A 114,234-nucleotide genomic window follows, 5' to 3' on the forward strand; every position below is an offset into this window, starting at 1 on the left:
CGCAGCAACGGCGATGGCCTTGAATCTCATATGTTCCCCCAACCCGGATGTCTTAATTGTGCCTGAAGCGTATCGCAATTTGAGCACCATTGTTAAATTCTTGGTTAATGAATTGCCAAGCCTTCGACAGAATTGACGTTGCGTAAGCCGCTTATTGACTCCCATTATTGCAAACGGGCAACACAATACCTAGTTTTGATGAAAGCGTTGGAGCTGCGTCATGAATGTTGGACAGGCCGCGGGCCGTTCGGGATTACCCGCCAAGACAATCCGATATTACGAGGAAATCGGTTTGATAACGCCGCAGCGTGCAGGCAATCGCTATCGAACCTATAGCGATGAGGATTTGCATTTCCTGACATTCCTAAAGCGCGCACGAGGCCTCGGTTTCTCGATCGACGAGTGCCGGCAGCTCATGGCGCTTTATCGCGACAGGGAACGGGCAAGTCAGGACGTGCGCGATATAGCGGTGTCCCATGTGACAGCAATCGACGAGAAGATCGCCGAACTGCAGTCCATGCGCGCGACCCTTAACAAGCTGATCCTCGCATGTCGCGGTGATGAGCGCCCCGATTGTCCGATCCTGAATGATATCGCGGGAGCGCGCTAAGGCTTCAATCGGGTCGAAGGGAATGGCATAATCTCCAGATGCCGATCATCTCTCCGATTCCCCTTAATCCGTTGGCCGATGGACGTCAGTCAGATCGGGCCATGGTTATCCGCCGCGGTGTGCAGCGATTGCTCATGACCATGGGTGCTGTGGTCCTGCCGGAAGTGACCCTTGCTACTGGTCGTCGGGCCGATCTCGTCGCGCTGACAAAAAAGGGCGACATCTGGATTATTGAAATCAAGTCTTCGGTCGAGGATTTCCGCGTGGATCGAAAATGGCCGGAGTATCGACAGCACTCCGACCGTTTCTTTTTTGCAACCCATCCGGACGTCCCCGCGGAGATTTTCCCCGACGAGTGCGGTTTCATCCTTTCCGATGGCTACGGAGCAGAGATCCTGCGCGAACCGGATGAGCACCGGCTCGCAGCGGCAACCCGAAAGGCCATGATGCTGCGCTTTGCGCGCGCGGGGGCGGCACGTGTCACGGCAGCGGAGCTTGCCGGGATAGAGGTGCCGCTCGCCGATGACGAGATGGGCTGAGCCTCAGGGCTTGATGGGGGCACGGCCGGTGGCAAGCGCGTGGTCGAGATATTCCACGCGGTCCTGGCCGAAGAATGCCTCTCCATTGAGCACGTAAGCCGGAACACCGACAGCATCGGCTTCCACGGCATCTTTCGTGTTCTGTGCGCGAATTGCCGAAATCTCTTCGCTCTGTGCCTTTTCCAGAATGGATGCGGAGTCGAATTTTTCCAGTTCAAGATACTTCGCCAGCGTGTCGGGATCGGCGATGTTTTCCTCGTTCGCCCACACGGCGGCGAAAACACGCTCCATATAGCTCATCGGGTCATGCCCCTCAGCGACGAGTGCTGCGATCACATGGTCCGCAAGAGCCGGGTCGACTGGCCAGTGCTTCGGCGTCTTATTGATGGGCATGCCACGGAAATCGGCGATGCGCTGCAGTTCTACCAGACGCAGCCGCTGCCGCACTGGCGGCCGTTTAGCCGGTGGAACTGCTCCGGAAACCTCCCAAATGCCCATGAGGTTGATCGGTTTCACCCGCACATCCGTACCATGCTTCGAGAGCACCGCACGCAGCGGCTGATGCCCCAGATAGGTGAAGGGCGATGCGGATGTGAAATAATAATCAACGGCGGTTGTCATGGATGTCTCCGGTTCAAACAATGTCGCAGAAACTATCGATCCCAAGGGCGCAGGGATAGACGTCAGGACAACACTTTTGCGCGAGCGCGCATGCCTTGGTGAGACGCCATGAATGCGCGCTCTTCATCGTTTGGTGTGCGCGGAGCTGCGTCCACACCAAGAGCGCCCATAACCTCCTCGACGGAGACAAAGCGTCTGCCATTGTAATCATAGACACCACCCGTGGTGAGGATCATGGCCGCAACGCGCCCATCGCCAAGCACAAACCGGTGCTGCCCAATGATCTGCGTGCCATCCCAGGTCTCGATGGTCGAGACCACATCGAACCGTTGCCAAAGGCGCACTTCGCGCACATAGGCAGTCTGCAACCCGCCAAGAAGAGGCGCCCAACCGCGCTTGCGGGCGGCGCCGATCAGCCCGCTGCGGAGGAAGATATCGATGCGCCCCATATCCGCCAGCATCATGTAGCGGGCATTGTTGAGGTGGATGTTCATGTCGATGTCGGTGGGCAGACAGCGGAAAGAGAGTTTGCTCTCATCGCCCAGCCGATAGACGCCCCGGCTCTTGCGTGTCGCGGCCACGCGAAGAAGACGCATCCAGACATACATGATTTTCTATCCCGAGAAGTTTGCTGTTGCGGTTGGCGCTCCTCCTAGCGTTTCGGGAGCTTCAGGGAAACCGCATTTTGAGGTGTTGCCCTGTTCACCGTCCCGGATGCGGAGAGCGACTGGGACGGTGCTTGTGACTTCAGGCGGCTTTCTTGTCCGCCACCTGTTCCGGCGCGAAGCGCTGGTAGAACGTCTCGCCGCTTTCGGCCATTTCCAGAAGCAGCTTCGGTGCTTTGAACTGCTTGCCATACTTCTTCTGCAGGCGCTTAGTCATGGCGACGAAGGCATCTGCGCCCATCCCGTCGATGTAGGACAGCGCACCACCCGTGTAGGGCGCGAAGCCGAAGGCGAGGATGGAGCCTACATCCGCCTCGCGCGGATCGACGACGATACCTTCTTCCATGATGCGGGCTGCCTCCAGCGCGATGGTCGCAAGAAATCGTTCCTGCAATTCCTCCACGTCGAGCTTGTCCGGGTTCTTCTGCGGATAGAGGTCCTTCAAGCCGGCCCAAAGATGCTTCTTGGCAGGCTTTGCCGGATAGTCGTAAAAACCCTTGCCGTTCTTGCGGCCAAGGCGGCCATGCTTGTCGACCAGCGTGTCGATCAGCGCCATGTGGCGTGGGTCGACGGCCTTGGGGCCAAGATCGCGCACGGTCTGCTTCATGATCTTCTGGGCAAGGTCGACAGCCGTCTCATCGGTGAGGGCGAGCGGGCCGACCGGCATGCCGGCCATCTTTGCCGCATTCTCCACCATCGGAGCTGGAACGCCCTCGATGATCATGGAGAAGGCTTCCTGCATGTAGCGCAGGACGCAGCGATTGACGTAAAAGCCGCGCGTGTCGTTGACCACGATAGGCGTCTTCTTGATGGCGCGCACATAGTCCATCGCCATGGCGAGCGCCTTGTCGCCGGTCTTCTTGCCCATGATGATCTCCACCAGCATCATCTTGTCGACAGGCGAGAAGAAGTGGATGCCGATGAAGTTCTTCGGGCGTTTGGAGTTTTTCGCCAGGCCGGAGATCGGAATGGTCGAGGTGTTGGAGGCAAAGACGGCAGACGGTTTCAGAACGGCCTCGGCCTTCTCCGTCGCCGTCTTCTTGATTTCCGAATCCTCGAAGACCGCTTCGATCACCAGATCGCAACCTTCAAGCTCGGCATAATCCTCGCTCGGCGTGATGAGGGATAGGAGCTTTTCCTTGTCCTCGGCGGTGGCGCGGCCCTTCTTGATGGCCTTGTCCATCAGATCGGCCGAATGCGCCTTGCCCTTCTCGGCGGATGCCGTGTCGCGGTCGATCAGAACGACCGGAATGCCGGCCTTGGCCGTCACGAAGGCGATGCCCGCGCCCATGAAGCCGGCACCGAGCACGCCGATCTTCTTGAACTTCTTCGCGGGCACGTCGTTCGGGCGGCGCGCGCCCTTGTTGAGCTCCTGCAGCGAGACGAAGAACGAGCGGATCATCATCTTCGCTTCGGTCGTCTGCATGATCTCGGTGAAATAGCGCTGCTCGATGGTGAGCGCCGTGTCGAAGGGCACCAGCATGCCCTCGTAGACGCATTTCAGGATCGCGGCTGCTGCCGGGTAATTGTTGTAGGTCTCACGGCGCAGAATGGCGATTGCCGGCGGCCAGAGGTTCGCGCCTGCTGCGGAGTAGACGGGCCCGCCGGGCAGTTTGAAGCCCTTCTCATCCCATGGCTGAACCGGGCTCAATCCGTCCAGGATCATCTTCTTTGCGGTCTCGACCAGCTTCTTGGGTGCTGCGATCTCGTGGATCAGCCCCATGGCCTTCGCCTTCTGCGGCGTCAGCGTCTGGCCAGTGGTGAGCATTTGAAGGGCTTCCTGCGGCTTGGCAAGACGCGGCACACGCTGGGTGCCGCCCGCGCCGGGGAAAATGCCCACCTTCACTTCGGGAAGCGCCATCTTCACCGCCGTGCTGTCGGCCGCGACACGGCCATGGCAGGCGAGCGACAGCTCGAAAGCACCGCCCATGCATGTGCCGTTGATGGCTGAGACCCACGGCTTGCCGGAGGTTTCAAGCTTGCGCCAGAGCCAGCCCATGCGGCCAGCATTTTCGAACAGAAGCTTGATTGCCTTCTTGTGGTCTTTCGCCTTTTCCTTCTCGAACTGGCCGAGCATTTTCTGCAGCATGGTCAGGTCCGCGCCGCCGGAAAAGGTCTCCTTGCCGGAAGTGATGACAGCACCCTTGATCGCGTCATCGCCGGCAACCCGGTCGATGATCGCATCCAGCTCGTTCATCACCTCTTCGGTGAAAACGTTCATGGAGCGGTCCGGCATGTCCCAGGTGAGGAGTGCTACGCCGTCGGCGTCCACGTCTACGGTGAAGTTCTTGTAGTCGGTCATGGTCTGATCTCTCCCCGACAGCTCAAACGCGTTCGATGATGGTTGCGGTGCCCATGCCTGCGCCGATGCACAGCGTCACGAGCGCCGTGTTCAGGTCGCGGCGCTCCAGTTCATCGAGAACCGTGCCGAAGATCATCGCGCCGGTCGCACCCAGCGGATGACCCATGGCGATCGCGCCGCCATTCACATTGATCCGGTCATGGTCGATCTCGAAGGCCTGCATGTAGCGCAGCACCACGGAAGCGAAAGCTTCGTTCAACTCGAATAGGTCGATGTCCGAAAGGTTCATCTTGGCTTTCTTGAGAAGCTTCTCCGTCACGTCAACCGGCCCGGTCAGCATGATGGCAGGCTCGGAGCCGATATTGGTGAAGGCGCGGATCCTGGCGCGCGGCGCAAGCCCCATGGATTTGCCGGCCTTGCGCGAACCGAGCAGCACCGCGGCAGCTCCATCGACGATGCCCGACGAGTTGCCGGCATGGTGCACGTGGTTGATGCTCTCAAGCTCCGGATAACGCTGCACGGCGACGGCGTCGAAGCCGCCCATCTCGCCGGGCATGACGAAGGAAGGGTTCAACTGGCCAAGCGCCTGCATATCGGTGCCGGGGCGCATGTGCTCGTCATGATCCAGAAGGGTCAGGCCGTTCTGGTCTTCCACCGGAATCACGGACTTTTTGAAATAGCCCTTGTCCCAGGCATTCTTGGCGCGCTTCTGGCTTTCAACCGCATAGGCATCCACATCGTCACGCGAGAACCCGTATTTCGTGGCGATCAGGTCGGCGGAAACGCCCTGTGGCATGAAATAGGATGGAATGCCGACCGAGGGGTCCATGAACCATGCGCCGCCGGACATGCCCATGCCGACGCGCGACATGCTTTCTACGCCACCGGCAATGACGATCTCGTCGGAGCCGCCGGCAATCTTGGCCGCGCCCAGATTGATCGCATCGAGGCCGGAGGCGCAGAAGCGCGAGATCTGCATGCCCGGAGCCGCATTTGCGTAGCGCGCTTCGAAGGCGGCCGAGCGTGGGATCACGGAGCCGGCTTCACCGACCGGGTCGACGCAGCCGAAAATAATGTCGTCCACCTTTGCCGTGTCGAGTCCATTGCGATCACGAACGGCTTCGAGAACCTTCGCGCCAAGGCGCACGGCAGGCACCTCGTGCAGCGATCCGTCCTTCTTGCCGCGCCCGCGCGGCGTGCGCACGGCGTCATATACATAAGCGTCAGCCATATCGGTCTCCCTATTTCTTGACCCAACGCGGGGTCGTGCAATTGGTTCAGAGGGGTCTGGCGACCATCAGAGCCTGTCGGTTTTCGCGTTTGTGGACTGTCTTTCGCGGATCGCAGGCTAGAACGACATTTGCCCTCTTGCCAGTCAAAACGCCTCCTCGGGCAGCGCCATCATGGTATCCGCACCCGTCGAGATGCGAGCGAGATGCGCCGCCGTTTCGGGCATGACGCGCTCCATGAAGTAGCGGCCGGTGGCAATCTTTGCCTCAAGGAAGGAAGCATCGCCATTGGCGCTGGCGGCAATCTGCTCTTGGGCTTGCTTGACCATGCGCCCCCACATGTAGCCAAGCGCCACAAGGCCCATCAGATGCATGTAGTCATAGGAGGCGGCACCGGCATTGTCCGGCTTCTGAACGGCGTTCTGCATGAGCCAGAGCGATGCTGCCTGCAGGTCGTTCAACCCCTTCTTCAGTGCCTTTGTAAAGGGCGCCATCGCCTCGTCTTCGCGATGCGCCTGACAGAAATCGCCGACTTCCTTGAAGAAGGCCTGAACGGCGCGACCACCATTGGCCGGCAGCTTGCGTCCCACCAGGTCGAGCGCCTGAATGCCGTTCGCGCCCTCATAGATCATGGCGATGCGTGCATCGCGCACGAACTGGCTCATGCCATGCTCTTCAATATAGCCATGTCCGCCGAACATCTGCTGCGCCATCACAGCGTGATCGAAGCCCTTGTCGGTGAGGACACCCTTGACGACCGGCGTCATCAGCGCCAACAGATCGGAAGCGGCTTCGCGATCCTTCGCGTCTTCGGACAGATGCGCAATGTCGGATTGCAGCGCTGTCCAGAGGATCAGCGCACGACCGGCCTCGTTGAAAGCGCGCATGGTCATCAGATTGCGGCGAACATCGGGATGGACGATGATCGGGTCTGCCTTCTTTTCCGGCGCTTTCGGCCCTGTGAGCGAGCGGCCCTGAAGGCGATCGCGGGCATACTCGACCGCACCTTGATAGGCGGCCTCGCCAATGGCATGCCCTTGCAAGCCGACACCGAGGCGCGCCTCGTTCATCATGGTGAACATGGCCTTGAGGCCGCCATTCTCCTCACCCAGCAGATAGCCGGTCGCTTCGTCATAGTTCATGACGCAGGTGGCGTTGCCGTGAATGCCCATCTTTTCCTCGATGGCTCCGCAGGAAACGGCATTGTGCGCACCAGGCGCGCCGGCTTCGTCTACCATGACCTTGGGCACGATGAAGAGCGAGATCCCCTTCACACCAACCGGCGCGCCTTCGATGCGTGCCAAAACCAGATGAATGATGTTTTCCGAGAGATCGTGTTCTCCAGCGGAAATGAAAATCTTCTGGCCGGAAATCCTGTAGGTGCCGTCGCCATTGGGAACGGCTTTCGAATTCAAAAGACCGAGATCGGTGCCGCAATGGGGTTCGGTCAGGTTCATGGTCCCGGTCCATGTTCCTTCCACCATTTTGGGCAACCATTTCTGTTTCTGGTCATCCGTGCCGTGAGTGAGGATCGCAGCTATGGCGCCCTGCGTGAGGCCCGGATACATCATCAAAGCCATGTTGGCGGAGATAAGATACTCGCTGACAGCCGAGTGCACCGTGTAGGGAAGGCCCTGGCCGCCATACTCCGCAGGCACGGAAAGGCCCAGCCAGCCGCCTTCGCAATATTGGCGGTAGGCATCACCAAAACCCTTTGGCGTGGTGACAGAACCATCCTCACTGTGGGTGCAGCCTTCCATGTCGCCAACTCGGTTGAGCGGCTGCATGACGTTTTCTGCAAGCTTCGCACCCTCGCTCAATATCGCATCCACTATGTCCGGTGAGGCATCGGCGAAGCCTGGCAAATTGTCGTAATTGCCATAGCCAAGAACATCGTTGAGCACGAACAGCGTGTCGCGCACGGGCGCCCGATAGGTCGGCATGAGACTCCTCCAGCTCTCGGAATTGCACGCGAAAGGAGATTTCGCGCAGTGTCTCAGGCGCTTTAGCAATTTTTGACGTTTGCGTAAACGTCAAAAAAGACCCGTGACGCGATTCAACCCCCGCGCAGAATTGTATCGGCGCAGTCTGATTGGCGCTTGTGGATGAGCAGCGCCGCCCGAATGTGAAACGCTTCATGCCCGCTGGCGGAAAGCAGCGGTGGCCTCACCCGGCAGAGTTGAAAGCTGTACCGCCGTCCAGTCGTGAGGTGACGTCCGCGATCAGCTTCTTGAGTTCGGAAATCGCGTCCTCGATCGAGCGCTGCTGCCTTTCAAGCCGCACCATCTGTCGTTCGGATTTTCTCAGCACGAGCTTCAACTGCTCGACATTTCCAGCGCTGCGATCTCTATGGGGATCATCCAGATCAAGAACTTCTTTGATGTCGCTTAAAGAAAAGCCGATCTTTCGGCCAAGCAATATCTGCTGGAGGCGGAGTTTGTCGGTTTGCGAATAAAGGCGTGATGTGCCGATCCGCTCCGGTGTAAGGAGACCTTTGTCTTCATAAAACCGCAATGCGCGGAGTGTGACGCCAAATTCACGCGCCATCTCGCCAATGCGGGTGTAGCCTTCGGACTGGTTGGGAGAATCATTTCCCTCGGCTGTGTACGCAACAGCCTTTGCAATGTTCGTCATGATCACTGTTCCGTATCGAATGAGCACTCCGGCGGGGGTCCGGAATGATGTCATGCCCATTGGTCAAGTTTCGCTGATGGCGAAAGCAGCACCAAGCGGACACGATTTGAAGGCGGGCTTATGCGTTGCAGAATAAGGCATTACAAGGGCCTGAAGCCAAATTATGGACGGCTTGCTAACAACCTTTCCGGTCAATTTCCGCACATATGATTAATCCGCGGTAAGAAATATTAACTTCGTGTTTACCATGATCGGCGAATTGTGGGGTCGTCAGCAGACCGTGCCCGTTCGCTTTTGTTTTCTCGGGCATGGCAGCCTGATCGTGGGTGTCTTGCAGCGTTTGTCTTCTGCCTTACCGGCGTTCCAAAGCTCAAGGGCCCCGCGTGGCAAGGACTATCGATGGCCAACCGGCAACCGGTGGAGAGGCGGGCGTTCCGATGAACAACAAGCGTTCCTATCTGGAGAACATAAATGCCGGTCGTCGGAGGCGGCCAGGGGCGAACGCGTCTCTTGACGAGATAAGCCGCACGTTGGAGGAAATGGAGCATCGTCTCGGGCATGCAACGGGACATTTCGACCGGAAAACGGACGAAAATGAAGTTGCGCGCCGAATCCAGCAGCTCTCCGAAGCCGTATCCCAGACCTATGCAAATCCCATGGAGCGGACGACGCTCCACAAACGCAAAGCACCGGTGCAGGCCTCGTTTGAGCGTGCCGCGCATGAGCTGGCGCGCAGCCATAGACACGAACGAGAAATCGCCTCGATCGGCAGCATTGCCAATGAGCTGAAGACGCTGCGGGCGGATCTGCATGATGCGATGCGGTCTGGCCTTAACGACGAGTTTTCGGTTTTGCGCCGCGAACTGGCGGGTATCATGGCTTCCGTACCCAATGCCGCGTTGAGCAGAGAGCTTGTGGTCGAGTTTGAGCGCTTGTCCAACGCCATTGCTCAGCTTGCCGAACGCAGTGACGACAAGAACGTCAAGATGCTGCGTTTGGAAATGGAAGAGCTCAAATCGTCCATCTCCAACCTCGCGCGCGAAGAAACATTGCGTGCGGTCGATCAGCGCTGGGATGCGCTTGATGACCGTTGGAGCGCGTTCGAGGACCGTGTTTCAAATGACATTCGCCGAAGTGACCCGGCGATCGAAATGCTGCACCAGCGCATTGAAGAGATCGCCCACGCGGTCAACAGCCTTCCCGAGTCGCTTTCGATCCAGTCGCTCGAGGATCGGGTGCGCACACTGGCCGGTGCGCTCGACCAACTGCTGGAAGGGAAGCAGCAAAGCAACCCTGAAATCTATGCCGCGCTTGACGAACGTCTGGATGAGATCAGCAGGGCAATCGCGGCTTCAGCACCCAAGGCACAGGTTGCAGGATTTGATCCGCAACCGTTTGAGCGGATTGAAGCCCGTATTTCATCTCTTGCGAACCAGGTGTCGGAATTGCTTGCCGAGCGCGGGGGTGGAGAGGCTGTCGGGCAGCTCAGCGAACAGCTCTATTCCTTGTCGCAACGGGTTGACGATATCGCCCGCCGTATCGACCTGCCGGAACAGACGGTGGAACGGCTCGCCGGTCAGATCGCTGGCATCGCAGAGAAGCTGGACAACGCGCCGCAGCCACAGATTGCTGAACATATGCTGCGCGGCATCGAGGATCGTTTCGCCCATCTTTCCCAGGTGATTGAGCAGCGACAGGGCGATGTGATCGAGCAGAGCAGAACGCTGGTCGATGAGTTGGAACGCCGTCTTCAGGAGATTTCCGCCCGAATCGATGAGCGCAGCCATCCCGTTCACGACGAGGCGGGTATCATGGCGACGATCGATGCACGGTTCAACGAACTGGTTGCACGTCTCGATACAGGTGCAGGCGAGGGACGGGGAGGTGGTGACGCGCTGCGCGCACTGGAAGCCCGGCTCGATGACATCTCCGGACGCTTGCAAGCATCCTCAACAAACGCGTCCTCCGTCGATCCAGAAGTGATCCGGGATCTCGAAGCGCAGGTGCGCAGCCTTTCCGAGCACCTGTCGCGCCCGAGCGCCGACCTGCCGGAGTTTGAGGACCTGGGTCCGCGTTTGGAGAACATCGAGCGTTCTATTCACGAGAACCGCACCGCCGTTGTGGAGGCAGCGCGCCACGCTGCGGAACAGGCGATCGGCGCTCTCGGAAACGCCCCGCAGGCGGAGGCGTTTGATCGCGAGCTACGGGCGGAACTGCGGGCCCTTGAGCAACTCACCCGCAAATCGGATGAACGCAACACCAAAACCTTCGAAGCCATCCATGACACGCTTCTAAAAATCGTCGATCGGATCGGCACTTCAGGGGGCGCGGTGCAGAACGATGAGCGTGGTGCCGCTGCCAAGATCGCAGTATCGGCTGCCCCCTCGATTCTGCCCGACCAAGACGAAACTATCGCTGGCGATGTGGACTATGAGCCCGCTCCCAATCGCTCACCCGCTGAAGCAGCCGCTGCCGCCGCGCGCGCCGCTTTGGACGAGGACGGAGAGAAGGAGCAGGCGAGGCCAGGCCGTACTTCGCTTCTCGGTGGCTTGTCTCGTGCATGGAGCGCACGTGGCGAAAAGCAGCAAGCCGACGTGGAGGATGAATTCGGTGGGGAGACCGAGCTCGATGTCGATGCAAGTCTCGACGCGGTGGAGCTTGATGCCGAGCGCATCAATCAGCCCCTCGAACCAGGTTCCGGTGCCCCGGATCTCAATGCCATCCTGCGCCGTGTGCGCGACGAAAAGAAAGCGCCTGCGCGCGTTGAGACTGACGACGCGGCGAAATCGGACTTCATTGCAGCGGCTCGCAGGGCCGCTCAAGCTGCCGCTGCTGAGGCGGAGATCCTCAAAAAGCGCAGGGGCGAGGCGACAGAGGAGCGCGGAGGCTTTGGTTTCGGCCGCCTTCTGAAGCGCAGCAAGAAGCCTCTCATGGTGATGCTGGGAGCCGGTATCGTGGTCGCTGGCGGCTATCAGGTGAGCAAGGCTTATCTGTCGAGTTCAACCTCCATTCCGACGCCGGTCGCAAGCGACAGCCTGTCGCCTGAAACGGCACCTGTGATGGCCAAAGCCGCCGATCGGCCCGTTCGCATACTCGACGAACAGCCTCTGGAAGAAGTGGCGCTCAATGAAACCTCCGACGAGACCGTGAACACGCTGGCCTCCATGCCGGAGACGGACGAACCTGTTGCGGGCAAATTCGAAGAACCTCTTTCGGCAGCGGAAGTGGAAAGCACCCCCAAGATGCCCATTTCGGAAGCTGTTCTTCCGGTTTCGCTTGGCGATATTCCCGTCGATGCCGGTCCCGTGCCACTCCGGGAAGCGGCAGCCGAGGGGGATCCGAAGGCATATTTCGAGATCGGCAGTCGTTATGCGGAAGGACGCGGAACGACCGCCGACGTGTCAAAGGCTGTAGAATGGTACACAAAGGCCGCTGAAGCCGGCTTTGCTCCGGCTCAGTACAGGCTCGGCGATCTGTATCAAAAAGGCACCGGTGTCGACCGCGATGCGGCGAAAGCGAAAATGTGGTTCCAACTCGCAGCACAGCAGGGCAATGCCGGCGCGATGCACAACCTCGGTGTTCTCTATGCCATGGGAGCTGATGGACCGGCTGACAACGACTCTGCGGCCCGCTGGTTTCTGGAAGCGGCGGAACATGGCGTCAAGGACAGCCAGTTCAACCTGGGGATTCTCGCCGCCAAGGGCATGGGCGTCCCGCAGGATCTGACAGAAGCATACAAATGGTTCGCCATTGTCGCCAATGGAGGAGACTCGGACGCCGCCAGCAAGCGCGACGAAATAGCCGCGGCCCTTTCGCCAGACAAGCTGGAACAGGCAAAAAACAAGACGGCTCTGTGGAAGGCCAAATCAATCGATCCGGCTGTGAACATGGTGGATATTCCGGAATCCTGGCGTGAGAGCCGAGAGCTGACCGCCAGTGTGGACATGAAGAAAGCGGTCACCAACATCCAACTTATCTTGAATCAGCAGGGGTTCGACGCCGGAAAACCGGACGGAATCATGGGCGCGAAAACCAAAACGGCGATCAGTGCCTTTCAGAAGGCCAATGGGATGACACCGACCGGAGAGGTGGATGAAGCCCTGGTACGCACCCTTCTAGAGAAGAACAAGGCTGCCGCGACCGCTCAGCAAAACGGCTAGCGTTTGATAAACAGCCGAGCTATGGGCGCAGTGCGGATGAAATCCCAACCATGCGGGCAAGCAACTCCGGGGCACCGCCGTTTGCGTGCGGGTGATCGGAGAACACGACCTGTCCACCCAACGCATTAAGTGTGCCAGAAAGGTCGCACTTCATCTTTACCGGGCAAGTCGTTCAATCTTTTCCCGATTTGATGACAACTCGGTTTGACTTCGTAACCGTCAGAGCGCAGAACGGAAGCACGCATAATGCTTCCACATCTCGCCTGGCGTCTTCGCCGGGCAAACAATTATTCGGGTGCCGCGGGTGGGTATCTATCTCCCAATCGCCGAAATGTCCGTCAACGTGTTCGTGCTGCTCGCGATGGGCGGCGCGGTTGGCTTTCTCTCCGGCATGTTCGGCGTTGGTGGCGGATTTCTCATCACGCCCCTCTTGATTTTCTACAACATTCCCCCTGCCATTGCGGTTGCAACTGGCGCCAATCAGGTGATTGCTTCATCTTTCTCCGGAGCGCTGGCGCATTTCAAACGCAAATCTCTTGATCTGAAGCTTGGCACCGTATTGCTGGCCGGCGGTATAGTCGGCGCGTCTCTGGGTGTATCTGTGTTCACCTATTTAAGGCGTCTGGGGCAACTCGACCTGATCGTCTCCCTGCTCTACGTAGCGTTTCTCGGCGTGGTCGGGGGGTTGATGCTGATGGAGAGCGTGCGCGCCATCCAGCGCTCTCGCGGGGGCCAGACGGTGACGCTGCGCAAACCCGGCCAGCACAATTGGATCCATCGACTGCCGCTGAAGATGCGCTTTCGTGCCTCCAAGCTGTTCGTCAGTGTCATCCCTGTGTTGGCACTCGGTGCGTTCATCGGGTTTCTGGCATCGATCATGGGTGTCGGTGGCGGATTCATCATGGTGCCTGCGCTCATCTACCTCCTCAAAGTGCCGACCAACGTCGTGATTGGAACATCGCTGTTCCAGATCATTTTCGTAGCCGCCTTCACCACGATCATTCATTCCACGGCCAACCAGACCGTCGATGTGGTGCTCGCGTTTCTCCTCATGGTTGGTGGCGTCGCAGGTGCACAATACGGCGCACGGGTAGGGCAAAAGCTTCGCGGCGAGCAGCTTCGCGCGCTTCTAGCGCTCCTCGTTCTCGCGGTGGCGCTTCGTCTGGGGTTCGACCTGTTTGTCCGTCCGGAGAGTGTCTACTCCCTTTCTCTGGGAGGGGGGTGAGCGATGCGTATTGCAATGTTGTCCACGCTTGCCCTTCTGATGCCCGTGCTGGCTGCGCGCGCACAGGACCACATCCCGGAGAATATCCAGATCGGCCTGTCCACGGATCAGGTCTCGATCACCTCTGACTTCAGCGGCGCGGAGCTCACGATATTTGGTGCGCTAGACAACGCCGACCCACTGATTTCCCGGCAGGGGCGCTATGATGTTATCGTGGTTCTGGAAGGGCCGCCGCGCCCCGTGACGGTCCGCAAGAAAACCCGCGTGGCGGGCATGTGGATCAACACGGAATCGGTGATCTTCCGGGATGTGCCCGCCTCTTATTCCATGGCTCTCACCCGCGCGCCACAGGATATCACGGCTCCCGATGGCTATCGGCAATTGGCGCTGGGAGCGGACAATCTTCATCTTCAGCCGCTGGATTCCGATGGCGATCCGAAAACGATCGAGGAATTCACGCGTGCGTTGCGTGAACGCAAGGAAGCCGAGGGGCTGTACTCGACGCGGGCGGGCGCGGTGCGCTTCCTGTCGCAAAGCCTTTTCAGGGCTTCGCTGAGGCTTGCTCCTAATGTCGCGGTCGGCACGCACAGGGCACGCGCCTTCCTGTTTCGCAATGGCATGTTCCTGCGCGAGACCTCGGCCCAACTCACCATTCGCAAGGCGGGGCTTGAACAGCGTCTCTATCAGTTCGCCCACCAGAACAGCATGCTCTACGGCATTCTTTCTGTGTTGATCGCCATCGTCACAGGCTGGCTCGGACGATTGATTTTCCGCAAGGATTGATCACCGCAGCATACTGCCGGCGATGGCATAGATGCCCTGCCGCCCGAGCATGTAGGCTGCCAGCTTTTCACGCATGAAAAGGCCGTGGAATGCGCGATCGAGTATGTTCAGTGTACCGGTCAGACTGCCAAATGCCGGCATAATGAGCCGGCTTCCGTCGCATGCAAAACATGCCCGTCGCACACCACGTCCCCGCCGCACGATGCGCGCCCCGGGATGCAGGTGGCCGGCAATCTCGCCCGGGCCCGCGCCGCGGGCGGGCTCGTGGCGGAAGGTGAGGCTATCAATGGCGATTTCCTGTGCGCAGCGGCCGGGCAGGTCCGGTGGCGGTGCCGGATCGTGATTGCCGGCAATCCAGTGCCAGTCACGCTTGTCGATGATCTGGACGAGGTGATCGCGGAAAGGCGCAGGCATTTCGGCGGCGCCCTCTTCATCGTGAAAACTGTCACCGAGACTGATCACCATATCGGGATCGTAAGTGGTCACAACGCCTTCGAGCCGCTTGAGGGTTGCGGTGGTGTCATAGGGTGGCAGCATACGGCCGCGCCGGGCATAGGCCGCACCCTTTTCCAGATGCAAATCGGAAACGACCATCAGGCCCAGCGCCGGAAAGAAGAGCACACCGCGCCAGTCGCACACAGCTTCGTGCCCGGCAATGCGCACCGTCAAAGCGGTACTCGTATCGGTTGCGGGTGCCAGGTTGTTCATGCCTCAAGAGCCTCCTGCATCAATTCCTCGCCCGAAAGCCGTGAAGCTTCGCCAAGCAGCGCCTCGTTTGCGTCACCCGCCACCGCTTCCTTGCCGATCTCGAGCATGATGGGCACGGCCAGTGGCGAAATGCGTGTCAGTGATTTATGCACGATTCGTCCGCGAATGCGCGACAACATCTCGCCCAGCCTCCTGACATCGAGCAGGCCCTGCGCCGCGTCCGCCCATGTGGCCTGCATGAGAATGTGGTCCGGCTCATGAGCCCGCAAAACGTCGTAAATGAGGTCGGCGGAAACGGTCACCTGCCTGCCGGTCTTCTCCTGACCGGGATGGCGTTTTTCGACAAGCCCCGAAATCAGCGCACAATTGCGGAAGGTGCGTTTCAGAAGCCAGCTATCGGCGATCCATGCTTCGAGATCATCGCCCAGCATGTCTTCGTCCATGAGCGCGGGCAGACTTAGCTTGCCGCTTTTCAGCATGGCGCTCATGTCATTCAGACCCCACACGGCGATGGCGTAGTCATTGGCGACGAAGCCAAGCGGATGCGCGCCGGCGCGCTCGAGCCGGCGGGTCAGGAGCATGCCAAGCGTCTGGTGGGCCAACCGTCCCTCGAACGGGTAGAGCACCATGTAGAAGCGGTTGCCACGCGGAAATGTCTCGACCAGAAGGTCTTCGCGGCGCGGCAGAATGGATTTGTCGCGCTGGATGGAAAGCCATTCGGCGACCTGTGGCGGCAATGTCTTCCAGCGCTCAGGGTCGGCCAGCATGGCGCGCACTTCCGCTGCCAGATAGGTGGAGAGTGGAAACTTGCCGCCCGCGTAATAGGGCACCTTGGCGTCCTCTCCGCCGCCTGCAGACACGAGGCATTCATTCTCGCGAATGCCCTCGAAGCGCAGCACCCTGCCGGAAAACAGGAAGGTGTCGCCCTGCGTGAGGGTTTCCAGGAAATATTCCTCCACCTTGCCGAGCATGGGGCCGCCGCGCGAGGCGTTGCCACGGCCAGGCCGCACCATGCGGATGTTCAACATCGGGGATTCGATGATGGTGCCCACATTCAGACGGTACTGCTGGTTGATGCGCGGATTGGCGATGCGCCAGAGCCCGTCCTTTGTCTTGCGGATGCGGGCATAGCGCTCATAGCTCTTCAGCGCATAGCCTCCGGTGGCGACAAACTCGACAATGCGGTCGAATGTCGCCCGGTCCAGTTCGGCATAGGGGGCCGCACTCACCACCTCGCCATAGAGCACGTCTGCATCAAAGGGCGCGGCGCAGGCCGAGCCCAGCACATGCTGCGCCAGCACATCAAGGGCGCCTTCCACTAGTGGCGGCGTGTCCTGCGCGCCTAGATAATTTGCCTCAAGCGCTGCACGGCACTCCATCACCTCGAAGCGATTTGCCGGCACGAGAATCGCGCGGCTTGGTTCGTCCATGCGGTGGTTGGAGCGGCCTATGCGCTGCGCCAGCCGGCTCGCCCCCTTTGGCGCACCCACATGCACGACCAGATCCACATCGCCCCAGTCGATGCCCAGATCCAGCGTGGATGTGGCGACGATGGCCCGGAGGCTGTTGGTCTCCATCGCCTTTTCCACCTTGCGCCGCTGGCCAACATCGAGCGAGCCGTGATGCAGCGCAATCGGCAGATTTTCTTCATTCGCGCGCCATAATTCGCGGAACAGAAGCTCGGCCTGGCTGCGCGTATTCACAAAAAGCAGGGTGGTCCGATGCGCCTTGATCGCTTCATAGACCTTGGCAATGGCATAGAGCGCGGAGTGCCCGGCCCACGGCACACGCTCTTCCGTTTCCAGAATTGTAATGTGTGGTTTTGCGCCGCCGGACACGGTCACGATGTCGGCCATCGCTTCGGGCCTGTCCTGCGGCACCAGCCAGCGACGCAGCGCTTCGGGCTCGGCGACCGTCGCCGAAAGCCCGATGGTCTGCAACTCCGGTCGTAGGCGGCGCAGGCGGGCGAGGCCAAGCGAAAGCAGGTGCCCGCGCTTGGAGATCACCAGCGAATGCAACTCGTCGAACACCACGAATTTGAGGTCCGAGAAAAAGCGCTCCGCATCGGGCGAGGCGATCAGAAGGGCGAGCTGTTCGGGCGTTGTAAGCAGGATGTCGGGCGGCGCATGCTTCTGCCGCTGGCGCTTGTGGGTGGGCGTGTCGCCGGTGCGCGTTTCCATCGTCACCGGCAGGTCCATTTCGGCCACCGGCATGTTCAGATTGCGCTGAATGTCGACGGCAAGGGCCTTGAGTGGAGAGATGTAGAGCGTGTGTACGCCGCGCCGCGCTTCTCCGGCACGGGGTTTAGGCCGGGTCGCAAGATCGGTGAGGGTGGGCAGAAAGCCCGCGAGCGTCTTGCCGGCACCCGTTGGCGCGATCAGCAGTGCCGAGCGACCGGCCTGCGTGCGTGTCAGAAGTTCCAGCTGATGCGCACGCGGCTGCCACCCACGCGTGGCGAACCATTCGCTGAAGGGCGCTGGCAGGGTGGGCGCGGCAATGCCGTCAATAGGGTGTGTCCGGTGTTCCAAGATGGGATTAGAACTAAACCAGAACAGAAGGCGCGCCAAGAGGCACTTTCGGCATCAGCCCGCATATCTGAAGCAGGGAAGGGATCAGACGCTGTCGCTCACCGCGCTCCATGCAGCAGCGCGGCGCAGAATATCCTGAAATTTTTCGCCCGCCTCTTCCAGCGTGCCGGAATTATCGATGATTGTTGCGTCATCCACGGCGAGCTCCTTCGCGTGCGCCCGTTCAAGACGCGCCAGCACTTCCTCGCGGGTTTCGCGGCCGCGGCTTGAAAGCCGCTCGGCAAGGACCTCGCGCGATGCGGTCACGATCACGGCAATGACATTGCCATAGCGTTCACGCAGCAGGGGGATCACCGCGCGTGAAACGTTGGCGACTGCCACATGGCCTTCACGCACGATTTCGTCCACGCTGGCAGGCAGGCCGTATTTCAGCCCGTTCGCTTCCCAGCTTACGGCGAATGCGCCCCTGCTTTCCGCCTCGTCAAAACTGGCGCGTGTGAGGCAGTCGTGGACCTCGCCAGCACCGTCCATTTCGCGGGTGATGACACGACGTACAAAGGTCACATCGCTGTCTTGCGGGCCGAGACGCTGGCGCGCATAGTCCATCACCGAATCCTTGCCGGCGCCCGAGGGGCCGGCCACAGCGACGAAAACGCCATGCCGGATCGGGAAATCCTGCTCGTCGATGACGCGCTCCAGCGTGGCCGAAGACCTCATGCCACCCGCGCTCCTTCGCGCCAGACCGAGCGCACGATCGGCACATGCTCGTCCACACGCACCCGGATCACGTCACCACGCCGGCCCTGTTCGAGAATGCCGCGATCATCAAGACCGACAGCGTCTGCCGGGTTTTTTGAAACCATGGCCACGGCCTGTGGAAGCGAAATGTGCTCCACCGTCTCGCCCAGTGCAAAAGCAGCCTGAACCAGACTGAACGGGATGTAATCCGATGAGAGGATGTCGAGTGTTCTGCCTTCAGCCAGACTGCGGGCCGAAACGTTGCCCGAATGCGATCCGCCGCGCACCACATTGGGCGCGCCCATCAACACCTGCATGCCTGCTTCGCACGAAGCCTTGGCAGCTTCCTGTGTGGTCGGAAACTCAGCAACACGCACGCCTTGCGTGGCAGCTTCGTTTACATGCTCCATCGTCGCGTCGTCATGGCTTGCCAGAATGATGCCCTTTTCCCGGCAGATGTCGGCAATTGCATTGCGGTGCCTGTTCGAATAGGTCTGAGACTGGGTGACGCGCTTGTCGCAAAACTGGCGAAAATCCTCTTCCGTCATGCCGGTCTTGTTCATGTAGTAGACCTTGTAGGTCTCTATGCTGGTGAACTGACGCTGGCCCGGGGAGTGGTCCATCAGCGAGGCGAGCTTCACCCGACTGTCATTTCTGAAAAGCTCAAACCCTTCCAGGCAATCAGGTGCGGAGACTTCGCAACGCAGATGCAGAAAATGGTCGGCGCGTAACCGACCGGCTTCCACGCTGTTCTCGATCGCGTGGCCAAGCTCGCGCATTTCCGGCGCGCCGAGATTGCTGTCCTCGTCGAGGCCGATGCGCAGCGCGTCGAACACTGTCGTTATGCCAGAAGCGGCAATCTGCGCGTCATGCGCAAGCACAGACGCGATCGGGTTCCAGCGTACTTTCGGTCTGGGAGCGTAGTGGCGCTCCAGATGATCCGTGTGCAGCTCGACAAGGCCCGGCAGGACGTAATCGCCCTCCATATCTTCACCAACAGCGGCATTGCCGGTGGCAATGTCGGTGATGCGCCCGTTGCGTATCGAGATGCTTCCTTCGATCACCTCGTCCGGCAGCACGATGCGGGCGTTTTTCAGGACCAGTTCATTCGTCATTATCAGGCGGTCTTTCTTGTCTTGTTCCAGCCGAGCGTTTGGAAGGATTTTACCTGAAACGGGGCGCCCGGCTCCGGCTCGATGAACAATGCCAGTGAGCCAATCTCCAGTGGTTCCGACAATAGCGGCCCGAAGAAGGCATCGATGGCGCGTTCCATCCGCAGAGCCTCTTCCTGGGGCACGCGGCCGGTCAGGGTCATGTGGAATCGAAATTCCTCGAATACGTGGGGGTAGCCCCATTTGTGCAGGTTCTTGAGCTGTGCGGGTGAGAGGTTTTCCGGGTTGCGCCTTTCAAGCTCGCTGGCGGTCAAGGGAGCACGAAAAGGTTCAAACGTTTCGACAATGCTCCCGGCAAGGGCGTCAAGCCGCTCCGACCGCTCCTCCGGAACCAGAGCGAAAAATCCATCAAGCCTGCGCACCACGGCGCGTGGGATCGTCACCGGTTCCATCTGTGCGCAGAACTTCGCCCAAGCCCCGATCAGCGCCTGCTCGCTCTGACCCTCGGCAAGTCGAAACGGCGCCTTCAAGGTCGCGTGAAACCCATAGCGACGAGCCGCAGCCGTGTGAAACGAAATCTCAGCAGCCGAAAACGGCCCGGCGTCCACCGGGGTGAGCGGTGCGCCGGTAAAGGCATCTCGGCCCAGCCATCGGGCGGCGGCCCGGGTCAGCGGATCGTCTTTTTCGGGTGTGAAGTAGATTGCGTAGCGCATGTGTTTTTCCTCGCCGATTGCGGTGCAATAGGCGATTTGTGTGACAGGTTAACGAATCCCTCGACAGGACCACAGAAGCTATCAGCGAATTTCTGCGGCGTCATCCTCCACATCATTGCCGGCCGATGAGGCGTTGTCGCAGTGCATTGGAGATGTTGTCGAAGATGAAAACCACCATCAGAATGAGGATCACCATGTAGGCTACGTTCTCCCAGTCCTGATTGGTCCGCATGGCTTCCCAGAGCTTAAGGCCGATACCGCCCGCGCCCACGGCGCCGATAATGGTGGCAGAGCGCGTATTGGACTCCCAGAAATACAGCGACTGGCTCAAAAACACCGGGAGCACCTGCGGCACCACGCCAAAGCGTTGCACGGATGAAGGCGAGGCACCGACCGAGCGAACACCCTCGCGCTGCTTGTCGTCGATGTTCTCCAGCGCTTCGGAATAGAGCTTTCCGAAGGTGCCGGTATCGGTGAAGAAGATCGCGGATATGCCGGCCAACGGTCCTGGCCCGAACGCCCGTGTGAAGAACAGTGCCCAGATCAGCATGTCCACCGAGCGCAGGAAGTCGAACGAGCGCTTCAAGAGATGGTTGATGAATCGGTTGGGCATTATGTTGCGCGCGGCTGCAAAGGCGAGCGGGAAGGCCAGAAGCGAGGCAAACACAGTGCCGGCAAAGGCCATCACGATTGTCTGCAGCAGCTTCAGCCACACATCGCCATGCTGCCAGTCGGCATTGTTGACGATGTTGTCCAGCGCAAGCGAGAGGTTTGAACGATCCTCCTCGATGCGTTCACCGAAGAATACGGTGCCCAGAACTTCCGAGGCGGGCATGCCCCAATAGGGCGAGCGCGTGTCGAAAAAGAAGTTTTCCCAGCCTAGGAAGCGGCGACGTACCTTGACTTCATCATCCTCGATCTCTGCGCGTCCGGCGAAACCGAACTGCACGATAACCTTGGAACCGGGCGCCCGCTGGCTCGCCCACTCTGGCAGGGCGCCACGCGCATTGACGGCCTCCCGCTCGATAATTTCGAGCTCCAGCGTTTCGCCCCTGTGGGTTACGGTCACGAAGCCGGGCTGAACGTGAATATGAGTGCCACCGCCGAAGGAAACATCGGCACTCACGATGGCCTCTTCACGGGTTGCCACCGGAGCTGTCGGGGCGTTGTCTGGGGCCGACGATTCGGCTGGTGCAGAGGAAGGCGGCATGGCGCCAAGGAAGCCGCCGTCGTCTTTCGCTGCCGGCTTTGTGTCCAGCGATCCGAGGAAACCGGCGTCGCTCGTTTCACCATTGCCCGCATTGGCGACTTCGGATGTGGCATCGCTGCGGCGTTTCACCGTCGCCATTTCCGTCTCCACCCAGTCCGGTTTCGGATTGTCGCCCAGCGGCGAAAATCGGGGAAAGGAAATGTCCAGGGCATCGCCGTCATATTCGATGTCCGGGCGTACTTCATAGGAGACCCAGTCGGCCAGATAGCTGCCGGCAATATCCCAGTTGCCGTTGGAGATTACCTGACCGACAGCAAAGAGCCACCAGGCAAAGATCATGTAGAGCGCAATAGCAGCGATGATAAGCGCTGCGCGGAAGCGTTCCAGCAGCGGCCGGTGAAAAACATCCGCGTGCCGCGCGGCAATGGCGTTGGCTTCTAGCTCGGTCATGGTCAGCCTCCCCGGCCGAATTCGAATGCCTGCTTGCCGACGAGGCGGCCACGCAGCCAGGCAGAAAACTGATCGACCGCGACGATGGTGCAGAACAGGAGAAGAATGATGGCGAGCGTCTTGGCCTCATGCGTTTGGCTGATCGACAGCCGCAGCGCCTCGCCGATGCCGCCACCGCCGACAGCGCCAATGATGGTGGAGGCGCGCACATTGATCTCGAAACGCAAGAGCGCATAGCTCAGAAAATTGGGCAAGACCTGCGGGACGATGGCGAACCACACGCGTTCAGTCCAGTTGGCGCCAGCAGCGCGGAGGCCTTCCTCGGCTTTCATGTCGGCGTTTTCCACCACTTCGAAAAACATCTTTCCCAGCGCGCCGATCGTATGGATGGACACTGCGATGATCGCGGGAACCGCCCCGAGTGACAGGATCGCAAGAAAGAAGCCGGCGATGACGATCTCTGGAAAGGCGCGCAAGAGTTCCATGAACCGGCGAACGAAAAAGCGTAGCCAGCGCCGTGTCGTCAGGTTCGAGGCGGCCAGAAAACAAAGAACGAAGCCAAGGCCAAAGCCGATCAGGGTGGAAACCAGAGCGATGTTGATGGTCTCCAGCATCTTGTAGAAATATTCGGGCAGGTACAGGCTCTCGGTGAAATAGACCCGGCCTTCCGGATAATTGTATTTCAGGCTGCCATCGTCATAGGGGGAGGGCAGATCGAACAGGGCGCGCCAGATTTCCCACCCATCGCGCGGCAGCATCTGACCTACGAAATCGAACAGGTAGGGCAGTCGGTCGAAAAACTTGCCGGCATTCGATTCATTGGCAAACCAGAACGAACCGCTCATGGCGAGAACCATGAAGACGATGCCGCCAATCGTGTAAAGGCGCCGCCGTCCCGCAAGTTCACGCCAATGGCGTTCCACGGCTTGGCCGGCTTCGGAAAGAAGCAGGGAATGGGTGGTTGCTGTCATATCTGGAACGCCTATGCGACAACGCCGCCGGCACGGACCGGCGGCGCGTCAGATTTCGGGAAAACGATCAGGAACCGATCTTGGAGCGACGGGCGTCGATGATCGGCTCATAGAACGCCGGCGTCACTTCGGTGTAGCCCTTGTAGTCGCCGCCCTGGATGGCGGAGAAGCACTCAGGATCCGTCTCCGGCAGCTCCATCATGAACGTCTTGAACTTGGATTTCATGTCGGCGCCCATGGAGGTGCGAACGACAACCGGGCCGTTCGGGATCAGCGGCGACTTCCACAGTTCCACCAGATCGTCCATGTCGAGAATGCCTTTCTCGACCATCTTGTGCAGGTTGCCGGACGTGTAGCCGTCGGAGAATTCGCCAACACCGGAGGCCCAGGTCGTACCGGCATCAAAGGTGCCTTTCACCACTTCGAGAACCAGGTTCTCGTGGCCGCCGCCGAAGCCGGTCTCGCCAAAGAATTCTTCAACCGATGTGCCGACTGCTTTGGGAAGCGTTACTGCGGGAACGAGATAGCCGGAGGTGGAATCCGGGTCGGCAAAGCCGAGCTTCTTGCCCTTCATGTCTTCCAGCGAGGTGATGCCGGAATCCTTGCGGGCCACCATGACTGAGTGATAGCCGGTGGAGCCATCGGTCTGGACCGTCGTCAGGATAGGCTCCACGGCCTCGGCGTTTTCCAGATAGACCTTCGCATAGGCAGAGGCACCGAGCTCGGCATAGTCGAGGGTGCCGCCAAGAAGACCCTGAATCACGCCGTCATAGTCAGCCGCAGGAAAGAGCGAAACCTTCTCGACGCCGATTACCTCGGGAAGTTTCTCGGAAATGCACGCAAAATTGCGCAGGCGGTCGGCTTCGTTTTCGCCACCGAGAATGCCGATGCGGAATTCCTTCAGGTCTTCGGCCTGTGCGCCGCCGACCATCATCGCGGTGAGCGCTACGGCGCCCATAAGAGCTTTCTTGAACATGACGTCTCTCCATTTGGGTGCCGGCTTTTGCCGCCGGCGGGTTTTCAGGCAGAGCGGCCCATTACGCGGGCCAGGCGATCCCTTGGGTCAGACGGCGGCGAGCGCCGGTTGAGCCTGACCGGTCGATTTCCTTGCCGGCTGTGGGGCCGGGATATTGATGCTGGTGGACGTGATGGCTTCGGAAAGCTCCGCGCCTTCCTCTCCGCCATAAATGTTGCGCACCGCGTCGCTCGTCAGCGCCTCGGGAGGGCCGTCGAATACGACGGCACCCTTCGCCATCCCGACGATGCGATTGCAATAAGCGCGGGCGGTGTCCAGCGTATGCAGGTTGGTGATCACGGTGATCCCTTCGCGGGCATTGATGTCGGCCAGCGAGTCCATCACGACCTTGGCGTTGAGCGGATCGAGCGAGGCGATTGGTTCATCCGCCAGGATCACCTTCGGCTCCTGCATGAGGGCACGCGCAATCGCCACGCGCTGTTGCTGACCACCGGAAAGCGTGCCGGCGCGCTGCAGGGCGGTCTGGGCGATATCGAGGCGCTCAAGCGCAGCGATGGCGCGGATGCGCTCTTCGCGGGTGAACATGTTCATCAGGTTGAGAACGGTGGAACGGTGGTTGAGCCGTCCGAGCAGGACATTGGTCAGCACATCGAGGCGTGGCACCAGGTTGAACTGCTGGAAGATCATGGCGCAGTCACGCTGCCAGCGGCGTAATTCCGGGCCCTTCAGCGCCGAAACTTCCTTGCCGTGGAACAGGATAGATCCTTCCGACGGGTCGATCAGCCGATTGATCATGCGCAGCAATGTCGATTTGCCAGCGCCAGAGCGGCCGATGATGCCAACCATCTGCCCCTGATCGATCTTCAGCTCCACGTTGCGTACAGCCGTGTTCGACCCGAAGCGTCGCGTGACCTTGCGAATTTCAAGCATTTGCTTTTCCCGTTAAGCGCCTTGTCGCGGCTCTCCCGCAGGCTTTCCGCCCTTGTTGTCCAATCGCCTAATGGGTGAGCATGAAACCTGCATGTCGCCTGGATGACGGTTTCTTGACAGTCCACAATGCCGCCACGCGCAGGGTAGTGTCATGGCGATGGGGTCTTCTTTCGGGATGTGCTAAGAGGCGTCGTCTTTAGGGAGAGGATTGATGGGTACAACGCATTCCGGCACCTGCCTTTGCGGCGCGGTGAGATTTCAGATCTCGGGTTCGTTCGAGCGCTTTTATCTCTGCCACTGTGCGCGCTGCCGCAAGGGGTCTGGCTCAGCCCATGCCGCGAACCTGTTTTCGAGTGCGGCCGAGATCACCTGGCTTTCGGGGAAAGACGGGATCGAGAGTTTCAGGGTGCCGGACGCGCGGCACCGGCGCAGTTTTTGCCGAACCTGCGGCTCTGCTCTTCCCAGGGTAGAAGCAGGCGGCGCGATGGTCATCGTGCCGGCAGGTTGTCTGGATACACCGGTATCCATGCAACCGACTGCGCATATCTGCATGTCCAGCCGTGCGGACTGGGACGATGGGTTGAGCGAGGTTCCTCGGCTGGAGGGCTTGCCGGGCTAAACTTCTGATTGATCAGCGTGGTGCGCAGATACGCTCTCTTGCAGCCGCATATTCGGTCGCAAGTCGGTCCACGAGCGCGCCTGCGCCCACAATTTCGCCGACCGCTCCAATGCCCTGACCGCTTCCCCAGATGTCGCGCCAGGCCTTTGCGTCGGCGCTGGCGAAATTCATCTTGGAGGGATCGGCTTCCGGCAGATTGTCTGGATCCATGCCGGCCTTGACGATGGAGCCTTTCAGATAGTTGCCGTGTACGCCGGTAAAGAGGTTGGAATAAACGATGTCGGCAGCACGCGAGGCGACGATCATCTCCTTGTAATCGTCGGTGGCGCGCGCCTCCTGAGTGGCGATAAAGGGGGAACCGATATAGGCAAGGTCCGCGCCCATTGCCTCGGCCGCCAGCACCGCACCGCCATTGGCAATGGCACCTGACAGAAGCAGCGGTCCGTCGAACCATTGCCGGATTTCCTGAACGAGGGCGAAGGGAGAAAGCGTGCCCGCATGGCCGCCAGCCCCCGTGGCCACCGCAATAAGCCCGTCTGCGCCCTTTTCGATGGCCTTTCGTGCATGGCGATCGTGGATGATGTCGTGCAGCACGATGCCGCCATAGGAATGAACGGCCTGGTTCACCTCCTCGACGGCACCCAGCGAAGTGATGACGATCGGCACCTTGTGGTAGACGCAGACCCTCAGATCATGCTCCAGCCGATCATTCGAGCGGTGGACGATCTGGTTGACGGCAAAAGGAGCGGCGGGGCGGTCCGGGTGTTTCGCATCATGTGCTGCCAGCTCTTCCTTGATCTGCGATATCCATTCGTCAAGCTGCTCTTTGGGGCGGGCATTGAGCGCAGGAAAAGACCCGACAATGCCGGCCTTGCATTGCGCGGTTACCAGAGGCGGATGCGAGATGATGAACAAGGGCGCGCCGACGACGGGCAAACGCAGAGTGTCGAAAACGGCCGGAAGCGCCATGTGAAACCCCTTTTATTGACGTATTCGTAAACGTCAAAACTTTTTACAGCATCTCGACGCCGAATGAAAACCTCCGGCTGCACATTTTACGGAGTTCCTGTCTCAACCAGGAGCGATATCGTTGTGCCGCCGCGCGAGGAAGTCTCGCATCGCGGCAAGCCCTGCATCAATCCCCTTGCGTCCGAAACCGATGCGGAAACGCTCCGCAGGGGTTTCCATGAGTTCCGAGTGGTAGACGGAGGCCGGCAGCAAAAGCACCCCTGCCTGTTCCACGAGATCGTGGCAGAACCGCTCAACCCCGTCGCGTCCGTTGTAGCGCGGATAGGCAACACAGCCGCCATCCGGGTGCTTCCAGTCAAACAGTTCCGAATACTCGCTGAAGAATGCATCCATCTTCTCAAGGTTCTCCGCGATCAGCGAACGGTTCCGCGTGAGAATGCGGTCACGCACTGAAAGCGCCATCACCGCCAGCCGTTCGCTCGGGGCAGAGTTGCAGATGGACAGGTAATGCTTGTAGCGCTCCAGCTTCTGCAAAAGCGCCGTGTCACGGCTGGCGATCCAGCCGATACGCAGGCCCGGCAAGCCATAGGACTTGGACATGACATTGAGGGAAATGCCCTTTTCATAAGCCTCGGCAGCCTGTGGCAGGCGCTTGCTCTCATCGCTTTCGAGCAGCCGATAGACCTCGTCGCTGAACAGGTAGAGATCGTGCTCGCGGCAAAGCGCAACGAGCGCGGCGAAATCGTCCTGGGGCATCAGGGCGCCGGTCGGATTGTTGGGCAGGTTGACCGAGATGAGTTTGGTGTTGGGACGGATCGCGGCACGCACAGCGTCGAGATCAAGCCTCCAATGGGCGTTTTCCAGAAGCGGCACGCCAGTCACGGCGCATAGCCCCAGAGGCACGCTTTCCGCAGCCTGGTAGTTCGGAACGGAAACGATGGCGTGATCCTCGGGCGAAAGCAGCACCCGCATGGCTGCATAAATGCCTTCCTCGGCACCGGCGAAGCAAAGGACATTTCGCGCGGAAAGACCGTCATAGGTGGTAGCGATGGCCTCGCGCAGATCGGGTGCGCCCCAGGTTTCAGTGTAGCCGAGCCACAGCCCGTCGAGCTCTTCGCGTGCGGAAGGCCCGGCCATCTGCGTCAGCTCACCGAGCGTCATGCTTTCCATGTCGGAGGCGGTCATGTGATGCCGGGCATTGAACTCCCAGCGGGAAAAGTGAACCTCAAGCGCGAAATCCCGCATTCTGAACTCCTCGGGCATGGTTAGGGTGGAGAAAAACCAGGCTCGACCTCATCAGGGCGGAATAGCCTATTGTTCACACCTTGTTATGACCGTTGATTGCATACTCACCAACGGTTAACCATGTGACAAAGACAGGCAAAGAGGGCAGCCAGCCTTGGACGCGATAGAAAATGCGATAAGAAAGGCGTTCGAAAAGGGCGACGCTAGCAAACGGCCCTTTCGTGAAAAGGTGTATCGTTCTGCCTTTGCAGCGCTGGAGCGCACGCTTGAAGCACGCGACGATCTTTCTGAAGAGGCAAAAACTGCCAGGCGCGAGAACCTGAAGACAACGATCACCGAGATCGAGACAGAGTTCGTTCCCGCCGCCCCACAAGCCAGGGGTCCGCAGGTTTCAAAGCCTGCGCCGCGAGAGCGGCCGGCTCCCTCGCCGCAAGTCGAGCCTGAGGCGCGCAGCGCCCCACGCGCCAGAGAAAAAAGCGAGGCGTTCGCTCCACAGATTGACCCGCGAGATCGCAGCGGCGTGTCGGATGATCCTTCTCCCGAAGAGGCGAAACGACGCATTCGCGCGGCCCTGCCAAGGCCGCGGCGCTCATACGCCATGCTCTTTCTGATTGCGACTGTGGTGGCGTTTCTTGGCTTGGGGCTCTGGTGGACGATGTCCAGTGGCATTCTGATGTCCAGCGATGAGCGGGACACCAGTGTGCGCAACCCGCCGCTTGCCCTGGAGGAAGACAATTATTCTGCGGACGAGGAAACAACAGCCTCCGGGTCGCGAGGAAGCCGCGCGGAGGGCGAATGGATCACCATTTTCGACCCAACCGATCCCACCACCGTTTCTGCCCCCGATGGCGGCAACATCGACGTGATGCGCAATGACGATCAGGTTTTTCTCCAAGTCAGCACATCCGGCGGGGCAGGCATTTCCTTTGATGTCGGGCGCGGCATTTTGGAGACGCTCGTCGGACGCAACGCCATTTTCAGCATCGAGGCCAGAGCGCAGGACGGGGAGGAGACACAGCTTTCGCTCTCCTGCAACTTTGGCGCCCTTGGCGATTGCGGTCGCACCCGCTACGTGGTCGGGCCAACGCGTTCGGACTATCTCTTCGAGGTCGAATTGCCCAATCAATCGCCCAGCAGCGGCGGAACGATCACCATTGTTCCGGATGCCACCGGCGAAGGTCATGCGCTCGACGTCTTCTCCATCCGCGCGGCCATTGCGACGCAATGACAGGTGCTAATCTTCGAGCATGGAGGTCAGGGCTTCAAGCCGGTCCGCTTCGGCTGCCGGCTTGTCCCAGCGCAGGCGGGAAATGCGTGGAAAGCGCATCGCCACGCCTGATTTGTGTCGCGTTGAGCGATTGAGCCCCTCAAAGGCAATTTCGAGAACAAGACCGTGATCGCGCTCGGCGCGGACTGATCGGACGGGGCCAAAACGCTCGATCGTGTTGTCCCGCACATATTTGTCGATCTGCTTCAGTTCCTCATCGGTAAAACCGAAATAGGCCTTACCGACAGGTACGAGCTCGGGCGCGTCTTCGGGCCCGGTCCATACACCGAATGTGTAATCGGAGTAATAGCTCGACCGCTTGCCGTGACCACGTTGCGCATAAAGCAGCACTGCATCGATGATGAACGGGTCGCGCTTCCATTTGAACCATGGCCCCTTGGGGCGGCCGGGAACATAGGAGGAATCGCGCCGCTTCAACATGACCCCTTCAATCACGGGATGCGGTGGAGCACGTCGTTTGGCGTCCAGATCTTCCCAGTTTGTGAAATCGACGAGCGGGGACAGATCGAAACGATCTTGCGACAGCCCCGATATCCGCTCCTGAAGTGCCGCCCGGCGTTGGATGAAGGGCAGTCCGCGCAAGTCTTCTCCTTCCGCCTGAAGCAGATCGTAGCAGCGGAGGAAGACCGGGTACTCGCCAAGCATCTTCTTAGACACCGTCTTGCGGTTGAGGCGCTGCTGAAGGTCCGAGAAGGTGCCGGTTCGCGTATCCGGATTCCCGACCAGCAGCTCTCCATCCAGGGTCATTTCGGCTTCGAACGATGACAGGAGGTCCGGAAATGCACCGGATATGTCGTCGCCTGTGCGCGAATAGAGCCGTTGAACACCGTCTTCGCACACTGCCTGAACGCGAATGCCGTCCCATTTCCATTCGGCCACATAGTCGGCAGGGTCGAGCTTTGAAAGTTCGCCGTCGCCGACCGGATGGGCAAGCATGACCGGCCGAAACAGCGCTTTTGCGGTGCTGACGGGTTTTTGCGCTTTGCCCTCGAGCCACGCGAAGAGCAGTTCATAGGGTGGTTCGAGCCCGTGCCAGAGTTCTTCTATCTCGCTGATGTCTTTGTCGCCGAACGTGGCGAGGGCCTGCTTTGCAAGCCGTGACGATACGCCGATCCGCAAGCCGCCGGTGGCGAGCTTTATCAAAGCGAAACGGGCGGAGGGATCGAGCCGGTCGAGGAGATCCGCCATGACCGAAGGCGCCTTTGCTCGACCGAGCCTGGAGAGCGTTTCAACGATCTCGGAGAGCGGCGGTGGAGTTTCTTCCGCCAGGGTGGTTGGCCAAACGAGAGATATGGTCTCTGCAAGGTCGCCGACATAATCGTAGGAGTAGGAAAAAAGCACCTCGTCCATGCGTTCGCCGATCAAGCTTCGCAGCATGGCGGGCTTTACGGCGGGAAAGTCGAGCCCTCCGGTCAACGCAGCGAGCGCGTAGCCACGATCAGGGTCGGAAACGGCTTGGAAATGATCCGTGAGAAGGCGGATTTTCCCGTTCCGGGAGGGTGTGAGAACCAGACGATCAAGCAGGTTGGCGAAGTCACGCATCACTCGGCCTCGTCTTCATAACCGACAAGGTTGAGCGGCCGGGCCTTGATGCCGTTCAGTTCGCACCAGCGAACGATGGCTTCCTCGCGGCCGTGTGTCACCCACACTTCGCCTGCCTCCGTTTCTCGGATCGTGGCGATCAGCTCATTCCAGTCTGCATGGTCGGAAAGGATCAGGGGCAGTTCGACACCGCGTTGCTTGGCCCGCTGGCGGATGCGCATCCAGCCGGAGGCAAAGACGTTGAGCGGATCGACGAAGCGCCGCGTCCAGCGTTCGCCGAACACGGATGGAGGTGCGACTATAACGCGGCCCGCGGCGCGATCGGCAAGGCCTCCTTCGACAGTTGCCGGTTCAAGTTCGCCGAGGTCGATGCCCTGGCCTTCATAATAGCGACAGAGTTTTTCCAAGGCACCGTGAATGAGGATCGGTGTATCGTATCCGCTGGTGCGCAAGAGACTGATGACGCGCTGCGCCTTGCCAAGGGAATAAGCCCCCAAAATGTGCGCGCGATCAGGAAATTGCGTCAATGACGCGGTCAGACGCCGGATCTCCTGCAAGGGGTCGGGGTGAACAAAAACGGGAAGCCCAAAGGTCGCTTCGGTGATGAAGACATCACAGCGCACGGGCTCGAAGGCGGCGCAGGTTTGATCGGGATGACGCTTGTAATCGCCAGAGGCGACAATGCGCAGGCCATTTTTCTCGACAGCGATCTGTGCCGATCCCAGCACATGGCCAGCAGGGTGAAAAGAAATACCAACACCATCAAGTGTCAGCGTTTCGCCGTAGTTGATGGCCTGCCGGCTTCGCGCAAAGTCTGTACCGTAACGCAGCGCCATGATGTCGAGCGTTTCTCTCGTCGCCAGAACGTGTCCATGACCTGCGCGGGCGTGGTCTGCATGCCCGTGCGTGATCAGGGCCCGCTCCACCGGACGCACAGGATCGATGTAGAAATCACCGGGCGGGCAATAAAGTCCCGCCGGGCGCGGCTGGAGCAGGTTTTGCGGCTTCATGGAATGAGAAGATAGGTCATTTTTCAGGCAGTGAAAGACAGACTTGTCAGGAGACATTTCCGGGAGCATAAGCGCTCACCGCCCGCATGCGGGCCTCCTGGAAAACATATCGAATGAAGCCGATTTTCTTCACTTCGGGTGATCTGCTCGCCGATCGCCGTGCGGAGTATGCGGAGATGCTGTTCGAAAGCGGGGATTTAAAAGCCGCTGCCGATCTGATGGGCGAAGCTCTGACGCGCGCGTCGGATTGGGTGGCAGGACATTTCCGCCACGGTGAGATGCTGGCCGAGGCAGGGGAAGTCGCAGCCGCGCTGGACGCCTGGCGAAATGTGCTCAGGCTCGATGAAATGGATCGGCTGGGCGCGGCGTTGAAGCTGGAACTGTTTGGCGCGCTTGATGGCCTTGGTGCGGTACCCTCGGCTTTTGTCGAAACCCTGTTTGATCAATATGCCGAAACCTTCGACACGGCGCTGGTGGACAAGCTCTCCTATCGCGTACCCGAATTGCTGAATGAGGCGCTGCTGCGGATCGGAAAGCATGCTTTCGCTCACGCCATCGACCTTGGATGCGGCACCGGTTTGATGGGCGAGCGTCTGAGAGCCCATGTCAGCTTTCTGGAGGGCATCGACATCTCGGCGGAAATGCTGAAGCGCGCGGAGGGCAAACAGATCTACGACCGGCTGGAACGGGCCGATCTTTCCGTGCTCACCACGCTGCCCCGCGGGGCGGATCTGGTGACGGCGGCAGACGTCTTCATGTATCTGGGTGCGCTTGACCGCTTGTTCGCGGTGGCCGGCGCCTCGCTTGCGCCGGGGGCGCTTTTCGCTTTCTCGGTCGAGCGCCATGCGGGACCGGAGGCAATGGTGCTGCGCCCTTCACGGCGCTACGCCCACTCCGAGCCGCATTTGCGAGCGGTCATGGCGGATGCCGGGTTTGAACCTGTGTTGCTTGAAAGGGCGGCGATCCGCATGGATCGCGGCGAGCCTATCGAAGGACTGGTGGTCGTCGCCAAGCGAACCGGGATGGGCGCTGCTGCCGCCAAGGTCGCAGTCCCACACCACCGGAAAGAGCGTCCGAAGGTTCAATAGGCACTCCTACACCTCCGGGATTTGCTTCAGTCTGCGGCGAGAGATGGCCAGATCAACACTCTGACCGGCCATCCCCAAATCTTGATTACTCGGCTTCGTCGGCAGGGCCGGCATTGAGTTGGCCGTATTTTTCCACGCCGATTGTCTCAAGGAGTTCAAGCTGGGTTTCGAGGTAGTCGATATGACCTTCCTCGTCTGCGAGCAGCTCTTCGAACAGTTTCATGGAAACATAGTCGCCCGCGTCGTGGCAGTCGTCGCGCGCTTCCTTGTAGAGTTTGCGGGCGTCATGCTCACCGGCGAGATCGGCCTCAAGCACTTCCTTGATGTTCTGGCCGATGCGCAGCGGGCCAACAACCTGCAGGTTGGGATGGCCCTCAAGGAAGATGATACGCTCGACCAGCTTGTCGGCGTGGTGCATTTCCTCGATGGATTCTTCGCGCTCCTTCTTGGCGAGCTTGGTAAAGCCCCAGTCTTCCAGAAGGCGATAATGCAGCCAATATTGGTTGACTGCCCCCAGTTCGTGGGTGAGCGCCTCGTTAAGCCGCTCGATGACCTTTTTGTCGCCTTTCATTGAACTTCCTTCCAAAACGCTCGCGCAACGCGCGTACCTGATCGAGATAGGTCACGGTAGCAGCATTCTGGGCAGCATCAAGGCGTGCATGATAGGCTTCGGTGACGTGGATGATTGTTTCCACGACATTCGGAAAGCACCCACAGCAGCGGCCGCGCTTGGACATGGTGTGGTAGACCTTCGCCGGCACAACAAGCTGCCAGGGATCCTCGTCGAGCATAGAGACGATCGTCTCCTCGAGCTCTTTCTGGGTAATCATGTTGCATTGGCAGACGAGCATGGCGACGTCGGAAACTCCGTGGCTTTGCAAGGTCGAGCCCCGATGCAGAGCCAAAACCTTGTGCCGGAGTTTGTCGGAAAAGGCGCCCAGCGAACAAAAACGTGTCCGTCAGAACAGACGGCACACAGCTCAATGGGCAACGACAGACGTCCTGCGATCGAAAGGGGTAAAGGCCCAGACATCATGGACGCATCGCGCGGATGCAGGATCATAGAAACCGCAGGTCCTCGATCCTGTCAATAAAAACATGACGATTATATTCAGGGAATGTTGCGACCAGATGGCGCGGGCTCAGGCCTCGTGCTTCTCAAGAAACGCTTCCGCTTCAAGTGTTCGAAAATCGCTTAGGGCATCACGCAGGCGATCATGGCTCCAGTCCCACCAGGCAAGCGCTTGGTAGCGTTCGGCGGTTCTTCGGTCGAAACGATCGCGGATGGGGCGGGCGGGAACGCCGCCGACAATCGTGTAAGGCGCGACATCCTTCGAGACGACTGCACCGGCGCCGATTACCGCCCCATCGCCGACGGTGACGCCGGGCAAAATGGTGGAGCCGTGACCGAGCCAGGTATCATGGCCGATCCTGACCATGTTGTCCCGCCGCCAGCCGAAGAATTCGCTGTCATGTTCGGCATCCGGCCAATAGTCGGCGGAGCGATAGGTGAAGTGATGCAGCGTGGGGCGCCAGGTGGGGTGGTTCGTGGCATTGATCCGCACGGCGGCTGCGATGTTGGAGAACTTGCCGATCTGTGCACGCCAGGCGCTGCAATCCTGCATCACATAGGAATAGTCGCCAAGCACCGTTTCATGAAGGCGCGTGCGCTCGGCCACTTCCGTATAGCGGCCAAGCGTCGAACCACTTACCTCTGCGGTCGGGTGAACACAGGGTTTCTCCGAGAGCTGCCTCATGCCGCTTTCCTGTGCGGTGCAAAATCGGTGACATCGATAATGCGGTCGGCAACCACATCGCGCACATCCTGGTCGTGGAAGATGCCGAGCAGTGCCACGCCCGCCTTCTTCTTCTCATCAATCATGTCGATGACGATCTCGCGGTTGGCCTTGTCGAGCGAGGCGGTTGGCTCGTCGAGAAGCAGGACCGGATGATCGGTGATGAAGCCGCGGGCGATGTTCACGCGCTGCTGCTCGCCGCCGGAGAAGGTCGCGGGCGGCAGATCCCACAGGCGTTCTGGCAGGTTGAGGCGTTTCAACAGGTGTTCGGCCTTGGCGCGAGCCTTCTCAAGCGCTTCACCGCGCGCAATCAGCGGCTCGGCCACCACATCGCGGGCTGAAACGCGGGGCACGGCGCGCAGGAACTGGCTGACATAGCCGATTGTGTCGCGGCGGATGGCGATGACGGTGCGCGGATCGGCGGTGGCGAGGTTCACCAGATTGCCCTCATGGGTCACGATCACCTGGCCGCTGTCGATGGCGTAGCTGCCATAGATCATCTTGAGAATGGAGCTTTTACCGGCGCCGGACGGGCCGCCAAGAACGGCGCATTCGCCGGCTGCTAGCGAAAACGAAACATCAGCCACCACGGGCAGGCGGATGCCACCCTGGAGGTGCATGGTGAAACTCTTGCAGACTTCGGAGACGACGAGGGGCGTTGCCATGATCACACCTGCAGAATGGAGGAAACGAGAAGCTGGGTGTAGGGCGCCTGCGGATCGTCGAGCACCCGGTCGGTCAGGCCGCTTTCGACCACATGACCGTCTTTCATGACAATCATGCGGTGGGAGAGCAGACGGGCGACCGCAAGGTCGTGGGTAACGACGATGGCCGACAAGCCAAGCTCGTGAACGAGGCCGCGCAGGAGATCGAGCAGGCGGGCCTGCACCGACACGTCGAGACCGCCGGTCGGCTCATCCATGAAGACGAGGCGCGGGCCGGTGACGAGGTTGCGGGCGATCTGCAGGCGCTGGCGCATGCCGCCGGAGAAGGCGCGCGGCTGGTCGTCGATGCGATCCTCCGAGATTTCCACACGGCCCAGCCAATCGGTGGCGGTGGCGCGGATATTGCCATAGTGCCGCTCGCCCACCGCCATCAGCCGCTCGCCGACATTCGCGCCGGCTGAGACCGTCATGCGCAGCCCATCCGCGGGGTTCTGGTGAACGAAGCCCCAGTCGGTGCGCATCAGGAAGCGGCGTTCGGCCTCGCTCATGCGGTAGAGATCGTGGAAGGCCCCGTCGCGCATGCGGTAGGACACGGTGCCGGACGTGGGCAGGAGGCGTGTCGAGAGGCAGTTCAGGAGGGTGGTCTTGCCGGAGCCGGATTCACCCACCACAGCCAGAACCTCACCCGGCCACAGGTCGAAGGAGATGTCGTTGCAGCCGATACGGTTGCCGTAAAATTTCGAGATGGAGCGAACGCGAAGCAGCGGTTCGTCGGTCATTGGATTTCTCCGCGAATTTTCAAAAGTTTGCGCAGTCCCTCATCCGCCTGCCGGCACCTTCTCCCCGCGAGCGGGGAGAAGGAGGATGGCTGCGATCCAGGCGCCAACATCAAGGCCCGCCTCTTCCCGCTGGCGGGGAGAGGGTGAGGGTGAGGGGCGTTGCGCGGCGCTGTCATAGATGCGCTGTCGATTCTCATGTCGCCGCCTCTTCGCCGGACAGATGCCCGCGATGGCCTTCCGCGCGGCGCGCCTCGCAATTGTCGGTGTCGGAACAGACGAACATGCGCCCGCCGCGATCATCGAGCACCACTTCGTCGAGATAGACATTCGTGCCACCACACAGCGCGCAGGGTTCATCGAATGTCTGGATCTCAAAGGGATGATCCTCGAAATCGAGGCTTTCGACCCGTGTATAGGGCGGCACGGCGTAGATGCGTTTTTCGCGGCCCGCACCGAACAGCTGGAGCGCTGCCGACATGTGCATTTTCGGATTGTCGAATTTCGGTGTCGGCGAGGGATCCATCACATAGCGTCCCTCGACCTTCACCGGATAGGCGAAGGTTGTGGCGATGTGACCGTGTTGGGCGATGTCTTCATAAAGCTTCACATGCATGAGGCCATATTCCTCAAGCGCATGCATCTTGCGTGTTTCAGTCTCGCGCGGTTCGAGAAAGCGCAAAGGTTCGGGGATCGGCACCTGGTAGACAAGCACCTGCCCTGATTTCAATGGTTCTTCTGGAATGCGATGGCGCGTCTGGATGATGGTTGCATCGCTCGTGTGCGTGGTCACGGCAACCTTGGCCACTCGTTGAAAGAAGGCACGAATGGAGACCGCGTTGGTGGTGTCGTCGGCGCCTTGATCGATGACCTTGAGCACATCATTCGTCCCGATGATTGATGCGGTCACCTGTACGCCGCCCGTGCCCCAGCCATAGGGCATCGGCATTTCGCGGCTGGCGAAGGGCACCTGATAGCCGGGAATGGCGATCGCCTTGAGGATCGCGCGGCGGATCATGCGCTTGGTCTGTTCGTCCAGATAGGCAAAGTTGTACTGGGCAATCTCGTTCATCACAGGCCCCAATGTTCTGTTAGGGGTTTTGGTGTAGGGCTGGTCACAGCCTTTGATGGAGCTTCCGAATGGATATGCCGAACATCAAAACGATCGAAAGTCTCGGAATCGTCGCTCTTTGCATCGGCTTTGCCATCCTGATCTGGCGCGCCGCGCATACGGACAGAACCGGCAATGACGACCATATCCCCGGTGGCTACGACGGCGGGTCTGGCGGCGATTGCGGTGGCGACTGAGGTCATTCGGCGGCCTCCGGCATGGCGGCCTTGTCCTTCTGACCCTCTTCATATTCACGACGCATCTGGCGGACGAGGCCAAGCTCGGCTTGAAAATCCACATAGTGCGGCAGCTTCAGATGCTCGACGAAGCCGGTCGCCTGCACGTTGTCGCAATGCGAAATGACGAACTCCTCGTCCTGCGCTGGTGCGGTGATGTCTTCGTCCAGTTCGCCCGCGCGCAGCGCCCGGTCGCACAGCGACATGGCCATGGCCTTGCGCTCCGACTGGCCGAACACAAGCCCGTAGCCGCGGGTGAACTGCGGCGGCACCTTCTTCGACCCCTTGAACTGGTTGACCATCTGGCATTCGGTGACGCGGATACGACCGAGCGTCAGTGGGAAATCGAGTTCCGGCACGTCGATCTCCACCTCCACCTCGCCGATGCGGATCTCGCCGGCGAAGGGGTGGTTGCGGCCATAGCCGCGCTGGGTGGAATAGCCGAGCGCAAGGAGGAATCCTTCGTCGCCACGCGACAAGGCCTGAAGACGCTGATCGCGCTCCATTGGGAACTCCGGTGGCTCGCGGGTGATGTCGCCCGGTTCCCGGTCTTCCGGCAGAGAGCCGTCGTCCTCGATCAGACCTTCATTGGCGAGAATGTCGGACACGCGCGGCATGGCTTCTTCATCCTCGATGCGCGCTTCAGGGGTGTCCGGCTCGACGTCTTCGGCCAGTTCCGGGTCGAGCAAACGGTGCGTGTAGTCGAAGGTGGGGCCGAGGAGCTGTCCGCCGGGCAGATCCTTGTAGGTGGCGGAGACGCGCCGCTCCACCAGCATGGCCGCCGTGTCCACGGGGCGCGTATAACCGAAACGCGGCAGAGTCGTGCGATAGGCCCGGAGAAGAAATATCGCCTCGATCATATCTCCACGCGCCTGCTTGACGGCAAGGGCAGCAAGACCCGTGTCGTAAAGCGAGCCCTCGGACATGACGCGGTCGACCGCAAGCGAAAGCTGGCTGGCGATCTGTTCGAGTGTGACGGCAGGCAGGTTGCGGTCACCTCGGCGTCGGTCGGCCAGGAGCCGGTGCGCGTTCTGGATGGCGGCTTCGCCGCCCTTGACGGCTACATACATGGTTCAGGCCTCCTGGCTGGTGATGCGGGTGGAGCGAGGCAGGGCGGCGAGACCCTCGCGGCTGACGAGGATGACATCGACACCACGCGGGAACCGGGCATGGTTCTGCATCCACTGGCGGACGAAGTGTCGGGGCAAGGGATGTGGTGCAAGGCGCGCCTCGCTCTCTATCCCCGGTCCCTTCAGGACAAGTTCCTCGCCGCCCGAAAGATCATTCACTTGAAGAACCAGTGTCGCCGAGCGGTCGGGATATTCCTGTGAACCTTGCGCGAAGTTCTCCAACCCCATCAGGTGTTCCGGATCGGCGGAAAAGGCAAAATGCGCGTCGGCTGGCGTGTTTGCGAGCGGAGCCCCCGTGTGGAATGCAAGCCATGCCCGAACGGCGTCTTCGGCGGCAAGTGACGGATCAAGCCACAACGGGGTGTCCTGGTCGCAGAGCGCGATCGCGACTGCAGCGGCCTCGGGCGTCAGCGGTGCGGGTGGTTTGGACAGCGCAATATTCTGGTGAACCGTGCCGGGCTCTGCCATGGCCTGCATGATCACGCGGAAAATCGTCTGAGCGTCGAACACGGGATCCTGGAAGCCGCCTTCGATGGCGATGGAATCAAGCATTAGTCCTCTCCCCGAACCATTGTGAAGAAATCGACTTTGGTGGCGGCGGTTTCGGAACGTCGCAGGGAATCGGCTGCGGTTTGGCTTGCGCGCAACGGCGCGAGGATCTTGCGTTCTATCTCCTCCTGCAGGCCCGGCTTCTGACGCAACGCGTCGATGAGCGCAGCGACCCGTACTTTCGATTTCTCGCGGCCAAGCGCGTAGGCGTGACCTACTTCTCCACTTGGCAGTTTGACCGTTGCGCGCGTCACGCTGGCCTCACCGAAGTTGAAGGCGGCGCCCCCACCGCCCATTCGACCGCGCACCGTCACGAGGCCGGTTTCCGGTCCGCGCAATGTCCTTGCATCATCGGGCAATCCGGCCTTTTCCCAAAGGCTGATCAGATCATCCTTGTTCGCTATTGCGAGCACGGCCATCGCCTCGCGCCTTTGTTCGCTTGCCGCCCGCCTGTCCTGTCGTGAAACCATGGTTTCATCCTTATCGTTCAAATTTGTCTATTGCTCTAGACAACTAAACATATTATGTTTTCTGCCTAGCGGGTTTCCATGACGTGTTGATGACATTTCCGCTGGGGAGAACAGTTCTTGACACAGGCAAGTGATCCTATGATCGAGCGGCGCAGCGGCATCGCGCTCTGGCGGCAGATCGCCGACCGGATGCGGCGAGAGATCGGCGAAGGCGTGCTCGGCAGCGACGGCAGGATGCCACCCGAAATGGCCCTTGCCGCGCGTTTCGGTGTCAATCGTCACACGGTGCGCACCGCCATTGCGGCTTTGGTGCAGGAGGGCGTTCTCAGAGCCGAGCAGGGGCGGGGAACCTTCGTGGAGGGACGAAAAAGACTGGCTTATCCGATCCGCAATCGAACGCGGTTCTCCGAAGGGTTGGCCGGGCAGTCGCGCGGTCTGCGGGCAGAGCTCCTCGATCATGCAATCGAGAAGGCATCGTCAGAGGTTTCAAGGGCGCTCGCCCTCGCGCCCGGAGCGGCGGTGATCCGGCTGGAAACGCGGTCTCTGGTCGATGGGCGGCCCGTGTCTCGAGCAAGGAGCTGGTTTGACGCCGATCGTTTTCAGGGCATGGCCGAGGTCTTCCAGCGCACACGTTCGATCACCGCGTCGTTCAGAGAGTTGGGACTGGCAGATTACCTGCGTTCTTCCACCACGGTAACGGCTCGGCACGCCGATGCGGGGGATCTCAGGGATCTCAATTTATCTCCTGGAGCCATCGTCATTGTCACCAACGCCGTCAATGTTGATACGGATGGCTGCCCCGTTCAATCTTCCGAGACACGCTTTGCGGCTGACCGGATCGAACTGCACATTCCCGGCGCCGGCAAGGTGGATTGCAGCTGAGGTCGACTTCACCTCCACCTCACCGTGAAGTGACCGAGGCGCGATATGGATTGCGTTGCGTTGCCATTCGACGGTGTGCTCTATCGGCCCATTCCAATGAAGATCGCAATGAGGTGGCACGTGCGGGCGTTTTTTCTATCGGCATCCATGTTGGCGCTTGGTTCGGTCGTGGCAAGCGCGGATACGCAAACGCTCAATCCTGAGGATTGGCCATCTGTACTGGAAGATGCGCGTGGCGAAACCGTCTATTTCAATGCCTGGGGCGGATCGCAGAACATCAACGCCTATATCGAGTGGGCCGGCGCTGCGCTGAAGGATCGCTACGGCGTCACGCTCAAACACGTGAAATTGGAAGACACGGCCAGCGCCGTGGCCACCGTGGTGGCAGAAAAGGCGGCCGGGCGTGATGAAGAAGGTACGGTCGACCTGATCTGGATCAATGGCGAGAATTTTGCCGCCATGAAGCGACAGGGGCTGATTTTGTCGCCCGGCTGGGCGGAAAAACTTCCCAATTGGGCCTATGTGGACGTCGAGAACAAACCGACGATACGTACGGATTTCACGGTGCCGGTGGAAGGGCTGGAAAGCCCCTGGGGCATGGCGAAACTCGTGTTCTTCTATGATTCCGAACGCACGGAAGTGAGCACCTTGCCACAGGATGCAGATGGTCTGCTGGCATGGGCGAAAGAGAATCCTGGTCGATTTTCCTATCCGCAGCCTCCGGATTTCATAGGGTCTTCATTCCTCAAGCAGGTGCTTGCCGAGACGGTCGAAGACCCTGAAGTATTGCTCAGGCCGGTGGAGGAAGATTCCTTCGCGGACGTCACAAAGCCGCTGTTCGATTATCTTGATGCGTTGAACCCGGTCATGTGGCGATCAGGCCGCGCTTATCCCCAAAACTACCCGGCGATGAAACAGCTTCTGGCGGATGCGGAGCTCGACATCATCTTCGCCTTCAACCCCGCCGAAGCCTCCAATGCGATAGCCAATGGTGAGCTGCCCGAAACGGTGCGTTCCTTCACCTTTCCCGAAGGCACTTTGTCCAACACGCATTTTCTGACCATTCCCTATAATGCGTCTGCAAAAGCGGGAGCGCTGGTGACAGCCAATTTCCTGTTGTCGCCAGAGGCGCAGGCGCGCAAGCAGGACCCGGCCATCTGGGGCGACCCTACGGTCCTTGCAATTGACAAGCTCGAGGCAGAAGATCGCGCCCGGTTCGATGCCATAGACCTTGGTGTTGCCACGCTGCGTCCTGACGAACTTGGTCCTGCGCTGGACGAGCCGCATCCAAGTTGGCTGGAACATATCGAAACCGAGTGGAAGCGTCGCTATGGAGTTGGCAATTAGCTTGGTTGCCGGGCCGTTGTCCCGGCCAGGCTTCAGGTCTTCGAATCCATGCTGACCCGTCTCGGCCCCATTCTCGCCATTGTACTTCTCACAGTGCCGGTTGTGTTCGGACTGGCGGGCACTCTGTTGCCGGCCTTTGGTTATCTGCCGGCACTGGGCGGCACGATGTTCGAATTGGCACCATTCAGGCAGCTTCTTGCAGAGCCGGCGATCCTCTCGTCGGCGGTGATGAGCCTGGTGGTGGGGCTCGTTACAGCAGCTTTCTCGATTGTTTCGGTGATGCTCTTTACAGCGGCCTGGGGTGGCACGCGAATTTTCATGCGCATGCAGCATCTGATTTCGCCGCTGCTGTCCGTACCGCATGCCGGCGCAGCATTCGCGCTCGCTTTTCTGATTGCGCCGTCGGGCATGATCGCGCGGCTGATCTCACCGGAACTGACCGGCTGGGAGCGCCCGCCCGATCTCCTGATCGTGCATGATCCGATGGGCCTTTCCATGATGACGGGGCTGATCGTGAAGGAAATACCGTTTCTGCTGCTGGTCACTCTCGCAGCGCTGCCGCTGGTAAAGCCGGCCCGCACGCGCGCACTGATTGCTTCGATGGGGTATGGGCGCATTTCCGGCTTTGTTTTCGGCCTTTGGCCCTCCATCTACCCGCAGATCCGGCTTCCGGTCTTCGCCGTCATCGCCTTCGCCACCTCGGTGGTCGATGTGGCCACCATCCTGGGGCCGACCACACCGGCGCCACTGGCGGTTCGGCTGGTGCGCTGGATGAACGATCCCGACCTTTCCATGCGGTTCCTCGCTTCGGCTGGAGCCGTTCTACAACTGGGCGTCACGGCGACTGCAATCGTGATCTGGATGGGACTGGAGAAGTTCGGCGCGTTCCTTCGCGAGCGTCTTGCCTGCGCGGGGCGACGGTATCGGAGCGACAGCGCGCTGCGAATAGGCGTATTGGTCGTGATGCTCGTTTCCGCAGGGGCGATCTTCATTGGCATGGCGGCGCTTGCGCTCTGGTCTGTTGCCGGGCTCTGGCAGTATCCCGACCTCCTGCCCGCGCGCTTTGAAGTTCGCAACTGGAAGCGTGTCCTTCCCAATCTGATGGATCCGTTGGCAACCACACTCTCGGTGGCTGTCGTCTCGACACTCATTGCCGTGGTTATCGCGGTTCTGTGTTTTGCGCGTGAGGATGAAACCTCCAGATCGGCAGGGCGCGGTGCGTTGACCGTGCTCTACCTGCCACTTCTCGTGCCGCAGGTGGCATTCCTCTTCGGACTCCAGCTTTTCTTCATCCTTGTCGGGATTGAGGCGACGTGGATCGCCCTTGTCTTCGTTCATCTCGTCTTTGTCCTGCCCTATGCCTGGCTCAGCCTCAGGGATCCCTGGCGCGCCTTCGATCGCCGATACGACCAGATCGCTGCGGGGCTTGGACAAGGAGCCGCACGACGCTTTTTCCTGGTCCGGCTGCCGATGATGACGCGGCCACTGCTCGCGGTCGCCGCCATCGGGTTCTCCGTCTCTATCGGGCTCTACCTGCCCACAGTCCTGATTGGTGCCGGTCGGCTAACCACCATCACGACGGAAGCCGTAGCGCTAGCCTCCGGCGGCAATCGCCGCGTGATCGGCATTTATGCGTTCATGCAGATGGTATTGCCGGCCGCGGGCTTTGCCGTTGCCACAATCGTGCCGGCGCTGATATTCCGCCGGTACCGCGACATGCATGTTTGAACGGAAACCGACATTGACGGAAACAGGACTCCTCATCGATCAGGTGACAATCACGCTGGCAGAGCGAGAAATCGTTTCGCTGACCAGACGGGTGGCGCCTGGAAACGTGCTGACGGTCATGGGCCCCTCCGGTGCCGGAAAATCCACGTTGCTTGCCTATATTGGCGGCTTTCTCGACCCGGTGTTTCGGGCTGAGGGGCGGGTTCTCGTTGATGACGTCGAGGTAACCGCCCTCAAGCCCGAAGACCGGCATATGGGGGTGCTTTTTCAGGACCCGCTTCTCTTTCCGCATATGAGTGTGGGCGGCAATCTTATGTTTGCGCTGCCGCAGGCGGTGCGCGGTCGTGCAGCAAGGGTGGCGCGCGTTGCCGAGGCACTGGAGGGTGTCGGCCTTGCCGGACTTGAAAGCCGGGATCCAGCAACGCTTTCCGGCGGGCAGAAGGCTCGGGTGGCGCTGGCGCGGGTGCTCACATCGTCACCGCGCGCCTTGCTGCTGGACGAACCTTTTTCCAAGCTCGATGCGGATCTTCGTGCGCAGACCCGTGAACTCGTCTTTTCCAAGGCGCGCGAAAGCGGATTACCGGTGCTTCTGGTCACCCATGACGAGGCAGACGCTGAGGCCGCTGGCGGCGACATCGTTCGGGTTGGCGCGTGATGAAGGGGCTGAAACTGCCCGATCTGCCGGTTACGGAAGTGCTGCCGGCGCTCATTATCGCACTGGAGACCCATGGCAAGGCAGTGCTGGTCGCGCCGCCCGGGGCGGGCAAGACAACGCTTGCGCCGCTTGCGCTTCTGGAGTCCGAATGGGCCTCGCGCGGGCGCATCGTGCTTCTGGAGCCGCGCCGGCTTGCCGCGCGGGCCGCAGCTCGCCGCATGGCGGCACTCCTTGGTGAGGAGCCGGGCGAGACAGTCGGCTATGCCATGCGCATGGAACGTAAGGTCTCCGCCCGAACCCGCATTCTCGTGGTGACGGAAGGCGTCCTCGCCCGCATGATCGTTGAGGATCCTGAACTTTCGGGTATCGCGGCGGTGCTGTTCGATGAGTTTCATGAACGCTCGCTCGATGGCGATGTCGCGCTCGCGCTGGCACTTGATGCGCAGGCCGCGCTTCGGCCTGACTTGCGGCTTCTGGTGATGTCGGCCACGCTCGACGGCGCGCGGGTTGCCGCGCTTCTGGGTGATGCTCCGGTGATCGAGAGCGAAGGCCGCAGCTTTCCCATTGAAATTCGCTATGCGGAACGGCCCGCCGGCGAGGCCGTCGAGGACACGATGGCGCGTGCGGTGCGCGCGGTTCTGGCGGAGGAAGAGGGCAGTGTGCTCGCCTTTCTGCCCGGACAGCGCGAGATCGAGAGAACGGCGGAGCGCCTTGTCGGACGATTGCCCGGCGATGTGGACATCACACCGCTTTATGGCGGTCTCGACGGGCGGGCACAGGATGCCGCCATCCGGCCCCCGGCCGAAGGCCGGCGCAAGGTGGTTTTGGCCACCGCCATTGCGGAGACCTCGGTGACCATCGATGGTGTGCGGGTGGTGATCGACAGCGGCCTGTCGCGCCTGCCGAAATTCGAGCCCTCAACGGGTCTCACGCGGCTGGAGACGGTGCGCGTCTCGCGCGCTTCAGCTGATCAGCGCGCTGGCCGCGCGGGGCGTACTGCGCCGGGCATCGCGCTTCGGCTCTGGCGCGCCGAGCAAACGGCGGCCCTGCCCGCTTTCACACCGCCTGAAATCCTGGAGGCCGATCTTTCGGGCCTGCTCCTCGACTGTGCCGCTTTCGGTGTCAGCGACCCGGCTTCCCTCTCCTTCCTCGATGCTCCGCCTTCACCGGCGATTGCCGAGGCGCGCAGCCTTTTGAAGCGGCTCGGAGCTCTGGATGACAACGGTCGTCTCACACTTTCGGGCGAGGCGATGCGAAAGCTCGCGTTGCCGGTGCGGTTGGCGCATATGGTGGCGCGTGCGGCGGAAGATGGTCATGCGCTCGCCGCCGCCGAACTCGCCGTTGTCCTCTCCGAGCGTGGTCTTGGTGGCCGGTCCGTCGATCTGGACGACCGTTTGCATCGCTTCCGCAGGGAGCGGGGCGGACGGGCAGAGCAAGCGCGCCAATTGGCCGCGCGGCTCGCCAAAACGGCGGGTGGCGCACGATCCGCTGAGGCATTGCAAGCGGGGACGCTGCTGATCCACGCATGGCCAGACCGCGTTGCCAAAGCCCGCGGCGCACACGGGCATTTCGTCATGGCCAATGGCCGCGGTGGCGTGTTGGCGCCGGAAGAGCGACTAGCCGGCGCGAACTATCTCGTGGTGGCTGATCTTCAGGGACGGGCGCAGAACGCACGCATCGCCCAGGCAGCGGCAATTGACGAAGACGAGATGATTGCCGCTCTCGGGCATCACATCGAAGACCTCACGGAGACACGGTTTGATCGTGCCTCGGGATCGTTGCGTCAGCGGCGGGTTCGCCGTCTTGGCGCGCTCATTTTGGTCGAGCAAGGGCTTCCACCGCCATCAGGAGACGAAGCCGACCGTGCTATGGTCGAGGCTGTGAGGGCGAACGGACTTGCGCTCCTGCCATGGGACAGGGAAACAAATTCCCTGCGGGGCAAACTTGCATGGCTCCACACGGCAAAAGGTGATCCTTGGCCGGACATGTCGGACGAAGCACTTCTCGAGCGGCTTGATGATTGGCTTCTCCCTTTTCTCACCGGCGAAGCGTCGCTTGCTAAATTGGCGCCTCACAGCTTGCGCGAAGGGCTGACCTCGCTGGTGCCGCACGAATTCCAAAGGCGCGTTGGCCAGATGGCACCTAGCCATTACGACGCGCCTTCAGGCAGCCGCGTGCCCATCCGCTACGAAGCGGAGGGGCCGGTGCTGGCAATCCGCGTGCAAGAGCTTTTCGGGCTGACACATCACCCAACGGTGGCGGACGGCATACCGCTCAAGCTGGAACTTTTGTCGCCGGCCCACAGACCGATCCAGACCACACGCGACTTGCCCGGCTTCTGGTCCGGCTCGTGGGCGGATGTGCGCGCCGACATGCGCGGACGATATCCCAAACATATCTGGCCGGAAGATCCGGCAAACGCAACCGCGACACATCGCGCCAAACCGCGCAAAAAATAACGCTTGGAGTGGGGGCAGACTTCCCCCATAACCCCGCCATGCTTGAAGACATCCGAGCCCACGATCCGAGCCACGGCCTGCGGCTCAACACGTTGATCAAACTGCGCTGGCTGGCGATCATCGGCCAGAGTGCAGCGGTGATCGTTGTCGCGTTCGGCCTCGATTTCCCGATGCCGGTGGGTCAGTGTTTTGCACTGATTGCTGCTTCAGCCTGGCTGAACGTGCATTTGGCGATACGCTATTCGGCCGCGCACCGGATGACGCCGCTTGCAGCGCTTGGCATCCTTACCTTCGATGCGTTCCAGTTGGCGGGTTTGCTTTACATGACTGGCGGACTGACCAATCCGTTCTCGCTGCTGATGACGGTCCCGGTCGTAATCTCGGCCACGTCTTTGCCTTTGCGCTGGACCACATTGCTGGCCGTGCTTGTGGTGGCGCTCACCACCGCCTTGGCTTTCTTTCACAGACCATTGCCATGGTTTTCCGGCACAGAACTCGTCATGCCTCTGGTCTACATCATCGGCGTGTGGATTGCCGTCGTTTCGAGCATCGCGTTTACCGGTGTCTACGCCTACCGGGTGGCGGAGGAAGCGCGTTTGCTTGCAAATGCGCTCGCTGCGACCGAACTGGTGTTGCAGCGCGAACAGCACATCTCGGCGCTGGACGGATTGGCAGCGGCTGCAGCACATGAATTGGGCACGCCGCTTGCCACCATCGCGCTGGTGGCACGAGAGATGGAACGTGCGCTCGGCAAGGATGAACGCTTTAGCGAGGATGTCACGCTGCTGCGCACGCAAAGTGAGCGGTGCAGGGAAATTCTACGCCAGTTGACCAGCCTTTCCACCGAGGGTGAGGCCCATATGGCGCGCCAGCCCTTCACCTCACTGATCGAAGAAACAGCCGCACCGCATCGTGATTTCGGGATCGACATTCGTTTCGAGCCTGGAGCCACGGAAGGGCCGGAGCCCGTGGGCCGGCGCAATCCGGGTGTCATTTACGGGCTCGGCAACCTCGTCGAGAATGCCGTGGATTTTGCGCGTGAAAGCGTAACGATCCGCTGGCATTGGGATAGCGAGGCAGTGGGCCTTCTCGTGATTGACGACGGCAATGGATTTCCGGCGGAAATCCTCGACCGGATCGGAGAGCCCTATATGTCGAAGCGGTCGGCAGGTGTGAGCAGCGGCGGTGGATTGGGACTTGGCCTTTTCATTGCCAAGACGCTCCTTGAGCGTTCGGGCGCGCAGATCCGCTTCGGGAACCTCGCCGAAAAGGGCAAGGGTGCATTCGCAGAAGTCATCTGGCCCCGCTCAGTCTTCGTTGTGCCAGAGGATAATCTGGATTCAGGCGAAAAGAGTCCTAAATTGGAAAGCTGACGGATTTCGGTTAGAAAGATTCCAGGAAAAGTGATGTGCTGAACGTGCCGGATATGACAAGCAACACCGTGGAAGACCCGGAAGCGGCCCTGGGTGAAGACCGCTCCCTTCTCATCGTCGATGATGACAAGCCGTTTTTGACGCGCCTGGCGCGGGCGATGGAGAGTCGTGGCTTCACCGTTGCAACGGCTGAAAGCGTCGAGGAAGCCATTGCACACGCCAAAGCGGCGCCGCCGGCTTTCGCCGTAGTGGACATGCGGCTTGCCGATGGCAATGGCCTCGACGTGGTGGCTACCATTCGGGAAAAGCGCAAGGACTCCAGAACGATCATCCTCACCGGCTATGGAAACATCGCGACTGCAGTCACTGCGGTTAAACTTGGCGCGGTCGATTATCTGGCCAAACCCGCAGACGCGGATGAAATCTACGCGGCACTCACCCGTCAGGCTGGTGAGAAGGTTGCTCCGCCGGAAAATCCCATGTCCGCCGACCGTGTGCGCTGGGAGCATATCCAGCGTGTCTACGAAATGTGCGATCGGAATGTTTCGGAAACGGCACGCAGGCTGAACATGCATCGGCGCACCCTGCAGCGTATTCTTGCCAAGCGTGCACCACGCTAGGGTTCCTCGGGCTGATTTTGATGCCGGAACCGAAGCTGAGCCCGGGATTTTGCAGCCCGTAGGCTAACATGGGTTTATGGACAAGTCCCAGAACCAACGGTAAAACAGGAAACAGGTATTTTTTCCTGTTTCACGGTCCCGGAAGGATGAGCAGCGTGCTTTCGCACGACAAGGTTTGGGCAGCCATAGACGCACTGGCTGTGCGTCACTCGCTTTCCGCCTCCGGCCTGGCCCGGAAGGCAGGCTTGGACTCGACTGCCTTCAACAAATCCAAGCGACTTTCATCTGACGGCAGGCCACGCTGGCCATCGACAGAATCCCTTTCGAAAATCATGGATGCGACCGGCACCACGATTTGGGAGTTCGTCGCGCTGTTACAGCGTGATGGCAAACCATCCGAACCCTATGAGCAACCTCCGTCGAGCGTTCCCCTGATCGGTTTTGCCCAGGCTGGCGCCGGTGGTTTTTTCGACGATGCGGGATTTCCGTTGGGAGAGGGCTGGGAGCACGTCGATCTGCCAGGGCAGGCGCATGAGGGGGCGTATGCTCTTCAGGTGCAGGGAGAGTCCATGATGCCGCTGTATCGTGACGGGGATACGCTGATCGTCGACCCGACCGCGCGCATGCGCCGCGGCGATCGCGTGGTGGTCAAGACTGCGGGGGGTGAGGTTATGGCAAAGGTTCTCCTGCGTCAGACGAGCCGGCAGGTGGAGCTGCTTTCTCTCAATCCAGATCATCCCAATCGCACGCTGGAAAAAGCGCAGATGGAGTGGATGGCGCGCATCATCTGGGCAAGTCAGTGATCCGCGGAAGCGTACGTTGCTGCATTCCGCTTCTGGTCGGCACTGTGTTATGGGCGCCCGTGGGGTCCAGCGCTGTAATGGCTCAGGAAGCCCGCCAACCCCGTGTCATCGCTCCCGAGCTCGTGGCCCCACCGCCAATCGACGCCACTGGGCTGAGACGTGCGGACCCGCGTACCCCATTGAGCGAGCTGGGAGCACCCGCACCCGAACCAGAGCCTCAGGATACTCTCTACTACCGGCCATTAGCGATCGCTTCTGGCGTGTTTGAGTCCGAAGGACATACCATCACCATTGCCGGCATCCGCGTTATCGCGCCTGATCAGGTTTGTGATGCAATTGACGGCGGAGCATGGCCCTGTGGCAAGCGTGCCCGCACGGCTTTTCGGTATTGGCTGCGCGGGCGCGCACTGGAGTGCCACGCCGAAGAGGCGGCGGAAACTGGCGCTGAGGAGGAGAAGGATGATCAGCCGATGCGCTGTTCGCTTGCAGGCTACGACGTCGGGACGTGGTTGGTGGAAAACGGTTGGGCTCTGTCCCAGACGGAAGGCCCCTACACGGCAGAAGAAAACGCGGCCCGCGATGCCGGCAAGGGCATATTCAGTGGCGGGCCGTCTGGTTCTTGAACTGGCGCTGGAGACGACGAGGCTTAGAGCTCGCCGTCCAGCGCTGCGGTGATCAGGGCGCGCGTTTCTGCGATCCCGTAGAGGGCTGCAAAGGAGCCGAAGCGTGGCCCCCGTTCCTGGCCCAGAAGCACCTGGTAGAGCATCTGGAAAAAGGCGACCGAAACGCCGGGTCCGCCGTTCGGGCTTTTGCGCTTGTGATCCTGGTAACGCTCGTTGCTACGGGCCACATCCAGAATGGCATTCTGGATTGCTTCGCCATCGGCATCCGCCGGCAGGGCTGCAAGTGCGTCGTTGATGCCCGCCAGCGCTTCGCGTTCGACATCGTCGGGTGCACGAAAGGCCTTGGACGGCTTCACGAAATCCTCGAAATAGCGGAGCGCATAGCCGGTAAGGCGATCGAGTTCGGGATGCGTCTGCGGTGTGACACCGGGCGCATAGCGCGAGATGAAGCCCCACAGGACATCCGTGTTCTGTGCATTTGACGCACTGACGAGATTGAGCAGAAGCGCAAACGGCACCGGAAGTGCCATAGCCGGAGGTGTGCCATCATGGATATGCCAGACCGGATTGCCCAGCCGGTTCTTCCAGTCCTGCCGGTCGTAGGCTGACAGGAACGTGTAATACTCGTCCACCGCGCGCGGAATCACGTCGAAATAAAGCTTCTTCGCGGCCTTCGGCTTCTGGAACATGTATAGGGAAAGGCTCTCCGTCGGTGCGTAGGAAAGCCATTCGTCGATGGTCAGACCATTGCCCTTGGATTTGGAGATTTTCTGGCCGTTCTCGTCCAGGAACAGTTCGTAATTAAACCCTTCCGGCGGCTTTTTGCCGAGGGCCGTGCAGATCTGCGCGGCAAGCTTGACGCTGTCGATCAGGTCCTTGCCGGACATCTCATAATCCACCCCAAGGGCTGCCCAGCGCATCGCCCAGTCGGGCTTCCATTGCAGCTTGCAATGGCCTCCGGTCACGGCCGTCTCAAACAGTTCGCCATTATCAGGGTCACGCCAGACGATGGTCCCGGCGTCCACCTTACGTTCTTCCAGAGGAACCTGCATCACCACGCCCGTCTTCGGGTGGATCGGCAGGAAGGGCGAATAGGTTTGCGCTCGCTCCTCGCGAAGTGATGGCAGCATGATGTCCATGACCGCATCATAACGCTCGAGCATGGTGAGGAGCATCTCGTCAAAACGCCCCGAAGCGTAATACTCGGTCGAAGAGGCGAATTCGTACTCAAAGCCGAACTGGTCGAGGAAAGCCCGCAGCCGCGCATTGTTCGCCGCGCCAAAGGATGGATACTCGTTGGAAAACGGATCGGGCACTTTGGTCAGCGGCTTGCCCAGATGGGTGCGCAGCATCTCTTTGTTGGGCACATTGTCGGGGACCTTCCGCAATCCGTCCATATCGTCGGAGAAGCACAGGATCTTTGTCTTGATCCTGTCCTCGGTGAGCACGCGAAACGCGTGCCGCACCATGGAGGTGCGGGCCACTTCGCCGAAGGTGCCGATATGCGGCAGACCGGAAGGGCCATAGCCCGTCTCGAACAGGACGGTGTCCGGGAAGCTGGTGCCCTCGTAGCGTTTGACGATCTTGCGCGCCTCTTCGAAGGGCCAGGCCTTGCTCTCGGCCGCTGCCTCCATCACTTCAGGCGTCAATTCAAGCGCGTCTCGGCTTGCCGTCGTCATGTCGCTTTCCAAGGTTTGGGTTTCATCAAGAGCAATGCCTGTAAGGCGGCTCACGCGGTGCGTCAATCGAAGCGGTGATTTTTCATTGCGACAAGTCGCCCGGCTACCTACCTTCAGGCTCTATTGTTCTGCCAGCGGAGATTGAAATGGCCGAGCCGACCGCCCACGAAGCCCTGATCTATTTGATGGTCGTCATGTCGGCCGCTGACAGGGACATGACCGATGCCGAGCTAGCCATTATTGGCGACACAATCCGTTCCTGGCCGGTGTTTCGCGAGTTTGACGACAACCGCATTATCGAGGTGGCACGTCAGTGCCAGCAGATACTCCAGGAGGACACCGGTCTCGATCGCATTCTGAATGCCGTGCGCGACACCGTGCCGGCGAAATTGCACGACACAGCCTATGCGCTGGCGGTTGAGGTTGCCGCTGCCGACATGCATGTCGAGCCTGAAGAAAAGCGCATGCTCCATATTGTTCGCAGCCGACTGCAACTCGAGCCTCTCGTGGCCGCGGCCATCGAACGAACGGTTCAGGCACGCAAGCGGACACTCGCCTGACCGGGTGTCCGCTCAAGCGCATGTGACTGGCGTTTGATCGGCTTTGCAGAATAATGGCGCCATGACCTCGTTTCTGTTTTCCGAAGCGGCAATCCGCCTCTTCGCATTCATCGGAATATTTGCAGCCATGGGGCTTTATGAGCTCTGGTCGCCGCGTCTGGAAAGACCGGAGATGACCGGTGCGCTGAAATCGCGCCGGTGGTTTGCCAATCTCTCCATGGTCCTCATTTCATCGGTGATGCTCAGGGTGGTTTTCCCGGCGGCTGCCGTGGGGGCTGCGCTCTGGGCAGAAGCGCGCGGTCTGGGCCTCTTCCAGGGTATTCTTGGCGTCCACCCGGTTCTCGCGGGGATGGTCTCGTTCATTGTGCTCGATTTCGCTGTCTGGCTTGAACATGTTGCCAGCCACAAGATCCCGGTTCTGTGGCGAATCCACCGTATGCATCATGCCGACAATGGTTTCGATGTGACCACCGGTCTGCGCTTCCATCCTCTCGAAATCCTTCTTTCGATGGTCTGGAAGGCGATCATTGTCATTCTACTTGGCGCGCCGGTTTTATCCGTTCTGGTTTTCGAGATTGTCTTGAACGGCATGTCGATGTTCAACCACTCGAATGTGAAGCTTTCGCCCAGGCTTGATCGCGCGCTTCGGCAGCTCGTGGTGACCCCGGATATGCATCGCGTCCATCATTCCACGATCAGGCAGGAGACGGATTCCAACTACGGCTTCAATTTCCCGTTTTGGGATCGTTTGTTCGACACATATATCGCCCAACCGAAACTGGGCCATGAGAACATGAATATTGGGCTTTCCGCCTACCGCGGCACCTTCACGGCGAAGCTTGCTTGGATGCTGGCGCTGCCATTTCGCGCGTTGCGAAGGGATCAGTAGAAACCAAGAGGAAAATAGCGCAGGTATATATCCGTGAAGCGCCCGCCTGTATCAATGTTGTGGAGGGCGAAGTCGATGGCTTGAGCAAGCTGCGGCATATCGCGTGGTACGGCGATTGCAAGACCCTGACCCAGATATTCGGGAGCCAGATAAGGTCCGCCCGCGAAGGTGCAACAATTCTCCGACTCCCGGCTGGCAAGCCAGAAACTCAATTTTACACCATCACCGAAAACACCATCGATCTTGCCTGATTTCAGATCGTCAAACAACCAGTCGGCCCGGCTGTAAACAACGCTTTGTGCCTGCGGGAATAGATCGCGAAAGAGCATCTCATGAGCGCTCGCGCCGATGACTCCGACCCGTTTTCCCGCGATGGTTGTGTAAAGCGGCTCAGCCAGCGCCTCGCCATTTCGGGTGACGAGCCGTGCCGGGAAGCGTAAATAAGGGCGCGAAAACAGGTAGCGCTCCCGGTTTTCGGCAGTGATCGCCATCCCTGCGATAATCGCCTCGCCCTGTCTGTTCTCGATAGCTGTATCGAGTTCATTCCACGGCAAAGCCTGCACCTGGCAACGTTCCGCCATCTCAAGCTCAGAACAGATCTCGCGGGCGAGGTCGATATGGAGGCCGCTGAGTCGGTTCTCAGCATCCAGATAGTTGAACGGAAAGAAATCGACCGTGGTGAGGAAGCGCAATCTCGCCAACGCAGAAAGGTCCGGCTTCGATTGCCGTTGCTTGGGTTCCCAGAAACCTGGAGGGGCTGCGTCCTGCGCAATGGTGAACTGCGTCAGGTGAAAGAAGAACAGCGCAATTGCGATAAAAAAAGCAGACCACTTCATTGCCTTGACCACATAGCCGGCAAATATGTTGGAAGTTTCTTGAAAACAATGTTTTGTGGGATGCTCTTCAACATAGTTATATTCTTCCTTCATGACGGTATAAAGTCGCCGAGTTGCGCGTTAAAATTCTGCGCGGGGGACGGCATGGCGGTGGGGACGAATACATATGTTCGACTTTGGAAAGACGCGGGCCCTTATTGAACAAATTCAGAAGACCCGAAGCTCCCTTGCGATCTGCAATACACTTATCTCGTTTACTGGACACTATGGTCTTCACTCGGTTTGCGCCGGCACATTACCCGCAAAAGGCACGACAGCTTGCGATCAGGTGGGGCATGTCGTGCTCAGCAATTGGCCAACTGAATGGGTCGACCGCTATGTGTCGTGCAACTACATCTTTCATGACCCCATCGTAAACCATGTCCGCCAAACCGGGAATGCCGTTTTGTGGCGAGACATTCTGGAGGCACACGGTGCATCGCCCAAAGCGTCAATGCTTTTGAGCGAGGCGCGTAAGTTCAGGCTCGCTGACGGCATCGCCATGTGGTTCAACACCCTTGAGGGAGTTCAGATCTTCATGTCCTTGGGCGGCGAACGGGTTGAGCTTTCTCATTCCGAATTGCAGATGCTCTGGTTTGCTTCATCTTTCGCGATTGCGCACGCATTGAGTTTGCGCGGCAAGAATCGCTTTGCGGAACTTGAGGGTTTGGAAAAGGAGTGTTTGCATCTCACGGTCCGTGGCCGATCGGTCGCGGAAATCGCCGAGCAGCTTGACGTCACAGAAGACGAGGTGACTGAAACGATCAAGCGCGCGCGAGAGAAAATCGGTCCCGGCCACGCACTGTATCGGCAGGGCGAAACACCGCGTCTCACACCGCGCGAAAAGGAGTGTCTGCAGTGGGCCGCATTTGGAAAGTCGGAGTGGGAAGTCTCCCAGATACTTGGGATTTCCGAGCACACGGCAGAAAAACATCTTCTCAACGCGAAAACGAAACTGGGCGCTTCAAATCGTGTTCATGCAGTCGCTGAGGCCATTCGTTGTGGCATTCTCAATTGACAGCAAAAAACATCGGATCACACACATTCGGTAAATTCTTACATAAGTTGTGAAAATAAGGTATTGTGATGCTATAGTTGAAATTTGGCGGGGAGTTGGGGGTTATGGGGTGTAATTTCCTACCGGTGCGTGGAATTTCAGTTGGAAGCTTCGGGATTGTTCAAAGGTCTGCTCAAGACGATACAGGTTTGGTCGAAAAGACGAGCTTGGCATGTAGGTTGATCATCTGATGGGATGATCGATCATGGATCACCTCTCCGAAGGTCAGGCCGTTGCAAGCAACTCCGGGGAAGCAACCGAAGGGCATGAGTTACCCGGGATAGCGGTTCCGTCCGCTGTTGAGGATTGGCTTCCGATCCTGAAAAGCCTTTCCGTCGACGAAGATGAGGCATACCGGATTGGCGCACGGGCCAGAATGGCTGGAGTCTGCTTCCAGACGGAACTTTTGTCGTCCGGTCTGGTGTCCGAACGGGCGCTGTTTCTAGCGCTTGCGCAACATCTCGGTTTGGACTTTGTTCAACGGGTGGACCCGAATGCGCTTGTGATGCGTGAGAAACAGGGTCTCGCCGCACTTGGACAACGCGGAGGGGCTCGTGTGAGCCTGATTGTTGACGAGCGTGGGCTGTCTGTAGTGCTCATTGCTCCGGACAAGCTGAACATTCCGGCCTTGATATCGTTCGTGCAGCGCTATCCTCGCGCGTCCACACGGGTTCGACTGGTGCAACCCACCGTGTTGAGGGACGCTATTTCGGCGCGGTCTCAAAAGGCGCTTATGCGCATCGCCACGGAAAAACTGTTTTCCATCGCACCGGAGATGTCGGCGCGCTTCGTCGCGAACGCATGGCAGGGGGGCGTGCTTGGGGCTACCCTAGTTTCCTTGGTCTTTGCCGCCATGTTCGCGCCTTGGCTAACACTCCTCGTGTTGCACAGCCTGTTTTCATTGGCTTTTTTCTCCTGCGTTCTTCTGAGAGTCATCATTCGGATTGGTGGGGGCGTTCGTGCGGAGCCGTCTATCGCAACCGTGCGACCGGCGGAAATGCCTGTCTATTCGGTGTTGATTGCGCTGTACAAGGAGGCAGAGATTGTCCCCGATTTGCTGATCGCGCTCGGCAAGATCGTCTGGCCCCGTGCGAAGCTGGAGATCAAGCTGGTCTGCGAGCAGGATGATGGTGAGACACTGGCAGCTCTGCGCGCGCAGGAATTACGCCCCTATATCGAGGTCATAGAAGTTCCTGCAGGAGGCCCACGCACCAAGCCGAAAGCGCTGTCTTATGCAATCCCGATGAGCTCGGGAACCTTCGTCGCCCTCTATGATGCCGAGGATCGCCCACACCCGTTCCAACTCGTTGAAGCCTGGCATGCTTTCCGCAACGCGGACGAGCAGCTTGCCTGTTTGCAGGCGCCTCTCAGCATTTCCAATCGACGCGAAAGCTGGGTGTCGTCGATGTTCGCTCTTGAATACTCAGCACTCTTCCGAGCGGTTCTGCCATGGCTGGCCCGGCGTGGGTACATGATGCCTTTGGGTGGCACGTCTAATCACTTCCGGCGGACAGCCCTTGAGGCCGCTGGCGGATGGGACCCCTATAATGTGACGGAAGATGCGGATCTGGGCGCTCGCTTTTGTCGGTTCGGTTACCGCACGGACGTAATCTGCAATGCCACTCAGGAGGATGCACCGACAGATGTTCGCACGTGGTTGCCTCAGCGTACACGTTGGTTCAAAGGTTGGGTTCAGACTTGGCTTGTCCACATGCGAAATCCTCTCGCAACACTGCGCGAAGTCGGGTTGCCATCCTTTCTGATCATGCAGGTTCTGTTCGCAGGCATGGTGTTGTCGGCGCTGGCCTATAGTGTGTTCTGGGCCACCGCGCTCGGCATCGGTGTTTTCTGGTTTTTTGGTGGTGAGTTCAGGCCTGTGGAAGGCTGGTTGTTGATCATCGATACCGTGAATGTGGTTCTAGGCCATGGCGCATTCTTGATGCTGGGCTGGTCCACGCTTCAGAAAACCGAGAGGCCGGGCTTCTGGAAGCGCGTTTTATGGACCCCGGCTTACTGGTGCCTGATGTCGATCGCCGCCTGGCGTTGTGTCTGGCAACTCTATTGGAATCCCCATCATTGGGAAAAGACGCCACACAAAAGGCGCCACCAGTCCGCGGCTTCACTCCAGAAACCCGGGGCCTGATCCGATGATCAGTTGATCCTCCTGACCGATCGCCTCAAGGTCACGACCGTCATAGGGAATTGACAGGAGCATGCGGCGAATGACAGCGAGACGTGCCCGCCGTTTGTCATTTGCGCGCACGACCGTCCATGGCGCATGGGCGCTGTGGGTGCGTTCGAGCATGATGTCGCGCATACGGGTGTAGTCGTCCCATTTTTTTATGCCGGCCACGTCCATCGGCGAGAATTTCCAGTATTTGAGCCGGCTGTGCCGTCGGTCATGAAACCGCCCAAGCTGCGTTTCCTGGCCAATATTCAGCCAGAATTTGAAGAAGTGAATTCCGTCATTGACGATCGCGCGTTCGAAATCAGGGGTTTCATCCAGGAATTGCTCGTGTTGGGCCGGTGTACAGAAGCCCATCACCGGTTCCACGCCGCCCCGGTTGTACCAGGACCGATCGAAGGTGACCAACTCCCCGCTGGTGGGGAAATGTGCAACATACCGCTGAAAATACCATTGTCCCCGCTCGGTTTCGCTCGGCTTTGGCAGGGCAACATTGCGAGCGGTGCGAGGGTTGAGATAGGCGCGAATGCGCGAAATCGTGCCGCCCTTGCCTGCAGCGTCCCGACCCTCAAACAGAGCCATGACCCGGGCACCGCTTTTCTGCATCCAGGCCTGGAGCTTGACGAGTTCTACCTGAAGGGCCTCTAGCTGCTCTTCATAGTCGTCCCTGTCGAGCTTTTCGTCACAAGGATATCCGCCGGCCGTCAGTTCCTTGTCTTTTATCCAGTCTGGCAGGTCCGGATCGTCTATATCGAACTCGCGTTTCTTGCCTGACAGTGTCAGCTTGAAGGGCTCGATTTCCTTCAGGGCGGGGTTATCCAGAGGCTTGTTCATAAAATCGATCCTGAACCGTGGGAGTGTCCATGCTATTTGCAGCTTGATACAAGGTCCAGCGGCGACGGCAAAGCGACAACAAGTCTTCAGGAAACGAACCCCGGTGCCGCGTGTTGGCGCCCGAGGGGGCAAGGTTGGTTGGTGGTATGAGTGATGAAGAACGGGAAGTAGGGCAGGGGAAGGTTCTTCGGCGTATCACGCAGAGCGGAACACCTCTTGTGCGGGCTCTCCATGCTTTTGTGAAGCGCGACTCTCCTCAGGAACACGGCGAGAAAAGCTTGACGGCGCGGGGTGACATTGACTCCCTGCCCGCCATTTATTTGGCAGCGGCGGTGCTCGATCCGCTTTACATTTTCGACGCTGGCGGAAGCATTCTCTACTCCAACGAAGCTGCCGACCTCGCTTTTGGGCCCGTAGCAAAAAGCGTATCGCTGCGGCTGAAGTTCCGTGCACCCGAGATGCACGAGCTGGTCAGTCGTGTCATATCGGGCGAGGAGCAATCGACTGCGATCAACTACGCCGAACGTGTTCCGGTGGAGCGCGCCTACCGCGTGGTGGCTAGCCGGATCGGAAACGACACCGGCCTTTATGTGCTGATGTTCAAAGATCAGAGCGAGGCGCGTCGGATTGATCGGATGCGCGCGGACTTTATCGCGAATGCCAGCCATGAACTGCGCACGCCTCTTGCCTCTGTTTCCGGCTTCATCGAGACCTTGCGCGGCCCCGCACGCGATGATCCCGCGGCCCGAGATAGTTTCCTGCAGATCATGCAGAACCAGACCCAGCGTATGGCGCGGCTGATTGATGATCTGCTTTCGCTTTCACGCCTGGAAATGAAGCCCTACCAAAAGCCGAATGTTCAGCTGGACGTGGTGGTGTTGGTGAAAGGGGTGATCGAATCCATGCGGCATATCGCCAGTGAAAACGGGGTCGAGATCGTCTCCGAGCTTGGCGATACGCCGCTTTTGGTGGCCGGTCATTCCGATGAACTGGTCCAGGTGTTCGAAAACCTGCTGGAGAATGCCTGCAAATATGGCAGTTCGGGCGAACGGATTGTCGTTTCAGCGGATCAGGCAAGCCCCATGGACGAAGTGCGGGTCACGGTGCGGGATTTTGGGCCAGGCATTCCCGAAGAACATATTCCCCGCATCACCGAGCGCTTCTATCGTGTCGACGTGGAAACCAGCCGCACGCAGAAGGGGACCGGCCTCGGCTTGTCGATCGTAAAGCATATATTGACGCGGCATGATGCTCGATTGTCGGTCAGGTCGGAAGCCGGCAACGGCGCTGTGTTTATGGTGCACTTTCCACCGGTTCCACCATCCGATGTCGGTGGGGAGCGCGCCTGAGAGAGCACTTGCGCAGGGTTGCGCGACCTTCATTTTCCCGCCATCACAATCACATAATAGGGGTGGGAAACGGTGAAGCCGGTTTGGCTGAAAAGGAATGATAAAATGCAGAACCATCATACGATGCGGTCCTTCGACGATGAATTGAATTACCTGTCGGATCAGATCGCAGCGATGGGTGGGTATGCAGAGCGCATGGTTGCCGAATCCGTTGCCGCACTGGTTCAGTCAGATTCAGGTCTCGCCCGGAAAGTGGTGGAGGACGACGCATTTCTCGACGCCAAGGAACGGGAGATCGGCGAGCGGGCTGTCATCATTATCGGCAAACGCCAGCCGGTGGCAGATGACCTGCGTGAGATTGTGGGCGCGATCCGCATCTCTTCGGATCTTGAGCGTATCGGCGACCTCGGCAAAAACATCGCCAAGCGAGTTGTGGCCGTTACAGAGGGCAAGCAACCGGTTCGTCTCTTTCGCGGATTGGAAGCGCTGGCCAGCCTGGCGCTCACCCAGCTGAAAGAAGTGCTCGACGTTTATGCTTCCCGATCCGTCGAGCGGATCGGCTTCGTGCGCGACAGGGATGAGGAAATCGACGCGATGTACACGTCGCTTTTCCGCGAACTTCTCACCTATATGATGGAAGACCCGCGCAACATCACTGCCTGTACGCATCTTCTTTTTTGCGCCAAGAATATCGAGCGTATCGGCGATCATGCGACCAACATCGCCGAGACCGTGCACCACATCGTGACAGGACGCCAGTTGCCGCTGGAGCGTCCAAAGGAAGATCAAAGCCACAGCGTCATCGCGGATCCCGAGGCTTAGGAATTTCTTGATGCCGGAGAACGCGGTCCAGCGCACGGCGGAGCGTGCGCTGGTAGGCTGCGTCATGCGTTTGCGATGGCGATGGCCTCTATTTCGATCATTGCTTCGGGGGTGTAGAGAGCTTTCACCTCAAGAATGCTGTCGGCGGGGTAGGGTGCGGAAAAAAACTCCCGCCGCAAAGTGACCACATCAGCGAAATTCTGCATGTCGGTCACGAAAATGGTGACCTTGGCGACATCGCCGAAACCCAGCCCTCCACTCTTGAGTGCGCGTTGCAGGTTTTTGAAAGCGCGACGGCCTTGCGCGAGAAAGTTGCCTTCGACGATCTTGCCGTCATCGCCATAGCCAGCTTGCCCGGAAATGAAGACCAGATTGCCGGCCTGAATTCCTTGAGACAAAAGGTAGGGCGCATAAGGATCAGGTTCGGTCTGGATTTGCTTGAGTGTCATGGCTGTTCTCCATTTGAGTTATACATCAGCTATGACGCAGCTACCTCACTGTGACAAAAGGTGAATTCTCAGCATATAAATGAATTCTGCTCATCTATATGGAGGCCGCCTTGCCCTGGATGCCGTTGCCCGCGCTGCGCACTTTTGTCGAAGTTGCGCGTTGGGGAAGCTTTAAAAAAGCGGCCCATGCACTCAATGTGACACCAACAGCCGTCAGTCATCAGATCAGAAAGCTGGAAGAGCAACTGTGTTGTGATCTTTTCGAGCGCCATGTGCGGAGCATTGCGCTGACCCGGGAAGGCGTTCGGCTCTATCCGGTGCTGGAGGAAGCATTTGGACGGATCGCCGATGCATTGGATGCGGTCCAGCGGGATCTTTCACGGAGTTCTCTCGTGGTTTCGGCGACCATGGCCGTCTCGACGTTCTGGATTGCGCCGCAGGTGGGTGCGTTCCGGGCGGCGTTTCCCGAGCAGGGCTGGCGTATTCTGGCGTCCGACGATGTGGTCGACCTGTCGGGCGGAGAAGCCGATCTTGCAGTCCGGTTCCAGCGGAGCAGCGATCGAAACCTCGAAAGCTTTGATCTTGCCCCCGGCAGGTTTGCGCCTGTGGCGGCGCCGTCTCTTTATCCTCTGAGCGTCCGCGACGCGCCGCTTCTGGCGTTTGAATGGATGTCACCTCACCCCGAAGCGCCTGATTGGGAAAAGTGGTGGCAGGAGGCTGGTCTTGGGCGTCTCGATACCGGTCGGATCGCATGGTTTTCGGATGAAGCGCATGCCGTTCAGGCGGCATTGAGCGGCCAGGGAGTTCTTCTTGCGAATATAAGCCTGCTTGGGCGTGAACTGGCCGCGGGTCTTCTGCAGAGACTGGATGGGCCGCTTCTCCCCTATGGGCAGTTTCGCCTGGTTCGTGCCCGCAAACGACGGAGCGCCGCCGAGGAAGCCGCCTGGCAATGGTGGTGTGCGGCGCTTTCGAAGATGGCTCGATCGATCGACAAAGAAAACCCGGCCGCAGAGTAAGCCGGCCGGGTTAGTCCAGAGGGAAGAGAAGAATAGGTTCAGCGGCTCCTGCGCCGCTCCGACGCCGGCTGGTACGCAAGGCGGGAGTGATAGGTGCAGTAAGGGCCGTTCTCGCCCGCTTCATTGCCGCAGAAGCTGAAATCCTCGGAAAGAGGGTCACCGTTCGGCCATTTGCAGGTCGTCTCGGTCAACTGCACCAGTTCAAGCTTGCGCGAGATCGGGACCACCACGTTTTCTGTCGGGCGAAGATAGGTCCGAGCCACAGGCTCCTCGTCAAACTGAGCCTGCAGGGCCGTCGCACCAACGCTGACCGTGGTCGGTCGGGTATTGCGGGGGCGGCGTGTCGTCGTCGTGCCCTGGGTCGCGGGCGCTGCCTTCTTCTGGCGTGTGCGCGGGCTGGTCGCCCGGCCCCGGCTGGACAGCTTGAGGCGGTGGACCTTGCCGATAACGGCATTGCGGCTGACGCCGCCAAGCTGTGCAGCGATCTGGCTTGCGCTCAGGCCCTCCGCCCACAATTTCTTCAGGGTTTCGACTCTTTCGTCAGTCCAGTTCATCGGGACACGCTCCTGTCCAGCGTGCGGAATCCGAATCCAATCTCGCCCAGCCAAAGCCGAGGGAGCACCATATGATCATGGTAGATGTGGTCCGCCGCACAAAATGTAGTCTTTTTGCTTGGGCTGAAACTACCTTATCGCAAGACTCCGTGACAAGAGTCCTTACCGTAAGCTGATTCGCTTTTTGGGGTTTTCCCCAATTTGCTGGTTTTTGCTGTCACTGAGCTGTCGTTCCTGCGTGCGTTGACAGCCAAGCGGAAACAACCGATAAATCGCACGAGTGCCGCCCCTTGGGCGGCATTTTGATTTCATTCTTCCGTGCCCGTGTGTGCTCGGACCGGAAACCAATCTCAGGCTCAGCGGAGACCGTGTGGATGCGTGAATCTGCGCTTTATGGAACTTATGCGCGCCAACCATTGGCGTTTGAACGTGGCGAAGGATGCTGGATAGAGACCGCCGATGGCGAGCGCTATTTGGATTTCGCAGCTGGCATTGCGGTCAACTCGCTGGGGCACGCCCATCCGCATCTTGTCGCCGCGCTGACGGAGCAGGCGGGCAAGCTGTGGCACGTCTCCAATGTCTACGAGATCCCGGGTCAGGTTCGGCTCGGAGAGCGGCTGGCCGAAAACAGCTTTGCCGACAAGGTGTTTTTCACCAATTCCGGCGCAGAGGCGCTGGAGTGCGCCATCAAGACAGCGCGGCGCTACCACCATGTGAATGGGCAGCCGGAGCGCTATCGCGTGATCACCTTCGAAGGCGCCTTCCATGGCCGTACGCTGGCAACCATCGCCGCTGGCGGGCAAGCAAAATACCTCGAAGGTTTTGGCCCGAAGGTCGAGGGCTTCGACCAGGTTCCGTTTGACGATGCCGAAGCGCTTTTGAAAGCGATTGGTCCCGAGACGGCGGCAATCCTTGTCGAGCCCATTCAGGGCGAGGGCGGGGTTCGCCCGATCCCCAACGCATCCCTGAGACGGCTGCGCGAAATTTGCGATCGCCATGGGCTGCTCCTCATTCTCGACGAGGTGCAAAGCGGTGTTGGGCGTACGGGTAAGCTGTTTGCCCATGAGTGGGCGGAGATCACACCCGACCTCATGGCCGTGGCGAAGGGCATTGGCGGCGGCTTCCCGCTCGGCGCGTGTCTTGCCACATCGGAAGCCGCGAAGGGCATGACCCCCGGCACCCACGGCACGACGTTCGGCGGCAATCCGCTCGCAATGGCCGTGGGCAATGCGGTTCTGGACGTGGTTCTCGCCGATGGCTTCATGGAAAGCATCAGCAAAAAAGGGCTCCAGTTCAAGCAGAGCCTCGCTGCCGTCGCCGATGAGTTCCCGGACATCATAGAGGGCGTTCGTGGCGAAGGGCTCATGCTCGGCATCAAATGCAAGGTGCAGAATTTGCGCCTTCTGGAAGCGCTGCGCGATCAGAAAATGCTCGTGGTACCGGCTGGCGACAACGTGCTTCGGCTCTTGCCACCATTGATCATCACAGAAGGTGAGGTCCGCGAGGCCGTGAAACGCATCCACGATGCCGCCGCTGCCGTGAGGGCGACCGAAAAAGCCGATGCTTGAGAAAACCAGGGAGACGGGCATGGCCAGTGGTCTGCGCCACTTCATTGATCTTTCCATGGTAGATCCGCAGGATCTGCGTTTGATGCTCGACGATGCGAGAGCGCGCAAGGCGCGCCTGAAGGCCGGCGAGCGCGAAAGGCCTCTGGAAGGCAAGGCGCTGGCGATGATCTTCGACAAACCGTCGACCCGGACCCGCGTGTCCTTTGACGTCGGCATGCGACAACTTGGTGGTGAAACGATCATGCTCACCGGCACCGAGATGCAGCTTGGCCGCTCTGAGACCATCGCTGATACTGCGAAGGTGCTCTCGCGCTATGTGGATGCAATCATGATCCGCACAACGGCGCATGAGCGTCTTATCGAACTGGCGGAGAATGCCACAGTCCCGGTGATCAACGGGCTGACGGATGACACGCATCCCTGCCAGATCATGGCCGATATCCTGACCTTCGAGGAACACCGGGGTCCGGTGAAGGACAAGCTCTTTGCCTGGACGGGGGACGGCAATAATGTGCTGCATTCTCTGATCGAGGCTTCTGCGTGCATGCAGTTCCGTCTCAATATCGCCGTGCCTCCGGGCAGCGAGCCAATGGCGCAATATGTCGATTGGGCGCACGCGAATGGTGGACGGGTCACTTTCATGAAAACTGCCGAAGAGGCCGTGGCCGATGCAGACTGCGTTGTCACCGACACATGGGTGTCAATGGGGCAGGAGCATCGCGCGCGCGGTGACAATGTCTTCAAGCCCTTCCAGGTGAACGAAGCGCTGATGAAGCACGCCAAATCCGATGCACTGTTCATGCATTGCCTGCCGGCTCATCGTGGCGAGGAAGTGACTGACGAAGTCATTGACGGGCCTCATTCGGTGGTGTTCGACGAGGCGGAAAACCGTCTTCACGCGCAAAAAGCGGTTCTTGCATGGTGTCTCAACAGGTGACGAGCGAAACAAGACAATTGGGCGAGTTTGGTTTCGCCGGAGACGACCACGTCGTTCCTTTCGACGTCGAGCCGCTGGATGTGCGCGGTCGCGCGGTTCAGCTCGGGCCGATGCTCGATCAGATTCTTGCGCGCCACACCTATCCCGAGCCGGTTGCACGTCTGCTTGCAGAGGTGATCGTTCTCACCGTGCTTCTGGGAAGCTCGCTCAAGTTCGAGGGCAAGTTCATCGTTCAGACCCGCTCTGACGGGCCGGTCGATATGCTCGTTGCCGATTTTTCGACACCGAGCTCCATGCGGGCTTATGCTCGCTTTGACGAGGCACGTCTCGAAGAGGCGGTTGCAGCCGGTAAGGATGCTCCGGAAGACCTGCTTGGCGCCGGTGTTCTGGCGTTGACTGTGGATCAGGGCACCGACATGCAACGCTATCAGGGCATCGTGCAGCTCGATGGGGCCACGTTGGAAGACGTAGCACGCACCTATTTTCGCCAGTCCGAACAGATACCGACCGAGGTTCGTCTGGGTGTTGCCAAGATGGTTTTGCCTGGCGGCGAGAGCGGGCAGGAACATTGGCGAGCAGGCGGTTTGCTTCTGCAGTTTCTTCCCAGCGCGCCCGAACGCATGCGCAGTCTCGATCTTCCCGGCGGCGACGGTGACGAGGATCACGAAGGATCCACCCATCCGGAAGACAATGCGTGGCAGGAAGCGCGTATGCTGCTTTCCACTGCGGAGATGACGGAACTCGTCGACCCCACGGTCGGGGCTGAACGCTTGCTTTACCGCCTGTTTCACGAGCACGGTGTGCGTGTTTATGAAGGCTCTGACGTGCGCGATGATTGTTCGTGTTCACGAGACAAGATCAAGGCTGTTCTGGATGGCTTCACACCGGAAGAGGTGGCCGACAGCATCGAGGATGGCGTCATACGCGTCACCTGCGAGTTCTGTTCGACCGAGTATGTCTTCGATCCGAAGGACTTCAGTTGATCCGGGCCGAGGCGCCGGGAAGATCAAGCGAGAAGGCGGGGATGTCAATTTCGAAAAGCGCCCCGCGCGGTCCTCGCATCGTGTAACGCCCCACCATGATGCCGGAGGGAGCGGTCAGCGGGCAGCCGGACGTATATGTGTAGCTGTCCCCCGGCTGTAGGACGGGCTGCTCTCCCACCACACCTTCTCCACGAACCTCCTGAACCCGCCCCGTCTCGTCGGTGATGTGCCAGTAACGCGCGACGAGTTGAACAGTCTCGGGCGAGTGGTTCGTGATCGTGATCCGGTAGGCCCACACGAAATGGCCGCTTTCGGGATCTGACTGTGCTGACAGATAGCTCGGTTCGGCGCTGACTTCGATTGATTGGGTAACAGCTCTGTACATGGCTCAAACTCGCATTGCGCGCACTCGACGCAGGAAGGATGGGGCCTTCCCGTGAAAGATCAAGAGCATAGCAGAGATGGCATGGCGGATCATGCATGAGGTTCGATGATCTTTCATGACGCCATTGTGAGCGGCATGAGAGGTCGAATGGCGATAAGCAAGGGGCAGTGAGAACAACACACTGGTGAAACATGCTTGACGGTTGGGCACATCGAAAGATCAACCCCGGATTATCTGCCGTAGCCACTCAGCTTGCGGGAGCGGGGGTGCGCGCCAATGCCGTCACCTATGCGGGACTTGCACTGGGGTTGGCCGCCGCCGCTGCCATTGCTTATCAGGGCTTTTGGGCAGGGCTTGCGCTCATTTTGGCCAGCCGCTTATGCGACGGGTTGGACGGAGCCATAGCCAGAATTCACGGCAAGACCGATTTCGGTGGTTATCTCGACATCGTTCTGGACTTTGCGTTTTACGGAGCCGTGCCGCTCGGCTTCATTATCGCCGACCCCGGCGCCAACGCAATCGCCGGCGCAGTGCTCCTGCTGGCGTTCTATGTCAATGGTGCCAGCTTTCTTGCTTACGCGGTCATGGCCGAAAAACGTCGCCTCAAAAGCGATGCACGGGGGGAGAAATCGCTCTTCTTCACCACTGGACTGGCCGAAGCGAGCGAAACGTTGGCCGTCTTCGTGGCCATGTGTCTCTTACCGTCCTGGTTTCCGGTACTCGCCTACGGTTTTGCCGCGCTCACCGCCTATACCACTGTTTCACGCATGGTTTTGGCGAGCAGGCGTTTCGGCTGAACGCGCTTCATATTGCGGCCAGCGCCCTTTCGATGTCGGCAAGAAGGTCGTCGCAATCTTCCAGACCGACCGACAGGCGCAGGGTGCCGTCACCAATTCCCAGTTCTGCCCGGGCATCATCCGACAGGTTCTTGTGAGTGGTGGTTGCCGGGTGGGTGATAAGGCTCTTGGCATCGCCGAGATTGTTGGAAATCTGGAAGATCCTCAAAGCATTCTCGAAGGCAAATGCGCCCTTTTTTCCACCTTTCAATTCAACGCAGATGAGCGTCGAGCCGCCCTTCATCTGCCGGGCGATGATGTCTGCCTGAGGGTGATCCTCGCGGCCCGGATAGATGACACGGGCGACCTTGGGGTGGTCGGCAAGCAGATCGGCGATGCGGCCGGCGCTTTCGGTCTGCTGGCGCACGCGCAGCGGTAGTGTCTCCAGCCCCTTAAGCAGCGTCCATGCGTTGAAGGGCGAAAGGCTGGGCCCGGTGTGGCGGAAGAAGTCCTGGAGATGCTCGTCCACCCATTCCTTGTCCGATAAGACGACACCACCCAGGCATCGGCCCTGACCGTCAATGTGCTTTGTGGCCGAATAGACGACCACGTGCGCGCCCAGTTCAAGCGGCTTTTGCAGGAGAGGGGTGGCGAACACGTTGTCGACAACGAGCCGCCCGCCGATTTCGTTTGCAAGGGCCGCGACGCCGGCAATGTCAGCCACTTCCAATGTCGGGTTGGTGGGACTTTCAAGAAAGAAAAGCTTGGTGTTGGGGCGTATGGCCGCTTGCCAGTTTTCGAGCTTCGCGCCGTCGACAAGTGTCGTCTCGATCCCGTAGCGGGGCATCAACGTCTCGACCACCCAGCGGCAGGATCCGAAAAGCGCACGGCCCGCCACCACATGGTCGCCGGCTTTGAGCGAGCAAAGCAGCGCTGCTGTGACCGCCGCCATGCCGGAAGACATGGCGCGCGCCTCTTCGGCGCCCTCCAGCGCGCACATGCGGCGCTCGAAGATATCGACGGTGGGATTGGCATAGCGGGAATAGACGAAGCCGGGTTCTTCGCCCTTGAATCGGGCCTCCGCAGCTTCGGCACTGTCATAAACAAAGCCCTGCGTCAGATAGAGCGCTTCGGAGGTTTCGCCAAAATGCGAGCGGGAGACCCCGCCATGAACAAGCGCTGTCTGTGGTTTCCAGTCGTTCTTGGAATTCTCTGTCATCGCTTAACCACCCATCAAAAAACCGGCCGCGAAAAGCCGCATGCCGGTCCGGTGATCGAGCGCGGCCTTTTAGCGACTTCTTTAACGTGGCTGCAAGCCGACCGGCCAAATCACCACGGGATAAAGCTCCATTACGCCTTCAAGCGCCTTGCGTCAACGACCAGCAACGCTAAACCTCGTTCAATTGAACTGCGTGCGTGGAGAGGGGCGTTGGCAAAAGCGGGAATTCTGCCGGACAAGGATATTGCGGCACTGTTCGACAATGGAGCGCTCGCCTCGGCTCGTCCGCTGGATGACGACCAGATTCAGCCAGCCAGTCTCGACTTGCGATTGGGCACTGTTGCCTATCGTGTACGCGCCAGCTTCCTGCCTGGGCCGAACCACCGTGTTTCAGAGAAGCTTGAGAAACTCAAACTGCACGAGATCGCCCTCGTCGAAGGAGCGGTTCTGGAGACGGGGTGCGTCTATATCGTCCCGCTGCTGGAGGGGCTCGATCTGCCCGATGGCATTTCGGCCTCCGCCAATCCGAAAAGCTCGACGGGACGGCTCGATATCTTCACGCGTGTGATGACCGACCACGGGCAGGAATTCGACAAGATCCCGGCCGGTTATTCGGGCCCGCTCTATATGGAAGTTAGCCCGCGCACTTTTCCGATCGTGGTGCGCACCGGCTCTCGCCTTTCGCAGATCCGCTTCCGTACCGGCAAGGCGTTGCTCGATGAAAGCGCGCTGGCGGATCTGCATGCGCGCGAGACGCTCGTTGCTTCGGAAGACCCCAACATCACTGGCGGTGGCATCGCGCTCTCGGTCGACTTGAGCGGTGGCGGCAACGGGCTGATCGGATACCGCGCAAAACACCACACGGCACTGATCGACGTGGACAAGCGCGACCAGCACGACATCGCAGACTTTTGGGAGCCACTGACAGGCGACGGTGCGGACGGCCTGATCCTTGATCCTGACGAGTTCTACATTCTCGTGTCGCAGGAAGCGGTGCATGTGCCGCCGCACCATGCGGCTGAGATGACACCGTTCGATCCGCTGGTGGGCGAGTTCCGTGTGCACTATGCGGGTTTCTTCGATCCCGGATTCGGCCATTCTTCGGCCGGTGGCACTGGCAGCCGCGCGGTTCTCGAAGTGCGCAGCCATGAGGTTCCGTTCATTCTTGAACATGGCCAGATCGTTGGCCGCCTCGTTTACGAACGGATGCTCTCACGCCCTGATGCGCTTTATGGCGCGGACTTGAAATCGAACTACCAGGGGCAGACGCTGAAGCTTTCCAAACATTTCCGCATGGCCTGACCGCAAAGGTCAGCGCTCTTCCCGCGCCTTTTCCGCGGCCATTGCCTGCACTTCTTTGCGGAGCGCGCGAATCTCGTTGAGGATGATCTCCTGCTCGGCCTGCAGGGCTGTGCGTTCGGCCGATGCCTCTTCATCATGCTCGGCCTGCATCGCCGAGACGATGATACCGATGAAGAGGTTCAACACGGTGAACGTGGTCGAGACGATGAAGGGAATGAAGAAGAGCCAGGCGAGTGGATAGACCTCCATCACCGGACGGACGATCCCCATCGACCAGCTCTCCAGCGTCATGATCTGGAAAAGCGAATAGGCGGAAAGGCCGATCGTGCCAAACCAGTCGGGAAACGATGTGCCAAACAGTTTGGTGGCCATCACTGCAAACACGTAATAGACCAACCCCAGAAGCAGCATGATAGAGCCCATGCCCGGCAGCGCCGAGATCAGTCCGCCGACCACACGCCGCAATGATGGCACCATGCTGACCAGACGCAAGACACGCAGGATGCGCAGCGCGCGCAACACAGAGAGCCCGGCGGTCGCCGGAACAAGCGCAATGCCCACCACAACGAGATCGAAGATTCGCCAGGGGTCGCGGAAGAAGTTCTGCCGGTAGACAGCGAACCGTGCGAGAAGTTCGGCGACGAAGACGCCCAATATGGCTTGGTCCAGCGTTTTCAACAGTGGACCAAATGCAGTCATGGCTCGTTCAGAAGTCTCAAGACCCAGCGTGATCGCGTTGACGACGATAAGGGCAGTAATGGCCGCTTCGAAGCGACGGGATTCGATCAGGCTTTTGAGCGCTTGCACGTTTGGGAGTCCGCTTGGCTTTTGGAAGAATTGAGCGGCACACAGGTGGGATGAATTCGGCAAAACGTCAAGCCGTGCCCGACAGTTCGGTCAGAATGCGCCTGCGGAGCGATCACCGGCAAAACGGGAGCCTCGTGCTCATCTCGATAAACGAAACCAGGCAGGAAGCGTTGCTTCCTGCCTGGTCCATCAATTGTAGTCGTTCAGGCTAGCCGATGACCTTACCGTCTTCCCGCCAGACGGAGATCACCGCTGAACGTGGCTTTCCATTACCGTCGGGCCAACTGCCGCCCGGATGCTGGATGCCGACGAATGCAACCTTGCGGTCGGCCGACCAGGTCAGACCGGTCACTTCTGCGCCGTTCGGAGCCGTCAGGAAGCGGGCGATTTCACCGGTTTCGGGGTTGCCAACCAGCATCTGGTTGTTCCCCTGTCCTTCGAACTCGCCCTCATTGCTGTCATCACCATCGGTCTGGATCCACAACATGCCGTCGGAGGAGAAAATCATCCCGTCAGGCGAGTTGAACATGTTACCTTCAGTGATGTTGTCGGATCCGGCATAGACATTGCTGTAGACCTTGGGGTTGCCGGCCATCACGTAAAGGTCCCAGGCAAACGTGTCTGCGCCATGGTCTTCACCCTCGGGCCGCCAACGGACGATCTGGCCGAAATTGTTTGTCTCACGCGGATTCGGGCCGCCGGCGGGTTGTTCGTCGCCACCGGCATTGGCGGAAACGCCCCGGTTCTTGTTGTTGGTAAGCGCGCAATAGGCTTCAACGCGAAGCGGGTTGGTGGCAATCCATTCTGGTCGGTCCATGGTGGTTGCACCGACCTTCGAGCCTGCAATGCGAGCGAAGACAAGTATCTCCTCAATCGACATTCCCGTGCTTTCGGGTGTCAGGGGCAGCCATTTGCCCTTCATGTCGTCATTAAACTTGGCGACGTAGAGCGTTCCGTCTGCAAGAAGCCCGTCCGTGGCTTGCCCCTCGGCCCAAGTGCCATTGGACACATAGCGATAGATGAATTCGCCGCGCTCGTCGTCACCCATATAGACGACGACGCGACCATCCGCTGCCTGCACCATTGCAGCATTTTCATGTTTGAAACGCCCAAGCGCCGTGTGTTTCACAGGCGTGGAATCGGGGTCGAGCGGGTTGATCTCCGTTACCCAGCCGTGACGGTTCGGCTCGTTGGGTTCCTTGGCGAGATCGAACCGCTCGTCGAATTTTTCATAGGCATACCGGCTCTCGCCGCCGATACCGTAGCGCACTTCGCCTTCCGTGGCTTCGCGCTCACTGGTCGTGCCGAAGTAGCCATTGAAATTCTCTTCGCAGGTCAGATAGGTGCCCCAGAGAGTCTTGCCCGAGCCGCAATTGTTCATCGTGCCTTTCGGCGAGAGACCTTCCGGATCTGCGTTCGTTTTCACGAGGTCGGAGCCCGCCGCCGGGCCATCCATCGTCATGGGAGTTTCATGCGTGATGCGGCGATTATAGGGGCTGTCGAGCACCACGGCATAACCATCGCCGGTGTCGGCAATCTCCATCACGGTCACGCCCTGCATGTTCTTAAGGAGCGTCACTTCGTCCGCGTTGCGGGGCATGCCTTCGGCTTCGGCCGGCAGGTTGATCTCGGGGTTCACATATTCGGAGTTGATGGCAAGGATTGTCTTGTCACCATCTATGAAAGTCTCCATGCCGTCTGTGTTCTCGCCGAACACCTTGTCCGACATGTCGACGGCAACGCCATTCTCCGCTGAATAGGAACCTTCCGCTTCCTTGAAAAGCGGGTCGCCCCAGCGCACCAGGGGCTTCCAGTTATACCCGGCAGGAACGTGTATTTCGTGGTCGGTCGCGATCCCGATAGGCTCAAAATTGAACGCCGCGCTTTCTGCCTTCGCAGTTGAGGTGGTAGAGAAGACGCCTGTTCCCATGGCGGCTGCAGCAGAGCCGAATGCCAGAACACCACCAAGAAAGCCACGACGCGAAATGGCGCGCTCCACCACGGCGTCAAAACCATTGTCCTCGGGGCGCGGGTCGCGCATCTCGTCGAATTCGTCCCATGACAGGCGAACGATATCCTGCTTGTTCATGACTGCAGTCCTCTGGCTGTTTGGCTGGATTGCGCCGCCGGTGGCGACATCTGCCGGTAACCGTAGCGAGTGCATGCGACAGGATTTTTACAGGACTGTGTTCAGGTGGTCGAACGGATGAGCCGAAAATGGGAAGGGCCGACCATCGTCGTGGCCGGCCCCGGTTTCAAGGTCTCTATTGTAGTTTCGGCAAGGTCAGAACTTCACAGCCGTATGGAATGTGAAGGTCCGGCCCGGCGCATAGACGGGTTCGATTCCGCCACGGTTCGAGCTCGCGGCAAAGCCGGTGCGCTCGAAATAGGTTTTATCGAACAGGTTCTCGACGCCGACACGAATCGTCATGTTTTCATAGGATGGCGGCGTCCACTCGGCATAGGTGTTGACGACGGTATAGGCAGGCTGATCGTAGAACCCTTCAGCCGCGGCATAGGCATCGGAGATCTTCCCCGCCCAGGCCAAGGATGCGCCCAGCTTCAGATTGTAGTCCGGGATCTCGTGATCGATATACAACGTGGCCATATCGCCAATCGGCATGAAGGTACCGCTGTTGGGAAGGGCGGTGTTGTCTCCAATCGTCACCTTCGCCTTTGTGAAAGTCGCGCCGATCTTCGTGTTTTCCCAACGATACCCGGCATTCAGGGTCACACCACGGGAGCGAGACCCATCGGGGGAATTGTGCAGCGTGCCACCTGTTCCCCACTCATAGACGGGAAGGCCGTCAATGCGTGTGTCGAAGAAGGTCACGCCGGCGTTCCAGTTCTCGCCTCCGAAATTCGCTCCCACTTTAAGGTTCTGCGCGGTGCCGGCGCTGAAGCCGGGGTCTGTGGTGAAGCTGTCGTCGCGGGCATGGACATAGCCATAATCGCCTATGACGTAGCCGAGCCAGGTCCGCGAGGCGCCGGCAAACACCTCGAAATGGTCGTTGAATTTATAGGAAACAGTCGCGTTCACACTGGCGCCGCTGTCAGAGAATGCGTTGTCGTTCCAGTCCGTGAAGCGATGGCCGTCATAGCGCACACCTGTGGACAGGTTGAAGCCGTTGTCGAATTCGAAGCGCCCCTGCGCAAACGCGCCGATCTGCACGGTCGAGAAGTCGCGATAACGGCGGTCGTTATTGCCATAATTGTCGGTGAAATAGCCATGCCGGCCGAAATCGACACCAGCCGTGATGTTGCCGCTGTCGAAAGTGAAACGGTTCTGCACTTTACCGCCGAACAGGTCTTCATCCAGCGCCATATTACCGTTGGTGCGGTTCTCGTAGTTCGGCCGCCAATAGTTGTTCTCGCTGTAATAGAGCGTCACCTCCGGATCCCACATGTCGGTGGGTGCCGTTGTGGTGTATTTCAGGTTCACGGCATCGCGCGCCACTTCGAGCGGATGCACCGTGTCGCCGGCAAGCCCCATGTTCATCTTGATCAGGCGGTCGGCCTTGTCGCGGCTGCGCTCATAGCCGAGCTCGAGGCGATGCCCTTCTGCTTCATAGCCGAGCTTGGCGAGAATGTTGCGCGCCGCAGGCTCGGTGCCGAGAATTTCAAGCCCGTCGCCGCTTTTGTAGTTCTTGCCGCTTGCGCCGTGCGTCATGACGAACCAGTCAAACCCTTCGTATCGGCCATAACCGGCGGCACTGCCCGAGAAGCCACGGCCGTTCGTACCGTAGGAAAGACCAAGCCGGGCCCCCAGGTTCTTTCCGTCTTCGAGCAGATCCAGCGCACCGACGGTCTCGTAGCGGATTGCACCGGCTGCCGCGCCAAAACCGGAATCGGCGGCGGCGGCACCTGCTTCCACCTCCACCCGCTTCAGGAATACGGGATCGACGACGTTCGAACCGGTATGGTGCCAGCTTGTTGCGGTCTGCGGCACGCCATCCACGCTGACGGCAAGGTGCGACTGCTCCATGCCCAGAACGTGGATACGCTTGGAAGGTCCTTCACCGCCCGAGACACTGATCGAGGATTTACGCGAGAAGAGCTCCGAGGTGTTGCTGGGTTGCAGGATCTCCAGATCCTCCCTTGTGACAACCGTGCCACCTGTCGCTTCGATGTTTTCCTTGCCGTCACTGATGACGGTGATTGTGTCGAGGACGGTGGTCGTCTGATTGCCTTCCTGCGCCTGCAATGCGGAAGCCATCGCAAGCAACGAGACACCGGTAAGCGGCAGTATCCGCGTAAACGTCATTTTTCTTTCCCTGTTGATTCCCGGCCGGGAAGCGCTGGGCTCCGGCTTGGCAGCCAATGTTCTGGTCCAGCAAGAGGTCGGTAAGAGACGTCACAACGGCTTCCTGGCTGCGGAAGCAGACACACCGTTTCGCGATCCCACCGGAATGTCCCCTTGCTCGCGAACTACTCAAGCCCTGTGCCGGATGCTTTCGCTTTTGGAGGCGTCAGCCTTGCTTCTCTCACCCGTACAGCTTAATCTTGAGAAGATTGGTCATATATACGTCTGACCTCAAAAACGTGTCGAGCCGAAAGAGTTTGTCAGGAACTGCAATCTCTTAGGCTCAAACGGCATTGTGCCGGTGGCGATGTCGGTTGCGCCGTGCCGGTGTCAGGGTCTCTGAATGCAGTACACATCACAGGAACTTTTTGTTGGTGCCCTGGAGGGGGTGCCCAACTGCACGTCCGACACAGATGAGCTGAGCATCTGGCCGAAATTCATGTTGATGGTGCTGTTGCAGGGAGCCCAGCACTTCGAGATCGATGGGTGTCAATTCGAGATCGATGCGGGCACGGAGGCAGCCTGCTCGCCGACGGTGTTTATGCTCAATGTCGCGAAGGACAGCCGATTGCGATTCTTCAATGACAGCACCACACCGCTGCGCAAGGTGATGATTTCTGCACCACTGCCATGGCTCCAGCGTCTCTTCGAGGTGCAGGATGAGGCAGAGAAATCGGTCCTGAGGACTTTCCTCTCTCAGCACCTTGCGAATTTCTCGTTTGAACCGGGGCAACACATTGTCCAGTCAGCCCGGAAGATCATGCAGCCACCACCTGCCCTGCAGGGCGAGTTGTCGTCCCTCTATCTGAGAGCTCAAGGGCTTGATCTGATGTGGCAGTCCCTGTTGACGATGCTCGCTGAAACGAAGGAGCTTCTTCCCTCGCCGACGCTGATGAGCCTGCGGTATTGCGAGCGCGCCCGCGACTTCGTAAGCGGCAATCTGGATCGGGAACTCACCATTGGCCTGATCGCACGTGAGGTTGGGTGCAGCACATCCACGCTGCAACGGCACTTCAAGATGCATTTCGGCGTGACCGTCTTCGACTTCATTCGGCAGAAGCGCCTGGAAGCTGCCCGCGCGGCCCTGGCGCAGGATGGAATCCCGATCGCGCATGCAGCGCACTTGGCTGGTTACAACAACATTTCGAGCTTCACGACGGCCTTTCGCAAGGCATATGGTATGACCCCTAGCCAGGTTCGTGCCGGTGTGCCTCGGCCAGACGCTCAAAGATCTCCACAAGCGCTTCACACTCCGGGCTGAGCTTTTCTCCGATCGGTTTGATAACCGAGTATTCAAAGCGCTCTTCAGTGTTGAGAGGACGCACGATACCTCCGGCGCGCTCGTGTTCTTCCGCGGTGAACGGATCCACGATACCAACACCAAGCCCGCGGCGCACCAGAGCGGCAATGACAATGGAAAGATAGCTGCGCATCTTCATCACAGGCGGCTTGCGCATTCTTGCAAAGCGTCGGTCGAAACTTCGCCCGGTCATGGTGGAATCGACAAACCCCACGAAGTCGAGATCTGACAAATCCTCTATATCCACCTCCGCCTTGTCTCCGAGGAAATGCCCGGCTGGGGCAATAAAGCGATAGGGAAGCGCGCCGGTTCGCACCACGTCTATTTCGGATTTGTGCTGCGTCGGGATGCCAAACCCGATCTGGCATTGCCGCAACGCCACCTGTCGCACCACAGGCAGCGTGGTCATCGAGAAGAACTCCGCTCTGAACTCGGGTCGCAATTGGTGGAGCTCCGCAACAGCCTGAGGCAGCGCCGCCTGGGCGAACGCCGGTGCGGCTGCGATGCTGAGAGTGGCTCGCTGCCCGCGTTTGATCTGTTGGGCAGCCCGCTCGATATGCTTCAGTCCGGTGAAGCTGCGCTCAACCTCCATCCAGAATTCATGTGCGGCAGGTGTTGCAACAATCCGTCCGCCATAGCGGGTAAAGAGCCGCAGATCGAGCCGCTCCTCCAGTTCCCGTATCAGGCGGCTGACGGCTGGTTGTGAGATCAGAAGTTCTTCTGCAGCACCGGAAACACTGCCGGTGCGCATCACTTCGCGAAAGGCTTCCAGAGATCGTGGGCTGAGCATTTGACTATAAGTTTTTCTGATAGAGACGGAATGAATCCTTATTTGCCTTATAGCGACATCAGCCGTTCACTGACAGGATAAATCCATCCGATCATGTGAGGGGCATGAAGGTGAACGGTAGCAGGTCCCAGGAGAGAATTGATCCGTCCTCCGTTCCAAACCATACCGAAATCGTGGTTATCGGTGGCGGCATCGTCGGTGTCACCGCGGCCATTCATTTGGCGGAACGCGGCATCCCGGTCGTTCTGTGCGAAAAGGGGCGCATAGCCGGCGAGCAGTCCTCGCGAAACTGGGGTTGGATCCGCAAGACGGGACGCGACCTTCGAGAGTTGCCGTTGATGATCGAAAGCGCAAGGTTGTGGGCGCGGATCGTCCCGCAGCTCGACACGGACATCGGCTATGGCGTGCGCGGCACCACCTATCTCGCGGAAAATGACGCCGAGTTCGAACCTCATGAGGCGTGGCACGAGGCAGCAAAACCCTTTCAGCTCGACACGATGCTCCTGTCTTCAGCCGAGACGGATCGGTTTCTAGGGCGCGGTGACCGCCGCTTCCGGGGCGCCATCCACACGCCCTCGGATGCGACGGCGGAGCCCTCGCTGGCAGTGCCGGCAATGGCCCGTTATGCGAAGAAATGCGGCGTTACCATTCTTGAAAACTGCGCGGTTCGCATGGTGGAAAGAGCCAATGGGGCGGTCGTCGGCGTCGTCACCGAACACGGTGAGATTGCATGCAAGTCGGTCATTCTGGCCGGCGGCGTGTGGTCGCGCACGTTCCTTGAAAATCTTGGGCTGAATCTGCCGCAGCTTGCGGTCAAGTCATCTGTTTTGCGAACTAGCCCCGCGCCGGAGATCGTATCCGGCGGCCTGGGTGCGGCGCGTGCTTCCGTGCGCAGGCGGCTGGATGGCGGTTACACGATAGCGCGCAGCGGCGCGGCCGAGTTTCAGCTCATTCCGGCGGCGTTCCGCCATTTTGGCGCTTTTCTGCCCGTGTTGCGGGATCGCTGGCGCATCATGACAATCAGGGCCGGGCGCGATTTCTTCGGCCCGCTCGGAACGGCCCGTTGGCAGGCCGATGAAGAAACACCTTTCGAGCGTGTCCGCGTCTTCGATCCGAAGCCTGACCCGAGGCTCATCAACAGGGTAATAAATGCGGCGCGAGAGCTGCATCCGCAACTCGCCGATGCCCGACCGGTTGAAACCTGGGGCGGGATGATCGACGTCATGCCAGACGAAATTCCTGTTCTGGATTCACCGCCGGGATGGCAGGGGCTCCTGATCGCAACAGGGCTTTCGGGGCATGGTTTCGGGATTGGGCCGGGCGCAGGCCTGCTTGCCGCGCAGATGACGACAGGCGAAACGCCGGTGGTGGATCCGAAACCGTTCAGCCTCTCCAGGTTCTCAAGGAGAGCGGCGGCATGAGCGCACCCGATGTCCTTGTCATTGGAGCAGGTATAACCGGCGCCGTGGCGGCCCTTGAGCTTGCGGAGATGGGCGCGCGGGTGGAAGTGGTCGATCGGTATGGCCCTGCTGCCATGGCATCCGGTTGGACACTGGCTGGTGTGCGGCAGTCGGGCCGGCATCCAGCCGAGCTCCCGCTGGCGCGGGCTGCGGTGGCCCGCTGGCAGGAACTCGATCACAGGCTGGAAGCCAAGACCCATTACCGGCAGGAGGGAAATCTGCGTCTGGCGCGCAGTGAAGCCGAAGTGGAAACGATTAAGGCGCTGGTTGCCGATCAGAAGAAGGCGGGGCTCGACATAAGTTTTTTGGCCGACAACAGCGCGGTCCGCGCCATGGTGCCGGCCCTTTCGGCATCTGTGCTGGCAGCTTCCTGGTGTCCAACGGATGGTCACGCCGATCCGGTTGCCACGGTGAACGCCTATCTCCGGCTGGCGGAGCGAAAAGGGGCGAGAATATCGACCGGAGAAATTGTCCAGCGTCTGGTGGTGGACGGAGCGAATGTCAGTGGTGCCGTTACCCAGAACAGGGAGATTTCGGCCGGCGCAGTCCTTGCGGCCCCAGGCATCCTGGTCAATCGGCTTCTGGAACCGCTCGGTCACGCCGTCCCGTTGCAGCATCCGCTTGTCACCGTTCTGCGAAGTGCGGCCTGCGAACCGATGGTTGCTCCGGTGCTCGGCGTTGCCAACGCGAATATGGCTGTGCGTCAGGAAGCTGGTGGCCAGCTAAGGGCGACGAGTGGCGCAGATGTCTGGCAGGGCAGACTTGATGAACTGGACGGAAAGCCCGTGGCGCGGACCTCCATGGGCAAGATCCGGGAGACGATCTCCCGCATCTCCCAAGTTCTTCCAGCCTTCGCTGATGCGGAGATAGAGAGCGTTTGGGGCGGGGTACTTGATCTCACTCCGGACGCTTTGCCGGTCATTGATAGCGTTCCCGGCTTCGACAATCTGGTGGTTGCTGCAGGGTTCTCCGGTCATGGTTTCGGGATCGGCCCGATAAGCGGCCTGCTGGCAGCGCAGCTTGTCCTGAAGCGGCGACCAGAGTTGGATGTCAGTGCCTTTCGTTTTGGGCGTTTCTCGAACCTTTCTTCGAAGGAGCAAGCAGCACTGACATTGCATGGCTGAGAGGGAACAGATGAGGGGAGACAAAAGTGCTTGATCCAGCAGGGCGTGTGGTGATGGTTTCCGGTGCCAGCCGGGGGATTGGCAGGGCGCTGGTGGAGACGCTGCACGCCAAGGGATACGCGGTGAGTGCGGGCGCGCGGGATGCGGCGTCGCTGGAGGCCGCTTTCACCCACCTTGCTGGAGACCGGCTGCTCTGCGCCCGGTATGAAGCAGGCGACCGGCAGACACATGCCGACTGGCTTTCGGCGACGCTGGGAAAATTCGGCCGCCTCGATGCTCTGGTCAACAACGCAGGCACCTCCAACACATTTTCCATCGAAAGCGGCGAAGAAACCGATCTTGATGCACTCTGGACGATCAATGTGAAGGGGCCTCTTTTCCTCACCCGTGCCTGCCTTCCGCATCTCAAGGCGTCTGGAAGCGGACGCATCGTCAATGTGGTCTCGCTTTCGGGAAAGCGGGTCCGCAACGAAAACATCGCCTACAATATGACGAAGCATGCCATGATGGCGCTGACACACGGCACGCGCCGCATCGGCTGGGAGCATGGCGTGCGCGCAACCGCGCTTTGCCCGAGCTTCGTTGCAACCGATCTCACCGCGGGCGTCACGAAGGTGGCGCGCGAGGAGATGATAGAGCCCGGCGACCTTGCCGAGCTTGCTGCGACTGCGATCGCCCTGCCGAACACGGCGGCGATGGCCGAAATGCTGGTGAATTGCCGGCTCGAAGACACGCTTTAGGGAGCACGTCACGACAGATCGAAACTCGAAGAGGTGGAACCAATGAAAAGAACAATCGGAACGACACTGATAAGCCTGCTGATGGCAGGCAGCGCGCTTGCCGCGGGCGAGACCTTGAACATCGGCATGGGAAGCGCCGATGCGGGCAAGCTCGACCCGCATGTGGCAACATCCACACCCGACAAGGGCCTTTTGCACTGGATGTTCAACGGCCTTGTGCGGATCAAGCCTGGTGAGGCAAGCCCTGCCAATATTGAACCCGACATCGCGGAAAGCTGGACGGCGTCGGAGGACGGACTGACCTGGACCTTCAAGCTGCGCGAGGATGTGGAGTGCCACGGAGATTACGGCGCGCTTGACGCTGAAGATGTCGTTTATTCGCTCAATCGCTCGGCAAATGCGGATGTCTCGGCCTTCGCCAAGGACTACACAGCGTTCGACAGTGTCGAGGCAACGGGTGACTACGAAGTCACGATCAAACTTAAGAACCCGGTTCCAAGCCTCCTTGGCATGCTCGTGCCCTATCATGGTGGCAACATCGTCTGTAAGGACGCGGTCGAGGCACTGGGTGCGGATTTCGAACGCACGCCCATCGGCACCGGGCCCTTCATGTTCGAGGAATACCAGCCGCAGCAATATGTGAAGCTTGTGGCCAATCCCGAATATTTCCGCGGCGAACCCAAGATCAAGGAAATCTACTACCGCTACATCCCCTCGGATGCTTCGCGTGACCTGGCGTTCCAGTCGGGTGAGATCGATATGATCTACGGCAAGCAGGATCAGACCTGGGTCGAGCGCATTTCGAAAATTCCCGGCACGAAAGTGGCGGTGATGAAGCCTGGCGAAATGTCCGTCATCCATCTCAACATGACGATGCCGCCGCTTGACGATGTTCGTGTCCGCCGCGCCATTGCCCATGCGGTCAACCGTGATGCGATGGTTCAGTTCAAGGGACCGGACGTGACGCTGGCCGCGGTATCGCCCGTGCCGGAAGGCTATCTCGGCTTCACCGATGATGTGCCGACTTACGAATATTCCATCGAGAAGGCCAAGGCGCTTCTTGCTGAAGCGGGCCACCCCGATGGCGTGACGATCAAGGCGATCCACACAACGCTTCCAGGGATGATCACCACGATGGAAGCCATTCAGGCTCTTCTGCGTGAGGCGGACATCAATCTTGAGATCGAGACCGTCGAGCACGCGACCTTCCACGAGCAGATCCGCAAGGATTTGAGCCAGGTGACCCACTATTCGGCAGCGCGCTTCCCTGTTGCCGACACCTATCTGACTCAGTTCTTCCACTCCGATTCCATCGTCGGTACACCGACGGCGGTGACCAATTTCTCCCATTGTGCTGTGGCGGATGAGGAGATCACCGGTGCCCGTGTGGCGACGGATCCGGAGAAGCAGCTTGAACTGTGGGCGGAAGCACAGCGCAAGATCATGGATGAGGTCTGCGCCATTCCGATTGTGCAGAGCCTCCAGCTCTGGGCGTGGAAAGACACGCTTGATCTCGGCGTGGAAGTCAACGGTTCGCTCAATCTGAGCCCGCCGGTGACCGAAGCAGCCCACTTCACCGAATAGGGAACGGTATCGCGCCGATCCCGATGACCCGGCCCGCCTCTTGCCTGTATCCATTTGGCAAGGGGCGGAGCGTCGCCGGTTTGGCTTCGGCGCACCGAAAGGTGCCATGACAGCATTCGTCCTCAAACGGCTTGGCTTCGCGGTCATCACGCTCTTTGCCGTTCTGACCATCGTGTTTTTCATCGTCCGCATTCTTCCGGGCGATCCGGCGATGGCGATCCTTGGTGACCAGGCCAGCCAGGAAGCGCTGGTTGCTCTGCGTGCCCGGCTCGGCCTCGATCAGCCGCTTTATGTACAATATGTCCAGTTCCTCGGAGGCGTGATCGTCGGAGACTGGGGTGTCTCCATGGTCTCTGGCCGACCGGTCATTCAAGAAATTCTGAAGGTCCTCCCTGCGACCCTTGAGCTGACGATCGTATCGCTCATCCTCGGCGCTGTGGTGGGTATTCCGCTCGGTGTCTGGTCCGCGGTCCGGCGCAACAAGCTTCCGGATTACATCACCCGTATGGCATCGCTGCTCGGGCTTTCCTTCCCGGCCTTCGTTTCGGCGGTTCTTCTGCTACTGGTTTTCGCCATCCAGCTCCGGTGGTTCCCGGTGATCAGTTCGGGGCAGGGCACGACATTGGGCGAGCGCCTGCGCGATCTCGCGCTGCCTGCAATCAATCTCGGCCTCATCATGGCCGCCTACATCACCCGTGTGGCGCGGTCAGCCATGCTGGAGGTGCTCAATCAGGACTATGTGCGAACGGCCTATGCCAAGGGGCTGGCCTTTGCCACCATCATCTGGCGCCACTGCCTGCGCAACGCGATGATCCCGGTCGTCACGGTCGTCGGTCTCTATCTCGGGATTCTGATCGGCAATTCGGTTCTGACCGAAATCGTCTTCAATCGTCCGGGGCTCGGCAAGCTCATCATCGGTGCGCTCAACCAGCGCGACTACACCATGCTGCAGGGCATGATGGTGATCTACACGCTCATCGTCGTTCTCGTGAACCTGTTGACCGACCTGACCTATGGTCTGATCGACCCGAGGATCAAGTACTCATGACACAGGCTACAACAACCTCCCTCTCCCGCGTTGCCTATCTGCGCAGCGCGCTCGCCGCCACCGGCAGTGGCCTCCTGAAGGCTTTTAATGCCAACAAGACGTCCTGGGTCGGCCTCGGTGTTTTCCTGATCGTCGCCGCCTTGGCCATCCTGGCGCCCTGGATTGCGCCCTATGATCCGCTTGATCAGAACATCCTGTTTCGCCTTAAGCCGCCATCGGCCGAGCACTGGTTCGGGACGGATTATTACGGCCGCGATACGCTCTCCCGCATTCTTTGGGGCGCGCGCATCTCGCTTGCCATCGGTCTGCTTGCCATCGGTTCGGCCATGATCCTCGGTACGCTCATCGGCATGATCGCCGGCTATTACGGGGGGCGCACCGATATCATCATCATGCAGATCATGGATGTGCTTCTGGCCTTCCCCTCGCTGATCCTCGGCCTCATTGTTGTTGCCATGCTCGGGCCTTCCATCGCCAATCTGGTGATCGCGATCGCGCTGACGGCCATCCCGCCCTTTGCCCGCATCGCACGCGCACCCACCATTGCGGTAAAGAACCGCGAATTCATAGAAGCCGGACGTGCGCTGGGCTACTCCGACTCACGCCTGATGTTCGGCCATATCCTGCCCAACATTGCGCCCGAGATCCTCGTCATGGGTTCGCTCTGGCTCGCCACGGCCATTCGCGTGGAGGCTTCGCTTGCCTTCATCGGCCTTGGTGTGGCCCCGCCGACCGCTACCTGGGGCGGCATGATCCGGGAGGGATTCGAGAACATTCTCGACAGCTTCTGGCTGGCCCTTTTTCCATCCATCGCCATCCTCATCGTCGTTTTCGCACTCAATCTGCTCGGTGATGGATTGCGCGATGCCATTGATCCGAGATTGCGGGGTGAAGAATGAGCACGCCCATCCTATCCATCAACGGGCTCACCACGTCCTTTCGCGTGGAGGGAAAATGGCTGCCGGTGGTGCGCAATGTCAGCTTCGATATCGGTCGCGGCGAGACGGTCGCCGTGGTCGGCGAATCCGGTTCCGGCAAGTCGGTTACCGCACTCTCCATCATGCGGCTCATCCAGCAGGGCATGGGGCGCATAGAGGGTTCGATCAGGCTTGATGGCCGTGAGCTCTTGACCCTTGACGAGGAAGCCATGCGCGACGTGCGCGGTGGCGAGATCGGCATGATCTTCCAGGAGCCCATGACGAGCCTCAACCCGGTTCTCACCGTCGGCTTCCAGGTGGCGGAAGCACTGCGCCGCCATCGGGGCATGGATGCTGCCCAGGCCGAGGCCGAGGTCCAACGCCTCTTCGAGCTTGTGCGCATACCGGATGGCAAGCGCCGCGCGAGCGAGCATCCGCACAGTTTTTCCGGCGGTATGCGCCAGCGTGTGATGATCGCCATGGCGCTTGCCTGCCAGCCCAAGCTTCTGATTGCTGACGAGCCGACAACGGCGCTCGACGTGACCATTCAGGCCCAGATTCTCGAGCTCATCCGCGAGCTTCAAAAAGACATCGGCATGTCGGTGATGTTCATCACCCACGATATGGGCGTGGTTGCCGAGATCGCCGACCGCGTCGTGGTGATGTTGAAAGGCGACAAGGTTGAGGAGGCGCCGGCAGCAGAGCTCTTTAACGCCCCGAAAGAGGGCTACACCAGAATGCTTTTGGGCGCAGTGCCCAAACTTGGCACACTGGCCAACACGCAGACACCGCGCCGTTTCCCGGCAATGGATCTCTCTGGCCCAGGTCCCGAGCCAGAAGGTGAACCGGACAATCGCGGCAAGCCTATTCTGCAAGTCGAGGGGCTGACGACACGTTTCGCGGTGCGGGGAGGCCTGCTTGGAGGGGTCAAGGGCCAGGTTCACGCGGTGGAGGATGTGTCGTTTTCGGTGCGCGCTGGCGAGACGCTGGCGCTGGTTGGTGAATCCGGCTGCGGAAAATCTACCACCGGTCGATCCATCCTGCGGCTGGTCGAGCCGGTCGCCGGTCGCGTTTCGTTTGAGGGCGAAAACCTGATGGATGCCGACCCGGCGAGCCTGCGTGCGGCGCGCCGACGCATGCAGATGATCTTTCAGGATCCCTATGGTTCGCTCAATCCCCGTCAGACGGTGGGATCCGCTATCGCCGAGCCGATCCGGGTGCACGGTCTCGGCAATCCCATGGAGGCGCAGGATAAGGTCGCCAGACTTCTGGACCTCGTTGGGCTCACCCCGGAGCACGCGCTGCGTTTCCCGCACGAGTTTTCAGGCGGTCAACGCCAGCGTGTCTGCATTGCCCGAGGACTTGCCCTTGAACCCAGCCTCATCGTTGCCGATGAATCGGTTTCAGCGCTCGATGCTTCGATCAAGGCGCAGGTGGTCAATCTCATGCTTGATCTGCAGCGCGAGCTAGGCTTGGCCTATCTGTTCATCAGCCATGATATCGCGGTCGTCGAAAGGGTCAGCCATCGCATTGCCGTGATGCTCCTCGGCGAGATCGTCGAGATCGGGCCACGCGACGCGGTCCTGTCCAATCCACGCCACCCATACACCCGCAAACTCATCGACGCGGTTCCGGTCCCCGATCCGGCGACACGCGGTCGCCGGCGCGGTCTTATCGCCGAGGAGTTGAAGAGCCCTGTGCGTCCGTTAGGCTGGGAGAGGCCCGCGCGCCGAATGCTGGAGGTGGGACCGGATCACTTTGTCATGGAGCATTAGTCCGCCATCACCCTACCGGATCATTCGGAATCTACTGTCCTCCGAGCGCGGCGTCGACGGCGTGGCCCAGTTTTTCGACGATCAGGTCGATGGTGTCCTGGTCGACATTGTAAGGCGGTGCCAGGAGAATGTGATCGCCGGAGGTCCCGTCGATCGTGCCGCTTCCCGGATAGATCATGAGGCCGATCTCCATGGCGCTTTTCTTGATCGCAGCGCCGATTTTCCGGCCGGATGAAAACGGCTCTTTCGTATCGCGATGCTCGACCAGTTCGATGGCCTGGAGCAGGCCGCGTCCCCGCACGTCGCCGATATGCGGATGGTTGCCGAACCGGGCAAGCAGTCGTTCGCGCAACTGATCCCCGCGCGCAATCACATTGTCGATGAGGGCATCGTCGTGAATGATCTGCTGAACGGCAAGTGCGGCAGCACACACCAGCGGATGGGCCGAATAGGTGTGCCCATGAACGAAGCTGCCGCTGCCACCGGTGATCGTCTCGTAGACATCCTTTGAGCACATGACGGCGGCAATGGGCTGGTATCCGCCGCCAAGACCCTTGGCCAGCGTCAGGATGTCGGGCGCCACATTTTCCTGCTCGCAGGCAAGAAAGCTGCCGGTTCTGCCGGAGCCGCACATCACCTCATCGAGAATGAGGAGCACGCCATAGCGGTTACAGATTTCCCGGATTTTCTGGAAATAGCCCTTTTCGGCGGCAACCGCGCCTGCGGTCGCACCGACGACTGTTTCAGCCAGGAAAGCGATGACGTTCTCAGGGCCGAGTTCTCTTATCTTGTCTTCAAGGAGGTTGGCAGCACGGTTTGCATAGTCATTCGCGCTCTCACCGGCATGGGCATAGCGATAGGCAAAGCAGGGCTCGATCTTGGGTTCTTCGAGCAGGAACGGCGCATAGGGTTTTCGCCGTGGCGGATTGCCCCCGACCGAGAGTGCTCCCAGCGTGTTGCCGTGGTAGCTCTGGTGTCTGGAGATCACCAGCCTGCGCGAGGGCTCGCCGCGCTCGACATGATACTGACGCGCCATCTTGATCGCCGCCTCGATGGCTTCGGAGCCGCTGCCGACGAGATAGACCTTGTCGAGGGGGAGCGGCGTCGCGGCGCACAGATGGTCGGCGAGTGCTTCGGCCGCATTGGAGGTGAAGAAGCTGGTATGCGCATAGCTGATCTGCGCCATCTGCTGCTGAATGGCTTCAAGAACACGCACATCGCCATGCCCGATGCAGGATACGGCAGCGCCGCCGCAGGCATCGATATAGCGCTTGCCGGTCTCGTCGGTGATGTAAGCGCCGCTCCCTCCAACAGCGACCGGGAGCGGGTTGCCGGGGGTGCGGTGAAAAACATGGGTCATTCGGATGTCTCTGTTATCGTGCGCGCCGGTGCGCGTGGTAGGAGCCGGAGGCGTAAAGCTGTTCTTCGATGGTGCCGATGCGCTCCATCGCCGTGTCCTGAAGCTCCGTGAGCATGGCGGCGGCAAGCCCTTCGACAACGCCGACAGCCGAAATCACGGACGGAAAGAAGGATGGGCTTTCGGCTGAAAAGAGCAGGCTGGTGAATGCATGGGGTTGCAATGGCGTGGCGCGGCTGTCGCTCAGCGAAACCAGTTTCGCGCCGGAGGAGCGGATGCCCTCGGCCACCATGTCGATCTCGCGCGCATAGGGCTGGAAGTTTATGGAGAGAACCGCATCGCGCTCCGTCAGCATGGCAAGGTCGGCCACCAGCGAAGATCCCTCACTGCCGAGAAGCTCCACATTGGGGCGCAGCATCTTGCAAAGATAGGTGAAGGTAAGCCCCGGCCCCCGGCAGCTCATGAAGGCGGCGACGTAAAGCCGCTCGGCATGAGCAAGTGTTTTTGCTGCAGCGGAGATGTCCGAGGTCGCATTGCTTTTCAGCGCATAGGCAAGGCTTGCCTCCTGCGCCTTGAAGGTCTCGGCCAGAAGGCCGCTACCCTTGTCCTGTTTCACCGCTTCCACGGCCTTGTCGGCATAGCGCGCGGGTCCGGTCCTGAAACTTTCGGCATAAACGGCACGCAATTGCGACCAGTCGGCGAAATCCAGCGTACGCGCCAGGCGCACGAGTGTGGCTGGTGCAACGCCGGCGCGGTTGGCGATTTCGCGCATGGAGAGCAGCACGACATCGTCCGGGTGATCGATCAGGTAGCGGGCTCCATCGGCAAGCCGGCGGGGCAGCGTTTCAATCTGCGAGATCATACGCTGTGTCAGCGCTTCAAGGTCTGTCATCTCTGCCATCCTTTTACCCGCTTATCAGGCTGGGCAACCACAAGACGGTTGCCGGAAATGCGATGAGTATGGCGACGGTCACCACATCGGCAAGCAGGAACCATCCCACGCCGCGGAAGACATCGCTGATGGACACTTTATCGGCGACCACGTTCTTGATGACGAAGACATTGAGACCCACCGGCGGTGTGATGAGCCCGATCTCCAGATATTTGGTGATCATGACGCCGGCATAGATCAGGCTGATGTCCGCGGTCTCGAAGATGGGCAGGAGAACCGGAAGGGTGAGCAGCATCACCCCGATGGGATCGAGGAACATGCCGAGCACGAGATAGATCAGCGAGACCGCGATGATGATCAGAAGCGGCGACATGTCCTCTCCGATCAGGCCCTGCACATAGTCGGGGAAGCCCGCAAAGGCGAAAAGCCGGGTCAGAAGCGCTGCGGCCACAGCAATGAGGAAGATTGCTGAGGTGGAGCGAATCGTCTCGAACGCAGCCGCTTTCAGCGCTTCCCAGGAAAGTGTGCGCTTGGCAAAGCCGATGGCGATGGAGGCAAGGGCACCGATGGCGCCTGCCTCGGTTGCGGAAAAAAGCCCGGCAAAGATGCCGCCGAACACGGTGATGACGAGCAGGAAGAGCGGCCATGTCTCGCCCAGAGCAAGAAACCGCTCGCGCCAGTCGACGCTGGTCTCACGCGGAGCAAGAGCCGGGTTGTGCCTGACACGAAGCAGGATCATCAGGCCGTACATGAGCGCGGTCAGAAGGCCGGGGATCACTGCACCGATGAAGAGCTCGCTGACGGGAACCTCGGCGAAAACGGCATAAAGAAGCAGAATGGTGCTTGGTGGGATGAGGGATCCCATCGTGCCGGCGGCAGCGATCGTGCCCACGGCAAGCTTGGCGTCGTATCCACGGTCGAGCATGGCCGGCACGGCGATCTTGCCCATGGCGGCTGCACAGGCGACAGAGGATCCGGTGACGGATGAAAAGAGCGCGGCCCCACCCACTGAAGAGATAGCGAGCCCGCCGGGCAGAAAGTTGAGCCAGGCGCGGGCGACACGGAAAAGCCCGTCTGTCAGACCGGCCGAAAAACACACATAGCCCATGAACAGGAACATGGGGATGGCGCTCAGGCTCCAATGGGCGGCGAAGGCATGGGGAACCGAGCGCATGACGCCCCAGGTCGCCCGTTCTCCCACAAGGAGATACATGCCGACGATTGCGACGAGGCCGAGCGCCGCTGCAACGGGAACGCGCAGCGCGAGGAGGATCATGAGCGCACCAAGCGCCCAGTAGACAAGGGTGATGCTATCCACGGTAAGGCCCTTACTGGTCGCTGTTTTGTGTCTGGGACGAAGCGGCACGCGAAACCGCGCCAGCAGCTCGGACAAGGCAGAGAAGTGCGGTCAGGAAACCCGCCACCGGCAGGAAGAAGCGCGGCGGCCATGTGATGACAGGGATCATGCCGACAATGAACTCGCCCTGACGATAGGCGCGCAGCGCCTGTTCAAACCCCGCATAGGCGATCAATGCCAGAAACGCGCCGAAGCAGATCAGCGCAAAGGCATCGAGCAATGCCTGTGCTTTTGGTCCCAGCCCCTGATAGAAAAGATCGACGGCAATGTTCTCGTTGCGCCATTCGACATTGAGCAACGGAAGAAAGATGAGTGCCGGCATCCACCAGTCCGACACGATCTCCAGTGTGGAGGGCATCGGCTTACCAAAGAGGTAACGGCCGCCGACATCCAGACAGATCTGGAACATCATGACGACGAGACACAGGCTGGCCAGAAACGCCAGCAGGCGGCCAATCCGGCCCAGAAAGAGATCGATGGTTTGCATGGTGGATCCCGGCTGATCAAAAGCGTGGGGCGGCACCCGCAAGGGCGCCGCCGTGAGGGGCTCAAAGGCCGTATTCGTTCTCGGAGAGCTTGTCGAAGATCTCCGTCTTCATGCGCTCTGCCAGGGCCTCGTCGGAAAGGCCGGATGCGGTGATCTCTTCCCACTTGGCCAAAGCCGCCTGATAGCTCTCGATCAGCGTTTGCGCGTCGTCGACGCCATAAACGTCCTTCGCCTTTGTCACGATGGCGGAAACGTCCTGGCTGTTGAAGCTGGCGATTTCGGCTTCAAGCGCCTCAGGCTTGTCCAGAACCTTCATGCCGTGATCGGCCGCCTCGGCTTTCGCTTCTTCGTTCTGCGCGACGTAGGCATTGGTCGTTGCAACGATGGCCTCGGCCATCTTGTCGAGCATGACGCGACGGTTCTCGGGGGTGAGCTCCGCCCAGCTGTCCTTGTTGAAGGCGAGAAGTGGCCCGGAATTGTAGACGCCGAAGCTGCCGAGCGTGATCGTGTCGGCAACGTCCCAGAGCGAGTGTGTTTTCAACGAAGCGGCGGGCTGCATGGCAACATCAATGACACCCTTGTCGAGGGCCTCATACATTTCCGAACTGGAGGTGTGGACGACCGTCGCGCCGGCCTCACCGATCCAGCGATCCCACGCGCCGCCGGGCGAACGAACCCGCTTGCCGGCGATGTCCGCCGTCTTGCCGATCTCGCTCTTGCTGATCAACGCATAGGGCGCGGTGGCATAGCTGCCGGTATAGACCACGTTCTGCTTGGAAAATTCTGCGATGCAGGGCGCGCAGTTCAACAGAGTGAACTCGGTGACCGCCGCCGCAACGGCAAGGGAGTTGCCGCTCAGCATGGCAAGCTCTGCCACAAGCTGGCTGGTGGGAAGCTGTGCCGGGTTGTAGGTGAGCGCGAGCACGGAAGCGTCGGCCACCCCATCGCCCAGTCCGGTCAGGGTTTCCTTGCCGCCCAGAAGCGCGCCGCCTGAGACGAGGTTGAAGGTCACTTCGCCATTGGATGCTTCGGCCACCGCCGGGAAATATGTTTCATAGCCAGCGAAAATCGTCGGGTGCGAAGGAGCGACCCAGGAGCTGACGGTGAGTTCGATCGCAGCGGCGCTGGCCGTGCTGGCGGCCAGAGCGAGAATGGCGGCGGTGATGGTTTTCTTCATGTTACCCTCTGATCTTTCAGGTTGAAGCGCTCCCGAGGCACATTTCGGAAGGGCAGTTTTGAAACGTCAGCCATGGCTGGCCCCAGCGTTTCGCAGGACTGGATGACGTCGAACCGGTTGCCGAATGCAGCCCGGAAATGATTTTTTGCCTTGGCGAGCAGCACGGGCACCTGATGGATCTCGATGCCGTGCAGATGGAAATAGGCGCTGTCATTGGGAGCCTGGCAGCCCGTGGTCACGATGACCCGAAGGTTCCCGATGCGCAGCAGAGCTGTCGGGCCGAGGTCCACCTTCATGCCCCGCTCCATGGCGTCCTCATTCTGAAAACGGCCATCGGTGATGCGCAGGACTTCGGCCCGGCAGGCGACCGGCTCTCCGAAGCGGGCGTCGAGCCTCGCGCCGAGGCTGATGTCGAGCTCTGCACCAACGCCTGACCGATGGGCGACTGCCACGATCTCCGGTGCGGCAAAAAACGCAAACACGCTGCCCTCTGGCAGTCCCGCATTCATCGCGGCTCTGAAGAGCCCTGGCGTGTCGCCAATGCCTCCGGAAAGGGGATTGTCGGCTGGCTCAAGGATCGCGACGCGACTTCCATCGGCCCACGGACGGCCTGCCAGCACCGCCTCAGCCGAGGGAAGATCAGGCTGAAAACGTGCCTGCGCGGCCTGCATGTAGCCGGCAGCATGATCCGCCAGAGCCTGCCCCTGATATTTGTCTTCGCATGTCACGAGAACGCCGGCATTGGCCTGCGGAACGTCGGCATAGGCGAAGCTGGCAAAGGGGTAGGCGACTGGAAAGAGAGACTTGCCGCCGATCTTGATGCCCGCCGCCCGCGCTTCGTTTTCGATGTCCAGCATGGGGCCGGGTCCATCGGTGTGCATGTTGAAGCTCGGCAGGATCTTGTCGATCGCCTTCAAGACCACATGGCTCTGCGCACCGTCCCTTATAATATGCGCCAGCATGTCCAGCGCGTCGCGCGCGGCCTCAGCCATGTCTATGTGAGGATAGGTCCGGTAAACGGTAGCGGCATCGAGCATGCCGGCAAGCTCCGGCGCGATGCAGGCATGCATGTCGAAGGAAGCGGCAATCGGCAAATCCGGGAAGCGGCGGCGAAGGCCCCCAACAAGCGTCGTTTCGGGATCCGGATCAATCGTGCCGATACAGGCGCCGTGAAGCGACAGGTACAGACCGTCGATGCCTTCCAGTGCCGGGTCTTCGGCGATCTCGGCCGTCAGCTGGTCGAGAAGTTCCTGATCCACGGGGCCTGCCGGAGCGGCCGAAGCGCAGCGCGAGAAAACCAGCTCAACGTCGTCGCGCAGCTCTGCCCAGGCAATTGCGCCGCCAGGTTCCGTTGCCGTGCCGCGATAATGCGCGATGCAGCCCTCGCCGCGACACCATTCCCGCGCCTCAAAATGCTCCAGTCGTGTCTGGGAAACCGAAAAGGAGTTCGCTTCGTGCCAAAGGCGAGCGATGCCGATACGCATACTTCATCCAACGAAAATAAAACAAATGTTCCGAGATATAAAAAATAATTGTTTTGTTTTGTCAACAGCGCTCACGCACTTGGCAGCCTGTAGAGACCATGCGGCCGGCAGGCTCGGCGAGTCGTCAGACGGGGCATGGAAAGAACGCCCACTGGTTTCGACGTCGGCTTTGTGTGATCATCACTGAAGGGGAGAATGGGAGAGCAAAAACAAGATGCGAAAAGCACAAACCCTGCCTGATGGGCAGTGTTCGGGGCGGAGTGCGGATTAGTGGAGACACCGCAATCGCCTGCCTTGCGATCCTATCATTCATGGATCGCCAATGAGACGCTGGAGGATTATTCGCTGCGCTATGCCGCACGGTCCTTCCGGCGCTGGTCTCCGTTCGTCATCGCCAACACTGCGCTGGGCGGCATCTCGTTTCTGGCACTGGAGGCGATCGGCGGCGCGATCACGCTGAGCTACGGCTTCGCCAATGCGTTTCCCGCCGTTCTCATCACCTGTCTGTTCGTCTTCGTGACGAACCTCCCCATCGCCTATTATTCGAGCCGCTACAACATCGATATGGATCTGCTGACCCGCGGGGCGGGGTTCGGCTATATCGGCTCCACCATCACGTCGCTGATCTATGCGACCTTCACCTTCATCTTCTTCGCGCTCGAAGGCGCGATCATGGCGCAGGCGCTGAAGCTCTTTGCGGATGTGCCGCTGGTGCTGGGCTACATTATCTCGTCGCTCGTCATCATTCCCATCACCTTCATGGGCGTGACGATGATCAGTAAGCTGCAGATGGTCACCCAGCCTATCTGGATTGCCATGCTGCTTGCGCCCTTCATTTACATCGCGGTCGGCCATCCCGAAACGCTCGATCAGTGGATGGCGTTTGCCGGCAGCGAAACGCCGGATGGCGGTTTCGATGTACTCGCCTTCGGCTCGGCCATAGGTGTCCTCTGCGCACTCTCCATCCAGATTGGCGAGCAGGTGGATTATCTGCGCTTCCTGCCCGACAAGACGCGCGAAAACCGTTGGCGCTGGTGGGCGGCGGTCATCTCCGCCGGCCCCGGCTGGATCGTGGTCGGCGGTTTCAAGATTCTCTGCGGCAGCCTTCTGGCCGTGCTCGCGGTCTCGGCCGGCCTCTCGCCATCGACGGCGCTCGAGCCGATCCACATGTATATCAAGGCCTATGAATATGTGAGTGACGACCCCCGCACCGTGCTGGCGCTGGCGGCGATCTTCGTCCTCATCTCTCAGGTCAAGATCAACGTGACGAACGCCTATGCCGGATCGCTCGCCTGGTCCAATTTCTTCTCGCGCGTCACGCATTATCACCCTGGCCGCGTAGTGTGGCTGATCTTCAACATCCTGATCTCTCTGCTTTTGATGCTGCTCGGTATCTTCCAGACATTGGAGCTGGTGCTGGCGGTCTACTCGGTCATCGCCGCGGCGTGGATCGGTTCCATCTTTGCCGATCTCGCCATCTTGAAGCCGATGGGCGTCAGCCCTCCCTTCACCGAGTTCAAGCGCGCCTATCTCTACGATTTCAATCCGGTCGGCTGCGGATCGATGGCGTTTGCCTCGCTGTTCGCCATCATCTGCTTCATGGGCAGTTTCGGCGATCTGGCCGAAGCCTATGCCGCTCCCATCGCCTTCTTCACCGCGCTTTCAGGCGCCGTTCTGATAGGCGTGGTCACACGCGGCCGCTATTATCTCGCTCGCCCGCGTGCTCCGCTCGCCGAGCCCGAAAAACCGGTGGTGCGATGCGAAATCTGCGAGCTGGAGTACGAACGACCGGACATGGTGCATTGCACCTTTTATCAGCGCCCGATCTGCTCGCTCTGCTGCAGTCTCGATTCCCATTGCCACGATGTCTGTAAATCGTCGGGCACGGTTCTGGAGACCTCGCGTTCGCGGTATTTCGGACGCGCCCTTCGCAGCAAGATCGCGCCACGCATGACGCAGCGGCTGCTCAAGGTGAGCGGCGTCCTTTTCTCGCTCGCCGTGATGACTGCCGCGGTCTTCCTTCTCACCTACCGGCTGATCGAGCCGACCGCGCTTCAGCCGCATGTGGAAAGCGGCGCGCTTCTTCTGCGCGTGTTCCTGGCGCTTCTTCCGCTGCTTGCCATTGGCGCATGGTGGATCGTTCTTTCGCATGAAAGCAGGGAGCTGGCCGAGCGCGATCTCGTCACCTCGCTGGAAAAGCTTCGGCAGGCGCAGCAAGAGCTTGCCTCAAACGAGCGTCTGGCAGCCATCGGTCAGATCACCGCCACGGTCAGCCATGAGCTGCGCAATCCGCTGGGCACAATGGTCACCTCCACCGACATTCTGCGGCGCTCACTCAAGAACGCGGATGAACCCGTCACCGGCGAATTGCAGCGCTTGCAGCGCAATGCCTGGCGCTGCGTGCGCATCATCGAGGATCTTCTGGATTTCTCGCGCAAGCACGCGCCCGTCATGTCGCCCGTGGCCATCGACCGTTGGGTCAAGCAGCAATTGAGCGAAGAGGATCACGACATCGCGCATCTCATCACGCTCAAGCTTGATGCCGGGTGTGATGTCCTTGCCGATGCCGAGCGTCTGCGGCAGGCCTTCTCCAATGTTCTGCAGAATGCAGCGCAGGCGTGCGAGGAACGTGGGAAGCAAAACGGCCAGATCATCATTTCCAGCCAACGCCTGCATGACCGGGTCTACCTGTCGGTCTCCGACAATGGCGGCGGCATGTCTCAGGATGTGGCCGAGCGCGTGTTCGAACCCTTGTTTAGCACCAAGGCGTTTGGCGTTGGGCTCGGCATGCCACTCGTCAAGCGCATCATGGAACAGCATGGCGGGGACGTGCTCATCGAGAGTCAGAAAGGTGTTGGCACCACCGTGTCGCTTGTTCTGCCATGCGCGGGAGAGCGTGCGCCATGACCGATCGCGAGATCGACCTGCCTGCAGAGGTCATTGGAGAACATCCGCTGCGCGAAACCACGCCGGCGGAAGATCACGGCGTTCTCATTGTCGACGATGACGAGGATTTTGCCGCAAGCCTTTCCGGCCTTTTGAAGATCGAGGGGTTCAGGGTCGCAGTCGCGCACGACCCTGAGGGCGCGCTTGCCGTTCTTGAGGAGGCGCGGATCGCGGTGGCCCTGGTCGATGTGCGGCTGGGCACTGGCAATGGTGTCGATCTCGTGCGCCAGATTCGCCAGCGTGATCCGGACGTTGTCTGCGTGATGGTAACCGCCTACGCCTCCATCGATACCGCCGTCGAGGCGCTGCAGGCCGGCGCCTATGACTATCTGTGCAAACCGTTTCACAGCGAGGATCTGCTGGCAACGCTTGCGCGGTGTTTCGAACGGATCCGGCTTCTGGAAGAAAAGAGACTGACCGCCGAACGGCTAGGACAAAAACAGCGCATGGAGGCGATGGGTCAACTCACCAGCGGCATCGCGCACGATTTCAACAACATTCTCGCCGTGCTTCTGAGCAACCTGCGCTGGCTCGAAGAACGCCTGGCGGATCAACCGGAACTGGCAGAGATCGTGGCGGATGCGCTGGACGCTACCCAATCAGGTTCGGAGCTCGCAGACCGGCTTCTTCAGTTCGGGCGTCAGAATGCCAAGGATGTTGCGGTAGTGCAGCTTGACGAAGCCCTGCCGCCGCTGATGCGCATGCTTGGCCGCACGCTTGGAGAGGCGGTGGAAATCTCGCTTCGGGTAGCCGATGGACTGAACAGCGTGCTTATTCCCGCCGGCCAACTGGAGCCAAGCCTGCTCAACCTCGCGCTCAACGCACGCGATGCGATGCCCGGAGGCGGCAGTCTGAATTTTGAAGCTTCAAACGTTCTTGTCCGCCCTGAGGATGCGCGTGTCGCATCCGGTCTTCTACCGGGTCGCTACGTGCTCCTGTCGGTGCGCGATACGGGCCACGGCATGCCGGTGGCTGTGCGTCGCCGTGCGCTCCAGCCCATGTTCACCACCAAACCGCCGGGGCAGGGCAGTGGTCTTGGCCTCTCCATGGTAGATGGCTTTGTACGGCAGGCCGGTGGACGCCTCGGCATTCTCAGCACGCCGGGCAAAGGGACCAGCGTGAATTTATATTTGCCGGCGCATTATTCCTCGGACTGAGGTGCAAACATATAGCCGACACCGCGGATGGTCTTGATGAACTGTGTGTCGCGGGCATTGTCGCGCAGCTTGCGGCGTAGCTTGCCGATCATCACATCGATGCTGCGATCGTACGGGTTCCAGTTGCGATTGGCGACGATATCGAGGATCTGCTCGCGTGAAAGCACGCGTCCTCGCCGCTCCACCAGTGCGGCCAGAAGCTGGAATTCCTGGCTCGTCAGGCGCACGGATTCACCTCTTGGAGAGGCAAGGTGATGGCGTGAGGGGTCAAGCTGCCAGCCGGCAAAGCACATGATCGGTGAATGGCTTTTCTCCTGGGGTTCCGGCACGCTGATGCGCCTCGCAAACCGGCGCAGGACGGTGCGGATGCGAGCCAGCAATTCACGTGGCTCAAACGGCTTGGTCACGTAGTCGTCAGCGCCGAGTTCAAGGCACACCACCTTGTCGATCGTGTTGTTCTTCCCGGAAAGCATGATCAGCGGCAGATCGTGCTGGGCGCGCAAGCCGCGCGCCAGCGAAACGCCGTCTTCACCAACGGGAAAGGTGAGATCCAGAATGACGAGATCGAAATCCCTATCCGCCATGGCCCGCCGCATCGCACGCCCGTCTTCGGCGCTTGTGACGGCATAGCCTTCACTCGTGAGGAAGCGCTGAAGAAAGCGTCGAAGACGCTGATCATCATCGACCACAAGAACGCGATGCTTTTCGTTCGAGATCCCCATGGCTCATACGATAGTCGCAAACGGTTGCGCTGGTCGAGACGGGATCTCTCCTCGACTGCTCGTAAAATTAAATCTCTGTCCTCCTGCCAGCGAAATGCACTCACCTTCTGTGAGGAATATCAAGGTTGGGGCCTCGAACAACCAGCTGAAAACAATCCCTTATTTCGCGTTGCCAAGCTTCAAACAATGTCTGTTCCGGGTTCCGGCGCGGTTACAAAAAATTACAAAGCCAGCGTTCTCCGGAGCCAATCGGGTTACAGACCAAGCCTAATCTTTTCCGGCACGGTTTCGTCCGGCTGCATCTTGTTGCCGGGCGCAAAAATGACGGGGGCTCGAATTGGAAACCTCCGACTGGCCGTTCAAGAGGAGGAGACCAAATGCCTAAAACAGTGTTTTCTGTTGATCTCAACAAGGCGCCAGAGGATCAGGCGATCAAGACACACAATCGCTGGCATCCCGATATTCCGATGGTTGAGACGTTCAAGCGCGGTGAAGTGTTCCGTGTCGAGTGCTACGACTGGACCGGTGGACAGATCGGCAACAATGACAGCGCCAACGACGTGCGCGATGTCGACCTGACCCGCGTTCACTATCTGAGCGGTCCGTTCGGTTTCGAGGGAGCAGAGCCAGGAGATCTGCTTGTCGTCGACATTCTCGACATCGGCGCAATGCCCGAATCCGAATGGGGCTTCAACGGCCTGTTCGCCAAGGAAAATGGTGGCGGCTTCCTGACGGAGCACTATCCGAACGCAACCAAGTCCTGCTGGGATTTCCAGGGTATCTATACCACGTCCCGTCACATTCCGGGCGTGCGTTATCCGGGCATTATTCACCCGGGCCTGATCGGCTGTCTGCCCGATCATGCGCTTCTGGCCGAAGCAAACCGCCGTGAGGAAGAGCTGGTTTCGACCGATCCGAACCGGGTGCCCCCGCTGGCCGCGCTGCCTTATTCCGACACGGCGCTCATGGGCCAGATGTCGGGTGACGCAGCACGCAAGGCGGCTGCCGAAGCGTGGCGCACCGTGCCGCCGCGCGAACATGGGGGCAACTGCGACATCAAGAACCTGTCGCGCGGCTCGAAGGTCTATTTCCCAGTTTACGTGAAGGGTGGCGGTCTCTCCATGGGCGACATCCACTTCTCGCAGGGCGATGGCGAAATCACCTTCTGCGGCGCCATCGAAATGGCCGGCTGGATCGACATCAGTGTCGATGTCATCAAGGGCGGCATGGCCAAATACGGTGTCGTCAACCCGATCTTCAAGCCAAGCCCGATCGACCCGCACTTCGACGACTACCTGATCTTCGAGGGCATCTCGGTCGATGAGCACACGGGCGAACAGTATTATCTGGACGCACACGTGGCCTATCGCCGGGCCTGCCTCAACGCGATCGAGTATCTGAAGAAATTCGGCTACACGGGAGAGCAGGCTTACAGCATCCTCGGAACGGCCCCGGTCGAAGGGAGAATAGCCGGCATCGTGGACATACCGAATGTCTGCGCCACGCTGGCCATTCCGACAGCCATCTTCGATTTCGACATTAATCCAAACTCGACTGGGCCGACCAAGCAGGTCTCAGGGGTGGATGTCGCGCGAACGAGCTGAGCGCGGCTCCGGCCATTTTCAAAGTAACGAGCGGGACAGCCGGGGTGGGACCCGGCTGAACCCGCCTTTCGGGAGGAAGAGCTGCCATGCTGCTCGGATTTGCCTTGCTATACGTCGGTGCCGTCCTGTTTCTCAACGGGCTGTGGCTGATGGGGAAAATCGACGACAGGGAGATTGTCGTCATCAATGTGGTGTCCGGCTTCGTTACGCTCTGCGTAGCGCTGGCTTCGGCCTTTGGTGCCGCTGCCGACGCGGCGTCGATAAAGTCAGCGGCGCTGACCCTGCTGTTCACCACCACCTATCTCTGGGTCGCCTACAACCGTGTGGTCGCGGTGGATGGCCGCGGGCTCGGCTGGTTCAGCCTGTTCGTGGCGATCACCGTCGTGCCCATCGCGATTGAAGGGCTGGCCGGCGCGCAGAGTTTCACCGAAACCTGGCTTGGCCTCAACTGGGCCATCTGGGCGGTGCTCTGGTTCATGTATTTCCTGCTGCTTGCCTTGAAGCGCCCGATCCTGCAGGCCACTGCGGTCGTGACGCTCCTCACCGGCATCGTCACCGGCTGGCTGCCGGGATTCCTGCTGCTTCAGGGATTGCTTTGAGCTTATCGTGCGGCGGCTTCAGGTCGCCGCACCATGCCATATAGAGTTTTCGGAGACCGATATGCCGCTTTACAATTATGTTTGCGAAGATTGCGGACCTTTCGACGAGTGGACGTCCATGGCCGAGGCGGGCAATGCATGCGCCTGCCCAAGCTGCCAGACGCCGAGCAACCGCGATGTGGCCGCGCCAAGCTTAAGCTTGATGAATGGCACGCTCCGGCGCGCGCTGGCGCGTTCGGAAAAGAGCGGCAGTGAGCCGCGAGTGGTCAAGAAGGAGCATCTTGCCGGTTGCGGCTGCGCGCTCTGCAAGATCGGTAAGAAAGGCCCACCTTCGCCACGCAAGAAATGGATGATCGGCCACTGCTGAGGCCGAAACCCATCTGAAGACCATACTTTCGGCAAGCCCCCCTTCTCCTAAGGCGCTTTACGTCGACATGGGAACGGCGGGGCTTGCTGCTTCAATCCACGCTTCCCATAGCATTCCCAGTCCAGCGATCACTCGCGGTTGGCGGTGAAAGTGCCGTCTTCGCGGGCATTCGAGAAACGCCAGTCTGGCAGGATTCGGCGGTATTTCGACCCGTCTTGCCGAGGTTGGCTTCTGGAGTTGACCGCTGATGACCTCCCTGGGCGCCAGACAACTTTGTGATCAAGCCTTTCCGACCTTGGTGATGCAAACCCGGTTCGCCGGGCGCGCGAGCCTCGGCCTGTGCCGTTGCATGATCGCGGTGCAGCAGATTGTATCAATATTTAGAATGAACGTTGACGCCCTATGCGTGTCGCATCTTCTTGTTGATTCTTGTGGGCAGTGAAGGGCGAAAAGTAACAAAGTGATTGTCCGAAAGTCAATTGTTCGGGTGTCTTTGAAGCGACATAAGCATCTGAATAAATTAGCGAAATCATCAGGGATAAGCTGGTTTTTGAAGTGGAGTAACTGCGGCCTGCAGCGTGGGAGGCTTTTCGCGTAAAGTTCGCTAACTCATTAATGTCTCTGGACATGTCGTCTAAATTTTGAGAACTTGTCTTGCAAGGGCGCGTTTCCCGGCGCCCTAATCGATTAAACTGCCCTTGGAAGGTCTCAGATTGATAACCACTTCTGGTCTGACGAAGAGCTTCGATCTTGAAGGTGGAAGCATCCTCGCCCTGGCCCCGCTTGATCATCGGATTGAAAAGGGTTCGTTCGTTTCGATTGTCGGGCCGTCCGGCTGTGGCAAGTCGACGTTTCTTCGATTGATCGCGGGCCTCGAAGACGCTTCCGGCGGCACGATCAAGCTCGACACCGGCTCTGCAAAGCGACCCGTCGGGTTCGTCTTTCAGGATGCCGTGCTCCTTCCCTGGAAGACCGTCCGCGACAATATCCGCTTTCCGCTCGACACCGCCGGCGTGCGCCGCGACGAGGGCAACCGGATCGTTGGTGAGCTGATCGATCTGGTTGGACTGACCGGCTTTGAGGATGCGTTGCCCAAGCAGCTTTCCGGCGGCATGCGCCAGCGTGCGGCAATCGCCCGCGCACTCTCCGACGATCCGCCCATCCTTCTGATGGACGAGCCGTTCTCGGCAGTGGATCTTCTGACCCGTGAAACACTCAACGATGAATTGCTGCGAATCTGGCAGCGCACGGGCAAAACAATTCTTCTGGTCACCCACAGTGTGGAAGAGGCGGCCTATCTCGGCGGCGAGGTCATGGTCATGTCACCGCGCCCGGGCCGGTTGAAGAAAACCTACACGGTGGATCTGCCGCATCCGCGCGGCGAGGCCACCAAGCTGGATCCCGCTTATCACCAGCTGGTCGCCGAACTGCGCCAGGACATGCGGGAAACGGATTGATGCTCACCCGCTTCCGTCCCGCACTCGAATACGGTGTGGCGCTTCTGCTGCTGACAGTCGCCTGGTGGTATGCCAGCGGGCCGATGGGCATCCCCAAATATCTTCTGCCGTCTCCCCAGAGCACGGTCGCCACCTTGTGGGACTGGATGGTGAGCGGCCAGTTGTGGCCCCATCTCTGGTTCACCGTGCACAACATTTTCTTGGGCCTTGGCATCGGTTGCGTGGCCGGCATTGCCGGTGCCTATCTGCTCTACAGGATGCCCCGGCTTTCCACCTATCTGGATGGCCCGCTGGTTGTTTTCCAGACAGCGCCGAAGATCGCCCTCGCGCCTCTGTTCGTCGTCTGGTTCGGTCTCGGTCTCACAGCCAAGATTGTGCTCATCGTTTCACTGGTCTTCTTTCCGGTGCTCATGGGCGCGCTTGCCGGCTTCCGCAGCATCGACAGCCGCATGCATGACCTTGCCAAACTCCTGAAGCTCAATCCGCTTTCGCTTTTCTGGCGCATCGATCTGATGGCCGCTCTCCCTGGCATTTTCGTCGGTCTCAAGATCGGCGCGGTGCAGGCGCTTGTCGGCGCGATCCTTGCCGAATGGATCTCGGGTAGCGAGGGTCTCGGCTATCTGATGACCTTCGCCTCCGCCACCTACAAGACCTCGCTGCTTTTCGGCGCCGTGCTTCTGACCTCGCTTCTGGGCATCGCCCTGCATGGTCTTCTCGGTGCGATCGAGGGTCGTCTTCTGTCATGGAAGGTGCAGGATGGCCGATAGCGCAAAACCCACCGCTCGCCTGCCGTTCTCCGGCGGACGTCCGCCCCATCTCCCTTGTGGGCCGGGCGATGTGGCCGAGAATGTTCTGGTGCCGGGTGATCCCGACCGTGTTGCGCTTCTGCACGACATGCTCACCGATGTGCAGGATTTCGGCCGCAAGCGGGAGTTTGCGCTTGTGACAGGAACATTTGAAGGCCGGCGGCTCACCATCTGTTCCAGCGGCATTGGCGGTCCGTCGACCGAGATCGCCCTGGTCGAGCTGGCAATGCTCGGCGCGAAGCGCGTGATCCGCATTGGTGGTTGCTCCGCTCTGGTGCCCGAAATCCCCACCGGCGATTACATCGTGCCGCACAAGGCGACCGGCATGACCGGTGTTGCGGCCCTTTATGCCGAGCATGGTCACACGCCTGTGGCCGATCCCGCACTTGCATCTGCGCTTGAAGCAAGCGCCGCAGCGATGGGGCTTGGTGCACACCGGGGCATGATCGCTTCGACTGACAGTTATTATCTCGGGCAGGACCGGCCTATCAGGTTGCAGGCAGCAGGCAGCCCGGACGCTGAATATCTGGACCGTTTCCTTGCCGAGGGGGCCATTGGGGTGGAAATGGAATCGCAGGTGGTCCTGGCCGTTGGCCAGGCCATTGGCCTCAGGGCGGCTTGCCTCTTGGGTGTGCACGGCAATCGCGCCACCGACGATTGGCTGGTCGATTATGAAAACACGCAGCGAAACCTGCTCCGCATTGCGGGTCAGGCTCTGGCAATGGATGCGTGCAACTAGGAGAAAAACAATGAAATTCATGCTGAAAACCGGCGTTGCCGCGCTCGCTCTCATCGCATCTGGTGTGGCCGCTCTTGCTGCCGACAAGGTCGTCATGCAGATCGACGGCGCCGCGGTGCCGTTCTATTCACCGCTCTACGCCGGCGTTGAAAATGGCTTCTTCGCCGATCAGGACATCGAAGTCGAGTTCATCTATGCCGGCGCGTCCGACATCTTGACCAACATTGCCGCCGGCAATGTGGATTTCGGCTTCCCCAACGGTGATGCCGTCGTGGCGGCAGCCGCCAACGGCCTGCCGGTGAAAGTGGTTCACACCACCTATCAGCGTGGCATCGGCGCACTGCTGGCGAAGAAAGAGACTGGCATCGAGACCTATGCGGACCTCAAAGGCAAGACCGTTGCCGTCACCTCGCTCGGTTCGCCCAACTACCTTCAGCTTCAGGTAGGCTTGCAGAATGCCGGCCTCACGCTCGATGACATCAAGCTTGAAGTCGTCTCCACCGGTGCAATCGTTCAGGCGCTGCAGAGCGACCAGGTCGACGCCATCGTTTTCTCCGAGCTGCGCAAATACAATCTGGAAGGTGCAGGCGTCGATGTCACGATGATCCTGTCCAACGACTTCCTGCCCTCCTTCGGCAATGTCGTTGTCACCTCCAGCAGCCTGCTTGAGGAAAACCCGGACCTCGTGAAGCGCTTCACCAATGCCGTCACCGCCTCCTATGAATGGGTCATCGACGGTCATGTGGACGATGCTCTCGAAATCTCCTTCGAGAAGTACACGCCGACCTGGGCCGACCAGAAAGAGCTGCTTTCCACGGCGTTCAAGAACAGCTTCGTCGCCTCCGTTTGGCAGAGCGATCTGACCAAGGAAAAGGGCCTCGGCGCTGCCGATCTCGACGCCTGGCAGGCCAATGCCGACATTCTGGCGAAATACGAGGTCATCGAGGAAGCGCCAAAGGCTGCCGACTTCGTGGTCGATCCGTCCTCGATCGGCGAATAAGCCATGCTGAAGCGCGGGATCGCGGGTCTGGTTCTCATCGTCGCCCTTTGGGGCGGCGGTGTGTTCCTGTTCAATGTGCCCGATTATCTATTGCCAAGCCCGGCCGCCGTCATCGCGAGGATGGCGTTCCTCTATGAGAACGCCAATCTTCTCGGCCATGTCTATGTGACGGTAACAGAGATTTTCTGGGGCTTTCTGCTTGGCTTCCTTGCAGGCATTCTGGCCGCATTGCTGTTTGCCCGCTTTCCCGTTTCCGAGCGGATGTCCACGCCGCTCATCCTGCTTCTTCAAACCGCGCCCAAGATCGCCATCGCGCCATTGCTTCTGTTGTGGCTCGGTCTTGGGCCGGCACCCAAAATCGTGCTGGTTGCCATCGTCACCTTTTTCCCTGTGATGACGGGCATGCTGTCGGGCCTGCGTTTCGTCAACAAGTCCTATCTGGATCTGGCGTGCGTCCTGAAGCTGTCGCCGCTGCAGCGCTTCCTGCATATCGAGCTGCCTTCGGCGCTGCCGACGCTCTTTGCCGGCGCGACAGTGGCGACCACACTCGCCATGACGGCTGCCGTGATCGGCGAGCTGATGGGCGCCAATGAAGGCGTGGGCTATCTCCTTTCCTCTGGACAGGAGAATGCCGACACGGCCACAGTGATTGGCATGGTGCTGCTCCTGTCGCTCATGGGCTGGAGCTTTTATGAACTGTTCGAAGCGTTGCGGCGTCGCATGGAGGCGCGCTTCGCGGAAGGGTAACGAATGTCTGTGAACGGTCGTGTCTTCCTGTGCGTTCTGGATTCGGTGGGCATAGGCGGCGCACCGGATGCGGAGCGGTTCGGCGATGCCGGCTCAAACACGGTTCTTCACATCGCCGAAGCCTGTGCCGCAGGCCGGGCGGAGGAGGGGCGTTCCGGCCCGCTTCATCTTCCCAATCTTTCGGCCCTTGGTCTTGGTGCGGCACTCGAGCTCGCCTGCGGCCAGTCCGCCCCGGGGCTAACCGAGCCTGAGGCCGGAGCGTCCTGGGCAGCCCTTCAGGAAGAAAGTGCGGGCAAGGACACCCAGACCGGCCATTGGGAGCTGGCAGGCCTGCCGCTTTCAAAAGACTGGCATTATTTTCCCCATGAGGTTCCGGCATTTCCCGAGGAGGCGATGGCGCGTCTGCGTGAGGCAGGCGGGCTGGAGCGCACGCTCTTCAATGCGCATGGCTCGGGTTCGGACGTGCTGGAGCGTTTTGGCGCCGAGCACATGGAGACCGGCGCGCCGATCGTCTACACTTCGGCAGACAGCGTGGTGCAGATTGCCGCGCATGAGGAGACATTTGGTCTCGAACGGCTTCTGCAACTCTGTGAGGCAGCGGCCGAAATCTTCCATCCCATGAATGTCGGGCGCATCATCGCCCGGCCTTTCGTGGGGGACGCGAAAAGCGGCTTTACCCGCACCGCCAACCGGCGCGATCTTGCCATCGCACCGCCCGGAGAAACAGTCTGCGACCGCCTTGTGGCCGCTGGTCGAACCGTGCACGGCGTGGGAAAGATTGGAGACATCTTCGCCGGCAAAGGCATTTCGCGTGTCCTGAAAGGCCCCAACGACGATGCCCTTTTCGACCGTCTGCTTGAGACTGTCGAGACTGTTGCCGACGGCGATCTCGTCTTCGCCAACTTCGTGGAATTTGACAGTCTTTACGGCCATCGCCGCGATGTGGCCGGTTACGCGCGGACGCTGGAGTGGTTTGATCGCCGCCTCGCCGAGCTTCTGCCGAAGCTGCGCCCCGGCGATCTTCTGATGCTGACGGCCGATCACGGCAACGACCCGACCTGGACTGGAACGGATCACACGCGCGAGCGCGTTCCCTTGCTGCTCGCTGGCAATACGTTGCCCTGGGCTGGAAGCGGTGGCGTCTTGCCGTTCAAGAGGGTGGCGTCAATGGTGGAAGACCATCTGCTGGGCTGACAAACCTGCCTGGCGCCAGACGCGGTTCTCATCCTTCTTCCTTCGCAAGACCGGGGCGCGCCTGCCGTCAGTCCTCACGCCGCGCAAGCGAGGCAGCGGCTGGCCAAAAACACGCTTGAATGGCGCGCTACTGCCGCTCCATGTTCCCGGAAGAGCATCTCACGGGCAGGTCCCGCTTGTTCTTCATGCTCATGACCGACCATCCCTTCCAGTCGCCGGAACGCACGAGCCTTTCGGCGACGCGCCTCGCCTTTTTCTTGGCTGCTAGTTCGCCCAGAAAGAGCGTGTCGCCTCCAATGCTTGAATTCCTGTCCTCAACATTTTTAAGCCGAGCATAAAACCGGTCGAAGGATGCTTTTTTGATCCGGTACTCATCCACGGTCACGCCCGAACCGATGAGGTGGCAACGCCGGCTGGCCCTGCCTCTCAGTCTGAAAAGCAGATACTGATCGACGCGACGGCGTGTTGCGACGTTTGACTGGGCGCGATCGGGATAAAGTTCACCAGGATCGATGCTGTCTTCTGATCCCCAGGCGACAAGATAGAGGCTTTTTCGGCTTCCATCCTCTTTCCCATATTTCTCGCGCGTTCTGTATGTCCGTTCCTCGACCTTCGCTTCAGCGCGGGCGCGTGCTTCCGGCGTCAGTCGACCGAAATTTCTTTCCTCAGCCTGCTTGGAGGCAAGAATCACACGCCCGTCCGACCATTGTGCCTTCTCAGGCCGGCTGCCCTTCGCGGTGAAGGTGCCTTCTCCCTCCGCAAGCGACCCATGAAACGTGCCTGAATAAATGTCCCCATTCTTTGTTTCATAGGTTCCCGCGCCCTGGATCTTGCTGTCGCGGAATTCGCCGACATAGACCCCGCCGGATTTGGTGATCAGCCGGCCTTTGCCTTCCCGTTGGCCCTGGACCCACGAGCCTGTGTAGTGGCCACCATCCTTCCAGTAATAGGTGCCTTGGCCGTGTCGGCGGCCATCCAGCACCTCACCGGTGTAGCGGTCGCCATTCTTGTAGGCATAGTCCTTTACCTTGGCGTAGCCCTTGGTTACAGGGCTCTTTCCAGAGAGCAGTTCTGCCTTGGACGGGAGCTTCAATTCCCCGCGTAACACCTTTTGGACATTGCTGAAGCTTGGCTTGTGACCGGCCAGACGGAGGCGTTCCTCAATTTCCAACATCTGCTGGAATGTGTCTTTCTGTGCCGCACCATTATTGGACTGAGCATAAGCCGGCTGCTGAATGCAGATGAGAAAAAGTCCGAGAAAAAGCCCGGGCAGGGCAGAAGACTTCAATACTCTGAATGCTGTTTCGTGAAATGCCAATGTGTCATCCAATTAATTTAACCAGCTCAATAGATTCAAGACGACTGGCATATGTCAAGCAATCGGGAGCCCTAAATGTGGCCTGCTGACGGATTTTCGGACACTGAGATAAGGCGTCGAAGACAAGAAAGGAGCTGGTGAATGCTGTGCTGGTGGCTCGGCTGGTCACCGATTTGCATGAGGGGGATCGGGATCGGTCTGATGTGCGCCAACCGATCCCTGCAAAGCCCTTGCAATGCCCCCCATCATCATGCCCCTTCAGGGACCCGATCTGCTTTCTTCCTTGAAGAGAAGAACCAGGCGATTGCAAGCGCCGCCAGCGCACCGCCGAACAGGTCGACCGCAAGATTTGCCGGAAACATCAAGAGCAGGCCTGCAACCGCGAAAAGAATGCGTTGGTTCTTCGACAGAGGGCCACTGACGATCATCGCGCCCTGCAGCGATATCGCAAGGAGGATGGCGCCGGTCGTGTACAAGCCGACTGTATAGATGATCTCGTACCACTCTCCCTGCAGGAGAAGCTCAGGCACATAGGCAAAGCTGAATGGCATGAGAACCAGCGTTGCGCCGAATTTGAGCGCCGCCAGGCCGGTTTTCATGGGCGGCGCTCCGGCGATCGCGGCGCCGGCAAAGGCGGCGACACAAACGGGCGGGGTGATGTTGGACAGGCATGCTGCGTAGAAAACTGCCAGATGGGCAGCGATCATGGGCACGCCGAGTTGGATCAGAGCCGGAGCGGCGACCACGGAAAGGATGATATAGGAGCCCGTGGTGGAAGAGCCCATCCCGATGATGATCGAAACGAGGGTGACCAGACAGAGAGCCCAGAAGAGGTTGCCGCCCGAGAGCTCGATCAGCACCGCGGAAAATTTCAATCCGAGGCCCGCCAGAACGATCCCGCCGATGATGATCCCCAAAGTGCCGATGGCAGCGCCGGCGGCAGCGTTGCTCTGTGCGCCGCCGACCAGGCCCTTCAACACGGCAGACGGTCCCATCCGTGTGTCCTTGTGCCGCCAGGAAAGCACGGCTGCGCTGACCGTTCCCCAGAATGCACAGAACTCGGGCGAATAGCCGTTGAACAACAGGCCGAGAACCACGCCGAGCGGCATGAAGAAGTGCCAGCCTTTTTTGACCACATCCCTTACGCGAGGCGTTTCGGAGGCGGGGAGTCCCTTCAGGCCCAGACGCACGGCTTCCAGATCCACCATCATGAGCAGGAAGGCGAAGAACACGAGGGCCGGAATAACATTCAACAGCGCAATCGTCAGATAGCTGGTCTCGGTAAGGGTGGCGAGAATGAAGACCCCCGCGCCCATGACCGGCGGCATGAACTGGCCGCCAGTCGAGGCGATCGCCTCGATAGCGCCGGCATCATGCGGCCGATAGCCAGTCCGTTTCATCAACGGGATGGTGAACGAGCCGGTGGTCACCACATTGGCAACGGAGGAGCCGGAAATCGAACCGAAGAACGCGGAAGTGATGACGGCGACTTTCGCAGGCCCGCCGCGCCAGCGGCCTGCGACCGCCGTGCCCAGTTCCATGAAGAATGCTCCGGCGCCGGAGCGTTCCAGGAATGCACCGAAAATCATGAAGGGGAACACAAAGGTGGCGAAGGTCGCGGTCACCACGCCAAACAATGCTTCCTGCGTGGAGAACGTGAATTCGATGATGCGCTCGACGGACATGCCGGGGTGGGCCATCTGGCCGGGGAGGTAACGACCCAGATAAAGCTGCAACAGAAAGGCGATGGCGATCAGCGAGATGATCGGCCCCAAGGCGCGGCGGCTCGTTTCCAGCATGACCGCAATAGCGATGCCGCCCATCACAAGATCCATCTGGCTGGGATTGGATACGCGAAACATCGCATAGCTGACATATTGATCGATCCAGTAGCCCACCGAGACTACGGCAAGACCGATCAGCGCCAAGTCCAGCAGGCTTGGACGGTTTGTCGGTGAGCGTGTGCCGGCCGGGTAGATCAGAAAAACCAGCACCGATGTCAGCATGAGATAGACACCGCGATTGCTTTGGGTGGAGATGAGCCCGAAGCCGGATGTATAGAGATAGAAGAGGGAAAAGCCGGCGGCGATGAGATTGAATGCCAGCGCAAATGGACCATTCAGGGTTCGCTTCGAACCTTCGACGCGGAAAAGCCACGAGAAACCAGACATAGAATGCCGCCTCTAAAAAAGACGGCCCCGACCTTTTTGCCGGGGCCCGTAGAAAGAATGCTGAAGGCTTATTCGGGCCACTGACCCTGTTCGCGATAGTAGGCTTCTGCGCCGGGATGCATGGGAGCACCGAGCGACTGGAAGTTCTTCACGTCAGGTTTCATCTGCGCCCACGCCTTGTGACCCTGAGCGAGAACGTCCTGTTTCTCATAGGCAGCGGAAACCATGCTCTGAACAACATCGCTTGGAACGCGCTCGTGCGCGACCCAGTAGACGGTCGTGTAAGGCATCGCGGTTTCAGGAACACCGCGATAGGTGCCCTCCGGCATGGCGCCGCCATGGTAGAAAGGAAACGTCTCGGTGATGGTGGCAAGCTGCTCGTCGCTATAGGCGAGCACGGTCACGTCGCGGGTTTCGGCCAGTTCCGTCACGGCGGCGGCAGGCGAGGATGATTGACAGAATGCGTCGATCTGGCCGTTGCCAAGTGCACGGCCTGCGTCTGCAAAGGTCATCATCTGCGGCTTGATGCTGTCCAGCATGCCAAGCGCCGTCAGAATGTTCGAGCAGTTGAAGACGGTGCCGGAACCGGGCGGTCCGAGCGCCACCGTCTTGCCGGCAAGGTCCTCGAGTTTCTCGATGCCGCTGTCTCCCAGGGTCACGAAGTAGGTCGGCCCCTCATAGGCCATGGCAACGCCGCGCAGCATGTCACCCTTGTCAGCATTGGCGAAGGGGCCCTGCTGATCCTGCGCCATGTAGACATGGCTGCCATAGACGATCCCCATGTCCAGTTCGCCCTTGATCAAACGAAGAGCGTTCTCGGTGGAGCCGCCGGTGGTCACCTGCGTGATGTTGATGTTCGGCAATCCCTTGCCGAGTTCGGTCCCGGCAACGCCGACCATGTAGTACATCACGCCACCGGGGTTGGATCCTCCCCACGCGACTTCGGTCTTGTCCTGTGCCTGGGCACCAACGATGCTGGCAAGACCAGCGGCAACAATCCCTGTCAAAAGCCGTTTCATGTTTTCCTCCTCCGTAGTGTATGCATGTCCACTGCAAACCCGCAGTGGGGTGACCCAGAACCTAGGTGCTGGTTAGGCGACATTCGTTTCTGAGCGTGCCAATTCCTTCGACAGTGACTTCCACGATGTCGCCGGCTTGCAGGTATTTGGGTGGTTTGAACCCGATACCCACGCCTGCCGGTGTGCCGGTCGCGATGATGTCGCCGGGCTTCAGGGTCAGGCCGGCAGAAATCGTCTCGATAATGGTCCCGATGTTGAAGATCAGGAGACCGGTGTTGGAGTCTTGGCGGAGCTCGCCGTTGACGCTGCACTGGATCTTCGTGTTCGCAACATCCAGGTCCTGCTTCAGGACCGCCCACGGCCCCATGGGCCCGAACGTGTCTTGCGACTTGCCAACCAGCCATTGGCTGTAGCGGGATTGAAGGTCGCGGGCGGTCACATCATTGATGATCGTGTAGCCCCAGACATGGTCGAGCGCGTCCTCGGCGCAAATGCCCTTGCCGCCCTTGCCGATGATCACCGCCAGTTCCGCCTCATAGTCCACCGCATCCGATACTTCCGGGTCGAGAACAATCTGCTCACCATGAGAAATCACGGATTCGGGAACTTTCGAGAAAACGATCGGGAATTCGGGGACCGCCCCTTTCGCAGCGCTGGAATCGAATCCGCTCGCGGAGAATTCATGTGCGTGTTCGAAGTAGTTCTTGCCGACACAGAATATGTTGCGCTCTGGGCGCGGGATGGGCGCGCACAATTCAAGCTCGCTCAGGGAAACAGGTGCGCCCGTCTGGGGCATCGCGTCCCTGCCGATCAATGAGAGAACACCGCGGGACGCCTGGTCCTGATCCAGTTCAAAGGGTGAGACAGTTTCGGCTACCTCGTCGACCTGACCCACCAGCCATTTTTCCCCCGTTCTGAATGTCCCGATCTTCACCGCGCTTCCTTTCTGATGCTATATTGGGAATATGGTTTAATCCAAAGGATGCCAATCATCAAGATAGTTTGGGAATACTAGCAGAATTTCCCTATATTGGTTTAATTTGGTTCATTTCCTGGGGTGAAGATGACACGTGGAAATTCGGACGATCTAGCGTCCCTGCTGCATTTGAGAATTAAGGAGGGGGAATGGGGCCCGGAAGAGCGCATGCCCACCGAGCGCACCCTAGCTGAGGAACTCGGTGTTGCCCGCAACACGATCCGCAAGGCTCTGGATCAGCTTGAGGAGGCGGGCGTCGTCGTCAGGCATGTAGGCCGGGGGACCTATGTCAAAGCCGACCAGTCTAGAACGGATCTTCATCGGATCGTTGAGAGGATGAAGCAATCGTCTCCGGCGGACATGATGGAATTGCGCATGTTGATCGAGCCGGAGGCTGCCGGCCTGGCTGCCATGAACGCCAGCACCGGCGAGCTTGCCAAGATCAGGAAAGTGCACGAACTCGCGATTGCTGCAGTCGACATGCCCTCATTCGAACATTGGGACGCGGAGCTTCATCGTCTGATATTTGAATGCACGCGCAACGACCTGCTCTATCAGGTGCATGAAATTCTTGGCGTGTTACGTCTGCAGCCCCTCTGGTTCGAGATGAAGCAGAGGTCTTTCTCGGATGCGCGAAAGTCGGCCTACTGCGCTCAACACGAAGAACTGGTTCGCAGCATCGAGAAAAGGCTCGGCGAAGAGGCTCGCGAAGCCATGCGTGCCCATCTTCTCTCTGTGCGGCAAAACATGCTGGGCCGTTAACCGGCCGGGAAATGTCGGCGGAGTGAAAACACGAGAAGGCCTTCAGTCGGTCGGATGTCCTTCCTTGGTGACTTCCTCGAAGATGCGCACCCAACTGCGCGTTCCCTTGCGGAGCCGCTCCACGTCATAATGTTCGTCGGGCGCGTGGATCGCATCGCTCGAAAGAATGAAGCCAATGACAACACAATCCAGCCCCAGCCCCTGGCTTAGTTGCCCCACGAGAGGAATGGCTCCGCCCGTGCCTTTTAACACGGCTGGCTCCTGCCATTCGGCCTCAAGGCCACGAGCGGCGGCTTTCAGGAACGGGTTGTTCTCTAAAAGTCGAACAGCGTTGCTACCCCCATGCCCCTCAAACTCCACACGGCAACCATCGGGGATACGTGCGGTGACAAACTTTCTGAAACTCTCGCGCACCGCTTCCGGATTCTGGTCTGCCACCAGCCTGAAAGACAGGCGGGCAGATGCAGTTCCCGGCAGGACCGAGCGTTCACCGGGTCCCTGATTGCCACCGCTGATGCCGTTGATATCGACCGTAGGGCGCCCCCACATGGCTTCGACGGGCGAGTAGCCGGCTTCGATGATGCCGCCCAAAAGGCTCACTTCGCCCTCTGAAATCGCCCCATCGGCGATCAAGCGCCATTGCTGGCGCTGGCCTTGGGAGATGTCCTGCACCCCGTCATAGAAACCATCCAGCGTCACACGACCGTGCGCGTCGTGGATTGCAGAAAGGATCGTGCTGAGAATGCGGATGGGATTGGCAGCAACCGCGCCGTAGTGGCCTGAATGCAGGTCGGCATTGGGGGTTTTTATCGTGATCTTCTCATGAACCAGCCCCTTGAGCTGCGTGGTGATGGCGGGCTGGGTTGGCGACCACATGTCGCTATCGCAGATGAAGGCGACGTCGCACTGCAAGGCATCTCGATAGCGCTCGATGAAGTCGGGCAAGCTGGGAGAGCCGGTTTCCTCTTCCCCCTCGAGCATGATCACGATCTCTGCAGGAAAGCTGTCGTACGCCGCTTTCCAGGCCCGCAGGGCCTCGATGAAAGACCAGAGCTGGCTTTTGCTGTCGGATGCTCCGCGTCCATAAAACCGGTGAACCCCGTCCTCCTCGATCACTCTTGGAGTAAACGGGTCATGCGACCAGTCCTCCAGCGGCGCAACCGGTTGAACGTCATAATGGCCGTAAAAGAGCAGTCTCAGGCCGTCGCCTCTGGGGTTTTGGGTGGATTTTGCCAATACCACCGGATGGCCTTGGGTTGTTATGATCTCGGCGGTGAAACCGATCTCGGTCAGTTCGTTTTGCAACCAGGCCGCTGCCTCAGCGATGCCCCTGGCCCCTGACGCTTCACTCGAAATTGAGGGAATGGCGATGAGGTCAAACAGTTTCGCAATGGAGGTCTGAAGATTGTCATCAATCTCATTGAGCGCGCGGTCAAGCTTCGACAAGTGGAACTCCCTGGCATGTGGGACGGGAACAGGAACGGGATAAAGCTGCAGTTTGGCTCCGGGGCCAAAACGTGGCCACAGACCCAGGTCTGATGATCACTGCGCGGCATTGGCAGCGGTGCTGAACTCCTCGAGCGCGGCCAGAAAGCGCTCCATGTCTTCCCATAACTCGGCTTCGTCCTCGAGGCCGATGGAGATACGCAGAGTGATGTCCGCACCGGACCATTGCGTAACGCTGCGATTTCCGCGCACCGGCATGGGGGCAACGAGACTGCGCGTCCCGCCCCACGAGGCGCCAATCGCAAACAGCCGAAGTCTGTCGAGGGCGGGCCAGACGTGAGGGGCCAACTCTTCGGTGAATGTAAGGGTGAAAACCCCGCTTGCACCCAGAAAATCCCGTTGAAAGAGCGCGTGGCCCGAGAAGCTCTGCAGAGCAGGAAAAAGCGTCTTGTCTATCATCGGATGCTTGGTGAGCCGCTCGCAGAAGCGCCGCGCCACCGCCTCGCTATGGCGCAGCCGGACTCCCAGCGTCTCCAACCCGCGCAGCACAAGGGATGCGTCGTCGGGAGATGCACCGATACCCATACGACCGATCGCCGCCTTGATCGGAGATGCAAGCTCTGGATCGCGCACCGATATGGAACCCAGCAACACATCGGAGTGACCGGAAACATATTTCGTCAGCGCTTCGGTCACGAGATCCGCGCCCAGCGTCAGGGGCTTGAGGTTGAGCGGTGTTGCCCACGTGTTGTCCACGCCCAGAAGCGCACCGCCTTCATGCGCTATTTCTGCGGCGGCAGGGAGGTCCATCACTTCCATCGTCGTTGAGCCGGGGCTTTCACACCAGACCAGACGTGTCTCCGGACGTATCTTTGACTTCAGATCGTCAAGATCTGTCGGGTCGAAGAATTCCACCGACACGCCGAGACGCGAGAGGTCATTGAGTGCGAAATCGCGCATTGGGGGATAGACCGTATCGGCCAGAAGCAAGTGCTGCCCTGCCTCGACAAGCGCCATGGCGGCGATTGCGTTCGCTGCCTGGCCCGAGGGGACGAGAAACGTTCGCGCGGCCTGC

The 114,234-nt window shown here is 59.8% G+C and carries 103 protein-coding genes and 1 riboswitch (2 of these 104 cut by a window edge); of the genes, 50 read left to right on the forward strand and 53 right to left on the reverse strand.

Annotated elements, in window-relative coordinates:
- Positions 1 to 30: the 5' portion of a L,D-transpeptidase gene (locus KW403_RS10580; protein WP_223019457.1), read on the reverse strand. It extends 594 nt beyond the left edge of the window; the window shows 30 of its 624 coding nt (coding positions 1-30); it begins with the start codon at positions 28 to 30; the stop codon falls past the left edge of the window.
- Between the two features lie 190 nt (positions 31 to 220).
- Between KW403_RS10580 and cueR the strand changes: the two genes are divergently transcribed.
- Together cueR and KW403_RS10590 are read left to right on the forward strand one after the other, a co-directional pair.
- Entirely contained in the window at positions 221 to 610 is a 390-nt protein-coding gene (cueR, locus tag KW403_RS10585; RefSeq protein ID WP_223019458.1) for a Cu(I)-responsive transcriptional regulator, read from the forward strand.
- A 38-nt stretch (positions 611 to 648) separates the two neighbouring features.
- Positions 649 to 1,149, forward strand: a complete 501-nt coding sequence (locus KW403_RS10590) for an MmcB family DNA repair protein (RefSeq protein WP_223019459.1) — start codon at positions 649 to 651, stop codon at positions 1,147 to 1,149.
- A gap of 3 nt (positions 1,150 to 1,152) precedes the next feature.
- Here the strand turns inward: KW403_RS10590 and KW403_RS10595 are convergent, their stop codons facing one another.
- From KW403_RS10595 to KW403_RS10620, 6 genes are all read right to left on the reverse strand, one after another.
- Positions 1,153 to 1,770, reverse strand: coding sequence for a 2-hydroxychromene-2-carboxylate isomerase (locus tag KW403_RS10595; protein WP_223019460.1), 618 nt, complete (start codon positions 1,768 to 1,770; stop codon positions 1,153 to 1,155).
- Between the two features lie 62 nt (positions 1,771 to 1,832).
- Entirely contained in the window at positions 1,833 to 2,378 is a 546-nt protein-coding gene (locus tag KW403_RS10600; RefSeq protein ID WP_223019461.1) for a thioesterase family protein, read from the reverse strand.
- Between the two features lie 139 nt (positions 2,379 to 2,517).
- Positions 2,518 to 4,737 (reverse strand): 3-hydroxyacyl-CoA dehydrogenase NAD-binding domain-containing protein, encoded by a 2,220-nt coding sequence (locus tag KW403_RS10605; protein WP_223019462.1) that lies wholly within the window; start codon positions 4,735 to 4,737, stop codon positions 2,518 to 2,520.
- Between the two features lie 22 nt (positions 4,738 to 4,759).
- The gene (locus KW403_RS10610) at positions 4,760 to 5,968 is read right to left on the reverse strand and encodes an acetyl-CoA C-acetyltransferase (protein ID WP_223019463.1); all 1,209 of its coding nucleotides are present in this window, start codon (positions 5,966 to 5,968) and stop codon (positions 4,760 to 4,762) included.
- A gap of 144 nt (positions 5,969 to 6,112) precedes the next feature.
- Positions 6,113 to 7,909, reverse strand: coding sequence for an acyl-CoA dehydrogenase C-terminal domain-containing protein (locus KW403_RS10615; protein WP_223019464.1), 1,797 nt, complete (start codon positions 7,907 to 7,909; stop codon positions 6,113 to 6,115).
- Between the two features lie 223 nt (positions 7,910 to 8,132).
- Positions 8,133 to 8,600 carry a MerR family transcriptional regulator gene (locus tag KW403_RS10620; protein WP_223019465.1) on the reverse strand — a complete coding sequence of 156 codons (468 nt, stop codon included), beginning with the start codon at positions 8,598 to 8,600 and terminating at the stop codon, positions 8,133 to 8,135.
- Positions 8,601 to 9,037: 437 nt separating this feature from the next.
- On the opposite strand from KW403_RS10620, the gene KW403_RS10625 reads away from it, so the two are divergent.
- From KW403_RS10625 to KW403_RS10635, 3 genes are all read left to right on the forward strand, one after another.
- Positions 9,038 to 12,760, forward strand: a complete 3,723-nt coding sequence (locus tag KW403_RS10625) for a peptidoglycan-binding protein (RefSeq protein WP_223019466.1) — start codon at positions 9,038 to 9,040, stop codon at positions 12,758 to 12,760.
- A gap of 304 nt (positions 12,761 to 13,064) precedes the next feature.
- Positions 13,065 to 13,985 carry a sulfite exporter TauE/SafE family protein gene (locus tag KW403_RS10630; RefSeq protein ID WP_223019467.1) on the forward strand — a complete coding sequence of 307 codons (921 nt, stop codon included), beginning with the start codon at positions 13,065 to 13,067 and terminating at the stop codon, positions 13,983 to 13,985.
- A gap of 3 nt (positions 13,986 to 13,988) precedes the next feature.
- Positions 13,989 to 14,768, forward strand: a complete 780-nt coding sequence (locus KW403_RS10635; protein WP_223019468.1) for a TIGR02186 family protein — start codon at positions 13,989 to 13,991, stop codon at positions 14,766 to 14,768.
- Here the strand turns inward: KW403_RS10635 and pdeM are convergent, their stop codons facing one another.
- From pdeM to phnC, 9 genes are all read right to left on the reverse strand, one after another.
- Positions 14,769 to 15,476, reverse strand: coding sequence for a ligase-associated DNA damage response endonuclease PdeM (gene pdeM, locus KW403_RS10640; protein WP_223019469.1), 708 nt, complete (start codon positions 15,474 to 15,476; stop codon positions 14,769 to 14,771).
- A complete protein-coding gene (locus KW403_RS10645) occupies positions 15,473 to 18,004 on the reverse strand; it encodes a ligase-associated DNA damage response DEXH box helicase (RefSeq protein ID WP_223019470.1) in 2,532 nt (843 codons plus the stop codon). Before KW403_RS10645 ends, pdeM begins: the two co-directional genes overlap by 4 nt.
- Positions 18,005 to 18,088: 84 nt before the next feature.
- Complete coding sequence (gene phnN / locus KW403_RS10650) at positions 18,089 to 18,721, reverse strand: phosphonate metabolism protein/1,5-bisphosphokinase (PRPP-forming) PhnN (RefSeq protein WP_223019471.1); 633 nt, start codon at positions 18,719 to 18,721, stop codon at positions 18,089 to 18,091.
- Positions 18,718 to 19,857 carry an alpha-D-ribose 1-methylphosphonate 5-triphosphate diphosphatase gene (locus KW403_RS10655; RefSeq protein WP_223019472.1) on the reverse strand — a complete coding sequence of 380 codons (1,140 nt, stop codon included), beginning with the start codon at positions 19,855 to 19,857 and terminating at the stop codon, positions 18,718 to 18,720. The genes phnN and KW403_RS10655 overlap by 4 nt, the downstream gene beginning before the upstream one ends.
- Before the next feature lie 2 nt (positions 19,858 to 19,859).
- The gene (locus KW403_RS10660) at positions 19,860 to 20,567 is read right to left on the reverse strand and encodes a DUF1045 domain-containing protein (protein ID WP_223019473.1); all 708 of its coding nucleotides are present in this window, start codon (positions 20,565 to 20,567) and stop codon (positions 19,860 to 19,862) included.
- Positions 20,568 to 20,679: 112 nt separating this feature from the next.
- Entirely contained in the window at positions 20,680 to 22,227 is a 1,548-nt protein-coding gene (gene phnE / locus KW403_RS10665; protein ID WP_223019474.1) for a phosphonate ABC transporter, permease protein PhnE, read from the reverse strand.
- Between the two features lie 2 nt (positions 22,228 to 22,229).
- Positions 22,230 to 23,198: a phosphonate ABC transporter, permease protein PhnE gene (phnE, locus tag KW403_RS10670; protein WP_223019475.1), complete on the reverse strand. Its 969-nt coding sequence runs from the start codon at positions 23,196 to 23,198 to the stop codon at positions 22,230 to 22,232.
- Positions 23,199 to 23,265: 67 nt separating this feature from the next.
- Positions 23,266 to 24,174, reverse strand: a complete 909-nt coding sequence (phnD, locus tag KW403_RS10675) for a phosphonate ABC transporter substrate-binding protein (protein ID WP_223019476.1) — start codon at positions 24,172 to 24,174, stop codon at positions 23,266 to 23,268.
- 87 nt (positions 24,175 to 24,261) lie between these two features.
- On the reverse strand, positions 24,262 to 25,104 hold the full coding sequence (gene phnC, locus KW403_RS10680; RefSeq protein WP_223019477.1) for a phosphonate ABC transporter ATP-binding protein: 843 nt from the start codon (positions 25,102 to 25,104) through the stop codon (positions 24,262 to 24,264).
- Positions 25,105 to 25,315: 211 nt separating this feature from the next.
- On the opposite strand from phnC, the gene KW403_RS10685 reads away from it, so the two are divergent.
- The gene (locus KW403_RS10685) at positions 25,316 to 25,723 is read left to right on the forward strand and encodes a GFA family protein (RefSeq protein ID WP_223019478.1); all 408 of its coding nucleotides are present in this window, start codon (positions 25,316 to 25,318) and stop codon (positions 25,721 to 25,723) included.
- Between the two features lie 12 nt (positions 25,724 to 25,735).
- Here the strand turns inward: KW403_RS10685 and KW403_RS10690 are convergent, their stop codons facing one another.
- Both KW403_RS10690 and KW403_RS10695 read right to left on the reverse strand, forming a co-directional pair.
- Complete coding sequence (locus tag KW403_RS10690) at positions 25,736 to 26,692, reverse strand: NAD(P)H-dependent flavin oxidoreductase (RefSeq protein ID WP_223019479.1); 957 nt, start codon at positions 26,690 to 26,692, stop codon at positions 25,736 to 25,738.
- A gap of 102 nt (positions 26,693 to 26,794) precedes the next feature.
- Positions 26,795 to 27,937: an aminotransferase class I/II-fold pyridoxal phosphate-dependent enzyme gene (locus KW403_RS10695; protein ID WP_223019480.1), complete on the reverse strand. Its 1,143-nt coding sequence runs from the start codon at positions 27,935 to 27,937 to the stop codon at positions 26,795 to 26,797.
- A gap of 154 nt (positions 27,938 to 28,091) precedes the next feature.
- Here KW403_RS10695 and KW403_RS10700 point away from each other — a divergent pair, with 154 nt between their 5' ends.
- Positions 28,092 to 29,165, forward strand: a complete 1,074-nt coding sequence (locus KW403_RS10700) for a hypothetical protein (protein WP_223019481.1) — start codon at positions 28,092 to 28,094, stop codon at positions 29,163 to 29,165.
- 6 nt (positions 29,166 to 29,171) lie between these two features.
- Here the strand turns inward: KW403_RS10700 and KW403_RS10705 are convergent, their stop codons facing one another.
- Together KW403_RS10705 and KW403_RS10710 are read right to left on the reverse strand one after the other, a co-directional pair.
- Positions 29,172 to 30,767, reverse strand: a complete 1,596-nt coding sequence (locus tag KW403_RS10705; RefSeq protein WP_223019482.1) for a cisplatin damage response ATP-dependent DNA ligase — start codon at positions 30,765 to 30,767, stop codon at positions 29,172 to 29,174.
- Positions 30,767 to 31,777 (reverse strand): ligase-associated DNA damage response exonuclease, encoded by a 1,011-nt coding sequence (locus tag KW403_RS10710; RefSeq protein WP_223019483.1) that lies wholly within the window; start codon positions 31,775 to 31,777, stop codon positions 30,767 to 30,769. Before KW403_RS10710 ends, KW403_RS10705 begins: the two co-directional genes overlap by 1 nt.
- A 113-nt stretch (positions 31,778 to 31,890) precedes the next feature.
- Here KW403_RS10710 and KW403_RS10715 point away from each other — a divergent pair, with 113 nt between their 5' ends.
- Complete coding sequence (locus tag KW403_RS10715; protein ID WP_223019484.1) at positions 31,891 to 32,865, forward strand: class I SAM-dependent methyltransferase; 975 nt, start codon at positions 31,891 to 31,893, stop codon at positions 32,863 to 32,865.
- Between the two features lie 85 nt (positions 32,866 to 32,950).
- Here the strand turns inward: KW403_RS10715 and bfr are convergent, their stop codons facing one another.
- From bfr to KW403_RS10745, 6 genes are all read right to left on the reverse strand, one after another.
- Positions 32,951 to 33,436 carry a bacterioferritin gene (bfr, locus tag KW403_RS10720; RefSeq protein WP_223019485.1) on the reverse strand — a complete coding sequence of 162 codons (486 nt, stop codon included), beginning with the start codon at positions 33,434 to 33,436 and terminating at the stop codon, positions 32,951 to 32,953.
- On the reverse strand, positions 33,402 to 33,716 hold the full coding sequence (locus KW403_RS10725) for a (2Fe-2S)-binding protein (RefSeq protein ID WP_223022519.1): 315 nt from the start codon (positions 33,714 to 33,716) through the stop codon (positions 33,402 to 33,404). The genes bfr and KW403_RS10725 overlap by 35 nt, the downstream gene beginning before the upstream one ends.
- Before the next feature lie 291 nt (positions 33,717 to 34,007).
- Positions 34,008 to 34,622, reverse strand: coding sequence for a DapH/DapD/GlmU-related protein (locus KW403_RS10730; protein ID WP_223019486.1), 615 nt, complete (start codon positions 34,620 to 34,622; stop codon positions 34,008 to 34,010).
- Positions 34,619 to 35,326 carry a phosphonate C-P lyase system protein PhnL gene (phnL, locus tag KW403_RS10735; protein WP_223019487.1) on the reverse strand — a complete coding sequence of 236 codons (708 nt, stop codon included), beginning with the start codon at positions 35,324 to 35,326 and terminating at the stop codon, positions 34,619 to 34,621. Before phnL ends, KW403_RS10730 begins: the two co-directional genes overlap by 4 nt.
- Positions 35,327 to 35,328: 2 nt before the next feature.
- Positions 35,329 to 36,105 carry a phosphonate C-P lyase system protein PhnK gene (gene phnK, locus KW403_RS10740; RefSeq protein ID WP_223019488.1) on the reverse strand — a complete coding sequence of 259 codons (777 nt, stop codon included), beginning with the start codon at positions 36,103 to 36,105 and terminating at the stop codon, positions 35,329 to 35,331.
- 193 nt (positions 36,106 to 36,298) lie between these two features.
- Positions 36,299 to 37,174 carry an alpha-D-ribose 1-methylphosphonate 5-phosphate C-P-lyase PhnJ gene (locus KW403_RS10745; protein WP_223019489.1) on the reverse strand — a complete coding sequence of 292 codons (876 nt, stop codon included), beginning with the start codon at positions 37,172 to 37,174 and terminating at the stop codon, positions 36,299 to 36,301.
- A gap of 68 nt (positions 37,175 to 37,242) precedes the next feature.
- On the opposite strand from KW403_RS10745, the gene KW403_RS10750 reads away from it, so the two are divergent.
- Positions 37,243 to 37,410 carry a hypothetical protein gene (locus KW403_RS10750; protein WP_223019490.1) on the forward strand — a complete coding sequence of 56 codons (168 nt, stop codon included), beginning with the start codon at positions 37,243 to 37,245 and terminating at the stop codon, positions 37,408 to 37,410.
- A gap of 2 nt (positions 37,411 to 37,412) precedes the next feature.
- Here KW403_RS10750 and KW403_RS10755 read toward each other — a convergent pair whose 3' ends face one another.
- The 3 genes from KW403_RS10755 to phnG are packed head-to-tail and all read right to left on the reverse strand — an operon-like array spanning position 37,413 to position 39,598.
- Entirely contained in the window at positions 37,413 to 38,519 is a 1,107-nt protein-coding gene (locus tag KW403_RS10755) for a carbon-phosphorus lyase complex subunit (protein ID WP_223019491.1), read from the reverse strand.
- A gap of 3 nt (positions 38,520 to 38,522) precedes the next feature.
- The gene (gene phnH / locus KW403_RS10760) at positions 38,523 to 39,131 is read right to left on the reverse strand and encodes a phosphonate C-P lyase system protein PhnH (RefSeq protein WP_223019492.1); all 609 of its coding nucleotides are present in this window, start codon (positions 39,129 to 39,131) and stop codon (positions 38,523 to 38,525) included.
- A complete protein-coding gene (gene phnG, locus KW403_RS10765) occupies positions 39,131 to 39,598 on the reverse strand; it encodes a phosphonate C-P lyase system protein PhnG (protein ID WP_223019493.1) in 468 nt (155 codons plus the stop codon). Before phnG ends, phnH begins: the two co-directional genes overlap by 1 nt.
- A 138-nt stretch (positions 39,599 to 39,736) precedes the next feature.
- On the opposite strand from phnG, the gene phnF reads away from it, so the two are divergent.
- The 9 genes from phnF (at position 39,737) to KW403_RS10810 (ending at position 50,088) form a co-directional block, all read left to right on the forward strand.
- Entirely contained in the window at positions 39,737 to 40,480 is a 744-nt protein-coding gene (gene phnF, locus KW403_RS10770) for a phosphonate metabolism transcriptional regulator PhnF (protein WP_223022520.1), read from the forward strand.
- A gap of 108 nt (positions 40,481 to 40,588) precedes the next feature.
- The gene (locus KW403_RS10775; RefSeq protein WP_223019494.1) at positions 40,589 to 41,827 is read left to right on the forward strand and encodes an ABC transporter substrate-binding protein; all 1,239 of its coding nucleotides are present in this window, start codon (positions 40,589 to 40,591) and stop codon (positions 41,825 to 41,827) included.
- 48 nt (positions 41,828 to 41,875) lie between these two features.
- Positions 41,876 to 43,555 carry an ABC transporter permease gene (locus KW403_RS10780; protein WP_223019495.1) on the forward strand — a complete coding sequence of 560 codons (1,680 nt, stop codon included), beginning with the start codon at positions 41,876 to 41,878 and terminating at the stop codon, positions 43,553 to 43,555.
- A 13-nt stretch (positions 43,556 to 43,568) separates the two neighbouring features.
- A complete protein-coding gene (locus KW403_RS10785; protein WP_378596395.1) occupies positions 43,569 to 44,210 on the forward strand; it encodes an ATP-binding cassette domain-containing protein in 642 nt (213 codons plus the stop codon).
- Positions 44,210 to 46,669: an ATP-dependent helicase HrpB gene (hrpB, locus tag KW403_RS10790; RefSeq protein ID WP_223019497.1), complete on the forward strand. Its 2,460-nt coding sequence runs from the start codon at positions 44,210 to 44,212 to the stop codon at positions 46,667 to 46,669. Before KW403_RS10785 ends, hrpB begins: the two co-directional genes overlap by 1 nt.
- Positions 46,670 to 46,707: 38 nt before the next feature.
- Positions 46,708 to 48,042: an ActS/PrrB/RegB family redox-sensitive histidine kinase gene (locus KW403_RS10795; RefSeq protein ID WP_223019498.1), complete on the forward strand. Its 1,335-nt coding sequence runs from the start codon at positions 46,708 to 46,710 to the stop codon at positions 48,040 to 48,042.
- Between the two features lie 53 nt (positions 48,043 to 48,095).
- Positions 48,096 to 48,662 (forward strand): ActR/PrrA/RegA family redox response regulator transcription factor, encoded by a 567-nt coding sequence (locus tag KW403_RS10800; protein ID WP_223019499.1) that lies wholly within the window; start codon positions 48,096 to 48,098, stop codon positions 48,660 to 48,662.
- Positions 48,663 to 48,817: 155 nt separating this feature from the next.
- The gene (locus KW403_RS10805; protein ID WP_223019500.1) at positions 48,818 to 49,465 is read left to right on the forward strand and encodes a S24 family peptidase; all 648 of its coding nucleotides are present in this window, start codon (positions 48,818 to 48,820) and stop codon (positions 49,463 to 49,465) included.
- A gap of 77 nt (positions 49,466 to 49,542) precedes the next feature.
- The gene (locus tag KW403_RS10810) at positions 49,543 to 50,088 is read left to right on the forward strand and encodes a thermonuclease family protein (protein ID WP_246637744.1); all 546 of its coding nucleotides are present in this window, start codon (positions 49,543 to 49,545) and stop codon (positions 50,086 to 50,088) included.
- A 23-nt stretch (positions 50,089 to 50,111) separates the two neighbouring features.
- Here KW403_RS10810 and KW403_RS10815 read toward each other — a convergent pair whose 3' ends face one another.
- Positions 50,112 to 51,767, reverse strand: a complete 1,656-nt coding sequence (locus tag KW403_RS10815) for a lysine--tRNA ligase (protein WP_223019502.1) — start codon at positions 51,765 to 51,767, stop codon at positions 50,112 to 50,114.
- 146 nt (positions 51,768 to 51,913) lie between these two features.
- Between KW403_RS10815 and KW403_RS10820 the strand changes: the two genes are divergently transcribed.
- Together KW403_RS10820 and KW403_RS10825 are read left to right on the forward strand one after the other, a co-directional pair.
- Positions 51,914 to 52,327, forward strand: coding sequence for a tellurite resistance TerB family protein (locus KW403_RS10820; RefSeq protein WP_223019503.1), 414 nt, complete (start codon positions 51,914 to 51,916; stop codon positions 52,325 to 52,327).
- A 61-nt stretch (positions 52,328 to 52,388) separates the two neighbouring features.
- Positions 52,389 to 53,216: a sterol desaturase family protein gene (locus KW403_RS10825; RefSeq protein ID WP_223019504.1), complete on the forward strand. Its 828-nt coding sequence runs from the start codon at positions 52,389 to 52,391 to the stop codon at positions 53,214 to 53,216.
- Here the strand turns inward: KW403_RS10825 and KW403_RS10830 are convergent.
- Entirely contained in the window at positions 53,210 to 54,052 is an 843-nt protein-coding gene (locus KW403_RS10830; RefSeq protein WP_223022521.1) for a transporter substrate-binding domain-containing protein, read from the reverse strand. The genes KW403_RS10825 and KW403_RS10830 overlap by 7 nt on opposite strands.
- A 166-nt stretch (positions 54,053 to 54,218) precedes the next feature.
- Here KW403_RS10830 and KW403_RS19460 point away from each other — a divergent pair, with 166 nt between their 5' ends.
- Positions 54,219 to 55,109 carry a helix-turn-helix transcriptional regulator gene (locus KW403_RS19460; protein ID WP_223019505.1) on the forward strand — a complete coding sequence of 297 codons (891 nt, stop codon included), beginning with the start codon at positions 54,219 to 54,221 and terminating at the stop codon, positions 55,107 to 55,109.
- 244 nt (positions 55,110 to 55,353) lie between these two features.
- A complete protein-coding gene (locus KW403_RS10840; protein ID WP_223019506.1) occupies positions 55,354 to 57,291 on the forward strand; it encodes a glycosyltransferase in 1,938 nt (645 codons plus the stop codon).
- Here the strand turns inward: KW403_RS10840 and ppk2 are convergent.
- Positions 57,268 to 58,167 (reverse strand): polyphosphate kinase 2, encoded by a 900-nt coding sequence (ppk2, locus tag KW403_RS10845; protein WP_223019507.1) that lies wholly within the window; start codon positions 58,165 to 58,167, stop codon positions 57,268 to 57,270. The two genes, KW403_RS10840 and ppk2, sit on opposite strands and share 24 nt — an antisense overlap.
- A 278-nt stretch (positions 58,168 to 58,445) precedes the next feature.
- On the opposite strand from ppk2, the gene KW403_RS10850 reads away from it, so the two are divergent.
- A complete protein-coding gene (locus KW403_RS10850; protein ID WP_246637746.1) occupies positions 58,446 to 59,516 on the forward strand; it encodes an ATP-binding protein in 1,071 nt (356 codons plus the stop codon).
- Between the two features lie 105 nt (positions 59,517 to 59,621).
- Positions 59,622 to 60,338 carry a phosphate signaling complex protein PhoU gene (phoU, locus tag KW403_RS10855; protein WP_223019509.1) on the forward strand — a complete coding sequence of 239 codons (717 nt, stop codon included), beginning with the start codon at positions 59,622 to 59,624 and terminating at the stop codon, positions 60,336 to 60,338.
- 62 nt (positions 60,339 to 60,400) lie between these two features.
- Here phoU and KW403_RS10860 read toward each other — a convergent pair whose 3' ends face one another.
- On the reverse strand, positions 60,401 to 60,787 hold the full coding sequence (locus KW403_RS10860; protein ID WP_223019510.1) for a RidA family protein: 387 nt from the start codon (positions 60,785 to 60,787) through the stop codon (positions 60,401 to 60,403).
- 119 nt (positions 60,788 to 60,906) lie between these two features.
- On the opposite strand from KW403_RS10860, the gene KW403_RS10865 reads away from it, so the two are divergent.
- The gene (locus tag KW403_RS10865) at positions 60,907 to 61,803 is read left to right on the forward strand and encodes a LysR family transcriptional regulator (protein WP_246637963.1); all 897 of its coding nucleotides are present in this window, start codon (positions 60,907 to 60,909) and stop codon (positions 61,801 to 61,803) included.
- A gap of 38 nt (positions 61,804 to 61,841) precedes the next feature.
- Here the strand turns inward: KW403_RS10865 and KW403_RS10870 are convergent, their stop codons facing one another.
- Positions 61,842 to 62,357, reverse strand: a complete 516-nt coding sequence (locus KW403_RS10870) for a GcrA family cell cycle regulator (protein ID WP_223019512.1) — start codon at positions 62,355 to 62,357, stop codon at positions 61,842 to 61,844.
- Positions 62,358 to 62,731: 374 nt separating this feature from the next.
- Here KW403_RS10870 and KW403_RS10875 point away from each other — a divergent pair, with 374 nt between their 5' ends.
- From KW403_RS10875 to KW403_RS10885, 3 genes are read left to right on the forward strand one after another with little or no spacing between them, the layout of a single operon-like run.
- Positions 62,732 to 63,925: an aspartate aminotransferase family protein gene (locus tag KW403_RS10875; RefSeq protein ID WP_223019513.1), complete on the forward strand. Its 1,194-nt coding sequence runs from the start codon at positions 62,732 to 62,734 to the stop codon at positions 63,923 to 63,925.
- A gap of 19 nt (positions 63,926 to 63,944) precedes the next feature.
- Entirely contained in the window at positions 63,945 to 64,862 is a 918-nt protein-coding gene (gene argF / locus KW403_RS10880; RefSeq protein WP_223019514.1) for an ornithine carbamoyltransferase, read from the forward strand.
- Entirely contained in the window at positions 64,844 to 65,845 is a 1,002-nt protein-coding gene (locus KW403_RS10885) for an Hsp33 family molecular chaperone (RefSeq protein WP_223019515.1), read from the forward strand. Before argF ends, KW403_RS10885 begins: the two co-directional genes overlap by 19 nt.
- On the opposite strand, the gene apaG is transcribed toward KW403_RS10885, so the two are convergent.
- Positions 65,838 to 66,230, reverse strand: coding sequence for a Co2+/Mg2+ efflux protein ApaG (gene apaG / locus KW403_RS10890; RefSeq protein WP_223019516.1), 393 nt, complete (start codon positions 66,228 to 66,230; stop codon positions 65,838 to 65,840). The genes KW403_RS10885 and apaG overlap by 8 nt on opposite strands.
- 191 nt (positions 66,231 to 66,421) lie before the next feature.
- Between apaG and KW403_RS10895 the strand changes: the two genes are divergently transcribed.
- On the forward strand, positions 66,422 to 67,027 hold the full coding sequence (locus KW403_RS10895; protein WP_223019517.1) for a CDP-alcohol phosphatidyltransferase family protein: 606 nt from the start codon (positions 66,422 to 66,424) through the stop codon (positions 67,025 to 67,027).
- Positions 67,028 to 67,034: 7 nt separating this feature from the next.
- Here KW403_RS10895 and KW403_RS10900 read toward each other — a convergent pair whose 3' ends face one another.
- Entirely contained in the window at positions 67,035 to 68,225 is a 1,191-nt protein-coding gene (locus KW403_RS10900; RefSeq protein WP_223019518.1) for an O-succinylhomoserine sulfhydrylase, read from the reverse strand.
- 49 nt (positions 68,226 to 68,274) lie between these two features.
- Positions 68,275 to 68,352: riboswitch (SAM riboswitch) on the reverse strand.
- Between the two features lie 83 nt (positions 68,353 to 68,435).
- Between KW403_RS10900 and KW403_RS10905 the strand changes: the two genes are divergently transcribed.
- Entirely contained in the window at positions 68,436 to 69,527 is a 1,092-nt protein-coding gene (locus KW403_RS10905; RefSeq protein WP_223019519.1) for a 2'-deoxycytidine 5'-triphosphate deaminase, read from the forward strand.
- Between the two features lie 9 nt (positions 69,528 to 69,536).
- Here the strand turns inward: KW403_RS10905 and KW403_RS10910 are convergent, their stop codons facing one another.
- The 3 genes from KW403_RS10910 to KW403_RS10920 form a co-directional block, all read right to left on the reverse strand.
- Complete coding sequence (locus tag KW403_RS10910; RefSeq protein WP_223019520.1) at positions 69,537 to 70,334, reverse strand: ion transporter; 798 nt, start codon at positions 70,332 to 70,334, stop codon at positions 69,537 to 69,539.
- 208 nt (positions 70,335 to 70,542) lie between these two features.
- Positions 70,543 to 72,423 (reverse strand): PhoX family protein, encoded by a 1,881-nt coding sequence (locus tag KW403_RS10915; RefSeq protein ID WP_223019521.1) that lies wholly within the window; start codon positions 72,421 to 72,423, stop codon positions 70,543 to 70,545.
- Between the two features lie 195 nt (positions 72,424 to 72,618).
- Complete coding sequence (locus tag KW403_RS10920) at positions 72,619 to 74,598, reverse strand: TonB-dependent receptor domain-containing protein (RefSeq protein WP_223019522.1); 1,980 nt, start codon at positions 74,596 to 74,598, stop codon at positions 72,619 to 72,621.
- A gap of 478 nt (positions 74,599 to 75,076) precedes the next feature.
- On the opposite strand from KW403_RS10920, the gene KW403_RS10925 reads away from it, so the two are divergent.
- Positions 75,077 to 75,898 (forward strand): helix-turn-helix transcriptional regulator, encoded by an 822-nt coding sequence (locus tag KW403_RS10925; RefSeq protein WP_246637964.1) that lies wholly within the window; start codon positions 75,077 to 75,079, stop codon positions 75,896 to 75,898.
- Here KW403_RS10925 and KW403_RS10930 read toward each other — a convergent pair.
- On the reverse strand, positions 75,825 to 76,727 hold the full coding sequence (locus tag KW403_RS10930) for a LysR family transcriptional regulator (protein WP_223019524.1): 903 nt from the start codon (positions 76,725 to 76,727) through the stop codon (positions 75,825 to 75,827). The genes KW403_RS10925 and KW403_RS10930 overlap by 74 nt on opposite strands.
- Before the next feature lie 104 nt (positions 76,728 to 76,831).
- On the opposite strand from KW403_RS10930, the gene KW403_RS10935 reads away from it, so the two are divergent.
- From KW403_RS10935 to KW403_RS10965, 7 genes are all read left to right on the forward strand, one after another.
- Complete coding sequence (locus tag KW403_RS10935) at positions 76,832 to 78,148, forward strand: NAD(P)/FAD-dependent oxidoreductase (protein WP_223019525.1); 1,317 nt, start codon at positions 76,832 to 76,834, stop codon at positions 78,146 to 78,148.
- Positions 78,145 to 79,311: an NAD(P)/FAD-dependent oxidoreductase gene (locus KW403_RS10940; protein WP_223019526.1), complete on the forward strand. Its 1,167-nt coding sequence runs from the start codon at positions 78,145 to 78,147 to the stop codon at positions 79,309 to 79,311. The genes KW403_RS10935 and KW403_RS10940 overlap by 4 nt, the downstream gene beginning before the upstream one ends.
- Before the next feature lie 26 nt (positions 79,312 to 79,337).
- Complete coding sequence (locus KW403_RS10945) at positions 79,338 to 80,051, forward strand: SDR family NAD(P)-dependent oxidoreductase (protein ID WP_246637747.1); 714 nt, start codon at positions 79,338 to 79,340, stop codon at positions 80,049 to 80,051.
- A 42-nt stretch (positions 80,052 to 80,093) separates the two neighbouring features.
- Positions 80,094 to 81,635: an ABC transporter substrate-binding protein gene (locus tag KW403_RS10950; protein ID WP_223019527.1), complete on the forward strand. Its 1,542-nt coding sequence runs from the start codon at positions 80,094 to 80,096 to the stop codon at positions 81,633 to 81,635.
- 106 nt (positions 81,636 to 81,741) lie between these two features.
- Positions 81,742 to 82,683: an ABC transporter permease gene (locus KW403_RS10955; RefSeq protein WP_223019528.1), complete on the forward strand. Its 942-nt coding sequence runs from the start codon at positions 81,742 to 81,744 to the stop codon at positions 82,681 to 82,683.
- Positions 82,680 to 83,582 (forward strand): ABC transporter permease, encoded by a 903-nt coding sequence (locus KW403_RS10960; protein ID WP_223019529.1) that lies wholly within the window; start codon positions 82,680 to 82,682, stop codon positions 83,580 to 83,582. Before KW403_RS10955 ends, KW403_RS10960 begins: the two co-directional genes overlap by 4 nt.
- On the forward strand, positions 83,579 to 85,375 hold the full coding sequence (locus KW403_RS10965; protein WP_223019530.1) for an ABC transporter ATP-binding protein: 1,797 nt from the start codon (positions 83,579 to 83,581) through the stop codon (positions 85,373 to 85,375). The genes KW403_RS10960 and KW403_RS10965 overlap by 4 nt, the downstream gene beginning before the upstream one ends.
- A 31-nt stretch (positions 85,376 to 85,406) precedes the next feature.
- Here KW403_RS10965 and KW403_RS10970 read toward each other — a convergent pair whose 3' ends face one another.
- From KW403_RS10970 to KW403_RS10995, 6 genes are all read right to left on the reverse strand, one after another.
- Positions 85,407 to 86,735, reverse strand: a complete 1,329-nt coding sequence (locus KW403_RS10970; protein WP_223019531.1) for an aspartate aminotransferase family protein — start codon at positions 86,733 to 86,735, stop codon at positions 85,407 to 85,409.
- Between the two features lie 13 nt (positions 86,736 to 86,748).
- The gene (locus KW403_RS10975) at positions 86,749 to 87,624 is read right to left on the reverse strand and encodes a MurR/RpiR family transcriptional regulator (RefSeq protein ID WP_223019532.1); all 876 of its coding nucleotides are present in this window, start codon (positions 87,622 to 87,624) and stop codon (positions 86,749 to 86,751) included.
- Positions 87,625 to 87,637: 13 nt separating this feature from the next.
- Positions 87,638 to 88,942 carry a TRAP transporter large permease gene (locus KW403_RS10980; protein WP_223019533.1) on the reverse strand — a complete coding sequence of 435 codons (1,305 nt, stop codon included), beginning with the start codon at positions 88,940 to 88,942 and terminating at the stop codon, positions 87,638 to 87,640.
- Positions 88,943 to 88,952: 10 nt separating this feature from the next.
- Positions 88,953 to 89,468: a TRAP transporter small permease subunit gene (locus KW403_RS10985; protein WP_223019534.1), complete on the reverse strand. Its 516-nt coding sequence runs from the start codon at positions 89,466 to 89,468 to the stop codon at positions 88,953 to 88,955.
- Between the two features lie 61 nt (positions 89,469 to 89,529).
- The gene (locus KW403_RS10990) at positions 89,530 to 90,645 is read right to left on the reverse strand and encodes a C4-dicarboxylate TRAP transporter substrate-binding protein (RefSeq protein ID WP_223019535.1); all 1,116 of its coding nucleotides are present in this window, start codon (positions 90,643 to 90,645) and stop codon (positions 89,530 to 89,532) included.
- Complete coding sequence (locus tag KW403_RS10995; RefSeq protein WP_223019536.1) at positions 90,642 to 92,129, reverse strand: M81 family metallopeptidase; 1,488 nt, start codon at positions 92,127 to 92,129, stop codon at positions 90,642 to 90,644. Before KW403_RS10995 ends, KW403_RS10990 begins: the two co-directional genes overlap by 4 nt.
- 270 nt (positions 92,130 to 92,399) lie before the next feature.
- Between KW403_RS10995 and KW403_RS11000 the strand changes: the two genes are divergently transcribed.
- Both KW403_RS11000 and KW403_RS11005 read left to right on the forward strand, forming a co-directional pair.
- Complete coding sequence (locus KW403_RS11000) at positions 92,400 to 95,036, forward strand: ATP-binding protein (protein WP_223019537.1); 2,637 nt, start codon at positions 92,400 to 92,402, stop codon at positions 95,034 to 95,036.
- On the forward strand, positions 95,033 to 96,232 hold the full coding sequence (locus KW403_RS11005) for a sensor histidine kinase (RefSeq protein WP_223019538.1): 1,200 nt from the start codon (positions 95,033 to 95,035) through the stop codon (positions 96,230 to 96,232). The genes KW403_RS11000 and KW403_RS11005 overlap by 4 nt, the downstream gene beginning before the upstream one ends.
- Here the strand turns inward: KW403_RS11005 and KW403_RS11010 are convergent.
- Entirely contained in the window at positions 96,217 to 96,954 is a 738-nt protein-coding gene (locus KW403_RS11010) for a response regulator (RefSeq protein WP_223019539.1), read from the reverse strand. The genes KW403_RS11005 and KW403_RS11010 overlap by 16 nt on opposite strands.
- Before the next feature lie 377 nt (positions 96,955 to 97,331).
- Here KW403_RS11010 and fmdA point away from each other — a divergent pair, with 377 nt between their 5' ends.
- From fmdA to KW403_RS11055, 9 genes are all read left to right on the forward strand, one after another.
- Entirely contained in the window at positions 97,332 to 98,558 is a 1,227-nt protein-coding gene (gene fmdA / locus KW403_RS11015) for a formamidase (RefSeq protein WP_223019540.1), read from the forward strand.
- Between the two features lie 86 nt (positions 98,559 to 98,644).
- On the forward strand, positions 98,645 to 99,157 hold the full coding sequence (locus KW403_RS11020; protein ID WP_223019541.1) for an AmiS/UreI family transporter: 513 nt from the start codon (positions 98,645 to 98,647) through the stop codon (positions 99,155 to 99,157).
- A gap of 61 nt (positions 99,158 to 99,218) precedes the next feature.
- The gene (locus KW403_RS11025) at positions 99,219 to 99,524 is read left to right on the forward strand and encodes an FmdB family zinc ribbon protein (RefSeq protein WP_223019542.1); all 306 of its coding nucleotides are present in this window, start codon (positions 99,219 to 99,221) and stop codon (positions 99,522 to 99,524) included.
- A 713-nt stretch (positions 99,525 to 100,237) separates the two neighbouring features.
- Complete coding sequence (locus tag KW403_RS11030; RefSeq protein WP_246637748.1) at positions 100,238 to 100,981, forward strand: ABC transporter ATP-binding protein; 744 nt, start codon at positions 100,238 to 100,240, stop codon at positions 100,979 to 100,981.
- Positions 100,981 to 101,748, forward strand: a complete 768-nt coding sequence (locus tag KW403_RS11035; RefSeq protein WP_246637749.1) for an ABC transporter permease — start codon at positions 100,981 to 100,983, stop codon at positions 101,746 to 101,748. The genes KW403_RS11030 and KW403_RS11035 overlap by 1 nt, the downstream gene beginning before the upstream one ends.
- Complete coding sequence (locus KW403_RS11040) at positions 101,738 to 102,526, forward strand: nucleoside phosphorylase (protein WP_223019544.1); 789 nt, start codon at positions 101,738 to 101,740, stop codon at positions 102,524 to 102,526. The genes KW403_RS11035 and KW403_RS11040 overlap by 11 nt, the downstream gene beginning before the upstream one ends.
- Positions 102,527 to 102,536: 10 nt before the next feature.
- Positions 102,537 to 103,526: an ABC transporter substrate-binding protein gene (locus KW403_RS11045; RefSeq protein WP_246637750.1), complete on the forward strand. Its 990-nt coding sequence runs from the start codon at positions 102,537 to 102,539 to the stop codon at positions 103,524 to 103,526.
- A 3-nt stretch (positions 103,527 to 103,529) separates the two neighbouring features.
- Positions 103,530 to 104,273 carry an ABC transporter permease gene (locus tag KW403_RS11050; protein WP_223019545.1) on the forward strand — a complete coding sequence of 248 codons (744 nt, stop codon included), beginning with the start codon at positions 103,530 to 103,532 and terminating at the stop codon, positions 104,271 to 104,273.
- Positions 104,274 to 104,276: 3 nt separating this feature from the next.
- Entirely contained in the window at positions 104,277 to 105,467 is a 1,191-nt protein-coding gene (locus tag KW403_RS11055; RefSeq protein ID WP_223019546.1) for a phosphopentomutase, read from the forward strand.
- Positions 105,468 to 105,594: 127 nt separating this feature from the next.
- On the opposite strand, the gene KW403_RS11060 is transcribed toward KW403_RS11055, so the two are convergent.
- The 4 genes from KW403_RS11060 to KW403_RS11075 form a co-directional block, all read right to left on the reverse strand.
- Positions 105,595 to 106,755, reverse strand: coding sequence for a hypothetical protein (locus KW403_RS11060; protein WP_223019547.1), 1,161 nt, complete (start codon positions 106,753 to 106,755; stop codon positions 105,595 to 105,597).
- 278 nt (positions 106,756 to 107,033) lie between these two features.
- A complete protein-coding gene (locus tag KW403_RS11065) occupies positions 107,034 to 108,956 on the reverse strand; it encodes a TRAP transporter permease (RefSeq protein WP_223019548.1) in 1,923 nt (640 codons plus the stop codon).
- Positions 108,957 to 109,024: 68 nt separating this feature from the next.
- Entirely contained in the window at positions 109,025 to 109,975 is a 951-nt protein-coding gene (locus KW403_RS11070) for a TAXI family TRAP transporter solute-binding subunit (RefSeq protein WP_223019549.1), read from the reverse strand.
- Between the two features lie 61 nt (positions 109,976 to 110,036).
- Positions 110,037 to 110,909, reverse strand: coding sequence for a fumarylacetoacetate hydrolase family protein (locus KW403_RS11075; protein ID WP_246637751.1), 873 nt, complete (start codon positions 110,907 to 110,909; stop codon positions 110,037 to 110,039).
- A 129-nt stretch (positions 110,910 to 111,038) separates the two neighbouring features.
- Between KW403_RS11075 and KW403_RS11080 the strand changes: the two genes are divergently transcribed.
- The gene (locus KW403_RS11080) at positions 111,039 to 111,713 is read left to right on the forward strand and encodes a FadR/GntR family transcriptional regulator (RefSeq protein ID WP_223019550.1); all 675 of its coding nucleotides are present in this window, start codon (positions 111,039 to 111,041) and stop codon (positions 111,711 to 111,713) included.
- 42 nt (positions 111,714 to 111,755) lie between these two features.
- Here the strand turns inward: KW403_RS11080 and KW403_RS11085 are convergent, their stop codons facing one another.
- Together KW403_RS11085 and KW403_RS11090 are read right to left on the reverse strand one after the other, a co-directional pair.
- The gene (locus tag KW403_RS11085) at positions 111,756 to 113,159 is read right to left on the reverse strand and encodes a M20/M25/M40 family metallo-hydrolase (RefSeq protein WP_223019551.1); all 1,404 of its coding nucleotides are present in this window, start codon (positions 113,157 to 113,159) and stop codon (positions 111,756 to 111,758) included.
- 96 nt (positions 113,160 to 113,255) lie between these two features.
- Positions 113,256 to 114,234 carry the 3' portion of a trans-sulfuration enzyme family protein gene (locus tag KW403_RS11090; RefSeq protein ID WP_223019552.1) on the reverse strand. 212 nt of this gene lie beyond the right edge of the window, so 979 of the gene's 1,191 nt are visible here — the last part of the coding sequence; its start codon lies off the right edge, out of view; the stop codon is at positions 113,256 to 113,258.

The organism is Nitratireductor kimnyeongensis, from assembly GCF_019891395.1.
GTDB classification, from domain to species: Bacteria; Pseudomonadota; Alphaproteobacteria; order Rhizobiales; family Rhizobiaceae; genus Nitratireductor; species Nitratireductor kimnyeongensis.

Excerpts from the sequence above, each read along its gene's own strand:
- KW403_RS10865 (WP_246637963.1), top strand. The coding sequence starts at position 60,907 with ATGCCGTTGCCCGCGCTGCGCACTTTTGTCGAAGTTGCGCGTTGGGGA.
- KW403_RS11045 (WP_246637750.1), top strand. The coding sequence starts at position 102,537 with ATGAAATTCATGCTGAAAACCGGCGTTGCCGCGCTCGCTCTCATCGCA.
- KW403_RS10795 (WP_223019498.1), top strand. The coding sequence starts at position 46,708 with ATGCTTGAAGACATCCGAGCCCACGATCCGAGCCACGGCCTGCGGCTC.
- KW403_RS10610 (WP_223019463.1), bottom strand. The coding sequence starts at position 5,968 with ATGGCTGACGCTTATGTATATGACGCCGTGCGCACGCCGCGCGGGCGC.
- KW403_RS10745 (WP_223019489.1), bottom strand. The coding sequence starts at position 37,174 with ATGAACGAGATTGCCCAGTACAACTTTGCCTATCTGGACGAACAGACC.
- phnN (WP_223019471.1), bottom strand. The coding sequence starts at position 18,721 with ATGAGGTCTTCGGCCACGCTGGAGCGCGTCATCGACGAGCAGGATTTC.
- KW403_RS10920 (WP_223019522.1), bottom strand. The coding sequence starts at position 74,598 with ATGACGTTTACGCGGATACTGCCGCTTACCGGTGTCTCGTTGCTTGCG.
- KW403_RS10780 (WP_223019495.1), top strand. The coding sequence starts at position 41,876 with ATGCTGACCCGTCTCGGCCCCATTCTCGCCATTGTACTTCTCACAGTG.
- KW403_RS10715 (WP_223019484.1), top strand. The coding sequence starts at position 31,891 with ATGAAGCCGATTTTCTTCACTTCGGGTGATCTGCTCGCCGATCGCCGT.
- ppk2 (WP_223019507.1), bottom strand. The coding sequence starts at position 58,167 with ATGAACAAGCCTCTGGATAACCCCGCCCTGAAGGAAATCGAGCCCTTC.
- KW403_RS10830 (WP_223022521.1), bottom strand. The coding sequence starts at position 54,052 with ATGAAGTGGTCTGCTTTTTTTATCGCAATTGCGCTGTTCTTCTTTCAC.
- KW403_RS10950 (WP_223019527.1), top strand. The coding sequence starts at position 80,094 with ATGAAAAGAACAATCGGAACGACACTGATAAGCCTGCTGATGGCAGGC.
- KW403_RS10750 (WP_223019490.1), top strand. The coding sequence starts at position 37,243 with ATGGATATGCCGAACATCAAAACGATCGAAAGTCTCGGAATCGTCGCT.
- KW403_RS10710 (WP_223019483.1), bottom strand. The coding sequence starts at position 31,777 with ATGAAGCCGCAAAACCTGCTCCAGCCGCGCCCGGCGGGACTTTATTGC.
- KW403_RS10975 (WP_223019532.1), bottom strand. The coding sequence starts at position 87,624 with ATGACAGACCTTGAAGCGCTGACACAGCGTATGATCTCGCAGATTGAA.
- KW403_RS10965 (WP_223019530.1), top strand. The coding sequence starts at position 83,579 with ATGAGCACGCCCATCCTATCCATCAACGGGCTCACCACGTCCTTTCGC.
- KW403_RS10990 (WP_223019535.1), bottom strand. The coding sequence starts at position 90,645 with ATGAAGAAAACCATCACCGCCGCCATTCTCGCTCTGGCCGCCAGCACG.
- KW403_RS11050 (WP_223019545.1), top strand. The coding sequence starts at position 103,530 with ATGCTGAAGCGCGGGATCGCGGGTCTGGTTCTCATCGTCGCCCTTTGG.
- phnE (WP_223019474.1), bottom strand. The coding sequence starts at position 22,227 with ATGACCGAGCTAGAAGCCAACGCCATTGCCGCGCGGCACGCGGATGTT.
- KW403_RS11035 (WP_246637749.1), top strand. The coding sequence starts at position 100,981 with ATGCTCACCCGCTTCCGTCCCGCACTCGAATACGGTGTGGCGCTTCTG.
- KW403_RS10885 (WP_223019515.1), top strand. The coding sequence starts at position 64,844 with ATGGTGTCTCAACAGGTGACGAGCGAAACAAGACAATTGGGCGAGTTT.
- KW403_RS10620 (WP_223019465.1), bottom strand. The coding sequence starts at position 8,600 with ATGACGAACATTGCAAAGGCTGTTGCGTACACAGCCGAGGGAAATGAT.
- KW403_RS11025 (WP_223019542.1), top strand. The coding sequence starts at position 99,219 with ATGCCGCTTTACAATTATGTTTGCGAAGATTGCGGACCTTTCGACGAG.
- KW403_RS10590 (WP_223019459.1), top strand. The coding sequence starts at position 649 with ATGCCGATCATCTCTCCGATTCCCCTTAATCCGTTGGCCGATGGACGT.
- phnC (WP_223019477.1), bottom strand. The coding sequence starts at position 25,104 with ATGCTTGAAATTCGCAAGGTCACGCGACGCTTCGGGTCGAACACGGCT.
- KW403_RS10935 (WP_223019525.1), top strand. The coding sequence starts at position 76,832 with ATGAAGGTGAACGGTAGCAGGTCCCAGGAGAGAATTGATCCGTCCTCC.
- KW403_RS10895 (WP_223019517.1), top strand. The coding sequence starts at position 66,422 with ATGCTTGACGGTTGGGCACATCGAAAGATCAACCCCGGATTATCTGCC.
- KW403_RS10690 (WP_223019479.1), bottom strand. The coding sequence starts at position 26,692 with ATGGCGCTTCCGGCCGTTTTCGACACTCTGCGTTTGCCCGTCGTCGGC.
- phnG (WP_223019493.1), bottom strand. The coding sequence starts at position 39,598 with ATGGTTTCACGACAGGACAGGCGGGCGGCAAGCGAACAAAGGCGCGAG.
- phoU (WP_223019509.1), top strand. The coding sequence starts at position 59,622 with ATGCAGAACCATCATACGATGCGGTCCTTCGACGATGAATTGAATTAC.
- KW403_RS10635 (WP_223019468.1), top strand. The coding sequence starts at position 13,989 with ATGCGTATTGCAATGTTGTCCACGCTTGCCCTTCTGATGCCCGTGCTG.
- KW403_RS10595 (WP_223019460.1), bottom strand. The coding sequence starts at position 1,770 with ATGACAACCGCCGTTGATTATTATTTCACATCCGCATCGCCCTTCACC.
- KW403_RS10810 (WP_246637744.1), top strand. The coding sequence starts at position 49,543 with ATGGCTCAGGAAGCCCGCCAACCCCGTGTCATCGCTCCCGAGCTCGTG.
- KW403_RS10940 (WP_223019526.1), top strand. The coding sequence starts at position 78,145 with ATGAGCGCACCCGATGTCCTTGTCATTGGAGCAGGTATAACCGGCGCC.
- KW403_RS10605 (WP_223019462.1), bottom strand. The coding sequence starts at position 4,737 with ATGACCGACTACAAGAACTTCACCGTAGACGTGGACGCCGACGGCGTA.
- KW403_RS10970 (WP_223019531.1), bottom strand. The coding sequence starts at position 86,735 with ATGACCCATGTTTTTCACCGCACCCCCGGCAACCCGCTCCCGGTCGCT.
- KW403_RS10775 (WP_223019494.1), top strand. The coding sequence starts at position 40,589 with ATGAGGTGGCACGTGCGGGCGTTTTTTCTATCGGCATCCATGTTGGCG.
- KW403_RS11020 (WP_223019541.1), top strand. The coding sequence starts at position 98,645 with ATGCTGCTCGGATTTGCCTTGCTATACGTCGGTGCCGTCCTGTTTCTC.
- KW403_RS10860 (WP_223019510.1), bottom strand. The coding sequence starts at position 60,787 with ATGACACTCAAGCAAATCCAGACCGAACCTGATCCTTATGCGCCCTAC.
- KW403_RS10960 (WP_223019529.1), top strand. The coding sequence starts at position 82,680 with ATGACACAGGCTACAACAACCTCCCTCTCCCGCGTTGCCTATCTGCGC.
- KW403_RS11065 (WP_223019548.1), bottom strand. The coding sequence starts at position 108,956 with ATGTCTGGTTTCTCGTGGCTTTTCCGCGTCGAAGGTTCGAAGCGAACC.
- KW403_RS11010 (WP_223019539.1), bottom strand. The coding sequence starts at position 96,954 with ATGGGGATCTCGAACGAAAAGCATCGCGTTCTTGTGGTCGATGATGAT.
- KW403_RS11040 (WP_223019544.1), top strand. The coding sequence starts at position 101,738 with ATGGCCGATAGCGCAAAACCCACCGCTCGCCTGCCGTTCTCCGGCGGA.
- KW403_RS10725 (WP_223022519.1), bottom strand. The coding sequence starts at position 33,716 with ATGCTCGTCTGCCAATGCAACATGATTACCCAGAAAGAGCTCGAGGAG.
- KW403_RS11080 (WP_223019550.1), top strand. The coding sequence starts at position 111,039 with ATGACACGTGGAAATTCGGACGATCTAGCGTCCCTGCTGCATTTGAGA.
- KW403_RS10995 (WP_223019536.1), bottom strand. The coding sequence starts at position 92,129 with ATGCGTATCGGCATCGCTCGCCTTTGGCACGAAGCGAACTCCTTTTCG.
- phnD (WP_223019476.1), bottom strand. The coding sequence starts at position 24,174 with ATGTTCAAGAAAGCTCTTATGGGCGCCGTAGCGCTCACCGCGATGATG.
- KW403_RS10875 (WP_223019513.1), top strand. The coding sequence starts at position 62,732 with ATGCGTGAATCTGCGCTTTATGGAACTTATGCGCGCCAACCATTGGCG.
- KW403_RS10730 (WP_223019486.1), bottom strand. The coding sequence starts at position 34,622 with ATGAGGCAGCTCTCGGAGAAACCCTGTGTTCACCCGACCGCAGAGGTA.
- KW403_RS10840 (WP_223019506.1), top strand. The coding sequence starts at position 55,354 with ATGGATCACCTCTCCGAAGGTCAGGCCGTTGCAAGCAACTCCGGGGAA.
- KW403_RS10625 (WP_223019466.1), top strand. The coding sequence starts at position 9,038 with ATGAACAACAAGCGTTCCTATCTGGAGAACATAAATGCCGGTCGTCGG.
- hrpB (WP_223019497.1), top strand. The coding sequence starts at position 44,210 with ATGAAGGGGCTGAAACTGCCCGATCTGCCGGTTACGGAAGTGCTGCCG.
- KW403_RS10985 (WP_223019534.1), bottom strand. The coding sequence starts at position 89,468 with ATGCAAACCATCGATCTCTTTCTGGGCCGGATTGGCCGCCTGCTGGCG.
- phnK (WP_223019488.1), bottom strand. The coding sequence starts at position 36,105 with ATGACCGACGAACCGCTGCTTCGCGTTCGCTCCATCTCGAAATTTTAC.
- KW403_RS10685 (WP_223019478.1), top strand. The coding sequence starts at position 25,316 with ATGGGTACAACGCATTCCGGCACCTGCCTTTGCGGCGCGGTGAGATTT.
- KW403_RS10815 (WP_223019502.1), bottom strand. The coding sequence starts at position 51,767 with ATGACGACGGCAAGCCGAGACGCGCTTGAATTGACGCCTGAAGTGATG.
- KW403_RS11005 (WP_223019538.1), top strand. The coding sequence starts at position 95,033 with ATGACCGATCGCGAGATCGACCTGCCTGCAGAGGTCATTGGAGAACAT.
- KW403_RS10825 (WP_223019504.1), top strand. The coding sequence starts at position 52,389 with ATGACCTCGTTTCTGTTTTCCGAAGCGGCAATCCGCCTCTTCGCATTC.
- KW403_RS19460 (WP_223019505.1), top strand. The coding sequence starts at position 54,219 with ATGTTCGACTTTGGAAAGACGCGGGCCCTTATTGAACAAATTCAGAAG.
- KW403_RS10900 (WP_223019518.1), bottom strand. The coding sequence starts at position 68,225 with ATGACAGAGAATTCCAAGAACGACTGGAAACCACAGACAGCGCTTGTT.
- argF (WP_223019514.1), top strand. The coding sequence starts at position 63,945 with ATGGCCAGTGGTCTGCGCCACTTCATTGATCTTTCCATGGTAGATCCG.
- KW403_RS10705 (WP_223019482.1), bottom strand. The coding sequence starts at position 30,767 with ATGCGTGACTTCGCCAACCTGCTTGATCGTCTGGTTCTCACACCCTCC.
- bfr (WP_223019485.1), bottom strand. The coding sequence starts at position 33,436 with ATGAAAGGCGACAAAAAGGTCATCGAGCGGCTTAACGAGGCGCTCACC.
- fmdA (WP_223019540.1), top strand. The coding sequence starts at position 97,332 with ATGCCTAAAACAGTGTTTTCTGTTGATCTCAACAAGGCGCCAGAGGAT.
- KW403_RS10955 (WP_223019528.1), top strand. The coding sequence starts at position 81,742 with ATGACAGCATTCGTCCTCAAACGGCTTGGCTTCGCGGTCATCACGCTC.
- phnF (WP_223022520.1), top strand. The coding sequence starts at position 39,737 with ATGATCGAGCGGCGCAGCGGCATCGCGCTCTGGCGGCAGATCGCCGAC.
- KW403_RS10930 (WP_223019524.1), bottom strand. The coding sequence starts at position 76,727 with ATGCTCAGCCCACGATCTCTGGAAGCCTTTCGCGAAGTGATGCGCACC.
- KW403_RS11055 (WP_223019546.1), top strand. The coding sequence starts at position 104,277 with ATGTCTGTGAACGGTCGTGTCTTCCTGTGCGTTCTGGATTCGGTGGGC.
- KW403_RS10695 (WP_223019480.1), bottom strand. The coding sequence starts at position 27,937 with ATGCGGGATTTCGCGCTTGAGGTTCACTTTTCCCGCTGGGAGTTCAAT.
- KW403_RS10655 (WP_223019472.1), bottom strand. The coding sequence starts at position 19,857 with ATGACGAATGAACTGGTCCTGAAAAACGCCCGCATCGTGCTGCCGGAC.
- KW403_RS10820 (WP_223019503.1), top strand. The coding sequence starts at position 51,914 with ATGGCCGAGCCGACCGCCCACGAAGCCCTGATCTATTTGATGGTCGTC.
- KW403_RS10600 (WP_223019461.1), bottom strand. The coding sequence starts at position 2,378 with ATGTATGTCTGGATGCGTCTTCTTCGCGTGGCCGCGACACGCAAGAGC.
- phnL (WP_223019487.1), bottom strand. The coding sequence starts at position 35,326 with ATGGCAACGCCCCTCGTCGTCTCCGAAGTCTGCAAGAGTTTCACCATG.
- KW403_RS10800 (WP_223019499.1), top strand. The coding sequence starts at position 48,096 with ATGACAAGCAACACCGTGGAAGACCCGGAAGCGGCCCTGGGTGAAGAC.
- KW403_RS10615 (WP_223019464.1), bottom strand. The coding sequence starts at position 7,909 with ATGCCGACCTATCGGGCGCCCGTGCGCGACACGCTGTTCGTGCTCAAC.
- apaG (WP_223019516.1), bottom strand. The coding sequence starts at position 66,230 with ATGTACAGAGCTGTTACCCAATCAATCGAAGTCAGCGCCGAACCGAGC.
- KW403_RS10925 (WP_246637964.1), top strand. The coding sequence starts at position 75,077 with ATGTTGATGGTGCTGTTGCAGGGAGCCCAGCACTTCGAGATCGATGGG.
- phnH (WP_223019492.1), bottom strand. The coding sequence starts at position 39,131 with ATGCTTGATTCCATCGCCATCGAAGGCGGCTTCCAGGATCCCGTGTTC.
- KW403_RS10755 (WP_223019491.1), bottom strand. The coding sequence starts at position 38,519 with ATGTATGTAGCCGTCAAGGGCGGCGAAGCCGCCATCCAGAACGCGCAC.
- cueR (WP_223019458.1), top strand. The coding sequence starts at position 221 with ATGAATGTTGGACAGGCCGCGGGCCGTTCGGGATTACCCGCCAAGACA.
- pdeM (WP_223019469.1), bottom strand. The coding sequence starts at position 15,476 with ATGAACAACCTGGCACCCGCAACCGATACGAGTACCGCTTTGACGGTG.
- KW403_RS10870 (WP_223019512.1), bottom strand. The coding sequence starts at position 62,357 with ATGAACTGGACTGACGAAAGAGTCGAAACCCTGAAGAAATTGTGGGCG.
- KW403_RS10660 (WP_223019473.1), bottom strand. The coding sequence starts at position 20,567 with ATGCGCTACGCAATCTACTTCACACCCGAAAAAGACGATCCGCTGACC.
- KW403_RS11070 (WP_223019549.1), bottom strand. The coding sequence starts at position 109,975 with ATGAAACGGCTTTTGACAGGGATTGTTGCCGCTGGTCTTGCCAGCATC.
- phnE (WP_223019475.1), bottom strand. The coding sequence starts at position 23,198 with ATGACAGCAACCACCCATTCCCTGCTTCTTTCCGAAGCCGGCCAAGCC.
- KW403_RS10915 (WP_223019521.1), bottom strand. The coding sequence starts at position 72,423 with ATGAACAAGCAGGATATCGTTCGCCTGTCATGGGACGAATTCGACGAG.